This window comes from Brachybacterium halotolerans (assembly GCF_016623465.1).
GTDB classification, from domain to species: domain Bacteria; phylum Actinomycetota; class Actinomycetes; order Actinomycetales; family Dermabacteraceae; genus Brachybacterium; species Brachybacterium halotolerans.
The window spans coordinates 1-115,343 of sequence record NZ_JAEDAJ010000009.1 but is presented as its reverse complement, the minus strand read 5'-3'; the positions used below and the strand labels follow the sequence as shown (position 1 = coordinate 115,343).

The following is a 115,343-nucleotide window of genomic DNA, read 5'->3' as shown; positions in this document are numbered from 1 at the left end:
CGCCCGCGGGCCCGGGCGCCGGCGCGGGCGCGGGCGCCGGCTCAGGCGCGCGCGCCGTCGTGCCGGCGTCGGCGTCGGGCGGAACGACGGGCGACCCCTCGACGACCTGGTGCAGGTCGTTCTCGGCGAGCACCTGCGTGTAGAAGGCGTCGATGGCGCTCTCGGGCGCCGCCGGCGCGGGCAGGGCGCCCTCGGCGATCGGCTCGTTGCGCACGTGCCACACGCGCCCGCTGCGGGTGAGAACAGTGTTCTCGTCGGGCGTGAAGAGCTCCTCGGCGAGCTTCTCCCCGGGGCGCAGGCCCGTGAAGACGATCTCGCAGGAGACCCCGGCGAGGGAGATCATGCGCCGGGCGATGTCCACGATCTTCACCGGCTCGCCCATCTCGAGCACGAGGGTCTCGCCGCTGCGGCCCACGGAGAGCGCGAACAGCACCAGCTGGCACGCCTCGGGGATCGTCATGAAGTAGCGGGTGACGTCCTTGTGCGTGACGGTGACGGGGCCGCCGTTGCGGATCTGCTGGCCGAAGGCGGGGATCGCGGAGCCCCGCGACCCGATCACGTTGCCGAAGCGCACGCTCACGTAGCGGCGACCGGTGCGGTCGGCGGCGTCGGTGGTGAGGCCCTCGGCGACCCGCTTGGAGGCGCCGAGGATCGACGTGGGGCGCGCGGCCTTGTCGGTCGAGACGTTCACGAAGCGCTCCACGCCGTGCTGCTCCGCGGCGTCGATGACGTTGCGGCTGCCGTGCACGTTGGTCTTCCATCCCTCGGCGGGGAAGCGCTCGAGCATCGGCAGGTGCTTGAGCGCGGCCGCGTGGAAGACGACCTCCGGGCGGTGCTCGGTGAAGACCGCGTCGAGGGCCTCGCGGTCGCGGATGTCCGCGAGCACGTACTCGGGCTGGTCGAGCAGGGCGCTGCCCTGCAGGGACATCGAGAGAGCGTGCAGCGCGGACTCGTCGCGATCGAGCATGACCAGGGCCACGGGCTCGAGCTTCTTGATCTGGCGGCACAGCTCGGACCCGATCGAGCCGCCGGCACCGGTGACCAGCACTCGTCGGCCCGCGATCACCTCGCGCGCGGCGGAGGTGTCCGGGGGAGTGATCGGGCGGCCCACCAGGTCCTCCACGTCCAGATCGACCAGTCGGCCGATGCTGTCGCGCGTGAGCATCTCGCTGAACGTCGGGACCGTCCGCACCCAGCGGGCGCTCGTGTCGACCTGATCGGCCAGGCGGGAGAACAGATCGGAGTCGGCCTCGGAGATCGCGACGATCGCGCCGTCGGCCCCGGTCTCGTCCAGGACCCGGGCCAGGTCCATGGTGCGGCCCCGCACGGGGACGCCGCGGACCACCATGGCGCGCTTGGCGAGGTCATCGTCCACGAGCGCGACGGGGCGGTACTTGCTGTGCTTGTCGCTGAGCAGGTGGTCGATGAGCGAGGCGCCGAGGATCCCGGCGCCCACGATGACCACGTCCTGCGCATCGCGCGGCGCGCGCTCGCGGTCGAAGGCCATGCGGAGCGCCTGGCGGGCGCCGATCATGAGCACCAGGGCCGCGAGCCAGGCCAGCAGGACGCCGCCGAAGAAGCGGTCGCCGGCGAAGGCGAGGGAGCCCAGGGCCGCCGCGATCGCCGAGATGGCCGAGGCCAGCGCGACGGTGCGCAGCTCGCCGACGGAGCCGACGATGTACCGGTGCCGGTACACGCCCAGCAGCGCACCGGCGATGAACTGCACGGCGATCGAGACCAGGGCGAGGACGAGCGCCGGGACGAGCACGACGCCCGGCAGCAGCAGATCGGCCACCAGCCAGCCGAGCGCCCACATCACCAGATCGCACGCGCCCAGCACGAGCGCCACCACCCACGGGGTGTTGCGCTCGATCCCCGCCTGCGTGAACCGGCGGGGCCAGAGCGTGGTGCCCCGGTTCTGCTCGTCCTCGAGTGCTTCAGATGCGCCTGCCATCGTTCTCTTCCCCCTCGTGCGGCAGTTCCCCCGCCGCCTCGTGCTTCTCCGATTCCCCGACCTCGTCGAGGCGCTCTTCCGACCCGTCCGCGAGCATCACCACTCCGTCGAGCCGCTTCCCCCTCCAACGGGCCATCGCGGCCCCCCGTGCGAACCTGCTGACCCGGGCGCCGGCCGCGCCGACCAGGATCGTCGCCTCGTCGTCCCCCATCGCGACGAGGACGTCGGCGTCGGCGTCGAGGTCGATCGTGCGCACGGCGAGGCCCTCCTCCGAGAGCCCCTCCGCGAGCCGGCCGACGGGTGCGCCGTCGATGCCGAGCAGCGTCGTCCGTGCTCCGGGCGCCCCGTCCAGGCCGTGGATCGCGCCGGCGAGCCCCTGCAGCGTGCGGGGGCGCCCCTGCTCCGCGGCCTCCGCGGCGAGCCCGTGCTCGGAGGAGCCGAGGACGGCGAGGACGGGCGCCTCGGCGGCGTCCGCGGCGTCGTCGATCCGGCGCGGGCGCCGGTCGCGGCCGTTCAGCGCCAGCGCGGCGACGAGCCCCGCCAGCAGGCCGACGACCAGGCCGATCGGCGCGATGATCACCGGGTTGGGCGAGGACGGGCTGGAGGGGACGGCCGGCTTGAGCACGACCGACGCGGACACCCCCTTGTCCTTGCCGTCGCCGATGTTCTCCGACAGCGCGGTCGCCGCGGCGGAGGAGAGCCTCTGCGCGGTCGCCGGATCCTCGTCCTCGGCGGTGACCTCGATGATCGAGGTGTTCTCCGGGGAGGTCACGGACACGGACGACGCCACGTCGGCGGCGGCCATCCTCTCGCCCATGAGCTTCGAGATCTTCGTGACGGTGCTGTCGGCCGTGGCGAGCTCGAGGTACGTGGGGAGGTTCTGCGTGACCTCCGCGGACTGCGCGGCGTCCGCCTCGACCAGGATCTGGCCCTTGGACTCGTAGGAGTGCGGCAGGGCGGCGTTCACGATCAGTCCGCCGATCAGTCCGATGACGGCGCCCGCGGCGAGCAGCCACCAGCGCTCGCGCAGGGTCCTCCAGAGGGCGGCTGTGGTCATGAGCGGACTCCTTCTTCGTGTGCTGTGTCGGGCCTCGGGGCGGGGGGAGCCCCCGTGGCGTCCTCCACGTGCTCGGCGGCTTCGCCGGCGCCGGGCACGCGCGTGTCGAGGGGAGGGCGGACACCCAATGCACGATATGCGTCGAGTGTCCGCTTCGCCAGATCTGCGAGGTCGAACTCCTGGGTGATCCGGGCGGTGGCGGCCTCGCCCATCCGCCGACGCGCCGGGGCGTCGGCCGCGAGGGACGCGAGGGCGCGGAACAGCCCGTCGGCCGTCCCGTCGAGGACCCCGTTCTCGCCGTCCACGAGGATGTCGGTGACGCCGGTGACGGGATGGGCGACGCAGGGGATGCCCATCGCCTGGGCCTCGAGGAGCGCGATCGGCATCCCCTCGCCGGCGGAGGTGAAGAGCATGAGGTCGGCCTCGGCGAGCTCCGCGCGCAGCCGGGCGGGGGAGAGCCACCCCGTGACCTCGACCCCCTCCCCGAGGAGCTGGCGCTCGCCGTCGCCCAGCCAGCGGAAACGCGCCACGGGCAGGGCGCTGTCCCCGGTGCGGCGCTCCTGCTCCCACCGGCGTGCGATCTCGCCGAAGACGTCGGGGCGCTTCTGCGGGGCGACGCGTCCCACGTGCACGATGCGCAGGGGGCCGTGCCCGGTCCGTCGCGACGCGGGGCGGGCGAGCGCCGCGGCGTCCACGCTGTTGCGCAGCACCGCGGTGCGGACGCCGCGCAGGGAGCGGCGGGCGAGGCGCTCCTCGGAGCCGGAGACGAGCGCGAGGCGCGGGCCGAGGACCGCGCCGATCTGCTCCAGCCCCCGCAGGACGGCGACCGACGACGCCGAGGCGTCCGAGCGGTCGAAGGCGAAGGAATGCGGGCTGTAGACCGCGCGGCTCCGATGGCCCGTCACCAGGGCCGCGGCGCGCCCCAGCATCCCCGCCCGCGAGGAGTGCAGGTGCACGAGGTCGACCCGGCGGCGGGCGAGCAGCGCGAGGATCCCCACGGCGAACGCGGGGACCGCCGTGCGGTGGCTGCGGGAGAGGCGGATGACGCGGACGTGTCCATCCATCATCGCGGCGATCTCCTCCCGGGAGGGGGAGTCGGCGCGGGGGACGTAGGCGAAGGCGACGTCGAACCCCGGGAGTGCGGCCGTGGCCTTGGCGATCGCGGTCGCGGCGGCGAGCACGCCCGAGCTCGAGGCGTCGGTCGCGTGCAGGACGCGCACAGGGGCGCCAGGACCGGGGGCGCCGTCAGGAACGGCGCTGTCGGGAGCGGTGCGGGGGGTCATGGGGTCCCTCCGATCTGAGAGGTCACGGGTGGGGCGGACGGCCGGGGGCGGTGCGCGCGGACGGGCGGACGGTGCCGCGCCGAGCGCTCCTGCCGTCGTGCGGCGCGCGCACCGGGGAAGAGCGCGGCGGCCGCGTGCGAGCGGTCGGTCCCGCTCGGCAGCGCGGCGAGGACCAGCGGGAGCATCGGCGTCAGATGCTTGAGATAGGAGCCGTAGTCGGGCTCGAAGATCGCCTGCACCACGAGCAGCGCGAGCAGCAGCGACACGGCCCGAGCGGTGCGCACGCCGCTGCCCTGGGACGCGCCGGGGGTCCCGATCGGGGCGGCGCCGGGACGGGCGGGATCCGCGCCCCACCGGGCTCCGCCGGCGCGGGATGCGCGGCCCGTCGTGATGAGCTCGCCCCTGACGACGGGACGCAGGGCGACGGCCCAGATCGCCATGATCAGCAGGGCGCTGACCGCGTAGTACGGCGTGCCGGTCGATCCCAGCGGGACCGGGATGACGAGGAAGACCAGGGCGATGAGGGCCGAGAGCACGCCGAGCGGGCCGGTGGCGTCCGGGAACGCCGAGTCGATGACGGTGGCGACGTCCGCGTTCGCCTGCTGCTCGTTCGACCAGGTGCGCATCCCCTCGAGGGTCTGCCCGAGCGCGATCTGGAACGCGGGCTGCAGGAGCGCGTAGACGAGAGCCAGCGCGGCGACGATCACCAGCGGGTTGCGAGTGCGCGAGAGCAGGATCCGCCACCCCAGGTAGAGGACGGCGATGAGCAGCCAGTACGGCCGCAGCGTCGCGCCGTAGGCGACGCAGAGCAGCGGGACCGCGAGGTCCCAGCGGCGTCCGCGGGGCAGGAGGAGCACCAGGAGGACAAGTAGGAGCGTCACGTGCTCCTTGGAGTACTGGGCGAGGTACACGGCCGCCAGGCCGAGGGAGGCGGCGACCGCGGCGAGGCCGACGAGCGAGAGGTCGCGGATGCGCGTCCACCCGATCGCCGCGAACATGGCGGCGATGAACAGGGCGATGCCCAGCATCGCGGCCAGGGACTGCTGGTCGCCCAGGCCGAGCGCCGTGTAGATCGCGGCCACGCGCCGGAACGACTGGGCGTCGCCCAGAATGGGCCCGTGGATGGAGTGGTCGATGTGGCCGCCGTCGAGCACGAACTGCTCCGGCACGATCGACCGCATGACGGGAGCGGCGAGCAGCGCCGCGCCGGCCATGAGCACGACGGCGATCTGGTTCCCGAGGCCCCTCATCGTGCGCCCGTCCCTCGCCGCGGGGCCGCGCCGGATCCCGGCCGCTCGGTTCCCGCGAGCCGGCGGCAGGCCTGCACGAAGGCCTCGGCCATGTCCGTGCTCGATGCGCTGTGGCGTGACCGCGCGCGGGTGCCCATCGCCTCGAAGGCCTCGGGGTCCTGGGCGAGGGCGATGAGCCGCTCGGCGGCGGAATCGGTGTCCTCGCCCACGAGCAGGGCGTCGACGCCGTCGGCGGTGTCCGTGGCGAGTTCGCCGACGGGCGTGAGGGCGCAGACCATGCCGGCGGAGAGCGCCTCGTGGGCGGACATGGCGTACCCCTCGAAGTCCGAGAGCTGCACGAACACGTGCGCGGCGGCGGCGAGGGCGCCGATCTCCTCGCGCGCGCTCGCGCCGTGACGCGTGATGCGATCTCGGAGCCCGTAGGACGCGGCGAGGGCCAGGGCGCTCTCGAGCGCTCCGTCGTCCGGCCCGATCAGATCGAGCCGGGCGCCGCCGGGCCAGAGGGCATCCGCGCGGCCGAGGAGCTCGACGATGCGGTCCAGGCGCTTGGACGGAGCCAGGCGCCCCCAGAACACGAGGCGCAGCGGCTCGTCCGTCCGCGGTGCCCTGCGCGGGACGTCGTCGGAGAAGATCGGCGAGGCGCGGGGGTGCACGAGCACGTGGGGGACGCTCGTCCCCGCGCGGGCCAGTGCGGGTCGCACCACGTTCTCGTACGCCGAGGCGGAGTCCACCAGCACCATGTCCGTGCGGGGGATCGCCCAGCGGTGCACGGCCCGGTCGAAGCGGTTGGTGAAGCGGGAGCTGTGCACCCAGACGGCCCATCGGCCGCCGGAGAGCCTGCGGGCCAGGGCGCCCAGCGCGACGACCCGCCAGAGCGAGGTCACGGTGACCTGCGGGCGCAGGCGACGGGCCTCCCGGAGGAGTCGGAGCGCGGAGAGGGGCGAGTTCACGCCGGTGCCCTCGACGTCGGCGACCAGGGCCTCCTGGCCCTCCGGCGCGCCCGCGAGGGAGGCCACGCGGTATCGCACGTCGGCCGCGAGAGGCTCCGGGGTGCGGAGCGCCGCCTGCAGGTGCGCGGCGATCGCCTCGACGCCGCCGACCGTGGTGTCGTGGATCAGGTGCAGGACGCGCACGTCTGCCGGGGCGCGCTCGACGGAGCGTGCGTGCATGTCATTCCCCCTGGACAGCAGTCGTCGACGGCGTTGATGCGCTGCACGTCCCCCGCAGCGCCGGGCGTCGGCGCGTCGATGACCCGCCGGTAACTGCCCCGAATGACCAGAATCCACCCTTCTGTCCGATTCGCGAAGACATTGTGCGGCGGGTCACGGGTCCCGGGGGTGGGGTCGCCGCGGCGAGGAGGGGCGGCGCGGGGGACGGGCCGACTGTCGTGCAGCGGATCGGACGCCGGGCATCGCGCGCTGCCGGACGGCCCCGGCCGCGATCCGCCCGCCCGTCTATCCTGGAACGGTGCTCGCTTTCGTGATCGCCGCGTCCCGGATCGCACCATGACCCCCAGGAGCTCGCCTGGTCAGGCCCCTGTCGGCGCCGACATCGACACCGACGTCGGCGCGGCCCTTCCGGGCGCGCTCCCCTCGAGGCGACGGGTCGTGGGCGCGGCGGCCGTGGGGGCCGGGGTGCTCCTGACGGCCTCGGGCTCGGCCCGCGCGGAGCCCGCCGTGCCGCTGGGCCGGTTCGGCGTCACGATCGCCGGTTCCCGCGACGGCGGGCTGGGCATGGCGCGCGAGCTCGATCTCGCGACCGAGCTCGGGCTGGGCTGGGTCCGCTTCGGCGTCGACACCGAGTCCGTGCTGCGCTCGTGGGGCGATGCGGAGCGTCCCGTGGAGATGGACGAGAAGGGGCTCGAGGCGCTCGCGCGCGACGTCTCCGATGCGCGGAAGCGCGGACTCCAGGTCTGCCTGCTGCTCGTGGACGCGCGCACGGGCGACGATGTCGACGAGTCCGTGTTCCTGCGGCGCATGCGCGAGTACTGGGACGCCATCGCCCGGGCGGTCGGCGACCAGTCGTACGTGTGGCAGGTCTTCAACGAGCCCGACGGCTGGGATCCCCGCTCGACGGAGCCGCTCGAGGGCGAGGCGACGGCCGACTACCTCGCGTTCCTCGCGCGCGCCCTCGGCGATGCGCAGGCGGCCCTGCACCGGCATGCGCCCCACGGACGGGTGACGACGAACCTGTACGGATACCCGGTGGACGACGCCCGGGAGCGCCGCTGGAGGGAGATCTTCGACGTCATCGCGCCGAGCCTGGACGTGCTGACCGTCGACGCGTATCCCGACCTGGACGCCGCGGCGCTCGACGCCCTGCCGGCCCGCGCGAAGCGGCTGGCCGATCGGTACGGCGCCTCGATGATGATCGGCGAGATCGGCCTGCCCACGGGTGACGACCGGTTCGACGAGGCGGACCAGGCGGACGCGTACGCGCGGTACGTGAAGGTCCTCGACGATCCCGCGCTGCTGGCCTCCTTCTTCTACGAGCTCCGCTCCACCGACGGCAGCGGGTTCGGGATCCTGCAGGAGGACGGCAGCCCGAAGCCTGCGTTCACAGTCCTCCGCCGCGCGGCCTCGCAGAAGGACTGACCGGCCCGCTCACCAGGCCTTCCGTGAGACCGGGTTCACACACGGTCACCGTCCTTCGGGGCCGCCCGCTCCCTCCCGTAGCTTCCCGGGCATGACAGCGCCCACGACCCTGCCCGAGCTCGAGCGCACGGTGGCATCCCGTCGAAGGCCCGCGCTCAGCTACGAGCTGTTCCCGGCGCGCACCGACACCACCTTCGAGCGACTGCGCGACACCATCGCCCAGCTCGAGACCACCGCGCCCGACTACGTCTCCGTCACCAGCCGCACCGGCCAGCGGAACCTCGCGCGCGTCCTCGAGCTCACCGACCACGTGCTGCGCGAGACCGATCTGCGGCCCCTCGTGCACGTGACCTCGATCGGCTCGAGCCGGGCCGAGCTGCGCACCGTCGTCGAGGCCCTCCTGGACCGCGGGGTGCGCGGCATCCTCGCCCTGCGCGGGGACCAGGAGGAGGGGCACGACCTCGAGGACGACGAGATCCCCTTCGCCCGTCCGCTCGTGGACCTCATCCGCGAGGTCGAGCGCGAGCGCACGGCGGCTCTGGCCGGAGGACGCGTGAGCGTGGGCGTGGCCGCCTATCCGCACCGCCACCCCGAGTCGCCCACCTCCCAGCACGATCTGGAGGTGCTGCTGTCCAAGGAGCGCGCGGGCGCGGACTTCGCGATCACGCAGGTCTTCTTCGACCCCGCCGAGTACTGCGCACTGATCGCGAAGGCCCGCGACGCCGGCCTGCGGATGCCCGTGATCCCCGGTTTCGTGCCCGCCACGAACCCGCGCCGGCTCGAGCGCCTCGGCGAGCTCTCCGGCGTGCCGCTCCCGCGCGACCTCATGCACTCGCTGGAGACCGCGCGCGACGAGTCCGAGCAGCGGCGCATCGGCGTGCGCTGGACGGTCGACCTCATCACCCGCGTCCTGGACGCCGGCGCCCCCGGACTGCACCTGTTCACCTTCAACCGCCACGCCGAGTCCCTCGACGTGCTCGAATTCCTCGACCTGGACCGCTGGTCCGACCCGACCGCACCCTCCCCGACCACATCCGGCCCGACCGCACCCGGCCCGACCACAATCGACCCGACCACTGGAGATGCCCGATGACGAACGCTCCCCGCACCCCGGACGCCGCCCGCGCCCCGCTGCCCGCCGCTACGCCCGTCGGCTACCCGCGCATCGGCCCCGACCGCGAGCTCAAGAAGGCCGAGGAGGCCTACTGGTCCGGTCGCATCGACCGCGCCGAGTTCGCACGGCGCACCCGCGCGCTGCGCGACGAGACCCGCGCCCGCCTCGCCGAGCTCGGCCTCACCGGCCCCGCCGCGATCCCCGAGACGTTCTCCCTCTACGACCAGGTGCTCGACGCCGCGCTCGCCGTCGGCATCGTCCCGGACCGCTTCGCCGACGTCCTCGGGGCCGACGGCGCGAGCTCGGCCGACGGATCGGGCTCGGCCGACGGGACGATCGACCTCGACGGGTACTTCGCCCTGGCCCGCGGCACGGCAGAGCAGCCGCCGCTCGAGATGACCAAGTGGTTCGACACGAACTATCACTACCTGGTCCCGGAGATCGGCCCCGACACCGACCTGCACATCGCATCGACCCAGGTCATCGACCTGTTCCGCGAGAGCCTCGAGGGCGGTGCCGACGCCGCCGCGCGACCGGTCCTCGTCGGCCCCCTGACCCTGCTCCTGCTCGCCAAGGCGCAGGACGGCGCACCGGCGGGCTTCGACCCTCTGGACCGCCTGGACGACGTCGTCGCCGTCTACGCCGAGCTGCTGGCCCGCCTCCACGAGGCAGGCGCGACCTGGGTGCAGCTCGACGAGCCCGCGCTCGCCGCCGACCAGCGCATCGACCCGCAGGGCCTCGCCGCGCTGCTCGAGCGCGCCGAGGGCCGCCTGGCGTCGGCCGAGGACCGTCCGCAGATCCTCGTCACCACCCCCTACGGCGGCATCGGCGACCTGCTGCCCGGCCTGCTCGCCACGGGCATCGAGGCCGTCCACCTCGACCTCACGCGCGGCGAGATCCCGAGCGCCACGCAGCTCGCGGGCGTCGGCCGCACCGTGATCGCCGCCGGCCTCGTCGAGGGCCGCTCCGTGTGGCGCACCGAGCTGCCCACGGCCGCCGCCCGTCTCGCCCTGCTGCGCGAGCGCGTGGCCGAGGCCGGCGGGGACCCCGGCGCCGTCGTCGTCTCGACCTCGGTGTCCCTCCAGCACGTCCCGCACACCCTCGAGCGCGAGACCGATCTGCCCGCCGACCTGCGGGCGACCCTCGCCTTCGCCGACGAGAAGATCGCCGAGATCGTGGCCCTCGCGGGCTCCTCCGTCGCCCCCGGCTCCGTCGACGGGCCCCGCTCCGTGCCGCGCGATTTCGCGGGCGTGCGCCGCAACGATGTGCGCGAGCGCACCGCGGGCCTGACCGCGGCGGACCTCGAGCGCTCCGCCTTCGAGGTGCGCGGCGCCGCCCAGCAGTCGCGGCTCGGCCTGCCCGTGCTGCCTACCACCACCATCGGCTCCTTCCCGCAGGTCGCGGGCGTGCGCAGGGCACGCGCCGACCACCGTGCCGGGCGCATCGACGACGCCGCCTACGAGAAGGCGATGCGCGAGGAGATCCGCTGCGTCGTCGCGCTGCAGGAGGAGCTGGGCCTGGACGTCCTGGTGCACGGCGAGCCCGAGCGCAACGACATGGTCCAGTACTTCGCCGAGCACCTCGACGGCTTCGCGACCACCGCGCACGGCTGGGTGCAGTCCTACGGCTCGCGCTGCACGCGCCCGTCGATCCTCTTCGGCGACGTGTCGCGTCCCGCGCCGATCACCGTGGGCTGGTCGACCTTCGCCCAGTCGCTCACCGACAAGCCGGTCAAGGGCATGCTCACCGGTCCCGTGACGATCCTCGCCTGGTCGTTCGTGCGCGACGACCAGAGCCTCGGCGAGACCGCCGACCAGGTCGCCCTCGCGCTGCGCGACGAGATCACGGACCTCGAGGCGGCCGGCATCGGCATCGTCCAGGTCGACGAGCCCGCGCTGCGCGAGCTGCTGCCGCTGCGCGCCTCCGACCAGGACGACTACCTGCGCTGGTCCGTCGACTCCTTCCGCCTCGCCACCTCCGGCGCGGCCGACGCCACCCAGATCCACACCCACCTCTGCTACTCGGAGTTCAACGAGGTCGTCGACGCGATCGACGCCCTGGGGGCCGACGTCACCAGCATCGAGGCCGCCCGATCGCGCGGCGAGATCCTCGAGGCCCTCGATCCCGAGCGCTTCTCCCGCGGCATCGGCCCGGGCGTCTGGGACATCCACTCCCCGCGCGTGCCCGCCACCGAGGAGATCCGCTCCCAGCTCTCGGCCGCGCTCGACCGCGTGGGGGAGGGGCGGCTGTGGGCGAACCCCGACTGCGGGCTCAAGACCCGCGGCTACGAGGAGACCACCGAGAGCCTCCGGCACCTCGTCGAGGCCGCGCGCACTGTCCGCGAGCGGGCGGCGCGGGAGGGAGCGGGTCTGCCGGTCGGCTGACGGGGCGGGCCGCGCGGTCGCCCGAAGATCGAGCGTCCGATATGCGGTCGCCCGAAGATCGAGCGCCGGGAGATCGGGTGCCCGGAATTCGTGCGCCCCGGGATTGGGCGCCCGGAAATCGGGCGTCCGCACGTCGGGATTTCCCTGGATCTGTGGGTGGGCGGGGCTAATCTGAGAACAGGGTGAAGATCTCCCGCACGGACCCTGATCATCGGCTCCTCATGGTGGGCGCGAGCGGTGCGGGCGGGATCCGATCCTGCACACCACGGATCAGCACGAGGGGACCTTCCGATGACGACGCCCGATGACGGCACGTCCGCGCCCGACGGCACGACGCCGTCCGCGCAGCCGCCTGAGCACACCGCCGCGAACCCGCCCGAGGGCGAGCAGCGCACCACCGACTATTCGTACGGCTCGTACGGCTCGTACGGGCAGGACCCGACCCGGTCCGCCGACGGCCCGGCGGGCACCGACCAGCAGCAGGCCTCGGCCTCCGCCGGATCGCCGGCACCCGCCTCACCCGTCGGAGCGGCGCCCGGGCAGGACCCGACCCGGTCCGCCGACGGCCCGGCGGGCACCGACCAGCAGCAGGCCTCGGCCTCCGCCGGATCGCCGGCACCCGCCTCACCCGTCGGAGCGGCGCCCGGGCAGGAGTCGCCCGCGGCCCCCGCCCAGGGGTCGCCGTCGGCCCCGGGCCAGGGATCGCCCGCGGCCGCCGGGCCGCAGGCGATGCCGACCGCCTCGTCGTCGATGAGCACGGAGCAGGTGGTCGCGACGCTGCGGGGAGCGGGGCTGGAGAGCCCCCTGCGGTCGCTCGCGGTGGGCGGCGTCGCCTATGTCGGCGCGCTCCTCACCTCGCTGGTCGCGGTGCTGCTCTCGGCGGCGGCGATGGCTGTGGGAGCCGCGGGCACCGGGGAGGTCGGCGACGAGCTGGACTCCGCGGGCATCGACCCCGAGGGCGCGCTGAGCGGGATCGCGATGATCGTGCGCATGCCGTTCCAGCTGGTCGCGATGGCATCCTTCGGCTCCTGGGGGACGCACGCGGAGTTCGAGGGGGTCGCCCTGCGGGCCTCCGTGCGGCTGCTCCCGTTCGTCGTCACGCTCGTGATGGTGCTGCTGGCCTTCTACGGAGGCCGCTTCGTCCAGCGCGGACGCAGCACGGGGCTCCTCGGCATCTGGGTCAGCGCGCTGATCACGGGCATCGCCACCGCACTGTTCACGGTGCTCGCGGCCCTCGTCCTCGCCCAGCCCGTCCCGCTCGACGAGGGCTTCTCCCTGCGTGTGCACGCCGCGGGCTTCGATGCGTTCTTCGGCTCGCTGCTGCTGATCACCCTCGCGATCGGGCTCGGCCGGATGAGCCGGCGCGCACGCTGGGCCTGGTGGCCGCTGGTCGCGGACCTGCCGGCCGCTGCGAAGCTCGCCGTCGTCCACGCGCTCGTCATCGGCATCGCACTCGGGGTCCTCGGCGCCATCGGCACCACGATCCAGGCGCTCGCGGACGGGAAGCAGCCGCCGGTCTTCGTGCTCGTGCTCCTGCTGCCGCTGCTCGGCGGCCAGATGATCGCGGCGCTCACCGGGCTGCCGCTGCTGTCCTCGCTCACGGCGAAGGCGAACGCTCCCGACCTCCTCGGCGAGTTCCTGCCGTCCTCGAGCTTCACAGGCCGCGCTACGGTCTTCGACCTGCCCTGGTACGCGTGGCTGATCACGATCCTGGTGGGGATCGGCGTGCTGCTGGTGGTCTCGCTGCCGTGGAACCACGGCCGGCGCATCGTGCCCGGGAACATCATCGCCCTCGTCGTCTCCTGGGCCGCGCTCCCTGTGGTCTACTTCGCCGGCGGGATCGTGCTGCTCGTGCTGGCACGGGTCTCCGTGTCCGTCGGTGTGGAGGGCGGATTCTTCGGCGGCGGCGAGCAGATGTCCGGCTCCGTCGGCCTCGCCTGGTGGACGCCGTTCCTCGCGCTGCTGGCCGGGGTGATCGTCGAGGTGCTCTCGCGGTTCTTCGCCCCGCTGCTGGTCCCCGTTCTGTCGCGCCGCGCGCTCTCCTGGTTCCGCCGGCCCCTGGCGCCTGCCGACGCGTCTGCCGGCGCCAACGGCCCCGGCAGCCCGGCGACGGGAGTCGCCGAGGGAACCGCGACCGGTGCCCCGACCGGTGTTCCGGCCGGCGCCCCGTTCGGGAGTGCCGCGCTCGGCGGTGGTGCAGCGACCGGGCTCGCCGCTGGTGCAGCGACCGGCCTCGCCGGCGGTGCCGCCGCCGGCGGCGCGACGACCGTGGACATGTCGGGATCGGCGCCCGGGACCCAGGAACGACGCCCGCTCTCGAAGAAGGCGCGGCGCCGCCTCATCGCCGGGTTCGCCGGAGCCGGCGCGATCTGCGTCCTGGTCGTCGGCCTCGTCATCGCGTACAACGTGATCGCCCGGACCGTCTACGCACCGGAGAAGAGCGTGGACGCCTACCTCTCCGCCCTCGAGGACGGCTCGGCCTCGCAGGCGTCCGAGCTGGCGCCCGCGAACGTGCCCACCGCTCAGCAGGTGCTGCTGACCGATGAGATCGCAGGCGCGGCGGCGCAGCGTCCGGACTCCCACGAGATCACGGCCACCGACCGGCAGGACGACGGATCCGCGCAGGTCACCGCACGCATCACGCAGGATGGCGTCACCAGCGAGCGGACCTTCACGGTCGAGCGCGCGGGCCGCTCCGCCGTCGTCTTCCCGTCGTGGCGGCTGGGCGCCGTCGAGTACTCGACGCTCCGGCTCGTGGTCGACCAGGGCACGTCCACGATCCTCGTGAACGATCAGGAGGTCGACGTCTCCGACCTGGACCTGTCGCCGGGCTACGTGGACCTGCCGGCGCTGCCCGGCACGTACACCGTGTCGCTGCCCGCCGCCTCCGATCTCGTCACCGTGACGGACAGCGAGGTGCCGGTGCTCGTCGAGCCGAGCGGCGACGAGGACACCTACGCGAGCCCCTTCTACCAGCTCTCCGAGGCAGGTCTGAAGGAGGTCCAGAAGCAGGTGAACGCCAGGATCGACGAGTGCGCCACGAGCAAGGACGCCGCTCCCGAGGACTGCCCCTTCGAGGCGTACGTCTACGACCAGGTGGACGACTCCGGCTCGTGGAAGATCGAGGACTACCCGACGGTCACCGTCGAGGAGGAGGACGGCTGGTACTTCTCGACCGGGTACGAGGACGCCGGCTCCGCCGTCTACTCATACAAGCAGGAGCCGTTCCTGGACGACGAGAAGCCGACCGACGAGACGAGCGACAGCTCGATCACGGTCTCGGGCGCGGTCACCGTGGACGACGACGGGAAGCTCTCCGTCCAGTACAGCGAGTACTGAGCCCCCGCGGTCCGTCGGCCCGCAGGCCCGCCAGCCCGTCGGCCCGTCGGCCCCGGCCCCTGCGCCTGACGATGACCAGGATCTATGACAGGAACGGCCCGTTCCTGTCATAGATCCTGGTCATCGTCGCGTGTTCCCGCAGGGCACGTGGGGCACGGCGGGGTCCTCGGTGCGCGCCGCGCACCGTGCGCGCCCGCGCCGGATCCGTGCCGCCCTACGCCCCCGTGCGCATCCAGGCGTCCCCGCGCACGCGGACCCCGAGGGCGACGGCGCGGGCGACCATGAACAGCAGGTTCGTGGCGCCCCAGAGGGCGGCCAGTCCCAGCGGACCCGCCGGCGCCCAGAACCAGACGACGATCGCGCCGGGCATCACGGCGAGCATCGTGAGCATCCCCGCGCGGGCCAGGTAAGGGGCGTCGCCCGCGCCCATGAGGACGCCGTCGAGCACGAACACGTAGCCCGCGACGGGCTGGGCGATGACCAGCACCCACAGCGCCGCGCGCAGGCTCTCCTGCACGGCCGGGTCGGGGCTGAACCAGGACGGCACCACGTAGCTCGCCGCGAGCAGCACCACACCGACCACGGCCCCGCCGCCCACGCCCCACCGGGTGAGGCGGCTGGTCACGGCGTGGACCGTCGTGGTATCGGCCGCGCCCAGGTGTCTGCCGGTGAGGGCCTGGCCAGCGATCGCCAGAGCGTCGAGCGCGAGGGACAGCAGCATGAAAACAGTGCTCGCGAGCTGGTGGGCGGCCAGCTGCACCGCGCCGAGCCGCGCCGCGACGAGCACGGTGACGAGGGTGACGATGCGCAGGCTCAGCGTGCGCACGAGCATCGGGAAGGACTCGCGGCCGGTCGCGGCGACCGAGCCCAGATGCGGCCGCAGCGCCACGCCCTCGCGCCGCGCATGGCGCACCACCACGCCCAGCAGCACACCGGCCATCAGCCACTGGCTGATCACCGTGCCCGTCGCGCTGCCGGCGATCCCCAGGCCCAGGCCGAAGATCAGCACGGCGTTCAGGGGGATGTTCAGCAGCGCTCCGCCCACGGCCACGACGAGCGGGAGGCGCGCGTCCTGGAGCCCTCGGATCAGGCCCGTGGTCGCCTGCACCGAGAGCATCGCGGGCAGGCCGAGCGCGGAGATCCGCAGGTAGACGGCGGCCTCGGCGGTGACGTCGGCCCCCGCCCCGAACAGCGGGAGCAGCACCGGGCCTCCGACCACCAGCAGGAGCAGGCAGCCCGCGCCGATCATCAGGGCGAGCCAGGCGGCGTCGACCCCGCGGGCGATGGCCTCGCGCATGCGCCCCGCGCCGACGGCCCGCGCGACCGCCGCGGTCGTCGAGTAGGCGAGGAACACGGAGAGTCCGACGACCGTCGTCAGCACGGTCGAGGCGAGGCCGAGCCCGGCCAGCGACGTCGTCGAGACCCGCGCGATGAACGCGGAGTCGGTGATGACGAACAGCGGCTCGGCGATGAGCGCGCCCAGCGAGGGCAGCGCGAGGCGCAGGATCTCGCGGTCGACCGAGCGCCGCGCCGCCGCGGGCGAGGGCTCGGGCGGCCGCGCGGGGGAGGAGTCGCGCGAGGAGGCGGAGGAGGAGTCGGGGGGAAGATCAGGCGAGGGGTCGGGCACGCATCCATCGTGCCAGGGGCCGCAGGGTCGACGGGCGGGGCGCGGATCACACCCGATGCTCCGACCTTCGGCTGATGCTCGGGATGTCCGACCTGTGGTCGAATGCCCGAGGATGGCCGCCTCGCGTCGGCCGAGTCCGCACGCCCCGCTCGACCGTCCCGGCCCATCGGCCCAGGAGACTCATGAACCGTCTGGCCAAGCTCAGCCTGAACAATCGCCCGTTCATCGCGCTGGTCTGCATCGCCGTCTCGATCATCGGGATCTTCGCGATGACGACCATGCGTCAGGAGCTGATCCCCTCCGTCTCGCTCCCGCAGATCCAGGTGATGACCACCTCGCCGGGGGCCTCCTCGGAGCAGGTGCAGAAGCAGATCAGCAAGCCCGTCGAACAGGCGGTCACCGGCATCGAGGACGTCGAGAAGACCTCGTCGTCCTCCCAGGCGGGCGTCTCGGTGGTGACCGTCGAGCTCACCTACGGCACCGACACCGCACGCGCGACCAACCAGGTCGACGCCGCGATCGGGCGCATCGACGACCAGCTGCCCGAGGGCGCGGACCCGCAGGTCATCTCCGGCGGCACGAGCGATCTGCCGGCCGTGGTGCTGTCGGTCTCCTCCGATCTGAACCCGTCCGAGCTCGCCGACCGCCTCGACACGAGCGTCACCCCGGAGCTCGAGCGCGTGGACGGCGTCTCCTCCGTCGCGGTGATCGGTGCGCCCGAGAAGATCGTGCGCATCACGCCCGACGAGGACGAGATGAAGAAGCGCGGCCTCACCGACGACGACATCTCCACGGCGCTCGACGCGAACGGCCTCTCCCTGCCCGGCGGCAGCGTGACCGACAAGAAGCAGAGCATCGACGTGGTCATCGGCCACGAGATGACCAGCATCGACGACCTCAAGGGCATGGTCGTCATGCCCAGTTCGCAGGGTGCGTCCTCCGGCTCGTCGGACTCCTCCGGTGCCTCCGGCGGATCGGCCGACGGGTCGAGCGACGGCGCGTCCGGCGGCGACGCCGCAGGCCAGTCGGGTCAGCAGGGTCAGGCGGGCCAGCAGGGCCAGGCGGGCGCCGACCAGGGCGCCGCGACCGACCAGGGCCAGTCGGGCCAGGACCAGTCGGGTCAGCAGGGCCAGTCGGGCCAGGCTGGCCAGCAGGGTCAGCAGGAGGTCAGCACCCTGGGCGACGTCGCGAAGGTCGAGGAGACCACCGAGGATCCCACCTCGATCTCCCGCACCAACGGCCGCGAGTCGCTCGTGATGATGGTGACCGCGACCTCGGACGGCAACGTCGTGGACATCTCCAAGGATGTCTCCTCCAAGCTCGACAGCACTCTGGCCGAGGTCGGCGGCGACGCGAAGAGCGACGTGGTCTTCGACCAGGCGCCGTTCATCCGCGAGTCGATCGTGTCCCTCGCCGAGGAGGGTCTGCTGGGCCTGGTCATGGCCGTCGGCGTGATCCTGCTGTTCCTGCGGCGCCTGCGTCCGACGCTCGTCACCGCGATCTCGATCCCGACCTCGCTGCTCATCGCGTTCATCGGCATGCTCGTCACGGGCTACACGCTGAACATGCTGACCCTGGCGGCGCTCACGATCTCCATCGGCCGCGTGGTCGACGACTCGATCGTGGTCATCGAGAACATCACCAGACACCTGGCCTACGGCAAGACCCGCAGACGGGCGATCCTGGACGCGGTCAAGGAGGTCGCGGGCGCGATCACCGCCTCGACGCTCGCGACCGTGGTGGTGTTCCTGCCGATCGCGATCGTCGCCGGCATGGCCGGGGAGCTGTTCCGACCGTTCGCCCTCACCGTCGCGATCGCGATGCTCAGCTCGCTGCTGGTCGCGCTCACGATCGTTCCGGTGCTCGCGTACTGGTTCCTGCGCCCGCCCAAGAAGCAGCCGGTGCCGGATGATCCGGACGACGAGGCGCAGGTCGCGAAGGTGCGCGAGGCCGCCGAGGCGCGCGAGGAGCGCACCTGGCTCCACCGCCTCTACGCGCCCGTGCTGCGCCTGACCCTGAACTCGCTGCCGCGGCGCCTGATCACGGTCGCCGTCGCGATCCTCGTGCTCGTGGGCACCGTGTTCCTCACGCCGCTGCTGAAGATCAACTTCCTCGGCGACACCGGGCAGAACATCGCCTCGATCACCCAGACCCTCCCCGCCGGGACGAGCCTGGCGGACTCCTCGAAGAAGGCGAAGGACTCCGAGAAGGCCCTCATGGATCTCGACGGCGTCGAGACCGTGCAGACCACGATCGGCTCCGGCGGCGACGGCGGCGGCTTCAGCGCCGGAGGCGGCGGGGAGAACGAGATCAGCTTCTCGATCACCACCGACGCCGACTCCGACCAGCAGGCGCTGCAGACGAAGATGGTCCGAACCCTGCAGGACCTCCCCGACCCCGGGGACGTTGAGGCGGCCGACATGACGTCGGCGACCGGCTCCAGCACCGTGGACATCCAGATCACGGGGCCCACGGCCGAGGACCGCAAGAAGGCGAACGACGCCATCCTCGACCAGCTCGACCCGGCCCCCAGCGGCGTCAAGGAGGTCACGAGCGACCTCGAGGGCGACCAGCCCACCGCCGTGGTGACCGTCGACCGCAAGAAGGCCGCCGAGAAGGGCCTCACCGAGCAGACCGTCGTCGGCCTGGTCGCCCAGAAGATGAACCCCGGCTCCGTCGGCACCATCACCCTGGACGACGAGGACCTCGACATCTACGTCGAGCAGAAGGACGACGTCACCACGCTCAAGAAGCTCAAGGACCTCGACCTCGCCGAGGGCCTGCCGCTCACGGACGTCGCGAAGGTCAGCGAGGAGGAGTCCCGGCCTTCGATCGCGACGCAGGACAACGTCGAGACGGTCACCGTCTCCCTCGCCCCGACCTCGAGCGACAACGTCGGCGCGGTCTCCCAGGCGGCGCAGAAGGCGATCGACGACGCGGACCTGCCCAGCGGTGTGAAGGCATCGCTCGGCGGCTCGGCCTCGGACATCGACGAGACGTTCGGCCAGCTGGGCATCGCGATGCTCGCGGCGATCCTGCTGGTGTACGTGCTGCTGGTGTGGATCTTCAAGTCCCTCGTGCAGCCGCTCGTGCTGCTGGTGTCGATCCCGTTCGCGGCGACCGGCGCGCTGGGTCTGCTGGTCCTCACCGGCGTCCCGCTGGGGCTGCCCTCGATGATCGGCCTGCTGATGCTGGTCGGCATCGTGGTCACCAACGCGATCGTGCTCATCGACCTGGTCAACCAGTACCGGCGCGGGGGCATGGCCCTGGACGAGGCGATCCATGTGGGCGCCGCCAAGCGTCTGCGGCCGATCCTCATGACCGCGGCGGCGACGATCTTCGCGCTGCTGCCGATGGCCTTCGGCATCACCGGCAAGGGCGGCTTCATCTCCCAGCCGCTGGCCGTGGTCGTGATCGGCGGCCTGGTCACGTCGACCCTGCTCACCCTGGTGATCGTGCCGGTGCTCTACCGGCTCACCGAGGGCCCGGGCGAGCGTCGCCGCCTGCGTCGCGAGGCCGCCGAGCGCGATCGTCGCGAGACGGCGGAGCGCGACGCCCAGGCCAAGCGCGAGGCGCAGTCCAAGGAGCTCGGCGAGCGCGCGGCGGCCGCGGCGGCTGCGCCCGCGGCGTCGGGCGCGACGACGGGCGCGGCGGGTGCGCCCGCGGCGTCTGCGCCCGCGGCGTCGGGCACGGCGGCGGAAACGGCGTCGGAAGCGGCGTCGGGCTCGTCGGGTCCTGAGTCCCCGTCGTCCGGGCCGGGCACCGCGACGGATGATCCTGGGGCGGCGGCCGATACTGCGGCCTCGGCCCCGGCGGCGTCCACTCGGTCGGCCGGCGTCCCGGCGGCAGCGGGCTCGGCATCTGCGCCGGTCTCCCCGGCCTCGCCGGCCGAGGCGCCCGCCGGCGCCGCGACGGAGGGGGCGGCCGACGGCACATCGCCGGAGGGGGCGGCCGACGGTGCCTCACCGAGCGCCGACGCGTCGTCCGGTTCCGACACCTCGGCCAACTCGCACCGGGCTCCCGGCCCCGCGCACACGGCTCCCTCAGGGGAGAGCGGTGCGCACGCCGCCGGCCGTGGCGGCGCAGATGAGAGTCGCGCGGAGTCCGGGTCGGCCGGAGCCCGACGCTCGTCGGGACGCGGCGGTCCGCTGCGCAGGATCCGGAACCGCTTCCGCCGCTGAGCGGGGAAGGCCCCGCCGCGAGGCGGCCGGTCCCGCCGCGGGGCGGGTGCGGGTCGACTGCTGTGGATTCGTCGATGTCGGCGAACGGCGTATGCGGGCTCTCTCTGCCAAATATGGCAGAGAGAGCCCGCATACGCCGTTCCACGACACCCGCCCCGCCGCGCTGTCGCAGCCGGGGCCGTGACGCAGCCGTGCGCTGTCTTCGCCGGGCCCTGACGGGGACGCGGCCTGGCCGAGGTGCGGGCCCCCGCACAGCTCGGTCGAGCGCGAACCTGTCCGTCACACCGGCAGGGCCCTGCGGTGCAGGCGGCGCTGGAGAAGCGTCATGAGCACGGCAGGGGTCCTGTCCCAGGTGAGGAACACCTGCTCCCAGGTCAGCCGCGTGACCTTGTAGCCGAGAGCGGCGAGGGTCAGGTCGCGCCGACGATCCTCGTGGTACTGCTCGGGGTCGTCGTGGAGACGTTTGCTGTCGCACTCGTTCAGCCAATTCGTGCCGATGAGGATGTCGACGCGTATCCCGGGCAGCACGCGCACCTGCGTGCGGACGGGCACGCGGCGCTGCTCGAGCCACCAGCGCACAGCCGTCTCGGTGCCGGACTGGGCGTCCGAGCGGACCCGGCCGAGCGACGCGCTCTTCTTGCGGGGGAGTCCGGCCAGAAGGTCGTCGAGCTGTCGCCGGCTGAGCACGTCCTTGTTGAGCGCGGACTCGATGAGGATGGCGACGTCGAGGGTCGTCAGGCATCGGGCCGCGTGCTCGAGCGTGAGGGTGATGTCAGGGACCGGGTCGTCGTCCGGCCAGGTGCGCAGGCTGGGCCGGTGCAGGATCAGCGGCTCCAGCGGGCGCCGGGGTTCGCCGGGTCCGGGCTGCGGAGGTGGGGCGAGTCGCCCGGTCCTCGGATCGATCCTGCGGCGGATCTGCGTCAACATCGGCGGGGGTGCGGGAGCCGACGTGACCCGCGGGCAGAACGCATGGACGCCGTGCCCGACGGGGACCCAGAGGCCATGCAGCGCGGCCGCGTCCAGGCAGGTGGGACGCATGTCCATCTCGAGCAGCGCGACGAGGTCGTCCGGTGCCTCGGGCGTCACGTACCACTGGCCCGCGGAGCGCATGGCGCCGTCGCGCAGCAGTCGACGCCGGACGTTCGGGTCCGGCTCGATGCTCGGGAGCCGGGGCTTGCGGATGACTCCGGGGATCTTCATGGGGCGATGCCACCAGCTGCGTCCCGGGTGTGGGGGTGGGACAGCCCGAATGTGGACCAAGCGGGTATGGGGAGGACCGACGGCCCGCGGCGAGCGGCGAGCGGCGAGCGGCCAGCGGACAGCGGCGCGAGCAGCGCACAGCCGCACAGTCGCGTACCGGGTTCATCCGAGGTGCGCCTCATCGCATTGCTGTCACCGACCGGTATATGCGGGACGTCTCTGCCATATACGGCAGAGATGTCCCGCATACGCCGCTCCATGACGCCCGCCGACCATGCCGGCCGCCGACCATGTTGCGCACCGACCGCGCTCGGCGCAGACCATGACGACTCCCCAGCCAGCAGCGGCGGACCCTTGCGGCGATCCTGCGGCGACCGGACCCTCCCGCGGGCCCGCCACCGGTCAGATGGCGATGCCCATCCGTCCGAAGGCGTTGCGGAAGATGGTGAGGTCGTCGAGGCCCGGCAGCTTCTGGATCTTCTTGTCGAGGGCGTCGAGCTCCTCGCCGCGGCCGCCGAAGAGGTGGCCCATGACGTGCACGACCTCGTCGTCGCTCATGACGCCGGAGCCGACGGGCCGCCACGCCTTCGAGAGCGCCAGGCGGGTGGCCAGGCGCGCCTTCTTGGAGGCCTCGAGGCGCTCGCGGCCCTGCGTGGTGTAGAAGGCGACGTGCCGGGTCTCCTGCTGGGCGATGCGCTTGAGCAGGGGACTGAGCGCGGGGTGGTCGGTCATCGCGGAGAGCCGACGGTAGGCGGCGACGGCCGAGAGCTCGTTCGCGGCGCCCCAGGTCATGTGCACGGCCACGAAGTCGGTGCCCGCGAGGTTGGAGAGCGCGGACTGCTTGAGGGGGCTGAGCGCCTGGGTCCAGCCCAGCTTCACGCGCTTGGACTTCAGCTCGTCGTAGTCGACGACGATCCCGTGGCGCTGGAGGACGGCGGCGAGGGCCTCGCCGTGCCAGAACTCCTCGCGGTTCCACACGGTCATGAAGCCGCCGGTGGCGTGCTCGCGCCGCGAGGGCGTGACCAGCATGTCCCGCAGGTAGCAGGAGGTGTGGTACTCGACGTCGCACATGTAGCGCAGGGAGCGCAGGGTGGGCTCGTCCAGCGGTTGGGTCTCGAAGGTGTCGAAGTCGAGGTCGTCCCAGCCCACGGGCTCGGAGGTCTCCGCGAACTTCTCAAGGTCGAATGCCATCGGCTCCTCCGTCCGCTCGTCCGACGCCCTGCTGCACGATCCCGGCGCCCTTCTGCGCCACGGCACCGCCCGCGTGGGCGACGGCGCCGCCCGCCTGCGCCACGACACCGCCCGCGTGGGCGACGACGCCGCCGGCGCGTCCGACGCCGCGACGGATCGCGCGGGCCGGGCCGAGCAGACCGTGCAGGTCGGGCCCGGGGAGCAGGCGCGTGATCTCGAAGCGGGCCGAGCGCAGGGCGGCGCGGTCGGAGGCGCGCCGGAAGATGCTGGGGAGCACCGTCTCCTCGCCCGGCAGGTGCTGTCCGGCCGGCCGCATCGGGTCGCCGCCGACGGCGAGGACCGCGCGGGCGGCGATCGCCTCGCCGCGCGAGCGCGTGATCCGGGCGATCGCCTCGAGGCGGAAGAACTCCATGGTGCGGGTGCGGCGCGCGAGCAGCTCGCCGAGCACGCGGCCCGCTTCGGGCACCTGCGCGGCGCGGGGGAGGAGGGCGTCGACGGCCGCCCGCAGCCCGCCCTCCTGGATCGCCATGCGCGCCATGTGGCCGGCGGTGACCTTCTCGCCGGCCAGCCAGGTCCATCCCGGGCCGACGATCGGCAGCGCGCGCTCGACGTACGCGTGGCGCAGCGCGGCGGCGGCGTGCGGGAGATGAGGATGCGGAAGGCGCGGATGCGGGAGGTGGAGCCGGTCGGCGTCGTGCCCGCCGCCGGGCAGGGCCTCGACGATCTCCTGGAGGGCGTGCGCCCACCAGTGGCGCTCCCACAGCCAGCTGGCCAGGAACGCGGTGATGCGGGCCTCGTTCGACGTCCACGAGCTGTACATCGTGCGGGTCTCGGTGAGCGCGGTGGACTCCAGGGAGTGGAGGAACGCCAGGTCGCGTCGCAGGTCCTCGAGGTCGCGGGCCTCGATGCCGTGCGGATCCGCGGTGAGCTCCCGGGCGGTGCGCGCGATCTCCTCGGCGTCGACGTCGATCTTCCCGGGCACCTCGATGGTGTAGGCGCTGACGTCGAAGGACGTGCGCAGCACGGGAGCGACGGAGCCGTCGGAGAAGACGCGCGTGCCCTCGCGCGGCGCGTCGTCGTGATAGGCGACGGGGCGCGGCGTCGGGCGTGGGGTGCGGCTCCGGGTGCTGGAGCCGCGCCGTGCGGGAGCGCTCACGGGTGCTGGAACCTCCTGGCGCGCGAGGGGATGGGCCGCGGAAGCATCGGTTGTCGCCGGAACGTCCGGGACGCCGTCGCTGCGGACCGCGGCGGTCGGGCCCGGGCTCCACGGGGGAGCGGATGCCCGTCCATCCTAGTGACGCCCGGGTGCTCGTGGGAATCCAGGGCGGCGCTGTGAGCGGGTCCACGTCGGGGCGGGCGGGGCCTCAGGAGACCCGTCGGCCCCGTGAGCGGCCGACGCGGCGCGCGGGGGCGCCCCGACCCCGCGTGATCCGCCCATGACGAGGGCCGACGCGCGGCGGCGCGGCGCACCGACGGAACCGGACGAAGCGGACATGGGGTGGGAGGTGGCTTGCGCCCCGTCCGCGAGTCCCGTCGACGCATTTGCCGACAAGACCCTGGGCGGCGCTCCTTGGTAAGTTGCCCCCATGACAGCTCCCCGCTCCGCGTCCTCCGGGACCGGAGCGGCGCACCCTGGTGACGGCGCGCGACCCGGTGACGGTGCGCGACCCGGCGGTGCGGGCGAGAGCGTCCCCGATCTCTCGGCGGTCCCGGTGCAGGTGCCCTCGCTGGCCCGGCTGCGCGAGGCCCTGCGGGGCCCCGAGACGCCGCTGCCGCCGCCCCGCGGGGTCCGCGAGGCCGCCGTCCGCGTGCGCGACCTGGTCCACGCCGAGCGCTTCGCCGAAGCCCTGTACGTCGCCGAGCGGTTCCGCGACATCCCCGCGCCGCCGTCCCAGCGGCTGGAGCTGCTGCGGGCCCAGCTCACCGCGGCTCTCGCCGCGCACGAGGAGCGAGGCGCGGGCGACGATCTCCCCGGGCCGGACCAGTCCACTGCGCGCGGGGGCCACGCCGAGCAGGATCGGACGGGCCCGCAGGACCTGATCGCCCTGCAGGAGCTGGTGCGGGACATGGTCCGGACCATCGAGGACGCCGGCGCCCCCGAGCAGGCGGGCGCGACCCTCGAGGTGCTCGGCGCCCACCTGCGTCGCCTGGCCGCCCCGACCCGCCATGGCTCGGCGGCGTCGAGCCGCTCCGGTGCCGTCTCGTCGTCCCCCGTCGCGTCGTCCCCCGCAGCGGCCGAAGCCTCCGGGGACGCGCGAGCCCACGGGCGCCACCGCCGTCGGCGCGATGGCGACGCGATCCCGTCCGGTCTGCTCGCCGTCGTCGGCTGCCTCGAGCTCCCGCGGCCCGGCGCCGTCGACGTCGAGCAGCGCGCGCTGCGCGAGGCCCTCGTCGCCCTGCCGGAGCTGCAGGTGCCGCTCGTGGACGATCCCGGGCCGCTGCTCGCCGTGCGCTACGCGCAGGATCTCGAGGCGATCGGCTGGCTGCCGGAGGCGACGCGCCTCGCGCTCGACGTCCTCGACGAGGCCTCCCGTCTCGAGGCCCGCGAGGGCGGCTTCGCCGATGCCGCGCGCGTGGCCGTCTCCGCGCACGCCCTGCTCGCCCGGACGCTGCTCGAGGAGAACCCGCTCGCGGCCGTCGGCCATGCGCTCGCGGCCCTCGAGGGTCTGCGCGAGGTCGAGGACCCGCCGCTGCGCGTCGGCCTCATCACCGATCTGCTGCGCGCGCTGGTGCGCTGCGACCTGCAGGATCAGGCGACGTTCACCGCCGGTCGTCTGGCCTCCCTCACCCGCACCCTCCCCCACGACGAGCAGAGGATCGAGCCGCTGCTCGCGGTCGGCGCGCAGCGCGTCGCCGCGCGCCGCTACGACGGGGCCATGGTCGCCCTCAGCGAGGTGCAGTCCCTGAGCGCGCAGCTGCGCGATCGCCGCTCGCGCCTCGAGGCGACGCGCCTGCTCGCCCGTCTGCACCACGAACAGGGGCAGGGGCTCGAGGCGCTCGACCAGCTCCGTCTCTCCGCCGCGGACGCCCGCTGGGTCGCCGACGACCTCTTCACCCCGCTCGCCGAGCGGCCGCGCTTCATCCGCGCCGAGCTCGACGCGGAGGCCCTCGTGCTGCGCCACGCCCTGGACCTGGGACGGCCGACGGAGGCCGCCGCCGCGTCCCGCGAGGTCGTCCGCCGCGTCCGCTCCGAGCGCGGCACGGGCAGCCTGCCCGATGTGCTGCTCTGGGACCACGAGGCCGACGCCCGCATCGGCGCGATGATCGCCGAGGGCCTGCGCGCCGCCGCCGAGCTCAGGGCAGTAGCCGACGCCGGCGACAGGCACGCCGGTGCTCCCGGCGGGACCGGCGGGACCGGTGGGGCCGACGGGACCCCCAGGACCGGCGGCGCCGACGAGGCGCCCGCGAAGACCCGGACCCCGTACGAGAAGGCCCGACGCGAGGCCATGGCGACCCTGGAGCGCGTGCCGGAGGGCCACGAGGCGCGCGCCTCCTACTGGGGCGCCTACCTCGAGGACCGCCACGCCGCGATGCTCGCCGCCCGCGGCGACCGCTCACGGGCGCTCAAGGCCGCGCGCCGCGCCGAGCGCGCCTGGCGCCAGCTGGGCCGCGAGGACGAGGCGGTGCGGATCGCCGAGGAGATCGCCCACTGGTCATCGGGCGGAGCACCCCGCCACGCGGGCCCCTCGCTCCCGTCCGACCCCCACTGATCGGCCGACGGACCGTCGGACCCGGGGCGTAGCGTGAGGGACATGAACGCCATCGACATCCTCATCGACGCCGCGTCGCGCCCGGCGGACGCCGTCGACGCCCTGCGTCCCACGCTCACCCCCGAGCTGCTCGTCCAGCATCCCGGCGGCCACCCGAACTCCATCGCCTGGCTGCTGTGGCACACGGGACGCGAGATCGACGTGCAGCTCGCTGACCTGTCCGGCGACCAGGAGGTCTGGCGCAGCCTCGGCTTCCGCGAGCGCTTCGACCTCGGTGAGCTGGGCGATGCCGTCGGCTACGGCCAGAGCTCCGACCAGGCCCACTCCGTCGTCGTCACCGACGGCGCCCTGCTCGCCGAGTACGTGCGCGCCGCGACCGACGCGCTCATCGCCTACCTGCGCACCCTCTCCGAGGACGAGCTCGGCGTCGTCATCGACGATGCCTGGGATCCGCCGGTCACGCGCGGCGCGCGTCTGGTGAGCGTCATCGACGACGCCGCCCAGCACGTGGGCCAGGCCGCCTACGCGGCCGGCATCCCCCGCGCCTGACCCGCGGCCCGGCGCAGTCGACCCGCGCGCCCCAGTCGACCCGCCGCGCGGCCCGGACGACCCGCGGGCACCCCAGGCGCCCGCGGGTCGGTGCGCGGCTCAGTGCACCCCGGCCATGCCGCGGGTGACGGGCTTCGCGATCGCGAGCATGATCAGGCCGACCGCGATGGTCACAAGGCCCGTGATGCCGAAGTAGGCGACCTCGTGGTCCACCGAGTAGAGCGTGGACAGCGAGCCGGACAGGGCGGTGCCGAGCGCGACGGCCAGGTTGTACAGCGCCATCATCATCACCGGGAACGCGGCGGGCGCGAGCCGGGTCGCGAGCGAGAGGCCGACGGGCGAGATCGAGAGCTCGCCGAGCGTCGCGACCAGCAGGATCAGCGCGACCCACAGCACCGGGACGCCGGCGACCGGGGCCATCGGCACGAACAGCAGGAAGGCGACCCCCACCAGCAGGATGCCGATCGCGAACTTCACCGGGGTGCCGGGCTGTCGGCGGCCGAGCTTCGTCCACAGGGCGGCGAAGACGGGCGCGAGCAGCAGGATGAACAGCGGGTTGAAGGACTGCGGCCAGGAGATCGGCATCTCCCAGCCCAGGATGCTGCGGTTCAGCCGCTCGTCGGCGTAGACGACGAGCACCGTGAACTGCTGCTGGAAGAGCGCGAAGAACGCGGCGGTGCCGATGAACATCGGGATGAAGGCGATGACGCGGGAGCGCTCGGTCGCGGTGATCTTGGAGCTGGTCAGCATGATCGCGAAGATGATGATCGCGGCGACCACGGAGATCCCCACCACGATGTTCGCGAGATTGCCGGGGTTGATCACGCCGGCGAGCACCAGGATCACGACGAGCAGCACGGCGACCACGGCGATGACGCCCCACAGGACGAAGCGGGAGCGGGGCAGCGGATCGGGCACGCGGTTCGCGTTCGCGGGCAGGGAGCCGCGGGTGAGGACGTACCAGACCAGGCCGACGGCCATGCCCACCGCGGCGGCGCCGAAGCCCAGGTGGAAGCCCCAGTTCTGCTGGAGGAAGCCGGTGACGAGCGGGCCCAGCAGGCCGCCGATGTTCACGCCCATGTAGTAGAGCGAGAAGCCCGCGTCGCGCTTGGGGTCGTCGACCGCGTAGAGCGAGCCGACGAGGGTCGCGGCGGTGGCCTTGAGCCCGCCGGAGCCGATCGCGACGCACAGGAGGCCCGTGACCAGGCCCGGCACGCCCGGCAGCAGCGCCAGGGAGATGTGGCCGAGCATGATCAGGACGGCGCTCGCGAACAGGGTGCGCTGGGGGCCGATGAGCCGGTCGGAGACGAGGGCGCCGACGATGCAGAACACGTACACGGCGCCGCCGTAGGCGCCGACGATCGAGGTCGCGACGCCCTGGTCGATCCCGAGACCGCCCTGGGTCATCGCGAAGTACATGTAGATCGCGAGGATCCCCTGCATGCCGTAGAAGCTGAAGCGCTCCCACATCTCGAGGCTGAACAGGTTCATCAGCGGCCAGGGCTGTCCGAAGAACGTGCGGCCGCCGTGGTGCGGGGCCGCGGGATCGCCGGATGCTGGGGAGGGGACCGCCTCGGTGCGGTCCGGGTGCTGGGTGGCATTCACGGGCCGCCATGGTGCCGCCGCTGCGCGCCGGGCACAAACCCGTGCGCGCTCGTCGTGACCTAGCAGACGCCGCGCTCCCTGCCCGTCCACTCGCTCAGCGCGGGGCCGATCCGGCGGGCCGACGGGCCCGGAAGAAGGGTGTCCTCGCTGATCAGGCCGCCGAAGTAGGGGGCGCGGGATGACTCGAGGATCGGTGGCGCGTCGTCCCCGAGGGCGGTGCGCACGAACGCGGCGAGGGACATCCGGTGGAGACCGGCGATATCTAGGTCGCCGCCGTTCTCCCCGTCGGCCCCGAGGATCCGGGCGACGAGCCGGGCGAGATGCGCGGCGACCGCGTCGCCGGCGATCGGCTGCACCTGGATCGGCGGGAGCAGGGTCGTGGAGCCGGGCCCGCCCGGGCCGTCCGCGCGCTCCGCGGCCTCGGCGATGCCGCGTGCGAACTCGAAGAACTGGGTGGCGTGCAGGATCGTCCAGGGGATCCCGCCGTCGCGGACCTCCTGCTCCATGCCTGCCTTGGCCCGGTAGAAGGGCACGTCGGGCGCGCGGTCGGCGCCGACGATGGACAGCGAGAGGTGGTGGCGCACGCCCGCGGCGCGCTCGGCGCCCAGCAGGCGGCGGATCCCGGTCGTGAAGAAGGCCTCGAGGGCCTCGGGCGCGAAGGAGCGGGGCTTCGAGGTGTCGACCACCAGGTCCGCGCCGCGCAGGGCATCCTCGAGGCCTGCGCCGGTCACGGCGTCCACGCCCGTCGAGGGCGAGGCGACGACCACCTCATGGCCGTCGGCCTCGAGCAGGCGCACGAGCTTCGCGCCGATCGTGCCCGTCCCGCCCACGACGACCACGCGGGCGGCAGACGCGGGCCCGTGGGCGGATGCGGTCGCGGGCACAGGCTCGCCGGGCTGCTCGGATCGTGCGGAACCTGCCATGGCACGGGACCTCCTGCAACGCGACGGGGCACGAGGAGCGCGGATCGCTCCGCACCCATCGTGCCCCGTGGACGTCGCCGATGGCCCGTCGGTCCGTCGGCCGTCGTCCTATCGGTCGCGTGCTGGTCGCGTGGTCGCGCGAGCGCGGCTCAGGCGCGCGCCGAGCGGCGGCCCGAGCGCCGGCCCACGAAGAGGTGGTCCAGCGAGAGGCGGCCGGAGCCGGTCGCGGCCAGCGCCAGCGCACCGGCGCCGAGGCCGCCCACGAGCTCCCAGCCGCCGCCGTCGACGAAGACGCCCGAGCCCACGTGGACGAGCAGAGCCGCGACGAGCATGTCGATCGCGAGCAGGATCCCGACCCACGGCGTGAGCACGCCGAGGATGAGGGCGATGCCGCCGGCGAGCTCGAGGATCGCCACGACCGGGGCGGCGAGCTCGGGCATCGGCACGCCCATGCCCGCGAAGTTCTGCGCGGTCGCGTCCAGTCCCCACTCGGAGATCTTCTGGATGCCGTGGGCCGTGAAGACGACGCCCAGGACGATGCGGGCGACGAGCAGGCCGAGGTCGCGTGCGGTCGAGTGGCGCTGTGCGGTGGAGGTGGCCATGAGGGGTCCTTCCGTCGGATGCGGGGGTCGACCCGGGCCCGCGCCCGCCGCGGCGAGCGTCCGGCGTCGGGCGGTGGCCGCCCACGGTAGTGGAAAGATCAAAGACTTGGGAAGGGCGGCGTGCGACTCCACACGCGAGCCGCGTGGATCCACAGTCCCGTCGGGCGGCGTCGGCCCTCTTCCCTAGACTGTCCCGGTGACCCAGAACGACGCCTTCGAACCCGGCCCCGATCGCGGACTCGAGCGCACCCCGCCGCAGGACCTCGCCGCCGAGCGCGGCGTGCTGGGCGGGATGATGCTGTCCAAGGACGCGATCGCCGACGTCGTCGAGAAGGCCCGCGGCTCGGACTTCTACCGCCCCGCGCACGAGGTCATCTTCGACGCCATCACCGACCTCTACTCGCGCGGTGAGCCCGCTGACCTGGTCACCGTCTCCGACGAGCTCACCAAGCGCGGCGAGCTGCAGCGCGTGGGCGGCGGCGCCTACCTCGCCGACCTCATCGACATGGTCCCCACCGCCGCGAACGCCGGGTTCTACGCGGACATCGTCGTGGAGCGCGCGACCCTGCGCCGCCTCGTCGAGGCCGGCACCCGCATCGTCCAGCTCGGCTACGCGGCCGACGGCGGCGAGGTCGAGGAGGTCATCAACGAGGCGCAGGCGCAGGTCTACGCGGTCACCGAGCGCGGCCAGAGCGAGGACTTCCTGCCTCTGTCCGAGGTCATCGGCGGCACCATCGACGTCATCGAGGCCACGCAGAACCGCGGCGGCCAGGTCACCGGCATCCCCACGGGCTTCTCCGAGTTCGACGAGATCACGCAGGGCCTGCACCCCGGCCAGATGATCATCTTCGCCGGCCGCCCCGCGATGGGGAAGACGACGCTGGGCATGGACGTGCTGCGCTCGGCGTCGATCCACAACGGCCAGACCAGCGTCATCTTCTCCCTGGAGATGGACAAGACCGAGATCACGATGCGTCTGCTCTCGGCCGAGGCGCAGGTGCCGATGGGCAAGATGCGCGACGGCTCGATGGACGACCGCGACTGGCAGGCGATGGCGCGCGCCATGAGCCGCATCGGCAACGCGCCGCTGTTCATGGACGACTCCGCGAACATGTCGCTCATGGAGATCCGCGCGAAGTGCCGCCGGCTCAAGCAGAAGCACGACCTCAAGCTCGTGGTCATCGACTACCTGCAGCTCATGAGCTCCGGCAAGCGCGTGGAGTCGAGGCAGCAGGAGGTCAGCGAGTTCTCCCGTGCGCTCAAGCTGCTGGCCAAGGAGCTCGAGGTCCCGGTGATCGCGATCTCCCAGCTGAACCGCGGCAGCGAGCAGCGCCAGGACAAGAAGCCGATGATGAGCGACCTGCGCGAGTCCGGCTCGATCGAGCAGGACGCCGACCTCATCGTGCTCATCCACCGCGAGGACTACTACGAGAAGGAGTCCCAGCGCGCCGGCGAGGCCGACCTCATCCTCGCCAAGCACCGCAACGGCGCCGTGGGCACCATCGCCGTGGCCTTCGAGGGCCACTACTCGCGCTTCAAGGACATGCCCGGAGGCGGCGGCTTCACCGGCGGGTGAGCGGTGGCGCGGCGGCACTGAGCGCCGCCGTAGACATGAGGATGGCGAGCCGGGATGCACGCCTGCGTGCCCGGAATCTTCGTGGAGCGGGGGCTCGCTCCTGTGCGGGTGTCCTGCAGATCCTTCTCGTGCTGATGGTAGCGTCGAATCCGTGCTGAAGGTAGCGTAAAAGTCCTGCTGAAGGTAGCGTACGCGCGGCCATGTGGCGTCAGATGTGCACGTCAGGGGGGAATCGTGGGATACAGACGACGAAGTCTCGACAGCTCGCTCGACGCGCTGATGCCTTCGTTGCCCGCGATCGCGATCGACGGGGCCAAAGGCGTCGGGAAGTCGGGCACGGCCCTGCGGAGGGCATCCCGCGCCTACTTGCTGGATGATCCCGCGCAGCGCGAGCTCCTGGCATCCGATCCGTCGCTGCTGAACGGTGACCAGGGCACGGTCCTTCTCGACGAGTGGCAATGGCTGCCGGAGGTGTGGGATGTCGTGCGGCGCCGAGTGGATTCCGGGGCACGCCCGGGCCGGTTCCTCCTCACCGGCAGTGCCTCGGAGTCCGCTGCGCAGGGGACGCACAGTGGTGCGGGCCGGATCGTCTCGCTCCGGATGCGGCCCATGGCAGTGCACGAGAGAGGTGTCGTCGAGCCGACCGTCAGCCTTGCAGCGATGATGGACGGCGAGGGGGACGCCAAGGTCACCGGGATGACGGACTGGACGACGTCCGACTACGCGGAGGCCCTCTCGCGCAGCGGCTTCCCGGGAGTCATGGGGGCCGAGGCGAGGGCCGGACGCGTCCTGCTGGACAGCTACCTCCTGAGGATCATCGATCGAGACCTTCCCGAGGTCGGACTGAAGGTGCGACGCCCGGGAGTGCTTCGCCGATGGATCGCCGCCTACGCGGCGGCGTCGTCGTCGACCACCGCGTACGCCAAGATCATGGATGCCACGACGGGCGGTGATGGGACGCAGCCGGCGAAGACGACGACGATCGCGTACCGAGAGCATCTGACGCAGCTGTGGGTGCTCGACCCCGTACCCGCGTGGGAGCCCGTACGGATCTCGCTGGGACGACTGCAGCAGGCCCCCAAACACCAGCTCGTGGATCCCGCCCTCGCTCTGAGGGCATTGGGGATGAGCGCGAAGACGCTCATGGGCCCGCGGGGCGCGCACATGGCGGGACCGCTGTTCGAATCGCTCGCCACGCTGTCCGTCCGCGCGTCGGCCACTGCGGCCGATGCGCACGTGGGCCATCTGCGCACCCGGAACGGAGATCGCGTGGTCGACCTCATCGTCGAAGGGCCCGACGGGCGGATCGTGGGCATCGAGGTGAAGCTCGCGAGGTCGGTCGACGACCACGACGTGCGCCACCTGCTGTGGCTGCGGGAGAAGCTCGGGGACGACGTCGCCGACCTCGTCGTCCTCACCACGGGACCCGAGGCCTACCGGCGCGCGGACGGGGTCGCCGTCGTCCCTCTCGCTCTGCTCGGCGACTGAAAGTCGACCCTGTCACGTGGACGGGACGCTCACCGCAGGGTCTCGACCAGCTCCTCGTCGCTGAGCTCCCGGTCGGAGAGGACGAGCCGGATCGCCGAGGGATCGGGGTTCCCCGCATCGGGTCCCCGGTAGCGCTGCACCAGTCCCAGGCGCCGTGCGAGCGCCGCGGAGGCTTCGTTGTGCTCGAGCAGGAAGGCCACCACCGGCACCTCGGGGGCCGCCGCGCGGGCCGCCTCGATCGCTGCCCGCGCCGCCTCGCGGGCGAAGCCCTGCCCCTGCGCTTCCGGGCGGAAGCGGTAGCCGAGGTTCCAGAAGCGCGCGCCCTGCGCCGCCTCGTCGGCCGCCCCGCGCAGCGAGCAGCCGGCGTTGCCCAGCAGCTCGTCCTCTCCGCGGGGGCGCACGATCCAGGTGCCCAGTCCATCGCGCTCCCACTGGGCGATCCAACGCTCGAGCATCGTGCGCGTGTCCTGCTCGTCCGTGTGCCGCAGCTGCGGAAAGTGCGCCCACACCCGGGGGTCCTCGTACAGGGCGTGCAGCTCGGGCAGATCGGAGAGCCGCGGCACGTGGAGGTCGAGGCGCTCGGTGCTCCGCTCGGGGCCGACGGGACCGTCGGGCCCGTCCCGAACCGCGCGCACGTCGGCGCTCATGCGAGCGCCTGGCCCGAGTCGGCGCCGGAGCGCTCGTCGTGCAGGGTCAGCAGCCGGCGCTCGGCATCGCTCGTCGGCTCGACGCCGTTCCACCAGACGCGCCGGCACGCGGCGCTGCCCGCGCAGGAGGACTCGAAGTCCCGCACCCATGACGCGTACTCGTCGGCCGCCCGGCCCTCCGCCGGCCAGCGCACACCCAGCGCCGCGCGGCCCACGCGCCACGGCTTCGGCGCGAGCCGAGCCCGGTAGGAGGCCTGCGCCGCGCACAGCCTGACGTACAGCGGATCCGAGCCGAGCTCGTCGAGGATGCCGCGGGCCTGCTCGCTCGCGGGCGCCGCGCCCGTCCCGCTGATCAGCACGCGGAACCCCGCAGCGGTGCGGTGCAGGTGCACGCCCCAGTCCGGGTGGGCGCCGGCGAAGGCCTCGACCCTCTCGCGCACGGCCGTCGCCTCGGGCGTCGCGTCGAGCGCATCGGACACGCCCGGTGCGTCGTCGGACCCGGTCCCCGTGCGCGCCTCGGCCCCGGCGCCCGCCTCGTCGGCCGCCGCGGCGGACGCCTGCGCCCGCCGTCCGAACAGACGCCCCAGAAGGGACGGGCGCTCCCCGCCCGCGCCCGCAGCCGGGCCCGCACCGCGCCCGGATCCCCGTCGGCCCCGTGCCAGCGCCGAGGCCGGCAGGTCAACATCCGCGATGAGCACGGCGTCCGTGTTCAGCACGGCGGCGCCGTAGCGGTTGCGGGTGATCACGGCGAGCAGCGCGCCGTCGTCGCCGCGCACCTCCTCGAGGATCTCCTCGCGCACGGGCCGACCGGGGTAGTACTCGGCCGCGCGCGTGTCCTCGATCCCGCGCGCCGCGAGGTCCTGCGCCCGTCGCTCGGCGCGCGAGAGCGCGTCCTCGCGGGAGCTGTCCGACCACCCCCACACGTCCACGGGGACCTCGCCGCGGCGACGAGTGGGGACGGTGGTGGTGCGCGAGGCCCAGAAGCGGGGGATCGGTTCCATCGGTCCAGCGTATGGGGCGATGCGCGGCGAGGGGGTGAGGAGGGGGAGAATCGACCGGTGACGTCCCCGGACACCCCTTCCTCCTCGACCCCCGATCCCGACCTCCCGACGGCCTCGACGCGCCCCGCCGAGTCCGGCCGTGCCGCCGCGTCCGGCCGCACCGCGGGCGCCGTCGGGCTCGCGCTCGCGATCGTCTTCGTGGTGACGATCTCGCTGAACCTGCGCCCCGCCGCGTCCGGGCTGGGCCCGCTCATGGAGGACATCACCGGCGCCTACGGCGTGGGCGCCTGGGCCGACGGCCTGCTCACCGCCCTGCCCTGCCTGTGCTTCGGCGCGTTCGGCCTGCTCGCGGTGCCCCTGTCCCGGCGCATCGGGCTCACCGGGACGATCGTGCTCGCCTTCTCGCTGCTGACGATCGGGCTGATCCTGCGCCCGCTCTCCGGCTCGTTCGGGCTGTTCGTGCTGCTCAGCGCGGTCGCGCTGATGGGTCCGTCGCTCGTCAACGTGGTCACGCCGGCCTGGGTCAAGCACCACGGCGGACGCTCCACCGTGCTGCTCATGACCGCCTATTCGATGCTGCTCTCGGTCGGGGCGGCCGTCGGTCCGGCGATCGCCGTCCCGCTCGCCTCCGGGGGCAGCGGCTGGCGCTTCTCTCTGCAGGCCTGGACCGCGCTCGCGGTGCTGCCGGTGCTCGTCGGCCTCGTGGTGCTCGCGAAGGTCGGCAACGACTTCCCGCGCGCGGCCGACGGCGTCCTGCCCCCTGAGCAGGGCGCGTCCGACCCGGCGGCCCCCGACGCCACGACGGAGCGCGCGCGGGTCCGGGCCGCAGCCCGCGTGGCGGCGCGCAGCGTCCCCCTGCGGCGCTCGCCGACCGCGCTCTTCCTCACGCTCATGTTCGGTCTGCAGTCGATGAACGCGTACACGCAGTTCGGCTTCCTCCCGCAGATCCTCACCGACGCGGGACTCTCCGGCGCCGCCGCCGGGGCGACGGTCTCGCAGGTCGCCGCCTGGGGCATGATCGGCGGGCTGGTGATGCCGACGGTGATCGCGCGCTCCCAGCGCCTGGGCGTGTTCGCGCTCGCATTCGGCGTGCTCACCGCGGCCGGCTACCTCGCCCTGATCATCGCGCCGGCCGCCGCGCCCGTCGCCTGGGCGGCACTGCTGGGCATCGGCGGTTTCGCCTTCCCGACCGCGATCGCGATGATCCCCGGCCGCACCCGCGACCCCGCGATCACGGCCAGGCTCTCGGGGATGGTCCAGCCCGTGGGGTACCTGCTCGCGGGCGTCGGCCCGCTCGTGATGGGCGCGCTGCTGCAGGCGACCGGCTCGATGACGCTCGTGCTGTGGCTGCTGGTGGCGAGCGCCGTCCTGCTGGGAGTGGCCGGCTGGCGGGCGAGCGCCAACAGGCTCGTGGACGACGACCTCGTCGACGCCGTCGAGCGCGCCTGAGATCCGACGCGGGGCCGACGGGGCCGACGGGACCGACGGGGCCGACGGGTCGGGCATCACGCGGCATCGGGCGGCGTCACGCGGTGTCCGCACCGCGCGGTCGAGAGCGCATGCGAAGATGCCCTCATGAAGTCCATGCACGTCGAGACCCCCGTCCCGCAGGTCGACGAGGAGGAGGCCTCTGGGGCGCGCGCCCTGCGCGTCGGCGCGTTCATCAGCGCCCAGATGCCCATCGGCCTCTACGAGCTCAACGTGCGCCGCACCCACCACCCCACGAAGCCCGACCGCGAGCTCGTCGACCGCTCGCTGGTGACCCGATCGCGCCACCGCGGCATCCCCGTGACCTGGATCGATCGTGCGCGCGCGAACGCCGGGCTCGTCATCCATCTCCACGGCGGCGCCTACGTGAACGGCGAGAGCCCGAACCACTGGGACTGGCTGTCGGACCTGCGCCGACGCACCGGCGCGGCCGCCTCGATGCTGCACTACCGGATGGCGCCGGAGATGCCGTTCCCCGCCGCCTACGGCGATGCGGTCGAGGGAGTGCTCGGCATCCTCGAGGACCTCGACGCGGTCTCCCCGAACTGGGTCCTCTCCGGCGACAGCGCCGGCGGCGGACTCGCGCTCGCCGTGGTCCAGGCACTCCGCGACCGCGGCGAGTCCCTGCCCTCCGCGCTGCTGCTGACCTCCCCGTGGGCGGACCTCACGGGCGAGGACCCGCGGCGCACGGCGCAGATCGAGAAGGACCCCGCGGTGCGCCCGGACCTGCTCGCGCGCTGCGCGGCGATGTACGCGGACGGCTTCCCGCTCGACGACCCGCGGCTCAGCCCGCTCGGCGGCGACCTCCAGGGCCTGCCTCCCGTGCACCTGACCGTCGGCGACCAGGATCTTCTGCTCGGTGATTCCCAGCGCCTGCGCGACGCCCTCGGCCTCGCCGACGTCCATGTCACCTACCTCGAGCAGCCCGGGGGCTGGCACTGCTACCCGCTGGTCTGGCGCGGACCCGCCGCCCAGTGCGCCCGCCGCGCCCAGATCAGCTTCGTGCGCGACGCACTCACCTTCGACGCCCCCGTCAACGAAGGCCGCCGCGCCGCCGCCCACTGACCTCCGCGGCCCGTGAGCGTGCGTCCTCGCGGCGTCGCCGGGCCCATCACAGGCATGCTGGAGGCATGCCCGCCGCTCTCGAGAACGTCAGCCTGCGCGACCAGTTCCACCTGGACCGCATCGGGCTGCGCCTGCTGTCCCTGTTCCTCGGCCTCACCGGGTACGGCGCGGCGCTCGCGCTGCTCATCCGCTCGGGGCTCGGTGCGGATCCGTGGGACGTGCTGCACGTGGCCATCGCCCAGCGCACGGGGCTGAGCGTGGGCACGGTGATCATCGTGGTGAGCTTCCTGGTGCTGGTGGCCTGGATCCCGCTGCGTCAGCACCCCGGCATCGGCACCCTCGCCAACGCGCTGTGGATCGGCGTGGCCACCGACCTCACGCTGTTCGTCGTCCCGCCGGCGCACGGCCTGCCGCTCGCGATCACGATGATGCTCGGCGGCGTGCTGCTGAACGCCGTGAGCGACGCCGTCTACATCGGCGCCCATCTGGGACCCGGTCCCCGCGACGGACTGATGACGGGCCTGCACCATCGCACCGGGCGGCCCGTCGGCCCGCTGCGCTTCGGCATCGAGGCGACGGTGCTGGTCGCGGGCTGGCTGCTGGGCGGGCCGGTGGGCGTGGGCACCTTCGTGTACGCGATCGCGATCGGCCCGATCGTGGGCTGGGTGCTCCCGCACGTGACGATCCCGGTGCGGCGCCGAGCAGTCAGAGGAGCAGCTGGAGCGTGACCAGATCCCACCAGCGGTCGAACTTGAAGCCGGCCTCGGGCATGCGACCCACCTCCTGGAACCCGCAGCGCTCGTGCAGGCGGATCGAGCCGACGTTGCCGGCCTCGACGAGCGCGACCAGGGAGTGCATGCCGTGCTCGCGGGCATGCGCGACGAGCGCCCCGAGCAGCGCGCGGCCGACCCCGCGTCCCTGCGCCGCGGGCAGCAGGTAGATCGAGTCCTCGCCGGTGAAGCGGTAGCCCGCGTAGTCGCGCAGCGGGGAGAAGCACGCGTATCCGAGCACCTCGTCGTCGGCCCCCGCGGCCACGAGCATCGAGCCGCGATCCAGGTGGGCGTCGAACCAGGCACGGGAGGACACGGACTCCGGGACCTCGTCGATCCACAGGCCCGAGGAGCTGCGGATGGCCTCGTCGCGGATGCCGAGCACCACGGGAGCGTCCTCGGCGAGAGCCAGGCGGATGCGCGGGGGAGCGGCGGGAGACGCAGCGGCGGCCGGCCCCGGATCGCCGCTCATCGGCGCGCACCCCCTCGGGCGTCGGATCCACGACCGGCGTCGGCGTCCATCTCGCGCCGCACGCGCGCGGCCTCCCGCTCGCTGCGCGCGGCGATCCGGGCGAGGGGCGAGGAGGACTCCGCGGCCGCGGCGGCGTCGTCCGAGGTGCCGCGCCGGGCCGACGGCTCCTCGCGCTCGAGCACGAGCCAGACGATGCTCCCGAGGGTGAGCAGGATCGTGAGGGCGACCAGCACGACGAACACCAGGGGATCGAACTCGGAGGGGTCGGTCAACCAGTCCATGAGCCAGTCCATGTGACGTCCCCTCTCGCTGTGCGCTGTCGTGCGGTGCTGCTCTGCGCGGTGCCAGGCGGTGCTGGGTGGTGCCCGGCGGCGCAGGGCCGTGCGGTGCGGTGCTGTGCCGCACGGTGTCGCCCCCATGCCGTCGCGCGTCGCGCGAGCACGTCCACAGGCACGCCGAGTGCACTGACCTCGCGCACGATCCATCGTACTGTGGACCTGCGCTCCCGCCGTGGGCAGAGCCGCGGATCGGGAGCACGGAGGGAACCGGAGAGCATGGCCGACGTCATCGTGGGGCGCTTCGCGCTCATCGACCTGATCGCCAAGGGCGGATCGGGCGCCGTGTGGCGCTCCTGGGACTCCAAGACCCGCCGTCTGTGCGCGGCGAAGGTGCTGCGTCAGCGGGACTCGGCCGATCTCATGCGCTTCGTGCGCGAGAAGGGCGTGAGCTTCGACCATCCGCACCTGCTCACCCCCTACGGCTGGGGCGCCGAGGACGAGCACGTGGTGATCGCGATGCCGCTCGCCAGCGGCGGGACCCTCGAGTCGATGGTCCGTGCGCGGGGGCCGCTCGGCGAGCCCGCCGTGGTGGTGCTGCTGGACCAGCTGCTCGACGGCCTCGCGCACGTCCACTCCCACGGCTGGATCCACCGCGACGTGAAGCCCGCGAACATCATGCTGGAGTCCACCGGGCCGGGTGTGCCGCACTCGCGCCTGGCGGACTTCGGGATCGCCGTGCACGAGACCGACGTGCGCTTCACGAGCGTGGGCATGATCAACGGGACCCCCGGATATATGGCGCCCGAGCTGTTCTCCATGGCCGAGCCGCACCCCAGCCACGACCTCTACGCGGCGGGGGTCGTCGCGCTGTTCGCGCTGAACGGGCCCTTCCCCCTGCGCGACGGCGCCTTCCGGCCCGAGGAGCTCTCGCGGCGCCTGCGCGGGGTCTCCCCGAAGCTCGCCGCCGTGATCCGCCGGATGCTCGACCCGCAGCCCGAGCGCCGCTACCAGGACGCCCCGAGCGTGCGCCGTGACCTGCCGCGCGTGCCGCCCGGTCTGCCGCTCGGCTTCGCCGACGGCGCGCCTCTGCACATCTCCGACACCCTCCCGCCGCTCCCGCCCGACGCCCCGGGCGCGAAGCGACCCGAGGCGCCCGCGCGCACCGGCCCCTCGATGGAGGAGATCCGCCAGGGCAGCGTCTCGCAGGCCTTCACCCCGCGGCCCGGGGAGATGCCGCAGCGTGTGCCACCGCAGGGGCACGGCCAGAACGCCGCGACGGTCGCCCCGCAGCGGGGTCCGCAGGACCTCGGCCCCTACCCCTACGGAGGCACGCCGCGGAACGCGGCGGGCCGGAGGCTCGTGGATGGTCCTCCGCAGGCACCGGCGGGGCAGGCATCCGCGTCCCACGGCTCGGCCGGCGCACACTCCCCGGGTGCGCACTCGGCCGGCACCGGTGAACGGCCGGGCTCTGCGCCCGTCGGCCACGGAGGCGCTCCTGCGGGGACGTCCGCGCGTCAGGCCCCGGGACACGCCCCGGCGCCCCGGCCGAGCGGCCGCGGCGCCACCCTGCTGGGAGCGGGCGTCGGCGCCGTCCTCGCGGTCGTGATCGGGGTGCCGACGGCCGTTCTCCTGGTGACCCTCTTCTGACCCTTCCGCGACCCGACCAGGGCCCGTCAGCCGGCGGTGACCGGCGTGCCCGTGCTGTCGAGGGCCAGCGTGTCCAGGGACTGGATGAGGGCCTCGGCCCGCGGGTCCATGAGCAGCGTGATGCGCAGTCGGCGCCGCCCCGCGGAGTCGTCGCCGGCGGCGCCCGGCACGGTCCAGCGCACGCTCGCCCGCGAGAGCACCTCGGCGTCCTCGGCGCGCAGGTCATCGAGGGCGCCTGCCCCCAGGCCCGCGCGCTGCAGGGCCGTCTCGAGGCGTCGGCGCCGCTCCTCGCGGGAGATGTCGAGGTCCATGTTGTCGGCGAACCAGGCGTCGGCGATGTCGTCGGAGCGTCCGTCGTCCGGCGTCACGCCCGCCCCGGTCCCCGCGCGCAGCCAGTCCAGCGCGGCCGCCGCGGCCTCGAGGGTGCGCGGCGCGGCCGTCGGCAGACGCGCCGCGAGCAGGTGCGGGGCCTGTGCGTCGATGACCCGCAGGGCGTCCATCGCGATCCGCGTCGCGGGCGCGTACTTGCTGTTGGCGAGGACCACCACGCCCAGGCCGCTGTCGCGGTGCCACACCATGAACGACCCGTACCCCGGGTAGCCGCCGGAGTGGGAGACGATCTCGCCGAGGTCGGGGTAGCGCTCGACGACGAGCCCGAAGCCGTACCCGCGCACGTGGGTGAATCCGGGGGAGGAGCCGTCGGGCCCGGCGGGCAGCGAGGGCGTGTCCTGGAGGCGGTGCAGCTGCTGCATCTCGCGGCGGGAGGAGGTGCGCAGCAGCGACTGGTCGCGGTCGGCGGCGTCCGGCGCGTCCGCCGCGGCGAGGAAGCGCACCCAGGTCGCCACGTCGGAGACGGTCGAGTACAGACCCGCCATCGCCCCGTAGACGCCGGGGGAGTCGAAGTCGACGGGCTCGAAGCGGGTGCGGTCCTCGCGGTCTGCCAGGCGGTGACCGGTGGCGATGCGCGCCGCGTCGAGGCCCTCGCGGGAGAAGGCGGTGTCCTCCATGCCCAGGGGCCGCAGGAAGGTCTCGGCGATGTACTGGTCGTAGGGGGTGCCGGTGAGCTCGTCGATGAGCCGGCCCAGCAGCGCGAAGCCGGTGTTGGAGTACTCGAAGCCGGTGCCGGGGGCGTGCACGTGGCCGAGTCCGCCCGCGAGCATCGCCGCGAACTCCTCGCGGGTCATGGCCTCCTGGCGGTCGCCCCACGGGTTGTCGGTCACCAGGCCCGCGGACATGCTCAGCAGGTCCCGCACGGTGATCGCGGGGGAGTCCGGGGTGACGGGGTCGAGGTGCGCGGCCTCGGGCACGTGCCGGGAGATCTGGTCGTCCAGGCGCACGTGCCCCTCGTCGCGCAGGCGCAGCACGGCCGCCGTGGTGAAGGACTTCGTCATCGAGGCGATCCGGGAGATCGTCGCGGGGTCCATGGGCGCGGAGTCCGGGGCGCGTTCGCCGTCCGCCAGGCGGCGCTCACCCGCTGCCCCGGCGGCCAGCACAGCAGTCTCATGATCGTGTCCGCCGACGATCGCCCAGATCGCCCCGGCGGTGCGATCACTCTCGACGGCGTCGCGCGCGAGGCGGTCGATCTGCGAGATCGCCTCGTCGGGCAGGACGGCGGCGGAGTCGACGGAGGCAGGGGAATGCGAGGACGTGGTGAGGGGCATGGCTCCCACTCTAGGGTGCGGGTGACGCCGCGAGGCCCCACCGTTGCGCGCCCGCGCAGCGCCCGACATAGCGAACGCACAGGGAAGCACCAGTGGTTTCCCACGTCGGAGGAGTTCCATGATTCTCGTGACGGACACCCCCTCGTCCCGATCCGGCACAGCTGTCGTGTCGTGATGGTTCCCTGAGTGCCGGGCCGGCGCGCTACCCCCTCTGCGCGCCGGCCCGGATTCTTCTCCGGGGCCCGGGCCCCGAACGCGCGGTGCGCGGGGATCAGTCCTCGCCGGCGGCCTCGTCTGCCGCGGATCCCGTGGATCCCGCACCGGAGGCATAGAACGAGGCGAGCATCGCGGATGCCTCCTCTCCCAGCGCATCCTGCAGCAGGGTCGGATCGGCGATCGCCGGATCGAAACTCGCGGGGCGGCCGCCCGCCGTCTCCTCGTCCGCTGTCTTCTCGCCCGCTGACCCGTCCGCCGCGCCGTCGGCCGACGGAGAACCGGCCGACGAGATTGCCCCCGGCGCATCTCCTCCCGTCGGGGCCCCGTCCGTCTCGACCCCGTCCGACGAACGCCCCGCAGCGGAAGCACCCTGCGGGGTCTCGGCGTCCGACGATCCGGCGGTCTCGGCGAGGGCCCGTGCACCCCGGCCTGTCGCGACGGGCTGGGCGATCTCGGAGAGGGTGAGTCCGCGCAGGGTCAGAAGGTGCACGGGGGCCTCGTCGATCGCCTCGACCAGCACGTAGGCGAGCGCGGCGACGTGCACGCACGGGCCGGGCCAGTCCAGGCAGGTGCAGTCGTGGGTGACCTCGGAGGCGCTGCCCGGCAGCAGGGTCGCCATGTGCGCGTCGAGCTCCGACTCGACCGCCCGCGGGTAGGTGCCGCTGCTCAGCAGCGCGGGCAGCTCGGGGTGAGCGCGCAGCGTGTCGACGACGATCTGCCGGTCGGCGGCGCCGAAGGCGGAGACGTCGAGCTCGGGCTCGTAGATCGTCCCGTCGTCGTCGAGGACCCCCGCGCGGGCGCGGCGCGGGGCGACGTCGAGCCATTGCACGCGGTCCGCGCGCGCGAGGCGCCGACCGGAGGACCTGCGGCCGCTGCTGATCACGCTCTCGAGGGATTCGCGCAGGGCGGCGCCCTGCCAGCTGGCGCCGATCTGCCCGCGGCGCGAGCGCATGCGGATGCTCATCGTCCACCTCCCTGCGCCGGATCGTTCGGGGTCTGCTCGTCCGGTGCGTCCCCGTCGGACAGCGCGAGCATGCCCCACAGCTGCGCCGCGTCCATGTTGACCAGGGCGTTCTCGACGGGCGTGATGGTGAGGTCCGCGAGTGTCTGCTTCTCGGCGAGGACGTTGTCGATGCGCTCCTCGACGGTGCCCGCGGCCACGAGCTTGCGCACCTGCACGTCCTTGGTCTGGCCGATGCGGAAGGCGCGGTCGGTGGCCTGGTTCTCCACGGCGGGATTCCACCAGCGGTCCAGGTGGACGACGTGGTTGGCTGCGGTCAGCGTGAGCCCCGTGCCGCCCGCGCGCAGGCTCAGAAGCATCGCCCCGGGTTCACCGGGCGTGGACTGGAAGCGGGCGACCATAGCGTCGCGATCGGCCTTCTTCACCCCGCCGTGGAGGAAGGGGATCTCGCGGCCGAACCTCTCGCGCCAGTAGGGGACGAGCATGTGCCCGAACGTCGTGAACTGGGTGAACAGCAGCACCTTCTCGCCGTCGGCGAAGGCCGATCCGAGCAGGTCGTCGACGTACTCGAGCTTGCCTGAGCGGTGCTCGCCGTCGCGCAGGATGCCGGAGCCGTCGCCGAGGTAGTGGGCGGGGTGGTTGCAGACCTGCTTGAGCTTGGTGAGCGTGGAGACGACGAGCGTGCGGCGCTGGTTCTGGTCGGCGCCGTCGATCTGGGCCATGAGCTCGCCGACGAGCGCCTCGTAGAGCCCGGCCTGCTCGGGGGTGAGGTTCACGGTGCGCACCATGTCGATCTTCGCGGGCAGATCCGAGATGATGCTCGGATCCGTCTTCACGCGTCGCAGCACGAACGGGCTGGTCAGGGCGCGCAGACGTTCGAGCGCCGACTCGTCGCCGTCCTTCTCGATCGGACCCGCGAGGTGCTCCTGGAAGGAGGCGGCGCTGCCCAGCAGGCCGGGGTTCACGGTCTCCATGAGGGCGTGCAGGTCGCTCAGGCGGTTCTCGACCGGGGTTCCGGTGAGCGCCAGACGGTGCGGGGCGGGCAGCGCCCGCGCCGCCTTCGCCACGGCCGTGCCGGCGTTCTTCACGTGCTGGGCCTCGTCGAGCACGAGCCGATGCCAGCGCACCTGGGAGAGCACCTCGAGGTCCCGGTCCAGCAGCGAGTAGGTGGTGATCACGAGGTCCACATCGGCCGCGCCCTCGGCGAAGGAGGCGTCGCGGATGCGATCGCCGCCGTGGTGGACGTGCACCGCGAGGTCCGGGGCGAAGCGCGCGGCCTCCCGCTGCCACGAGCCGACGACGGACATCGGGCACACCAGCAGCGTGGGCCCGGGAGCGGGGCCCGCTCCGTGGGTGCGCGAACGTGCCCCGGGGCGCGGGCGCACCCGCGCAGGCCGCACCTCGGGGGCGACCGCGGCGGGATCGGGCTCCCGCTCACGGCTCAGCAGCGCGAGGACCTGCATGGTTTTGCCGAGCCCCATGTCGTCGGCGAGGATCCCGCCGAGCCCGAGTTCGTGCAGCGCCCACATCCAGTTCAGGCCCTCGAGCTGATAGCCGCGCAGGGAGGCGTCCAGCCGCTCGGGCTGCGGAAGGGGGAGGGGACCGGGGCCGCCGGGCACGAGGTTGCGCAGACCGTTGGAGCGTCCGCGCGCCGGGGCGCCGGCATGCGGCGGCGCCGGCGCGGCATCCTCCGCCTGCAGGCGGACCTGCAGGCCCTCGGCCTGGGCGCTGCCCAGCAGCGCGAACATCTCGCCCCAGTGCATGCTGCCGGCGCTCTCGGCGATCGGCTCGGGACGCCCGGCCTCGCGGGGTGCGTCGGGCCGACGGGTCGGTGCCCGACGCGCACCGTCGACGGCGCCCCCGCCGTCGGCCCCGCCCTCGCCGTCGCCCCGCCCGCGCCTCTTCGCGGTGAACGCGTCGAGGAACCGCTCGGCGGCGCGCAGCGTCGTGGAGTCCAGGCGCACCCACTGGCCGCGCAGCTGCACGAGCTCGGCCTGGGCGGCGCGGATCTCGGAGATCTCGTCCTCGGTGAGGTCCACGTCCCCGACCGACATCTTCCAGTCGAAGCGGGCCATGGCCTGCATGCCCACGCCGCTGCCCGTCTTCTCCTGCTCGGCCTCCTCCTCGCCGACGACGGCCTGCAGACGGGTCTTCTGCTTCGTCCACTCGCGCGGGAGCATCACGGTGACGCCGGCGGCCTCGAGGGCGCCGGTGTCGTGGGCGAGGAAGGCGGAGGCCTGCGCGGTGGTGAGCAGCCAGTCCACGCCGGTGTCGTCGACGGCGGCCTCCCGCACGGTCGGTGCGAGCCGCATGACCTCGGCCGACGCCTCCGCGGCCCCTTCGACGCCCACGTCGCCCACGGCGCGCAGGTCGGCGACCGGCCGCACCGTCCCGTCCGCGTCGCGCAGGCAGGTCTGCAGCGGCCACGCGGTGCCCAGCGGCGGTTCGTGCAGGCGCACCACGAGCTCCGAGCCGGTCGAGGAGAGGTGCACGCGGGCGCGCCCCGAGTCGATGAACGCATCGAGCGCCAACTGCATGCGCCGCTGGGTCGGGACATCGGCGCGCACAGGGGTGTCCGCGGAGGGGGCGGACAGCGAGGAGATGAGAGCCGTCGGATCCTTCGCCGCGTCGTCCTCCGGTGTCTCCGTCTCCGCGCGCCGCCGGGAGCCGACGTGCCGGGCGAAGGCCTCGCGCGCGCGGGCGTCGACGATGGAGTGCAGCAGCGGCTGGGCATCGTCCTCGAGGGCCATCCAGCGCGCCCAGGGGCGGCCGAAGCGCTCGAGGATCCGCACGCGCACGTGCCGCGCGGCGACGAGGCGTTCGGCATGCAGGTCCAGCACCACGGCCGTGAGCAGGTCCGGCATGGCGATGACCTGGTCGGACAGTCGCAGGGAGGTGCCGGCCTCCACGAGCGGCCCGATCACGGCGGCCACCTCGCTCCCGGTGTCCGAGGACCCCGTCGGACCACTGGGCCCCGTCGGCCCCGTCGGTTCCGCGCCCGCGCCCGTGCGCGCGGCGACGAGGTCGCCGATCGCACCGACCACGTCCAGCAGCGCCTCCCCGTCCAGCGGGAGCGCGGGCACGCGATGCTCGCTCGTGCGGCCGCGCACGCGCACGCGATGGCGCAGCGGGCCCTCGTGCCGGCCGAGCGCGCGGGAGAGGGCATCGGAGAGACCGCTCGGCGCCTCGTCGAGCAGGGCCGTGAGGTCGGCGGCGGGCCGCGAGCCGCCGCCCTCGGCCTGCACCCGCACCCACAGCGCGGGGCCCAGGTCGTCGTCGACGACCAGGTGCAGGCGGTTCAGCGGCATGAGGGCGAACCTACGCGCATCCTCCGACGTCCGGGGCGCGCGGTGGACGGGAGCCCTGTGGGGAGGAACGAACCGGAGGGCCCCGTCCTCACAGGCCGTCGACGATCTCGGCGGTCGCCCGCAGCCACGCGGCCCGGGTCTCCGGGTGGATCCGCGAGAAGTCCAGCGGTGCGCCGTCCACGAACTGCTCCTCGAAGGGGACCTCGACGATCGCGCGGGTGTGCGCGCCGAAGTGCTTGTGCAGCTGGGTGCGCAGCGAGGGGTCCATCTTCTTGCCGGAGGAGTGCGACAGGATCGTCACGGCGTGGTCGACCTGCTCGGCCAGACCGGTCGCGCGCAGCTCGTCGATCATCCAGGCGGCGGCGTTGAAGGTGTCCTCGCGCAGGGTCGAGATGATGACCAGCTGATCGGCCGACTGCACGCCGGCCAGCCAGTTCGAGGCGCGCACGTTGTTCCCGGTGTCGATGACCTTGAGGCGATAGAACCGCGAGAGGGTCTCGTCGAGCTCGCGGAAGGCGGCGTCGTCGATGAGGGCGGAGGAGCCCGGATCCTCGTCGGAGGCGAGGATGTCGAAGCGGGTGGCCTCCTGCCGGCGCACGTAGCGGTCGAGGTCCGAGACGGTGGCCTGCTCGGTGCGCAGCTGGTCGAGGTCGCGCAGCAGGTCGATCGCGGTGCGGTGGTGCTCGGCGGGCGCGCCGCGCCAGCCCAGCGTGCCCCGGGTCTCGTTGTTGTCCCAGGCCAGCACGCCGCCGCCGCGGGCCATGCCCAGCGTCGCAGCGATCATGAGCGAGGCGGTGGTCTTGTGGGCGCCGCCCTTGAGGTTCACGACGGCGATGTTCTTCGGGCCGTCGAGGGTGCGGGAGATGCGCTGCAGCTGGGCGCGCTCCTCGCGCTCGGCGCGGCCGGGACGCGGGGAGATCCGACCGCCGGTCAGGCGCGTGAGAGTGCCCTGCCAGCCGCGGGTCGCCGGGGCGGGCGACGGCTGACGACCGGCCGACTGGAGGTCCTGGAGCGTAGGCCGACGGGTCTCGCCCGACGGCTGCGCGTCCGCCACCTGCGGCGCGTCCGCCGCCGGCGCGGAGGCGGGGGACTGCGGCGCCGTCGTCGCCGCGGCGCGGCGGCCGTGGCCGGGACGTGCCGCTGGGCCCGCCTGGTCAGAGGGCTCGGCGGGCGACGCGGCCGAGGGAGCGGGGGCCGGCGCGACCGGCGCCGAGGGAGCCTGCTCGGCCGAGGATGCGGAAGTGGAAGTCCGCGCGGCCGGCGCGACGGATGCGGAGGTCGTGGTCGGCGCAGCCGAGGGAACCGATGCAGCGACGAGCTCGTCCTGGGAGCCCTGCTCGTCCTGCGCCTCGTGTGCCTCGTGGGTCTCCTCGCCGAGCAGCGACGGCGGGATCCAGGAGGGACTGTCCGCGGTGGAGCCCTCGGGGACAGCGGGGTGCACGGCGGTCGCCTCGACGTCGCCCTCGGGATCGAAGGCGTGCTGCCCGAACGAGGCGACGTCGAAGGAGCTCGCCGAGAAGGAGTGCGCGGCGAAGGAGGGAGCGGTGGTGGACTCCGCCCCGTGACCCGCGCCGCCTGCGGACGGGCCGAAGAGCGGCCGGTCGTCGGCCCCGCGGGTGCTGATGCGGCCCGAGGGCTCCACGCGCAGATGGTGCGTGGCGTCGGGCTCGACGATCACGACGTCGAGGTCGCGCCCTGCGCGACGCGCGGCGTCGATGAACACGCTCTTGACGTTCGCCCGCACCTCGGAGATGTGCTCCCCGTGGATCCCGATCTCCTCATCGGCCAGGTGGACGGTCGCGGACCGGTCGGAGTCGATGCGCGCCTGCGCGATCATGGATGGGCTCTCCCTCACTGCGGTGGTCGACACACCCGCGGTGCGCGCGGGGCCATGCTCCACTCTACGAGACGCCAAGCGCCTGACCGGTGGACACGTGCCGGAGACAACGGCAATCCCGACTTGGTCATGGCCGCGCAAAAGCATGCAAAGCATTGCATGTTCGCGTTTACATCCGCGCGCCGCGACCCGTAGCATCGTCCCGGACGTCGCCTCCTCGATCCCCCTCGCGGGAGGCGACGAACGGGTCCTCCGACGTTCCCCCCGATATCGGTGGACCCGTGTTGCCTGGTCGTCCGCACCCACCACCATTGAGGGACGGCTGGCATCGCGAACGGCCCGTGAGCCCCGACAGTGCGTCGATGTGAGCTCCGGGCCGTTCGCTCTTCCCGGATTCTGACTCGTCCCGGATCCTCGTGCCACCCGGATCCTCGACTTTCCCGGACCTGGGACGACGACGAGCGCTCGTCACCGAATGCATCGGCCCGGACGAGCGGCTGCCCGTCCGGGCCGATGGTCCTCGGGCGGGGGTCTGCGGTAGAACCGGGAGACGAGCGCGATCAGTCGAGGATCGCGACGTCGCTTCCGGTGTCCAGGCGGTAGCCCGCGCCGCGCACGGTGGAGATCAGGCGGCGGTAGCGGCCGAGCTTCGCGCGCACGCGGCGCACGTGCACGTCGACGGTGCGCTCACCGGTCTCGGACGAGGCGTCGGCCCACACGGACTCCATGAGCTCGTCGCGGCCGATGATCCGACGGGCGCCGCGCGCCAGGTGCGCCAGCAGCTCGAACTCCTTGTAGGTGAGGTCCACGTCCTCGCCGTCGATGCGCACGCGGCGGCCGAAGAGGTCGATCACCAGCGAGCAGTCCGTGCTCGCGGAGGGGGCGACGTTCGGGCTCACGGCGGTGGCGCGCAGCAGGCGCTGGCGTGCCGCCTCGGCGTCCCGGCGGGCCGGGGAGTTCGGCGAGACGACGCCGGTGCGGCGCGTGCGCTCGGGCTGCGCGGCCTCGCCGTCCTGGGTGCGCGGCGGGAGGGCCCGCAGGGTGGGTGCGGTGCTCGCGGCCTCGGCCTCCCCGGTGGGGGAGAAGGGGCGCGGGGAGCGCACGCCCACGCTCGCCGAGGCGCGGCGGCCGGCCGTCAGGCGACGGGCGTTGGCGCGCAGCGCGTCGGCGATCTGGGCGGCCTCGACGTCGGGCGTGCCGGCCGGCAGCGTGACCGTGAGGGTCAGCGTGACCTGGTCGGACTCCGGCGCGGCGGCCAGGGCGGACGAGCCGGCGGACTGCCCGGCGGCGCCCGGGGCGCGGAAGGCGGGACGGGCGGTGTGCTGCGGACGCAGGGCGCGGGGTCCGCGGTCGTGCGCGGGGCGCTCGACGCGGGCGGCCGGGCTCTGGCCGGCGACGCTCTGCGGGGTGCGGGTCTGGGTGACAGGACTGTTCAGGGTGATGCTCATGATGCGTTCTCCGGGTTCGTGCACGCCTGGTGCAACGGGTGGGGACCCGGGATCCCAGTTCCGATCGACGCGTCAGGTTCGCGGATCGCTGGGGTGTGCTCCCGGCCGGCACCTGGAGCCCGCGCCTTCCGGCCGGCTCCTGTCAGCCGACCCCGGAGGATTCTCGAGCGCTCAGAGGCTCGGCTGACGGTGCATCATGCACATGCACATCATCATCGAACGCATCATCGAGCGGGCCGCCGTCGTGGCGACCTCTCGGCTCGGAGCGTTCGTGAACATGTCGGCCATCATGCCCGAGGCCGATGGCCGGCCTCAAGCGGGTGTTCGCATCCTGGGACGCGCGAGGTCAGAGTCCGGTGGGACTCGGTGGGACCCGGCGAGAGCCGTCGTCCGTCGTCGGGTGCTCTCAGTCGACGACGCCGAAGAGGCGGTCGCCCGCGTCGCCGAGCCCGGGGACGATGTAGCCCTTCTCGTTGAGCTTCTCGTCGATCGCGGCGGTGACCACGGTGAGGTCGATGGCCGGATCGATCTGCTCCTCGAGGGTCTTCAGGCCCTCGGGGGCGCACAGCAGCGTCACGCAGGTGATGTCCTTCGCGCCGCGCTCGTGCAGGTAGTTCACGGAGGCGATGAGGGTGTGACCGGTCGCGAGCATCGGGTCCAGCACGAAGCACTGGCGGTCGGTGAGGTCGTCCGGGAGGCGGTTCGCGTAGGTCGTGACCTCGAGGGTCTCGTCGTTGCGGACCATGCCCAGGAAGCCGACCTCTGCCGTCGGCAGCAGGCGGGTCATGCCGTCGAGCATGCCCAGGCCCGCGCGCAGGATCGGGACCACCATGGGCTTGGGGTCCGTCAGGCGCGTGCCGGTCATCGTGGTGACGGGGGTCTGGATCTCGACGGGGGCGACCGCGACGTTGCGCGTGGCCTCATAGGCCAGCAGGGTCACCAGCTCGTCGGCCAGGAGGCGGAACATCGAGGACCGCGTCTCGGCCTTGCGGAGCGCCGTCAGCTTGTGGGCGACGAGGGGATGGTCGAGTTCGAGCACGCGCATGGCGCCGAATCTACCCGACGCCTCTGTGCGCGGGATCCGTTCGGGGGAGCCCCGGCGAATACTGGGACCAACACCTCGCAGCGACCGACCCGCGGCGCTGCGCCGGCGCGCAGGAGGCCCCGATGGCCCGTTATCGCTTCTTCACCGCGACCAGCCTCGACGGCTTCCTCGCCGACGAGCACGAGAGCCTGGACTGGCTGCTCTCCCAGCCCACCGACCCCGCGCAGAGCATCCTTCCCTACGACGACTTCATCGAGGAGGTCGGGGCGGTGGTCTCCGGGCGCTCGACGTACGACTGGGTGGTGGGGCACCTCGAGACCGTCGCGGATGCCTGGGTCTACGACCAGCCCACGTTCGTCTTCTCCCATCGGGAGCTGCCCGAGGACTTCGCGGGCATCACCCGCGTCGCGGGGCCTCCTGCCGAGCACCGCGCCCGGCTCGAGGAGGCCGCGGGCGACAAGGACGTCTGGATCGTGGGCGGCGGGGACCTCGCCCACTCGTTCGCGGAGGCCGGGATGCTCGACGAGGTCTTCGTGTCCATCGCCCCCGTGACGCTCGGAAGCGGGAAGCCCCTGATGGGAGGACGGCTCGAGCTGGAGCTGCGCGAGTTCGGGAGGAACGGCGCCCTGCTCCAGGCGCGCTTCGCGGTCACGGGTGCGCGCGGCTGACGGCGCGGCCGGGGAGAATGGGGGCGTGGACGACGACACCCCGCGGCTCTCCGACGACGACCTCATGGGCCTTGCCCTCGACGAGGCGCGCGCGGCCGCGGACCGCGAGCCGGCCGACGTCCCCATCGGCGCCGTCGTCCTGGACCCGACCGGCCGCGTGATCGCGCGGGCGGGGAACCGCCGGGAGGCCGACGAGGACCCCACCGCGCACGCCGAGATCCTCGCCCTGCGCGGGGCCGCCCGCGCGACGGGACGCTGGAACCTCACCGGCTGCACCCTCGCCGTCACGCTCGAGCCGTGCACCATGTGCGCCGGTGCGATCGTGCTCGCGCGGATCGCCCGCGTCGTGGTCGGCGCCCCGGACCCGAAGGCAGGAGCCGCCGGGTCCCTCTACGACCTCGTGCGCGAGCCTCGGCTGAACCATCGCGCCGAGCTCACCACGGGCGTGCGGGAGCAGGAGTGCGGGGACCTGCTGCGCGGCTTCTTCCGGGCCCGCCGCAGGCGCTGAGGCCCGCACCACACGCCACGGCCCCGCGCGGTGATCCCTCCCACGCCTCCCCCGGTCAGATGACGTTTCGTGAACGCAGGGGTCGGCAGGTGCGCTAGGGGGATGCTCTACTTCTGCTTGTGATCACTCTCGAAGGCCTCACCAAGGTCTTCCCCGCGCCGGGCGGGGGAGACCCCGTCACCGCGCTCGACGGCATCGACCTGACGGTCGACGCCGGCCAGATCCATGGGATCGTCGGCCGCTCCGGCGCCGGGAAGTCCACGCTCATCCGCTGCCTCACCGGGCTCGAGAAGCCCACGTCCGGCAGCGTCCGCATCGACGGCACCGACATCGCCGCGCTCGACGGCCCCGCCCTGCGCGCGGCGCGCCGCGAGATCGGCATGGTCTTCCAGCACGCGAACCTGCTGGACTCCCGCACCGCCGCCCGCAACATCGCCCACCCGCTCGAGATCGCCGGCGTCGGCCGTGAGCAGCGCTCCGCGCGCGTCGCCGAGCTCGTGGACCTCGTGGGCCTCGCCGGGCGCGAGCACAACCATCCCGCGCAGCTCTCGGGCGGACAGATCCAGCGCGTGGGCATCGCGCGCGGCCTCGCCGCCGAGCCCAAGGTTCTGCTGTGCGACGAGCCCACCAGCGCGCTCGACCCGACGACGACCCGGCAGATCCTCGCGCTCATCCGCAGCCTGCGCGATCGCCTGGGCATCACCGTCCTCATGATCACGCACGAGATGAGCGTGGTCCGCGAGATCTGCGACTCCGTGACCCTCCTCGAGGACGGCAGAGTGCGCCAGTCCGGTGCGCTCGCCGACGTCGCCTCGGACCCGCACGGTCCGCTCAGCAGCGAGCTGATCCCGCTGCCGCCGGCCCCGACGGGCATCAGCGCGCGCGTGGTCGACTGTGACTACGGCGCCGACCCGCAGAACGAGAAGGCCGTGGCCAGCAGCGAGGAGCTCGTGCGGATCGCCGCCGAGCACGGAGCGCTCGCGCAGATCGTCGCCGGCACCATCGAGACCATCGCCGGACGCCAGGTGGGCCGCGTGCAGCTGGCCCTGCGCAACGAGGACGACACCCCGATCAGCAAGGAGGGCCTCGCGGCCTTCCTGCGCGAGCTCGAGGGCCGCGGCGTCGTCACGAAGGAGGCCTCGGCATGAGCGAATGGCTGAGCAACCCCGTCTTCACCACCTGGGACTCCAACACGAGCCTGTGGTCGAACACGCTGATCACCCTCTACATGACGATCGGCACGATGATCTTCGCGGCGCTCATCGGCACCCCGCTCGGCGTGCTGCTGTTCGAGACCGACCGCGCCGCCGGCGGCGGCGCCCGCTGGGTGAACCGGATCGTCGGCTTCATCGTGAACGTGGGCCGCTCGTTCCCGTTCATCATCCTGATCATCGCGCTGATCCCCGTTACGAGGATCGTGGTGGGCCGGGTGACCGGCCCGAACGCCGCCATGTTCGCGCTCGTGGTCTCCGCGATCCCGTTCCTCGCCCGACTCATCGAGATCAACCTGCGCGAGATCCCCGCCGGGAAGATCGAGGCGGTGCAGATGATGGGCGCGAGCCGCTGGCAGGTCATCCGCCAGGTGCTGTTCCCCGAGGCACTGCCCGGGATCATCGGCTCGCTGACCACCACCACGATCGCCGTCATCGGCTACACCGCCATGGCCGGCGCCGTGGGCGGCAAGGGACTGGGCGACCTCGCCAACCGCATGGGCTACCAGTCCTACGACAACGTCGTGATGATCTCGACCGTCGTCGTCCTCATCGTCATCGTGATCCTCGTGCAGTCGCTGGGCTCGGTGCTCGCCCGCGCGGTCGACCACCGCGCACGCAACGCCTGAGCCCCGCCCCCGAGGCCCCTTCCCCGTCTGCCCTCGCCCTTCCGCCCCACCGCTCCGTTCCACTCCCCGAGGAGATCCCCATGTCGCACCTGACCCGCCGCTCCCTGTTCGCCTCCGGCGCCGGCCTCGCCGCGCTCTCGATCACCGGCTGCGGCCTGGTGGGCGGGGGCTCCGACGGCCCCGAGGAGAAGGACGGGGTGACCACGATCACCATCGGCGCCTCGCCCAAGCCTCACCAGGAGATCCTGGAGTTCGTCAGCAAGAACCTCGCCGAGGACGCGGATCTGAAGCTGGACATCACGCCCTACACGGACTACCAGATCCCGAACCAGGCGCTGAACGACGGCGACATCGACGCGAACTACTACCAGAACCAGCCGTTCCTGGACTCGCAGGAGAAGGAGAAGGGCTACGACTTCTTCGCCTTCAAGGGCGTGCACATCGAGCCCCTGGGCCTGTACTCCGAGAAGATCACGAAGCTCGACGAGCTGAAGGACGGCGACGAGATCGCGATCGCCAACGACCCCACCAACCGCGGCCGCGGCCTGGGCCTGCTCGCCGAGGCGGGTCTGATCACCCTCAAGGACGGCGTCGAGGTCACCGACGCGACCACCAAGGACGTCGCCGAGAACCCGCAGAAGCTGAAGTTCACGGAGATCGAGGCCGCCCAGATCCCGCGCACTCTGGGTGACTTCGCGGCGGGCGTCGTCAACGGCAACTACGCGATCGAGTCGGGCCTGAAGCCGTCCGAGGACTCGATCGTGCTCGAGAAGAGCGACGCGGAGAACCCCTACGCGAACTTCGTGGTGGTGCGCACCGAGGAGAAGGACAACGCCGCGCTGAAGAAGCTCGACGAGCTCCTGCACTCCGACAAGGTCAAGGACTTCATCACCACCACGTACACCGACGGCTCCGTCATCCCGGCCTTCTGACCGGACGGGGCCCGACGGACGATCGACGTCCGTTCGGGCCCTCCGGCCGCTCAGATCCGGGCGGTCGCGCCGATCTGGTCGAGCAGCCAGGCGAGCTCGTCGGCCCGCTGCTCCCACTTCGCGTAGCGGCCCGAGCGCCCACCGTGCCCGGCGACCATCTCGCAGCGGAACACGATCGGCCGCTCGTCCTGGTCGCTGGTCACGGTCTCGCGCAGGCGCGCCACCCACTTCGCGGGCTCGACGAAGAACACGCGGGTGTCGTTCAGCGAGGTCGAGGCGAAGATCGCCGGGTACTCGACCTCCCGCACGTTCTCGTACGGCGAGTACGACTTCATGTACGCGTAGACCTCGGGATCGTGCAGCGGGTCGCCCCACTCCTCCCACTCGCCCACGGTGAGGGGGAGCGAAGGGTCCAGGATAGTGGTGAGCGCGTCCACGAAGGGCACGCCCGCGATGATCGCCCGGAACCGCTCGGGGGCGAGGTTCGCGATCGCGCCCATGAGCAGGCCTCCCGCGCTGCGGCCCTCCGCGGAGAGGCGGTCCGGCGCGACCCAGCCCGCGTCGACCAGGTGCGCCGCGCAGTCCACGAAGTCGGTGAAGGTGTTGCGCTTCTCGAGCAGCTTGCCGTGCTCGTACCAGGGCCTGCCCATCTCGCCGCCGCCGCGCACATGCGCCACGGCGACCACGACCCCGCGGTCCAGGAGGGACAGGCGCGTGGGCACGAACGAGGGGTCCATGGACGCCTCGTAGGAGCCGTAGCCGTAGAGGTAGCCGGGGTTCGTGGCGTCGGGCGCGACCTCCCGGCGGGCGGCCAGCGAGATCGGGATCGCGGTGCCGTCGGCCGCCCGCGCCCACAGGCGCTTCTCGACGTACAGCTCCGGGTCGTAGCCCGGGACCGGGGTGCGGCGCAGCACCTCGTGCTCGCGGGTGCGCACGTCGACCTGGGCGATCGTCGACGGGGTGAGCAGGCTCGTGAGCTGGTAGCGCAGGAGCTGCTCGTCGAACTGGTGGTTCGCCTGCAGGAACACGGTGTCGAGCTCGCCGCCGTGGGAGACGTCCCAGGCGTCCTCGACCGCCCAGGCGTGCGCCGCCGTCTCCGCGTCGACGTCAGCGCCAGCACCGGTCTCAGCGTTCAACCCCGTGCCCGCGCTCGCCGCCCCGCGCCGGGGGATCACGCGCACCGCGGCGAGCCCGCCGCTGCGCAGCTCGAGCGCGGCGAAGCCCGCGAATGCGTCGACGGACTCGAGGCGCTCGCCGTCGGCTGCCTCGAGGATCGTCGTCCAGGATCCTGGGTCCTCGAGCGGTGCGGTTGCGAGCGCGAAGCCGGGCGCCCCGTCGTTGTGGACCACCAGCAGGTGGTCCCCGGCGGGCTCGAGCGAGTACTCGATCCCGGGCCGACGACCACCGGCGGAGCGCGGTGCCGAGGTGGGATCCGAGAGGTCAAGGAGCCAGCCCTCGCTGGTCGTGGTCGAGGCGGCCTCGATGATCAGCGTGGAGCCGTCGCGCGAGGTCCCGAAGCCGATCGAGAAGCGCTCATCGGTCTCTTCGAGGACCAGCTGATCCTCCTGGGCATCCGTCCCCAGGCGGTGACGCCAGATCTGGTGCTGGCGCCAGGCGTCGTCGACCCGCGCGTAGAACAGCCACTGCTCATCGGTCGAGAACGCGAGCCCGTAGCCGGCGCCGCGCACCGCCTCGTCGATCACCTCGCCGCCCGCGCCGCGCTCGCCGCCCGAGCTCCCGCGGCGCAGGTCCGTGACCACCACGTCGAAGCGCTCGTCGCCGCGCACATCGGTGCTGAAGGCGAGCAGGGCCTGGCTGGGGGAGGGGCGCATGCCGCCGAGGGAGAAGAACTCCTGGCCCTCGGCGAGGGACTGCGCGTCGAGGATCACCTGCTCGCCGGGCAGCAGCACGCCGGGCTCGACGGCGGGGACGCCGCCCGCGCCGCGCGGCAGCTCCGGGGTCTCGGCGACGCGCGTGTGCCGCGGGTAGTCCTCGCCCTCGGTGGTGCGGGTGAGGTACCACCAGTCACCGCGGCGCACGGGCACGGACTGGTCCGTCTCCTGGGTGTGGCCGACGAACTCGGAGACCAGCTCGGTGCGCAGCCCCGACAGGTGCGCCGTGCGCGCGTCCGCGAAGGCGTTCTCGGCCTCGAGGTGCTCGATGACCTCGGGGTCCTCCTTGACGCGCAGCCACTCGAAGGGATCGCTCACGGTGTCGCCGTGGTGGGTGCGGTCCGTCGGCCGATGGACGGGGCGGGGCGGTCGGGGCGCGGACGCGGCCGGATCTGCGGGAGGCTGGGAGGGAGTCGGGGCATCGGTGCTCGTCATCCCGTCGAGGGTAGTGCCTGCGCCGGTGAACTGGATCGCACGTCGGCGCCCGCGGTTTGCCCGTCGTTCATGGCCCTGCGTAGAATCGCGGGCGGTAGCGTGTCCGAGCGGCCGAAGGTGCATCACTCGAAATGATGTGTGGTTAATAGCCACCGCGGGTTCAAATCCCGCCGCTACCGCCCTTGGCCCGGAGCTCGTCCGGGTCCCGAAGGCCCCCGCCGGTTCCGGCGGGGGCCTTCTGCTGTCCGCGCACGTCCTTGTCGCCGCGGGGGTAGCGTCGCCGCAGGCCCCTGCGTCGGGACCGCTCGCCGCACCCTCCCGGGAGGAACCCCATGACCGCACCGCGCACCCTGACCGCCGACCTGCTCGTCCTGGGCTGGGGGAAGGGAGGGAAGACGCTCGCCGCGAGCATGGCCGCCGCCGGGCGCCGCGTCGTGATGGTCGAGCAGTCCTCTCTGATGTACGGCGGGACCTGCATCAACATCGGCTGCGTGCCCACGAAGACCCTCGTGCACGCCGCGGACGAGCGCCGCGAGGGTGACGACCCCCAGGAGTACTTCGACCGTGCAGTGGACACGCGCGACGCCCTCATCGGGAAGCTGAACGACGTCAACCTGCACATGCTCGCCGACCACGACACCGTGACGATCGTGGACGGCCGCGCCCGCTTCGTCGGGCCCCGCGAGGTCGAGGTGACTCCCTCCGCTGGCGGTGCCGGCCTCGCCGAGCACCTCCTGATCAGCGCCGATACCGTCATCGTGAACACCGGCGCCGAGCCCGTCCTGCCCGCGGTGCCCGGCATCGACGGGCCGCGCATCCACACCTCCACCTCACTCCAGCACGTGAAGCCCTTCCCGCGCCGTCTCGCCGTGATCGGCGCGGGACCGATCGGCCTCGAGTTCGCCGCGATATTCCGCAGTTTCGGCAGCGAGGTCACCGTCATCGCCCGCGGCGAGCGGATCCTGCCCGCGGAGGACGACGACGTCGCGGACGCGGTGCGCGAGGTCCTCGAGGACGAGGGCATCACGCTCATCACCAGGACCTCCGTCGGCGAGTACGTCGACGGCCCGGACGGCGTCGCGCTGCACGGCACGGACGACGGGAACGGCGCACCGCTCGTGGCCGACGCGGTCCTGGTCGCCACCGGCAGGCGGCCCGCCACCGCGGATCTGGGTCTCGAGCAGGCGGGCATCGAGGTCGACGAGCACGGCACCGTCGTCGTCGACGACCAGCTGCGCACGAGCGCCGAGGGCGTGTTCGCGATGGGCGACGTCCATGGGCACGGGCAGCAGACCTACCTCTCCCTCGACGACAGCCGCATCGTGGCCTCCGCGCTCACGGGCGACGGCTCGCGGCGGCTCTCGGACCGCGTCGCGGTGCCGTCGACGACCTTCCTCACCCCGCCGCTGTCGGCCGTCGGCCTGACCGAGCGCGAGGCTCGCGAGGCCGGCCACGAGGTTCGCACGGTGCTCGCGCCCGTCGCGGGGATCAAGGCGATGCCCCGCCCGAAGACACTGGGGGACGCCCGCGGCGTGATCAAGGTGGTCGTCGACGCGCAGAGCGATCTCGTGCTGGGGGCGCGTTTGTTCCACGTCGACTCCCAGGAGGTCGTGAACCTCGTGGCGCTCGCCATGCGCGCGGGCATCACGGCCACGCAGCTGCGCGACGGGATCTGGACCCACCCGTCCTCGACCGAGGCGCTCAACGAGGTGCTCGGCCGGCTCTCCTGAGGCCTGCTCGTGCGAGCAGGATCAGTTGAACGCGAGCAGGATCAGATGAACTCGTAGGGGTCGAACTCGTCGATCTCGATGACGCGCACGCGCGGCAGCGGGCTGGTGAACGTCCCGGCGTCGAACTCGAGGTCGAGGATCTCCACGCGCGGCACCTGCCGCAGGTCGGAGGCCATGAACTCGCGGAAGCCCACGATCGCGAGGCGCCGCTCGTCGTCCTCCGAGAGGTCGCGCATCTGGTCGACGAAGTCGCGGTCGTGGCTGACCAGGGCCACGTCGGCCGCACGTTCCTTGAGGGCGGTGAGCGTCCGCTGGATGGCGATGTCCACGACCTTGCCGTCGCCCCGCAGAGGGATCGGCGTGTAGCCCATGGCGAGCAGCGCCTGCACGAAGCTCGCGGGGAGGTCGCTCGCGACGGCCAGGAAGAACAGTCCGTGGGTGGGCTCGGCCCAGTGCTCCTGGATGAAGCTCAGCAGCGTGTTCCAGCGCGGCCTCTCCTCGGGGTGCGGGCGGCGCCCCAGGACCGAGAGGCCCAGCGTGGCGTCGATGTTCTCGCCGTCGACGAGGAGGTAGGAGCTGCGTTCATCCATGGTGGCGAGCCTATCGGTCGTGGCCGGGTGGTCGGGCGCGGGTCCGACGGGGTCGACGGCGGGCGCGGGTCCGACGGGAGTCTGCGCAGCCGGATGCGGGGGAGCGGCCGGATGCTGGGCAGCTGCGGGCGCCGGCGCCGGCGGCCCGGCCGGGCTCTCCGCTCGTCGTCCCACGGCGCTCAGCCCTTCACCGAGCCGGACATGAGACCGGCGATGAAGTAGCGGGAGAGCAGCACGTACACCACGAGCGTCGGCAGGGAGGCGAGCAGCGCGCCCGCCATCGAGACCCCGTAGTCGGTGAGCAGCGCGCCGTTGGCCAGGTTGTTCAGGGCGAGGGTGACCGGGCCGTTGCGAGGGGTCGAGAAGAACACCGCGAACAGGAAGTCGTTCCAGGCGCTCGTGAACTGCCAGATCCCCACGACCACGAAGCCGGGGATCGCGATCGGCAGCGCGACCGAGGAGAAGGTGCGCAGCATGCCCGCGCCGTCCACGGTCGCGGCCTCGATGAGCTCGTGCGGGATCGTCTCGAAGTAGTTGCGGAAGATCAGGGTGGTGATGGGGATGCCGAAGACCACGTGCAGCAGGATCAGCGAGGGGATGCCGTTGGGGATCTCGGTCGCGAGCACGAGCTGCAGCAGGGGGATCATCACCGCCTGGTAGGGCAGGAACATCCCGAACAGGATGAGGGTGAAGACGATGTCGGCCCCCGGGAAGCGCCACCGCGAGAGGACGAAGCCGTTCAGGCAGCCCAGCACCGAGGAGATGATCGTCGAGGGGATGACCAGCGAGAGGGTCCGGCCCAGCGCCGGGGCGAGCGCCGTCCAGGCCCGCTGCCAGTTCTCCAGCGTCCAGGTGTGCGGGAGCGCCCAGGCCCGCGCGGGGCTGGCATCGCCGCCGGTCTTGAAGCTCGTGATGACCAGCACGTACACGGGGATCAGCACGAACAGCACGCCCAGCAGGATGGCGAGATAGCGCAGGGTGCGGCCGACGGGCGTGGGGCGGGTGCCGGGGGCGCCGCGGCCGCGGGAGGCGAGCGGGGAGCTCTCGCCGAGCGGCGCGGCGCTCGGCGGCGCGGACGTCGTGGTGCTCATCGGGTGCGCTCCCGGTGCTGCTGGATCAGGTAGGGGACGATGAGGATCGCGATGAACGCGAGCAGCACCGTGCCCACGGCCGCGGCGTTCGCGTAGTCGAAGCTCGACTTGAACACGTACATGTCCACCGCGGGCACCTTGGTCTGGTAGTTCGCGGGCTTCGAGATCGACATGATGAGGTCGAAGGACTTCAGCGACATGTGCGCGATGATGACGATCGCGCTCATGAGCACCGGCGTGAGCTGCGGGAAGATCACGTGCCGGTACATCTGCAGGCTGCTCGCGCCGTCCATGCGGGCGGCCTCGCGCAGGTCGTCGGGCACCCCGCGGAAGCCCGCGAGGAACAGCGCCATGACGTATCCCGAGAGCTGCCAGATCGCGGGGATCGCGATCGCGGCGATGCCGAAGGTGACCTGGTTCCACCAGGGGTTCTCGAGCACGTCGAGGCCCACCATCTGGAACAGGCGGTTCAGGCCCGTCGCACTGTCCCCCTGGTTTGAGTTCAGCAGCCAGCGCCACACCACGCCCGAGGCGACGAAGGAGATCGCCATCGGGAACAGGTAGACGGTCTGGAAGATGCGCCCGCCCGGCAGCGGCCGCTCCAGCAGCCACGCCCACACGAAGCCCACGATCATCGCGCCCACGAGGAACACCGCCGTGAACAGCACGAGGTTCCACAGCGAGTGCTGGAACTGCGGGCTCTTGAACAGGGCGACGTAGTTCTCGAGGAACACGAAGGAGACGTCCTTGCGGCCGTTCGCCTGCGCGGCCGTGTGGTTGTCGGTCATCGACGTCCACAGGTTCCTCGCGATGAGCACGTAGACGAAGACGCCGACCAGCACGAGGGAGGGGGAGATGAGCAGCAGCGGCGGTCCGTACCGGCGCACGCGGGATCGCATTGAGCTCCGTTCCTCAGCTCGCGTACTTGTGCGCCGCCGCGACCAGGGCCTTCTGGTAGGCCGCGAGGTCGGAGGCGCCCGTGGTGAACTGGCTGGTGGCGTCCGAGAGATCGTTGAGCCAGGCGACCGGCACCGCGGCGCCGTGGGCGATCGACGGGGAGATCGCGTCCTCGGCGAAGGACTTCAGGGCCGTCTGCGAGTAGGTGCCGAACTGGGACTCGTCGACGTCGGTGCGCGCGGGGATCGACCCCTTGGCGAGGTTGAAGGCGAGCTGGCCGTCCTTCGAGGAGAGCGTGTCGAGCCACGCCTTCGCGCCGTCGGCGTTCGGGGCGCCGACGGGCAGGGTGAAGGAGTCGGCGAGGAAGCCGAAGATCTTCTCCTTGCCGGGCAGCGGGAAATACGTGTAGTCCTCGCCGTCCTTCAGCTTCGCCTGCTGGAAGGCGGCCTCCGCCCAGTCGCCCATCACGTTGTAGGCGGCCTTGCCGTCGATCAGCTGCTGGGTCGCGTCGGGCCAGTCCAGGGAGTCGCGGTCGGTGTTGGTGTACCCCATCATCTTCTGGAAGGCCTCGAGCGAGGAGGTCACGGCGGCGTCGTCCCAGGTGGTCTTCCCGTCGAACAGGCCGTTGTACTTCTCGGAGCCGAGCTCGGACATGAGGATGGCCTCGAGCAGGTTCACCTGGCACCAGGTGGTGCCGACGGACAGCGCGGTCACGCCCGCGCCCTTCGCCTTCTCGAGGTCGGCGAGGAAGTCGTCGACGCTGCCCGGGGCCTTCTTCGCGTCGATCCCCGCCTTCTCGAGGACCTTCGCGTTCGCCCACACCACGTTCGAGCGGTGGATGTTCGAGGGGATCGAGTAGATCTTCCCGTCGACCGTCAGGCGGTCCACGAGGTCCTTCGGGAAGGCGTCGGTGAGCTTGTACTCGTCGTAGAGGTCGGAGACGTCCTCGATCTGCGCGGCGTCGATGTAGTCCTGGAGCTCGGCGCCCGCGTGGGCCTGGAAGGTGTCCGGCGGGTCGCTGGCCTGGAGGCGCGACTGCAGCATGTCCTTGGCGGCGGAGCCGGCGCCGCCCGCGACCGCCCCGTTGACGAAGGTGAAGTCGGAGTGCTGCTCGCCGAACACCTTGACCAGCGCGTCGAGGCCGGCCTTCTCGGAGCCGGCGGCCCACCAGGTGAAGACCTCGACGTCGGTGCCGCCGTCGCCGCCGGAGCCGGAATCGCCTCCCGAGCTGCACGCGGCGAGTGCGCCGACGCCGAGGGCGGCGGAGGAGAGGGCGAGGAAACGTCTGCGATCCAACATGTTCTTCTCCTTCGAAGACACGGGATGGGGGTGGGGAGCTGCAGCGGGAGGGGGAGTGCGCAGCGGGATGGGGCGGGTGCCCGCTCGACGTCGAGCCGGCAGGTCGACTCTAGAACAGTCCTGGTCGCGATGGGGTCGTGACCGGCAGACCGTGACCGCTTCGTGACGGCGTCCGCCCCGGTCCGCGGGCCGACGCCCTCCCCGCTCCGCGGGCTCCGGCAGGGACCGTCCACGGCTCCGCGCAGGGGCCGCCGGGCACGTAGCATGAGGTGGTCCAGCGCGCCCGAATCCTCCCCCACGGGCCCATCACAGAGGGAGTCCGAGATGTCCCAGTACACAGGTGTGGCGGTCAGCCCCGGCCGCGTCGTCGGCACGGTCCGGACGATGGCGCCGCCGGTCGCGGAGCCGCCCGTCGGCGAGAAGATCCCCGAGGACGCGGATCCTCAGGCCGAGGCCGCACGCATCGCCGAGGCCGCCGCGAGCGTGCAGAAGGCGCTCACGCACCGCGCCGAGCACGCCCCGGGAGACGGGAAGGCCGTGCTCGAGGCGACCGCGCAGATGGCCGCCGATCCCTCCCTCACCCAGACCGCGCAGGGCTTCGTGCTGGCCGGCGGCGCCTCCGCGGCGCGCGCCGTGTGGGAGGCCGGCGACCAGGTCGCCTCCATGCTCGAGGGCCTCGGCGGGTACATGGCCGAGCGCGCGGCCGACGTGAAGGACGTGCGCGGCCGCATCGTCGCCGAGCTGCGCGGCGAGCAGGCGCCCGGCATCCCCGATGTCGAGGAGCCCTTCGTGCTCACGGCGACCGACCTCGCTCCCGCGGACACCGCGACCCTCGACCCCGCGCTGGTGATGGCCCTGGTGACGTCCGACGGCGGGCCGCAGTCGCACACCGCGATCCTCGCCCGCCAGCTGGGCCTGCCCGCGATCGTCGCCGCCAAGGGCGTGCTCGACATCGCCGACGGCACCGAGGTGTTCGTCGACGCCGGCTTCGGCACCATCACCGACGACGTCACCGACGAGCACCGGCGCTTCGCGGAGGCCTGGACCGAGCTGCAGAAGAACCCGCTGACCTACGAGGGCGGCGGGATCGAGCTCACCGACGGCACCCGCATGCAGCTGCTGGCCAACATCGGCGGCGCGAAGGACGCGAAGGCCGCAGCCGCCGCGCACGCCGACGGCGTGGGCCTGTTCCGCACCGAGTTCCTGTTCCTGGACCGCGAGGACGAGCCGACCGTCGAGGAGCAGACGACGGCCTATCTCGAGGCCTTCGCGTCGTTCCCCGGGAAGAAGGTCGTGGTGCGCACGATCGACGCGGGCGCCGACAAGCCTCTGCCCTTCCTCACCGACACCGACGAGCCGAACCCCGCGCTCGGTGTGCGCGCCTACCGCACCTCGTGGGAGAAGCGCTCGGTGCTGACCAACCAGCTCGACGCCATCTCCGCCGCCGCGAAGCAGAGCGACGCGACGGTGTGGGTGATGGCCCCGATGATCTCGACCACCGAGGACACCGAGGACTTCGTGGGCCTGTGCCGCGAGCGCGACCTCGCGCCGGCCGGCATCATGGTCGAGACGCCCTCGGCCGCGGTCACCGCGGACCGGCAGCTCGCGGCCTGCGACTTCGCCTCGATCGGCACCAACGACCTCACCCAGTACACGATGGCCGCCGACCGCATGCTCGGCACCCTCGCGCACCTGAACAACCCGTGGCAGCCCGCGGTCCTGACCCTCGTGAAGGCCACCTGCGACGGCGCCCGCGCGGCGGGCGGCGACCCCGAGGCCTTCGGCGAGAGCGCCGCGAAGCCCGTGGGCGTGTGCGGCGAGGCCGCAGGCGATCCGGGCCTCGCCGTGGTGCTCGTGGGCCTGGGCGTCAACAGCCTCTCGATGACTCCGCGCTCCCTGCCTGCGGTCGCGAAGGTGCTCTCCACGGTCTCCCTCGAGCAGGCGCAGCAGCTCGCGGCCGCCGCCGTCGCCGCGCGCACCGCGGACGACGCCCGCGACGCCGTCCGCGCCGGCCTCCCGATCCTGGGAGAGCTCGGCCTCTGACGCGCGCCCGTCGCTCGCAGCGCGCCCGTGCCCGCGAGGGCGACGACATGAGGGCCACGAACCCGGATCGGTGGGATCCGGTTCGTGGCCCTCATGTCGTGCGGGTCCACGGGCCGACGGGCGTCGGCCCCCTGTGGCTCACTCCTCGGCGTCGAGGTCCTTCTCGAGGAGCGCGGCGAGGGCCGCGACGGACTCGTCGGCGCCGTCGCCCTCGGCGCGCAGGGTCACCTCGTCGCCGTGGCCGGCGCCGAGAGTCATGAGCATGAGGATGCTCGACGCCTGGACGGCGTTGCCGCCGGCCTTCTCGATGGTGACGGTCGCGGGCTGCTCGCCGGCGGCCTTCGAGAAGATGGCCGCCGGGCGCGCGTGGAGCCCGGAGGCGCTGGCGATGGTGACGGTGCGCTCTGCCATGGTTCAGCCTTTCGATGGACCGCCGCTCGGGGCGACGGCGCGGCGCGCGGGCGGGTCTGCCCGCGCTCTGGGTCGGGAGTACTCAGGGACGATATCGGACGCCGATGGACGGTGTCCTGGAGGCGGACGCCCACGGGGCGTCGTCGGGATCGCCCGCCTGGTCAGAGCACGGACTGCCGCTCGGCGATCCTCTCCTTGACCTGCGGGTACAGCGGGTGCTCGGGGTCGAGCCCGGTGATCTCGGCGGTCGCGCCGTCGGCGTCCTCGGTGCGCAGGATCTCCTGCAGCCGGTCCGCCTCCTCGTCGCCCTCCGGGGTGAAGGCGAGAGCGGCGGAGAAGGAGTCCAGGAGCCCCTGGGCGGCCATGTCGCGCTCGGCGAGCTCGGCGGCGGGGCCGACGATGCGGTCGTGCCGGGAGAGCTTGCGCAGGGGCGCGCGGCCTACGCGCTCGACGGGATCGGGCAGGGCGCGGTTGTGGAAGCGCCCGAGCACCTTGGTCGCATAGTCCTGCTGCGTCTGCGCATCGAAGCCGTGCTTGGCGATGAGCAGCTCGGAGGTCTCCGCGAGCACCTCGCGGACCTTGGCCTCGACGGCCGGGTCCTCGATGGCGTCGGCGATGGTCGCGTGACCGGCCCTCCAGCCGTGCCAGGCGGTGGTGGCGTGGCCGGTGTTCACCGTGAACAGCTTCCGCTCGATGTACGGGGCGAGGTCGTCCACCCAGGTCACGCCCGGGATGTCGGGCACGTCGCCGCCGAAGGGCGTGCGGTCCACGGCCCACTCGTGGAAGTCCTCGACGGTGACGTCGAGGCCCGCGGCGGGGTCCTGGACGGGCACGATCCGGTCCACGGCGGTGTTCGCGAACAGCGCCTTGGCGTCGAGGTCGTCGCCCTCGTAGTTCTTCCGGATCTCCTCCTCGAGGGTGTCCGTCGCGTTGATCGCGTTCTCGCAGGCCATCACGGCGACGCGGGGTGCGTCGGCCGCGCGCGCAGCGATCCCGGCGGCGATCGCCGGCGCGACGAACCGCAGGATGTGCACGCCCACGGCCGTGGTGACCACGTCCGCGGAGGCGATCTCACCGGTGAGGGTCTCGAGGTCCTTCCCGGAGTTGACGGCGCGGAAGCCGTCGACGACGGTCTCCGTCGGGTGCTGGCCGACGGTCCGCACGGTGTAGGAGTCCGCGGCGTCGAGGGAATCGATGAGGGCGTCGGCGACGTCGGCGAAGACGACCTCGTACCCGGCCTCGTGGAGCAGCAGCCCCACGAAGCCGCGGCCGATGTTGCCGGCGCCGAAATGCACTGCCTTCTTGGCCATATCGGATCAGTCCTTGTCCTCGGAGAAGATGTCCAGGATCTCCTGCGCGGTGGTGGCCTTCTCGAGGCGCTCCACCTGCGCGGGGTCGGAGAACGTCATGGCGACGTTCTGCAGCAGGGCGAGGTGCTCGTTGCCCACGCCCGCGATGCCCACGACGAAGGTCACGGGGTTGCCGTTCCAGTCGATCCCGTTCGGGTAGCGCACGAACGACATGGCCGAGCGGGAGATGGACTCCTTCGCCTCGTTCGTGCCGTGGGGGATCGCCAGTCCGTTGCCCATGAACGTCGAGACGGTCGCCTCGCGATCGTGCATCGCGCTGACGTACTCGGTGTCGACCGCGCCGGCGCGGACCAGGAGGCCGCCGGCCTCGTCGATCGCGGCGTCGGCCGAACCGGCGCTGCCGTCGAGCACGATCGAGGACGCCGAGAGGATCTCGGGGCCCTGATCGGCCGACGCGGCATCGGACGGCGCGGCTCCGGCCGGAGCGGCGTCTGTCGACGACGGCTCCTGGACGGGCTCGGCGCGGTGCGTGTTCGCGGAGGCCGCTGCGGCACCCGCCCCGGCTCCCGCCGCTGTTCCGGCTCCGGCCGCGGCGACGGCACCGCCGGTGCCGGCGCCCTCGGCAGTCGCGGTGGAGCCGCCGTCGGCCCCGGCCTGATCAGCGGCGGAGTCGTCGGCCGACGCGGCATCGGGGTTGTTGCGCTGCTCGACGAGCTCGACGACCTCGTCGTAGCGCGGCGAGTTCATGAACTGGTCGACGCTCACCTGGATCGCCGAGCCGGTGCGCTGGCGGGCGCGGTCGGTGAGCTCCTTCTGCGTCACCACCACGTCCCACTCGTCGTTCAGGCTCGAGATCGCCTTGTTGGTGACCTCGACGTCGTCGAAGCCGGCGGCGCGCACCTTCTTGCGCAGCACCGTCGCGCCCATCGCCGAGGACCCCATGCCCGCGTCGCACGCGAACACGATCCGCTGGATCGGGTCGGTGTGCGAGGAGCCGTCGGCGGCCGCCGCGGCACCGGCCGCGCCGCCCGCCGCCGCACCGCCGGTGAGGGCACCGGCGACGGAGGACTTCTTGCCCTTCATCTGCTCCATCTTCGCGGTGGCCGAGGCGATGTCGCCGTCGTCCTGCTTGCCGATCTTCAGGAAGATCATGGAGAGCACGAAGCTGACGGCCGTCGCGCCCGCCACGGCGATCGCGATGCCCAGGTATGAGTCCGTCGCGGCGCTGCCGAAGATCGCGATGATCGACCCAGGGGCGGCCGGGGAGCGCAGGCCCGTGTGGAACAGGACGTTGAGGAACACGCCGGTCATGCCGCCGCCGATGGCGGCGATGATGAGGATCGGCTTCATGAGCACGTACGGGAAGTAGATCTCGTGGATGCCGCCGACGAACTGGATGAGAGCGGCTCCAGGGGCGGACGCACGCGCGGCACCGCGGCCGAAGATCGAGTACGCCAGCAGGATGCCGAAGCCGGGGCCGGGGTTGGCCTCGAGGAGGAAGAGGATCGACTTGCCGTCGCGCGAAGCCTGCTCGAGGCCCAGCGGCGTGAGGACGCCGTGGTTGATCGCGTTGTTGAGGAAGAAGACCTTCGCGGGTTCGATGAGGATCGACACCAGAGGCAGCAGGCCCAGGCTGATGAGCCCTTCCACGCCGTTGCTCAGGAGAGTCATCAGCCCGTTGATGACAGGGGCGAAGGCGAAGAACCCGAGGGCGGCCATGGCGAAGCCGAGGATGCCCGCCGAGAACATGTTCACGAGCATCTCGAAGCCCGCCGGGATGTGCTCCTGCCACAGGCGGTCGAGCTTCTTCATCACCCATGCGGCGAGCGGTGCCATGATCATCGCGCCGATGAACATGTGCACCTCGCCCAGCGGCGCGTACTCGGAGGCGTCGTGGCCCTCGGCCACCCACTGCGCGAGCAGCCGGGTGTTCTCGGCGGCGATCAGCGCGTCGGATCCGGCGATCACGCCCATGGTGGCGACGACGCCGACCACGGCGCCGCGCGCCTCGTAGACCATGCGTCCGCCGGTGTTGGCGATCAGCAGCGGCAGCAGATAGTGGATCATCGGGCCGACGATGCCGCCGTAGGCGACGCCGTCGTCGCCGGTGAAGCCGCCCAGCGCGGGCACGGGGGTGAAGCCCTTCTCGATGAAGAACGCGGTGAAGATGCCCCAGGCGATGAGCGCCGGGATGTTCGGCATCACCATGTTCGACAGCGAGGTGCCGACCTTCTGCAGGGCCACGCGCGGGCTGAAACCGCTCTTGGCCTCGGTTGTTGTAGTCATGACTGTCCTCATCGACGCCCCGGGGCGGGAAAGGTCGCAACCCGGGTGGGCGGAGCGGCGTGCCGGTGGAACGCCGAGGCCGACGCGGAGGATGTCCGCCGGTCTGCCTGGATTCTAGGACGGTCAGCGGTCCTGCAGGGAGCCGGTGTGCTCGTCCGACGCGATGTCGGCGTCCTCGGGCGCCGTCTCCTGGTCGTGCGGGAACACGAATCGCCCATAGGTGAGATATCGGAAGGTGGTCGAGACCACCTGTCCGATGAGCGTGCCGGAGACGTTGTCGGCGAGCGCCGAGTCCAGGCCCAGCACGTACCGCGAGAAGCCCAGGCAGGCGAGCTGCAGGGCGGAGGCCAGCACGTTGAGGCCAACGAACACGAGGATCGAGCGGGCGGTGCGCGGGCTCGGCCGGTCGCGGTAGGTCCACAGCCGATTGCCCAGGTAGGTGAGGGACGAGGCCGCGACGATCGTGAGCACCTTCGCGGTGATCGGATGCGCGTGCAGCAGCCCGTGCCCCCAGCCGCTCGCGGGGGACCAGAAGACGAGCAGGTTGTAGAGGGCGGCGTCGAACAGGAAGACGAGGCCGCCCACGGTGAGGAACTTCAGGCTCGGACCCAGATGGCGGGCCCAGAGCCCGTCCGTCGCTGATCCGGGCACCCCCGCACACTATCGGCCCGGGTCGTAGAGTGGGCGATCGCCCGTTCCCCGTCGGCCGCATCGCACACCGCCGCCGACCCCAGCTCCCGGAGGTCCCCATGGTCCACGTCGCCCTCGCCATCGCCGGCTCCGAGGCCACCGGAGGCGCGGGCGCGCAGACCGACATCAAGACCTTCCACCAGCTCGGGGTCTTCGGCAGCGTGGCCCTGACCTGCATCGTGAGCTTCGATCCGCAGGACGGCTGGGCGCACCGCTTCGTGCCGATCGACCCGGGGACGATCGCCGACCAGATCGAGTCGAGCACCGCCGTCCACGAGATCGACGCCGTGAAGCTCGGCATGCTCGGCACCCCGGGCACGATCGACGTGGTCGCGGGCGCCCTCGCCGAGCACGATTTCCCGCACGTGGTGCTGGACCCGGTGATGATCTGCAAGGAGGGCGAGGACGACACCCCCGCCCGCGCCACGGACGACGCGCTGATGGCGAAGATCCTGCCGCGCGCCACCTTCGTCACCCCGAACCTGGGGGAGACCCGGATCCTCGCGGGCACGGGCCCCCTCGAGTCCCTCGAGGATCTCACCGCCGCCGCGCGCGCGATCCACGAGCGCTGGGGCGTGACGGTCCTCGCCAAGGGCGGCGTCGAGCTCGCCGGCGAGGACGCCGTCGACGTCTTCGTCGACGACGAGCGGGAGGTGGTGCTGCGCAGCCCGAAGATCGGGGAGCACCGCGTGTCCGGGGCCGGTTGCACGCTCGCGGCGGCCGTCACGGCCGAGCTCGCGAAGGGCGCCGACGCGCTCGACGCGGCGCGCACCGCGAAGCGCGTGGTCACCAGCGCGATCGAGCACCGCCAGCACGGCCGCGCCCCCTTCGACGCCGTCTACCAGGGCTTCTACCGGGGCTGATCCGGGGGCCGGACCGACAGGCCCGGTCGACGGGCACGGCGGTCAGGCGAAGGCCGCGGTGCGGGCGAAGAGGCCGGTCACCCCGCCGGAAAGCAGCAGCACGACCGTCTGCCCTGGGCCGAGCTCACCGCTGCGGATTCTTTCCACGAGCCCTGCCGCGGCCTTGCCCGTGTAGACCGGATCGAGCACCAGGCCCTCGGTGCGCGCGAACAGTCGCAGCGCCTCGACCATGCCGGGCGTGGGCAGCGCGTACCCGGGGCCGACGAAGTCCCCGAGCCCCACGATCCTCTCCCTCGGAACCTCCGGCAGACCCAGGAGCTGCGTGACCTCTCGGGCGAGCCCCACGATCTTCGGCTCCTGCTCCTCGCGCGAGCGGCTCACGTTGATGCCGACCACATGGATCCCGCTGCCCGCGGCGTGCAGACCCGCGACCAGGCCCGCCTGCATCCCGGCGGAGCCGCTCGGCGTCACGATCTCATCGACCTCGAGTCCTGCCTCGTCGATCTGGCGCAGCAGCTCGTCGGCCGCATCCACGTAGCCGAGCGCGCCCAGGGTGTTCGAGCCGCCGATCGGGATCACGTAGGGGCGGGCGCCTCTCGCCTCGAGCTCCCGGGCGATCTCCTCCATGCGGGCGCCGAGGTCGGCGCCGTGCGGGTGCACCTCCACGGTCTCCGCCCCCAGGAGGTCGAAGAGGAAGCGGTTGCCCGTGTCCTCGGGCGGATTCCCGCCCGGGACGGCCGCGCCGTCGGCCCCCAGGTCCTCCTCGAGCACGAGATGGCAGGCGAGGCCATCGACGCGGGAGGCGGCCAGGGTGAGCCGGCAGTGGTTGGACTGCACGCCGCCCGCCGTGACCAGGCAGTCGGCGCCGCGGGCCAGGGCGTCGGCCACGAGGAACTCGAGCTTGCGGGTCTTGTTCCCGCCCAGGGCGAGGCCCAGCAGGTCGTCGCGCTTGACCCAGATCTGCGGCCCGCCGAGCTCTGCGCTGAGCCGCTCCAGGTGCTGCAGGGGCGTGGGACCGTCGGTGTACCGGCGGCGGGGGAGGGCGGTGAGGTCCATGGTCACTCCGTTCGAGCGTCGGTGCCGGCGGAGGGTGCGCGCTCCACCTCTCGTGCGCGGTCGGTGCGGATGCGCTCTGTGGCGGTTCGTGGCACCCTACGCGGTCCCCGTCGCTCTCCGTGAACTCCCCGGTGCCCAGCCCCGCGGGCGGTCACGAGAGGGCATCGATCCAGGCGGCGGGGCCGCGTCGCGTGGACAGAATGCCCGGATCAGGGAATGCTTCCGGCATGAGCGAACACAGCCCGGGCAGCCCGTCGGGCGCCGAGCCCGTGATCTCGGTGCGCGGCGTCGACAAGCACTTCGGCGACTTCCAGGCCCTGAAGGACATCGATCTCGACATCCACCGCGGCGAGGTCGTCGCGCTCATCGGGGCCTCCGGCTCGGGCAAGTCCACGCTGTGCCGCTGCATCAACCGTCTGGAGACGATCAGCGCCGGCGAGATCCTCATCGACGGCGAGCCCCTCCCGGAGGAGGGCCGGGACCTCGCGCGCCTGCGCAGCGACGTCGGCATGGTCTTCCAGTCCTTCAACCTCTTCCCCCACCTGCGCGCCGTCGACAACGTGACGCTCGGGCCGACGAAGGTCCGGGGGGTCTCGAAGTCCGAGGCCACGAAGGAGGCGATGGACCTGCTCGCCCGCGTGGGTCTCACGGGCAAGGAGCACAGCCTGCCCGCGGCGCTCTCGGGCGGCCAGCAGCAGCGCGTCGCGATCGCCCGCGCGCTCGCCATGAAGCCCAAGGCCATGCTCTTCGACGAGCCCACCTCGGCCCTGGACCCGGAGGTGATCAACGAGGTGCTCGACGTGATGACCGAGCTCGCCGAGGCCGGCATGACGATGCTCGTGGTCACCCACGAGATGGGCTTCGCCCGCCGGGTCTGCGACCGCGTCGTCTTCATGGACGCCGGCGAGATCGTCGAGCAGGGCGAGCCCGAGCAGTTCTTCACCGCCCCCGAGTCCCAGCGCGCCAAGGATTTCCTCTCGAAGATCCTCCCGCACTGATCCCTCGCGCCCGATCCCTCCATCCCCGATCCCGTTCCCGACGAAGGAGAACCCGATGACCTCCACCAGCTTCCGTCCCGCCCGCCGCGCCGTGGTCGCGGCGGCCGCCGCGCTGCCGCTCGGCGCCGCGCTCGCCGCCTGCTCCTCCGACTCCGACGACGCCCCGTCGCTCGGCGGCGGGAGCGACGACGGCGGCGCGAGCTCCGCCTACGACGGCGTCATCACCGCGGGCCCCGTCGCTGATGACGCCGACGTGCAGAAGAGCGCGTGGGCGAAGAAGATCAAGGACTCCGGCAAGCTCACCCGCGGCGGCACCACCGCCAATCAGGTGTTCTCCCTCATCGACCCCTCGACGAACAAGGTCACGGGCTTCGATGCGGGCATCACACAGCTGCTCGCCCGGTACATCCTGGGCGACGGCGGCGAGGAGAAGGTCGACTACGTGGACACCACCGTCGACACCCGCGAGACCATGGTCGAGAACGACTCGGTGGACTGCGTGATCGCGACCTACTCGATCACCCCCGAGCGCCTGGACAAGATCGACTTCGGCGGGCCCTACTACCTCTCGGGCACCGCCATCCAAGTGCGCACCGAGGACAAGGACTCGATCACCGGGCCCGAGGACCTCACCGGCAAGAAGCTCGTCACCCAGTCGAACTCCACGGGCATCCAGGCCATCGAGGAGCACGTGAAGGATCCGGGCAAGACGGAGACCCTCGCCGACAACGAGTCCTGCGTCGCCGCCCTCAAGCAGAAGCGCGTGGACGCCTACGTGCTCGACCAGGGCGTGCTGCTCGGCAACTCGAAGGCGGACCCGTCGGTCACCGTCGTCGGCAAGCCCTTCACCGAGGACCCCTACGGCATCGGGCTGAACAAGGACTCCGACGCACTCGACTTCGTCAACGGCTTCCTGAAGGCGATCGAGGACGACGGCACCTGGAAGAAGCTCTACGAGGCCACCATCGGCCAGGTCATCGAGGACGAGACGCCCGAGCCGCCGACCATCGGCGACCTGCCGTCCTGATCCACGGGGGACCGACGGAGGGCCGACGGAGGAGCGACGGAGGGACGCCATGCAGATCATCCTCGACAACATCCCGCTGCTGCTGCAGGGGATCGGCACCACGATCGCGCTCACGGTGCTGGGGTACGCGTTCGCGCTGGTCCTCGGCACGGCGCTCGCCGTATGCAGGGTCAGCCCGATCCCGCCGCTGCGCTGGGCGGCCACCGTCTACGTGGAGATCTTCCGGAACATCCCGCTGCTGAGCCTGCTGATCCTGCTGGCCTTCGGTCTGCCCGACGCCGGGGTGCTGCTGCCCTACTTCTGGTGCGGGGTCGCGGGGCTGTCGCTCTCCGGCGCGGCCTTCGTGTGCGAGAACATCCGCTCGGGCATCAACACGGTCCCGATCGGCCACGCCGAGGCCGCCCGCTCGATCGGGCTGGGCTTCTTCGGGGTGCTGCGCTACGTGGTGCTGCCGCAGGCCTTCCGCACGATGGTGCAGCCGCTCGTGAACGTGTTCATCGCGACCGTCATCGGGTCCTCGCTGTGCGCGGCGATCTCGGTCGTCGAGATCACCTACGTCACCCAGCAGCTGAACATCGCTTCCGCGCAGGCCGTGCTGCTGTTCCTCGTCGCGGGCGCCCTCTACCTCGCGCTCTCGCTCGGGGTGGCCTACCTCGGCCGACGCGTCGAGAGGGCGGTCGCCCCGGGCGACGCGCGCCCGCTGCGCACCGCCGACCGACTGCAGGGGGCGGCGCAGGCATGAGCACCACGAGCACCTCGGCCACGCAGGTCCTCTTCGACGCCCCCGGTCCGCGGGGCCGTCGGCGGATCCTGCTGATCTCGATCGTCTCCTCCCTCGCGATCCTCGCGCTGATCGCGCTGGGCCTGTGGCAGTTCCAGCGCAACGGCCAGCTCGCGGCCGACAAGTGGCTGCCCTACCTGCGGCGCGACTACATCGCGTTCCTGGGCAAGGGGCTGATGGGGACGCTCGAGGCGACGGCCGTCGCCGCCGTCATCGCCTTCCCCTTCGGACTCGTCCTGGCCCTGGGGCGGATCTCGCGGGCACGGGCCCTCAGCGCGATCTCCGCGGTGTGGATCGAGTTCTTCCGCGGCATCCCCATGCTGCTGGTCGTCTACGCGTTCCTGCTGGCCCTGCCCGCCTACGGCGTGAACCTGCCGCGCTTCTGGATGCTCGTGGTGCCGATGATCCTGGTGAGCTCCGCGAGCACCGCGGAGGTGTTCCGCGCGGGCATCGGGGCGGTGGACCGCGGCCAGGACGAGGCGTCGGCCGCGATCGGCCTCTCCCGCGGTCAGACCATGCGCTACGTGATCCTCCCGCAGGCCGTGCGCCTCGTGCTGCCGAGCCTGATCCTGGCCCTGGTGAGCCTGCTCAAGGACTCGACCCTCGGCTTCGTGGTGAGCTTCAACGAGCTGCAGTTCCAGGGCAAGACGATGGTCTCCATCACCCGCTTCCTGGTGCAGACCTATGTGGTCGTCTCGGTGATCTACATCGTGCTGAACTTCCTGCTCACCAAGGCCGCGGGCCTGCTCGAGCGGCGCATGCGGCGCCGCGCCGCGGAGGGCGGCGGCCGATCCCGCTGATCGTGTCCCGTTCGCACCGGCCACCGCGGTGGCGTAGTGTCGGGCCTGCACGTCTCGAACATCTGTACGACGACCCCCGCGCTGGGAGGCGGCCGTGATCCGATTCGACCACGTCGGGAAGACATATCCCGGCGGCACGACCGCAGTGGAGGACTTCTCCCTCACCATCGACTCCCACGCGAGCGTGGTGCTCGTGGGGACCAGCGGCTCCGGCAAGACCACGCTCATGCGGATGGTGAACCGCATGGTCGACCCGACCTCGGGCCGCGTCCTCATCGACGACGAGGACGTCGCGGGCGTGGACCCCGTGAAGCTGCGCCGCAGCATCGGCTACGTCATGCAGGCCTCCGGGCTGCTCCCGCACCGCACGGTCGCCGAGAACGTCGCGACCGTCCCCCTCCTCGAGGGCGTCTCCCGTCGGCGGTCCCGCTCGCGGGCGCTCGCCCTGCTGGAGATGGTGGGCCTCGACCATCGGCTCGGCGACCGCTATCCCTCGCAGCTCTCGGGCGGGCAGCAGCAGCGCGTGGGCGTCGCCCGGGCACTCGCCTCGGACCCGAACATCCTGCTCATGGACGAGCCCTTCGGCGCCGTCGACCCCATCGTGCGGGCCGAGCTGCAGAAGGAGCTGCTGCGCCTGCAGAGCGAGCTCGGCAAGACCATCCTCTTCGTCACCCACGACATCGACGAGGCCTTCCTCATCGGCGAGCAGGTGGTGATCCTGCGCCCCGGCGGCGAGATCGCCCAGCAGGGGACCCCGGCGGAGATCCTCGCCGATCCGGCCGACGACTTCGTCGAGTCGTTCGTGGGGAGCGGCGTCGGCAAGCGCGCCCTGCACGTGGACGAGGTCAGCGGCCAGCAGGTCGTCCTCGACGCGGGCGACCGCCCCGTCGGGGTCCTGCGCGAGGGATCCCGCTCGTGAGCTGGGTGCTCGCGAACCTCCCGCTGCTGGCCGAGCGCCTGCTCGCCCACCTGGGGCAGTCGATCCCGCCGATCGTGCTGGCCTTCGTGCTCGCGATCCCGATCGCGAAGCTCGCCAACGCCCGCGGCTGGCTGCGCGGCGGGCTCACCGCCGGCGCCGGGCTGCTCTACGCGGTGCCCTCGCTGCCGCTGTTCATCGTGCTGCCGATCATCCTGGGCACAGGCATCCGCTCCACGGTCAACATCATCGTCGCCCTCACGATCTACGGCCTCGCGCTCATGGTGCCCAGCGCCTCCGAGGCCCTGCGCGCGGTCAGCCGCGACACCCTGCAGTCGGCCACCGCCCAGGGCTATGCGCCGCTGGCCCGGTTCCTCCGGGTCGAGCTGCCGCTCGCCGGTCCGGCCCTGGTCGCGGGGCTGCGCGTGGTCGCGGTGAGCACGGTCTCCCTGGTCACCGTGGGCGGCGTGCTCGGCGTGCCCAGCCTGGGCATGCTGTTCATCGACGGGTTCCAGCGCAGCATCACCGCGGAGATCCTCGCCGGCATCGTGCTCACCGCGGCCCTCGCGATCGCCCTGGACCTGCTGATCATGCTCGGGGGCCGCCTCGCGCTGCCCTGGTCCCGCGTGCGCGGGGAGGGGGTCCGATGAGCCAGCTCCTCGAGGCCTTCTCGTGGCTCGCCGACCCCACCCGCTGGTCGGGGACCGACGGCATCCCCACCCGCCTGCTCGAGCACCTCTGGTACACGGCGCTCGGCGTGGTCGTCGCCGCCGTCATCGCGGTGCCGATCGGGCTCCTCGTGGGCCACACGGGCCGCGGCCGCGGTCTCGTCGTCGCGCTCAGCGGCGCCGCCCGCGCCCTGCCCACGCTGGGCCTGATCACCCTGTTCGGGCTGTGGCTCGGCATCGGGCTGAAGGCGCCGATCCTCGCGTTCGTGGTCCTCGCGATCCCGTCCCTGCTCGCGGGCGCCTACTCCGCGGTCGAGTCCGTCGACCCGCGCACCGTCGACGCCGCCCGCGCCCAGGGCATGACCGAATGGCAGATCCTCTCCCGCGTCGAGGTGCCGCTCGGGCTGCCGCTGCTGATCTCGGGCTTCCGCCTCGCGATCGTGCAGGTCGTCGCCACCGTCATGCTCGCCTCGTACATCGGCAACGGCGGGCTCGGCCGCTTCATCTTCCTGGGCCTCCAGCTGCAGGACTATCCGCAGATGCTCGCGGGGTCCATCCTGGTGGTCGCCCTCGCACTCGTCCTCGACGTGGCGCTGCGCGTCCTCGAACGCCTCCTCGCGCCGCGCGGCGCCGCCCGGGGCTGAGCACCGCCCCCCCGCACCTCCCCGCATCTCCCCGACCTCCGTCCCATCCACCGAGGAGTCTCCATGACCCATCGCCGCCGCCTCCCCGCCCGCAGCCCGATCACCACGACCGGCCCCGTCGTCGGCCGACGCAGCCTCGCCGCCCTCGCGGGCACGGGGATCGTCGCCCTCGGCGCCGCCGCCTGCTCGAACGACGACCCGCTGAAGAGCGACTCGGGCTCCGGCTCGGGCGGGTCCGACGGCGGCGGGAGCGGCAGCGGCGAGATCGTCGTCGGCTCGCAGCAGTACTACTCGAACGAGATCATCGCCGAGCTCTTCGCCCAGGCCCTCGAGGGCTCGGGCGCGACCGTGAAGCGGCAGTTCCAGATCGGCCAGCGCGAGGTCTACGTGCCCGAGCTGCAGAAGGGCACGATCGACGTGATCCCCGAGTACCTCGGGAACCTGCTGCAGTACCTCGACGAGTCCGCCGCGAAGGGCACGGCCGACGACCTCGCGAAGGGCCTCGAGAAGGCGCTCGACGACGGCCTGCGCGCCCTGCCCTACGCAGAGGCCACCGACCAGGACTCCTACACGGTCACCAAGGACTTCGCCTCGCAGAACTCCCTCCAGGAGATCGGCGACCTCGCGGGCATCAGTGACCTGAAGATCGCGGCGAACCCCGAGTTCGAGGAGCGCCCCTACGGCCCCAAGGGCGCCAAGAGCGACTACGGCGTGGACATCACCGTGGTGCCCGTCTCCGACTCCGGCGGCCCTCTCACCCTGAAGTCCCTCATGGATGGCAAGGTGCAGGTCGCGGACCTCTACACCTCCGATCCGGCGATCGTGAAGAACGACCTGGTCCCGCTCGAGGACCCGAAGGTCATGGTGCTGCCGGAGAACGTGGTCCCGATCGTCTCGTCCAAGGTGGACGACGCCGGCGCCGCCGCGATCAAGAAGGTCACCGATGCGCTCAGCACCGACGAACTCATCGCCCTGAACACGCGCAGCGTCGACGAGAAGGCCGATTCCGCGACCATCGCGAAGGCCTGGCTCAAGGACAAGGGGATCGCGAAGTGATCGCCCCGGCATCCGGCGTCGACGAAGCCGGCGGCGTCGCCACCCGCAGGATCGGCATCACCGGGGCGAGCGGCCACATCGGACGACGCGTCGCGGAGCTCCTCGCCGCGCAGGGCCGCGCCGGGGACCTGCGGCTCATCGTGCGCGATCCGGCGCGGGCCCCGCACGTGCCGGGAGCAGAGGCGGCCGTCGCCTCCTTCGACGACGCCGACGCCTGCCGGGCGGCGTTCGCGGGCCTCGACACCCTGCTGCTGGTCTCCGCCGGCGAGTCCGACGACCGCGTCGCGCAGCACCGCACGGCGATCGCCGCGGCGACCGACGCGGGCGTGCGCCATCTCGTCTACACCTCGTTCACGGGCGCCTCGGCCGACGCCGAGTTCACGCTCGCCCGGGACCACGGCGCCACCGAGGACGCGATCCGGGAGGCCGCCGGCCGCTCGGGGCTGACGTGGACGTTCCTGCGGGACGACTTCTATCTCGACGTCCTGCTGCCCTGGGCAGGGGAGGACCGCACGCTGCGCGGGCCGGCAGGGGAGGGCCGGTGCACGTTCGTGGCCCGCGAGGACGTCGCCCAGGTCGCCGCCCGTGTGCTCGCCGATCCTCAGGCGTGGGCGGACACCGTCCTCGAGATCACCGGCGGTGAGGCTCTCACGCTGGGAGAGTCCGCCGAGCGCCTGACCGCGGCGACGGGCGAGAGGTTCGAGTACGTCGACGAGACGATGGACGAGGCACGCGCCTCCCGCGCCCCCTACGGGGCCCCGGACTGGCAGGTCGACGCCTGGATCAGCACCTACACGGCGATCGCCTCGGGCGTCCTCTCCCCGGTGAGCGGGGACGTGCAGCAGGTGCTCGGCAGGCCGCAGCTCCGCCTGGAGGACGTGCTCGGCAGGGCCTGACGACGGGCCCGATGCCGGTGCCGGCCGCGGGTCAGCCGTGCGCCAGCGCGTGGGCATCCCTGGCGCGCGTGCGGATCCGGTACAGGCTCGTCGAGCCGCAGATGTACAGGGTGCGGCCGTCGGCCCCGCCGAAGCAGCAGTTCGCGACCTTCTCCGGCACGGCGATCTCGCCGAGGCGCGCGCCGTCCGGTGAGAAGACCTGGATGCCCGTCGCCGAGGACGACCACACGTTGCCGTCCTCGTCCACACGGAACCCGTCGGGAAGACCGGGGCCGACCTCGACGAACGTCCGTCCGTTCTTCGCGTGCCGCCCGCCGAGCACGTCGTAGGCGTGGATCGCGTGCCCGCCGGGACGTTCGGGGTCCGGGTGGTCGCGGTCGGGCGGGTCGATCGACGAGTCCGAGACGTACAGGATCGACTCGTCGGGCGAGAAGGCGATGCCGTTGGGCGCCTCGACGTCGATGACGACCGGCGCGAGCGACCCGTCGGCCGGATCGAAGCGGAAGACGTACCTGTCCCCGTACTCCTCCTCGCCCGCATGCCCCTCGACCGGCCGCTTGATCCCGTAGGAGGGGTCGGTGAACCAGATCGTGCCGTCGGACTTCACGACCACGTCGTTCGGGGAGTTCAGCCGCGCCCGGCCGAAGCGGTCGACGAGGACCTCGGGGGCGTAGGGGGTGGCCGACGGATCGGCGGACGCGCCCGTGCGGTCGATCTGCACCGCGCGGCGGCCGTGCGAGCATTCGACGATCGCCCCGTCGGGGCCGACGGTCCGGCCGTTCGTGAACTCGGCCGCAGCCGTGACCTGCCGCGTCACGCCGTCGGCCTCGCTGAACTCGAGCACCTGGTTCCCGGGGATGTCGCTGAAGCGCAGCACGCCGCGGGCGGCGATCCACGCGGGACCCTCGGTCCACGTGAAGCCGTCGGCGACCTTCTCGAGGCGGGCATCGGGATCGAAGAGATCTGGGGCGGTCATGGGTGGTCTCCTTCTGGGGATCGGGGCGGGGGTTCGAGGGTTCGTGGTGGACTCACGCGTCGCGGGGCGCATCGGGCATGTCCCGGCGCGCGACCCGCACGGTCTCGGTGATCCGGGCCAGCGGGATGAACCCGAGCAGGCAGATCGCCGCCAGGATGACGTAGTGCCAGGTGAAGCCGAGATGCGTGATGACCACACCGGACACCGCCGAGGCGAAGATCCCGGAGACGCCCAGGGCCACGCCGATCATGATCCCCAGCGCGGTGCCGGCGGCCCGCGGCACTGAGTCGACCAGCAGCGCATAGACCACGGGGAACGGCGCATTGCGGAACAGCCCCCAGGCCAGCAGGATGATCCACGCGGTCACCACGTCGTGGATGAGGATCATCGCGAGCAGCGTCCCCGTCCACCCCAGGATCAGGAAGGCGATCGAGAACTTCCTGCCCAGACGGTCCGAGAGGGTGCCCCACACGACCTGGCCGATCCAGCCCGTCAGCCCCGAGGCACCGGAGACCAGGATCGCCTGCGAGGTCTCCATCCCGATCCCCTTGAACTGCGTGGTCAGGAACGTGACGACCCCGGCCTCGCCCCACAGGAACAGGAAGCACAGCACCACGGCCCAGCGCACGTTCGCGTGGCGCAGCGCCTCGCGCACCGGGCCCCAGAGGCCGGCCGCGCTGCGGTCGGTGAGCTCGGGCAGCGGGGGAGTCTGCCCCCTCTCCTCGATCTTCCGGTAGAGCGTGGCCTGGTTCCGCCGCCTGCCCAGGAACGCCTGGCCGATGATGATCGGGATCCCGAGCAGCGGGATCACCAGGAACGCCGTCGCCCAGTTCCCGGAGCCCAGCACGATCGCGATGAGCGCACCCGCGAGGAACTGCCCGATGGGGAAGCCGGTGTGGTGCACGCCCACGGCGAATCCGCGGTGCTCCTTGGGCCACCACTCCGCGACGATCGCGACGTTCACGGGCTCCGATCCGCCGCGACTGATGCCCATCGGGATGCGAAGCAGCAGGAAGGCGAGGAAGCTCCCGGCGAGGCCGAAGGTGAGCGCGCCGCCGATGATCGCGAGGAGCATCGCGATGTTCCAGGTCCACGTCCGCCGGTATCCGGAGCCGATCCGGTCCGAGAGGTAGCCGAACACGATGCCGCCGGCCACGAGCCCCGCGAAGTACACCGAGTTGATGAGCCCGGCCTGCTCCGGCGAGAGTCCGAACTCCTGCGAGACCTCCGGCAGCACCGCGGGAAGGATCTGATGATCGACCGAGGTCATGAGGATGGCGACCGTGGTGAGCAGCAGCATCCACCACGAGATCGCCGGCGCACGCGGCACCAGACGATGGGTGCCGGGGTTGATCCCGGCTGCTTCCGCGTCGGCGGCTTCGGTCGGACCGTGAGAGGCAGTCATGAGCGCTCCTTCGCACCTCAGGGCCGCGTCGTCGCGGCGTCCCTGCCATGGTTCGGTCGCAAGTGTGGTGTGGATCCTATAGGGAGTCAAGGGGTGTCTTGCGGGGGTGGTGTGTGGTGTGGCGGTGGGCTCGGGTGGGTCGTGGTGCGGCGGGGAGTCGAGGAGTGGGTGGTGAACGGTGGGGACTGCAGGTGGCGGTGCGAGCGTGCTCCGAGGCAGGCTTGGGGGTGGGCGGTGTGCGGAGCTATAGGATCGGCCGCTTCTCGGCGCGCTGAGGGGCCCGTGGCCTGGCGGGTGGGGTGGGCCTCGCTGTGTCGTGTCGCGGGAAGTCGGTGAATCTGCGGGCGGGGGTTCGCGCATCGGTTCGTCTTCGCGCTCGGTGGTTCCTCTGTGGGCGGAGTGGTTCCTCCACAAAGGGGTGTTGTCCACGGGGTTATCCACTGAGAGGTGGGTGGGCACAGAGGAGGCGGGGAATGTTCGCGGGTTTATCCACATTCTCGATTGAGGTCTAGTTTTCGGTGGCAAGACGGGATAGAATCGGACATATCGATCGAGCATGAGAGATCGCGGGTTCACGGGCGAAGTCGTCGGATTCATTGTTCTCGTCTATCGATTCAGAGTCCTTACGTCGTGCACTATCGCGCGGAGTCGTGGAATGCCAGGGAAGGGGGTGGGTGGTGTGAGTGCGGTGGAGCAGCCGGAGTCGCAGGGGCGTTTGGACCTGCCCGGGCAGCCGGTGATCGAGTCGACGTTCTCGGTCCTGGATGACCTGGAGAAGATGACCGAGCGGCAGCGGGAGGACATGCATGTCCACTCGCCCCGGTTCGTGGCCGCGCCCCCGGAGGGTGTGAAGCCTCTGTTCATCGTGAAGGAACCCAAGAAGGCGGTGTGCCGGGAGGTGGTGGCGCGCAGGGTGACGGCCCGCCCGGATGCGGAGCTGACCGCGCGGGTCCGTGCTCTCTGGGACGAAGGGGTCGACGAGTCCTATGAGCTCTCCCGCCGCTTCGTGGCGCTGGCGCCGTTCTGGGCGGGGCGTGAGGACATGGACGCCGACCCGTTCGAGGTCGAGCAGCAGGACCTCATGGTCGCTGTGGCGATGCGCTGCACCCGCGGGCAGGCCGCCAAAGCCATCACCGACGCCCACCGGGCCGTGGACCTCCTCCCGCGCTGCACCCAGGCCCTGGAAGCAGGTGAATTCCCGGCGGAATGGTTCCGCACCCTGTTGCGGCGGACCGCGTATTTCACGCCGGCGGAGATGGTGCTGGTGGATGTCACGGTCGCGTCGTGGTGTTTGGCGATCATGCCGAGAGTATTCACGAAATGCCTCGAACTGCTGGTGACGAAGATTCAGCAGCGGCATCCGAAAGAACCCGAAGAAATCTCCGCCACTCGCCGTCGCATGGTCCTGGACCCTGGAACCCTCGATGGGGTCGCGTCCCTGCGGATCATCGGTCCGGCGCCGGAGATCAAAGCATTGGCTGGGCGGTTCGATCAGGCCGCGCGGGCGATCCAGAACGCCCAGCGCCACGCCCTGATCGAGGGCACGGAGATCCCCCTGGATCCGGATCGTCGGGTGGAGAACGAGGGCATGCCCCTGTCGTTGAACCTGATCCGGTATCACCTCGCCCATGCCGCGCAGCTCGACACCGGTGGCATCACCGTCCCGGAGGCCCGGTTCCGGTTGAACGTCCTCGTCCCCTTCCTCACTCTGGTCGGCGGCAATGATGCCCCGGGTGTCCTGGAGGACGGGACGCCGATTCCGGCGCAGATGGCCCGTGAGATCGCCGGGAAGAGCGAGGAGTGGTTCCGGGTCCTCACGGACCCGTCGAGTGGTGAGTTTCTGCCGCGGCCGGCGGAGAAGTACCGGCCGACCGGGGCGATGCTCGAACACCTCCGCTTGCGTGGCCAGTCCTGTGGTGTCCCGGGCTGCGAACGCACCGCGTCGGTCGCCTCGGAAGCGGATCACATCGTGGAGTACAACCATGCCGATCCCGTCTGTGGTGGTCGGACGGCGGTGGAGAACCTGCATTTCCTGTGCTGGTTCCACCACGCGATGAAGACCGCCGGCAAGCTCGACCCGATCCGTGTGGAGGCGGACGAGTCCCCGGCGGGGACCGCGGGCACGGTGTGGGAGATGCAAGAACGCTTCCGCGTGTTCCGCGAGGACGACACCGACCTCCTCACCCCACAAGCCGTCGCCCAACTCGACACCGTCTGGGACTCGATAGAGCGCAGGCAGGACGACTACGAGCAGCGGGGCACGGGCGAGCACGACAGCGAAACCCCCAGCGGCTGGGTGACTGGTTCGCCCGAGCCGTCAGTTCTCGACTCGCCCTGGCCGGTCCGGCCCGGGCCACCTGACCCGTGGCCCCGCGTGGACATGGACCAAGCCGGCGCCCCCGACCTCGAAGAAGTCCCCGTCGAGAAACCCGTGCGGCATCGGTACCAACCGCTCCCGACGTTCCACTACGACGGCGACATCCCCATCAGCGCCACCGCCCGAAAACCACCCAAGCAACAGAACCCACCACCCAAGTTCGACCCCGGACCACCACCCTTCTGACCCGAAAGCCCGACCCGCCATCGCAGAGCCTGAGGTCGGAGCCCCGCCAGCAGCACCCCCACCCGTAGAGGGGCACACCACCGTGCCCCTCTACAGGCACGCCTGAAAACAGCGACGCCGCAGTTCGCTCCGTGCCGTCCCCAGCGTGCGCGCCACGCGCGACCAACGTTCGCCAGGTCGGCGCCAGCCCGTGACATCTCCAGGTGATGGTGGCACGGTGGGGGACATGACCACGAACGAGACCAGCATCTCCGTCAGCCGCACCATCGACGCCCCCGCCGGGGACATCTTCGACCTGCTCTCCCTTCCTGCCCGGCACCACGAGTTCGACGGTTCCGGCTTCGTGCGCAGCGCAGAGGACACCGAGCGCATCACGAAGGTCGGCGAGCAGTTCGTCATGAACATGGAGGGCGAGCACATGGGTGGCGAGTACAAGATGTACAACCACGTCACCGCCTTCGACGACGGCAAGATGATCGGCTGGAAGCCCGCCAACGAGGACGCCAAGGACGACCCGAAGGGCTGGGAGTGGCTCTACACCCTCGAGTCCCAGGGATCCGACTCCACCCTCGTCACCCTCACCTACTCCTGGACCGACGTCACCGACAAGGACCTGCTGAAGATCTTCCCGCTCGTCTCCGAGGAGCAGATCGAGCAGTCCCTCGCCGACCTCGCGGGCGCCGTCTCCGGGAGCTGATCGACGAGCGCTGATCGCGGAACCCTGATCGCGGAGCACTGATCACTGCGGTCGACGAGGTCCGGGCCCGACGCGCCGGCTCCGGCTCATCCCAGATGCACGAGCCGGTTCGCCGTCACCTCGTCGACCACCACATCGGTCGCGCAGCCCGCGAGCAGGGCCGCCCTGAGCGGCGCCGCCTTGCGCGGGCCCGCGGCGACCAGCACGCGACGGGGGATCCGGGCCAGATCCGCAGGGGTCGGTCCGGATCCTCGTGCGTTCAGGGGGACGTCGTCCCAGCTGCCGTCGGCCCGCAGGAACGTCGTGCAGACGTCCCCGACCACACCGTCGGACCGCAGATCGTGCACGTCCCGTGCCGACAGGTACCCCGAGGTGTACACGTGGCTGGGGACCTCGGCGTCGAACGCGCCGACGCCGAACACCGCCAGGCGGCAGCGTGACTGCAGTGCGAGGACCTGGCGCACCGACCGCTCCCGCCACAGCGCATCGCGGGTGTCCGGGTAGTCGAAGAACGCCGGCACCGGGAACAGGTGCACCGTCGCTCCCCAGGACGACGCCGCCTGCGCGAGCACGGTTGACACATACCCCAGCCCCGAGCCCTGCGGGTTGATCGCGCCGTTCAGCTGCACGATCGCGAGCCCCGGCACCGGCTTCGCCTCGGCCGCCTCGACGAGCGCCGCGACCGTCGTCCCCCAGGCCATGCCCATCACCGAATCCGGCTGCTGGAGCGACTGCACGAGCGCCGCGCCCTCTGCCGCCACCGCGTCGAGCCGTTCGCGCTCCGTCGACTCCGGGACGGACGGCACCACGTGCACCGCGACCCCGTACGACTGGGCGATCTCCTCCTGCAGGTCCCCGGCCCGCCGCGCGCCCGGCGCGTGCAGGCTCACCCGCACGATCCCCTCGTCGCGCGCGGTCGCGAGCAGACGCGAGACCGTCGAGCGGGAGACGCCCAGGTGCGAGGCGATCGCCTCCATGGTCTGCGTCTGCTGGTAGTACATCCGTGCAGCCTCGAAGGCCGCCGCGCGCCGTGCATCCGCTCTCACCCCGGCAGTCTTGCACATCCGTGCACTCCGGTTGCTCGCGGCGCACATCGTCCCGAAGATGGAGACATATCGGCCAGCGGAGCCCGTGCGGCGGCATGCCCTTCCTCCTGGAGCGCTCGCCCAGCTCCCGCCCCGTCGGCCGACGTCCCAGACGTCGTCATCCGATGACGCACAGCTGACGAAGGAGCGCACGTGCCGTCGCAGAACGCCACCACCCTGAACGCCGCGAGCCGCACCGAGAGCCTTGATCGACTCCGGGCCGCCACGGCCGAGAACCCCCTGGACGTGCTCGTCGTGGGCGGAGGCGTGAACGGCGCAGGCGCCGCCTTCGACGCCGCGACTCGCGGCCTGGACGTCGCCGTCGTCGAGGCCCACGACTGGGCCAGCGGCACCTCCTCTCGGTCCTCGAAGCTCATGCACGGCGGCCTGCGCTACCTGCAGATGCTCGACTTCAAGCTCGTCGCCGAGGCCCTGCGCGAGCGCGATCTTCTGCTCACCCGCACGGCGCCGCACCTGGTCAAGCCCATCAGCTTCGTCTTCCCGTTCTTCAAGCGCGTGGTCGAGCGCGCCTTCATCGGCTCCGGCGTCATGCTCTACGACGCGATGCAGTCGATCGGCCGCAAGCGCGCCGTGCCCTTCCACCGCCACCTCAGCCACCGCCGGATGATGAACGTCTTCCCCGCGCTCGACGGCGAGAAGATCGTCGGCGCGCTCGAGTACTACGACGCGCAGGAGGACGACGCGCGCTTCGTGATGATGCTCGTCCGCTCGGCGCTCGAGTACGGGGCGAGCGCCGCGACGTACACGCGGGTCGTCTCCTACCTGCACGAGGGGGATCGCGTGGTCGGCGCCCGTCTGCGCGACGAGGAGACGGGCGAGGAGTTCGACGCCCATGCGCGCGAGACCATCCTCGCCGCGGGCGTGTGGACCGGCGACCAGCAGCACGTCGCGGGCGCGACGACCGGCCTCGAGGTGCTCGCCTCGAAGGGCGTCCACATCACCGTGGCCCGCGACCGCATCCCCGCCGTCCCGGACACCGGGATTATCACCCAGACCGAGAAGTCCGTCCTGTTCATCATCCCGTGGGACGAGTACTGGGTCATCGGCACCACCGACACCCCGTGGAAGGAGGACCCCGCGCACGTCGCGGCGACCTCCGACGACATCGACTACATCATCGAGCACGCCAACGCCGTGCTCGATCACGACCTCACCCGCGACGACGTGATCGGCACCTACGCCGGACTGCGCCCCCTGCTGCAGCCCGTCAAGGACGCCGGCGGCGCCTCCACGAAGGTCTCCCGCGAGCACACCGTGATGGAGGTCGAGCCCGGCCTCACCGCGATCGCCGGTGGCAAGTACACGACCTACCGCGTGATGGCCGAGGACGTCGTCGACTTCGCGATCAAGGACGTGTTCCCCGGTCGCCCCTCGATGACGACCGTCGTCCCGCTGATCGGCGCCCAGGGCTTCGAGGGCATCCGCCGCGAGAAGGACGCGATCGCGACGAAGCACGGCTTCGACGAGCTGCGCACCGATCGCCTGCTCATGCGCTACGGCACCCTGCTGCGCGACGTGCTCGCCCTCATCGACGAGGACTCCTCGCTCGGCGAGCCGCTGAAGGATGCGCCGCGCTACCTGCGCGCCGAGGTGCTCTACGCCGTCCGCGCCGAGGGCGCCCTGCACCTGGCCGACCTCATGCTGCGCCGCACCCGCCTCGACTACGAGGTGCGCGACCGCGGCGCCGCGGCCTCCGAGGAGATCGCCGACATCATGGCCGGCGAGCTCGGCTGGGACCGCGCGACCCGCGACGCCGAGGTCGGCGCCTACCGGGCCTTCGTCGATGCCCGCCTGGCCGGCGAGGCCACCCACTCCGACGCCGAGGCGGCCGCAGCCGTCGCCTCCGCCCAGGAGGTGCCCCGCAGCTGACACCCGGTCGCTGACCGACCACCCCGCGCGCGGTCCCGATGGCCGCGCGCGGGACCCTTCCATCTGGCCGCACCGCTGCGGCATCCCACTCGACGAGGAGAACCCATGGGAACCATCGGCACGATCATGATCTACGAGATCATGGGCACCGCGATGCTGACGCTGCTGGGCTGCGGCGTCGTCGCGAACCACACCCTGGCGAAGACGGGCGGCCACGGCGGCGGCCCGCTGATGATCCACTGGGGCTGGGGCCTCGGCGTGTTCGTCGGCGTCTACGCCGCGTACAAGACCGGCGCGCACCTGAACCCCGCCGTCACCATCGGCCTGCTGGTCTCGGGCGCCGGCGAGTACGCGCCCGGCATCCCGATCACGGTGGGCACCACGCTCGCCTACTTCGCGGCGGAGATGATCGGAGCCTTCCTGGGCGCCGTGTTCGTCTGGCTCGCCTATCGCAACCACTACGACCAGACCGAGGACCAGGCCACCGTGCTGGGGACGTTCTCGACGGCCCCCGGTATCCGCAGCTACGGCTGGAACGTGCTCACCGAGATCATCGCGACCTTCGTGCTCGTGTTCATCATCCTGAACTTCGGCAACACGCCCAGCCAGCTCGGCCCGCTCGCCGTCGCCCTCCTGGTCGTCGCCATCGGCGCCTCCCTCGGCGGGCCGACGGGATACGCCATCAACCCCGCGCGCGACCTCGGGCCCCGCATCGCCCACGCGCTCGTGCCCATCAAGGGCAAGGGCGGCTCCGACTGGAGCTACGCCTGGGTGCCGATCGTCGGCCCCGTGATCGGCGCGATCATCGCCGGCCTCGTCGTCCTGATGGGATTCTGAGACCGGCTCCCCACGAGCACCCGCTTCACCGACACCATCACCGCAGCAAGGGACTGAAGGAGTTTCCGTGACTGACGAGAAGAAGTTCATCCTGGCGATCGACCAGGGCACCACCTCGACCCGCGCGATCGTCTTCGATCACGGCGGCCAGATCGTGGCCACCGGCCAGAAGGAGCACGAGCAGATCTTCCCGAAGTCCGGGTGGGTCGAGCACGATCCGGTGGAGATCTGGCGCAACACCCGCGCGGTCGTCGCCGATGCGCTCCAGCAGGCGGAGATCAACCGCCACCAGCTCGCCGCCGTGGGCATCACCAACCAGCGCGAGACCGCGGTGGTCTGGGACAAGAACACCGGCGAGCCCGTCTACAACGCGATCGTCTGGCAGGACACCCGTACGCAGAAGATCTGCAACGAGCTCGCGGGCGACGAGGGCGCCGACAAGTACAAGGAGCGCGTGGGCCTCCCGCTCGCGACCTACTTCTCCGGCCCCAAGGTCAAGTGGATCCTCGACAACGTCGAGGGCGCGCGCGAGAAGGCCGAGGCCGGGGACCTGATCTTCGGCAACACCGACTCGTGGGTCCTGTGGAACCTCACCGGCGGCCAGAACGGCGGCGTGCACGTCACCGACGTCACCAACGCCTCCCGCACGATGCTCATGAACATCGACACCCTCGACTGGAACGAGGACATCGCGAAGGACATGGGCATCCCGCTGTCCATGCTCCCCGAGATCAAGTCCTCCTCCGAGGTCTACGGGTACGGCCGCAAGAACGACCTGCTCATCGACACCCCGATCGCCGGCATCCTCGGCGATCAGCAGGCCGCGACCTTCGGGCAGGCGTGCTTCGAGGTGGGCCAGGCCAAGAACACCTACGGCACCGGCAACTTCATGCTCATCAACACGGGCGAGGAGCTGGTGCGCAGCGAGAACGGGCTGCTCACCACCGTCGCCTACAAGATCGGCGACAGCAAGCCGGTCTACGCGCTCGAGGGCTCGATCGCCGTCACCGGCTCCCTCGTGCAGTGGGTGCGCGACAACCTGGGCCTCATCAAGAGCGCCCCGGAGATCGAGGACCTCGCCAAGAAGGTCGACGACAACGGCGGCTGCTACGTCGTCCCCGCCTTCTCCGGGCTGTTCGCCCCGTACTGGCGCTCCGACGCCCGCGGCGCGATCGTCGGCATGACGCGGTACATCAACAAGAACCACATCGCGCGGGCGACCCTGGAGGCCACCGCCTTCCAGTCGGCCGAGGTGCTCGAGGCCATGAACGCCGACTCCGGCGTGGACCTCACCGAGCTCAAGGTCGACGGCGGCATGGTCCAGAACGAGACCCTCATGCAGTTCCAGGCCGACATCCTGGGCGTGCCCGTGGTGCGCCCGGAGGTCATCGAGACCACCGCGCTCGGCGCCGCCTACGCCGCCGGCATCGCGGTGGGCTACTGGGACGGCGAGCAGGACGTCATCGACAACTGGGCCGAGGGCAAGCGCTGGGAGCCCGACATGGATCCCGAGACCCGCGAGCGCTCGCTGCGGCTGTGGAAGAAGGCCGTCACCAAGACCTTCGACTGGGTCGACGAGGACGTGGAGGCCGCGACCGCCTGAGCATCGGTCAGTCGTTCGGCCGACGGGCCGAGAGGTCGACGGGGCGGGGCATCGGAGCATCCGGTGCCCCGCCCTTCCCGCGTCTGCATCCGGGTCACACGTCCCGGACCTCGCTCTCCCGCACGAAGCCGAAGCGGTGGTTGATGCTCACGCGCAGCCAGCGGGTGTCGTCGCGGACCCACATCCCGCCCGTGCCGTCGACGTCGGGCGCCCAGTAGTAGCTGCCGCGCACCTCGTCCTCGACCACGTACGACTGTCCGGGAGCGAGCTCGTAGGGCAGGGGATCGGTGCTCGAGGGCTCCAGTCCCGCCTCCTCGAAGGCGGACTGCGCCGGGTAGGCGGAGCCCGTCGGCCGAACCGGGGCGGAGCCGCGGGGCGCCACCCTCCGGGCCCGACGCGGGCCCTGGGCGATCGTGGCCCGACCACCCGCGTCGGTGCGGCGCACCCAGCCGATCTCGCCGCCGATCCACAGCCCCACCCAGTCACGCTGCTGCTGCGCGATCGCGAAGGACTGGCCGTGCGCGAGCTGCGCGCCCCAGTCGCAGATGCGGTCGCTGCCGCCGTTCGGGGTGTCGTCGGCCGCGAGGGCCGGGTCGACGAGCAGGGGAGCGTCATCGCGCGGCGCCGTGCGCACGGGCACCGCGGAGGCGCCGTGCGCGGGGAGGGCGCCGCCGTCTTCGGTGCAGCTCGTGAGGGCGAGGGTGTTCGAGCGCAGTGAGGGGGCGATGGTCGCGACCTCGCGCAGCCGACCCGTCGTCGCCCGCGGCACGCGGATCCCCGCGCCCTGCAGGAGCGCCGCCCAGTCGAAGTAGGCGCCGGGGTCCCAGTGCATCGCGGCCTGGCTCGCGGCCGACGACCCCGGGATGTCCTCGTGCGCGACCACGTGCTCGCGGTCGCGGGGGATGTCGTATCGGCGGCACAGGTGGGCGATGAGCTTCCCGGTCGCCTCGTACTGGGCGGCGGTGAAGGACTCCGCCTTCTCCGCGTAGCCGATGATCTCGATGCCGATCGAGGACTGGTTGAAGGTCCAGTTCCCGGCGTGCCAGGCCATGTCCTGGACGCGCACCATCTGCGTGATGTGGCCGTCCTCTCTGATCACGTAGTGGATCGAGGTCTGGCTCGCGGGATCCTGGAAGATCCGGACCGTGCCCTCGTAGGTCTCCTCGGTGTCGTGGACGACGATGCTCGTGATGTCCCGGGCGGTGCGCCCGCCCAGCGTAAAGTTCGCGTAGTCCTGCGGGTCCTCGCCCGTGGACTCGTAGGCCGCAAGACGCACGTCGCAGGAGACGCCGCGCGGGCAGTCCGGGGTGAAGGGCCCGTCGGGCGGGGAGAGGGCGGCGACGGGCCGGGTCCCGTGGCCTCCGCCGTGGTCGCGACCATGACCATGACCGTGTCCGTGCCGGCCTCCGCGGCCGCGCAGCCTCTCGTGGTCGGGGGAGTCGGCGTCGGGCGCCGCCTCGGCGGCGACGGGGACGGCGAGCACGCTCGCGGTGAGCGCTGCGAGCGCGGTCCGGCGGCCGATGGGGGAGGGGGATGACATGCGTGACTCCTTCGTCGGGTGCAGAGGAGTCTTCCACTCCGCGTCGTCCGCGCGGAAGTATTCTCCGGAACCCGCCGGGGCCCGGAGTGATCGACGCAGGTCAGTCCGCCGCGCGCCGCGCGAGGTCGTGGACGATGCCCTGCGTCGCCGGGTAGAGCGCGCGGAAGGAGGCGTAGAGGCCGTCGTAGGCGCCGTCGGCCGCGGGGTCCGGGCGCACCACGTGGTCGCACGGGTTCCAGCCCTCGGCGGCGGAGAGCCCGCTCAGGCGCGCCGCCATCCGGGCGACCCCGTAGGCCGCACCGACCGTGTGCCGCGGGATCTCCTGCGCGACGCCGGTGACGTCGGAGACGATCTGCGGCCACAGCCCGCCCTGCGTGCCGCCGCCCACGGCGACCACGCGCCGGGGGCGCACGCCCGCCGCGGCCATCTCCTCGAGGTGGTGGCGGACGCTGAAGGCCGCGGCCTCGAGAGCGGCCCGGTAGAGGTCGCCGCGGGTGTGGGAGAGGGTGAGGCCCGCGATCACGCCGCGCGCGCCGGGGTCCATGATCGGCGAGCGCTCGCCCGCGAAGTAGGGGAGCATGAGCAGCCCGCGAGCGCCGGGGCCGCTGCGCTCGGCCTCCGCGATGAGGGTCGCGTGGTCGGCGTCGCCGGTGAGGTCCCGCACCCACGAGGTGATCGCCCCCGAGGTCGAGGTGCCCCCGGTGAGCGCGTGCGTGTCCTCCCGCGTGAGTCCGGCCGAGGCCCACAGGGTGCGGCTGCGGCAGGGCTCGCTCGTGGTCGCGATGAGGAACATGGTGGTGCCGTACATGACCATGAGGTCGCCCGGGGAGTCTGCGCCCACGCTCACCGCCTCGGCCCAGGCGTCGATCGTCCCGGTGACGACCGGGGTGCCCGTGCGGATGCCCGTGAGCCGGTGCGAGGCCTCCTCGGTGACGGCTCCCGCCTGCTCGGCGGGCATGCGCAGCGCAGGCATCTCGACGCCCGGCAGGAAGCGCTCGCCCAGCTCCTCGTCCCAGGAGCGGGTGCGGGGGTCGTAGAAGGGGGCGGTCTGGCTCGCGCTCGGATGGTCCAGCACGTACTCGCCGGTCAGGCGGTGGACGAGGAAGGAGGAGGGCATGAAGAAGCGCCGCGTGCGGCGCGCCGAGTCCGCGTGCTCCTCGAGCGCCCACATGATCTTCGGGCCCGCGGCCTGCGAGCTCAGCGCGAGGGAGCAGCGCTCGAAGATCTCGTCGGCGCCGAGCGCGTCCTCGAGCTCCTGGATCTGGGCCGACGCGCGCGAGTCGACGCCGTAGAGGATCGCGAGCCGCACGGCCTCGCCGACCGCGTCGGCCGGGACCACCGAGGGCCCCATGCCCGAGACGCCGATCGCGGCGACCTCGACGTCCCCCGGGGCGAGCAGCTCGTCGATGATGGAGACCAGCTCGCGCCACCAGACCTCGGCGTCCATCTCCACGTGGCCGGGATGGGGGCGGGAGACCGCGTGCTCGCGCACCGCGCGCCGCACGACCTCGCCGTCGGCCGTGACCAGCACGCCCTTGCTCGCCGAGGTGCCCACGTCGAAGCCGAGGACGACCTCGGGATGGGGCTGGGGCATGCGTTCCTCCGGCTTCTTCGCTCTGGCGGCGGGGCAGGCGGCGTGCGGGTCGTGTTCACCTGCGCGTCACCCGCTGTTGACCCGCGCGTCACGACGCTCCATCCTGCCACGGGGGCCATGCCCCTACAATCTCGGAGAACTGCGGCGTGCGGAAGGAGTCACGGTGCTCGAGACCGACATGGATCTCCCCCTCCTGCACCGCGCAGCGACGGCCTACTACCTCGACGACCTGCGTCAGGCCGAGGTGGCCGAGCGGCTCGGCATCTCCCGTCCCACGGTCAGCAAGCTGCTCACCGAGGCGCGGCGCATCGGCATGGTCCGGTTCGAGGTGCTCGACCCCTCGGCGGTCGACGTGCGCTCACTCGCGGGCCAGGTGCGGGATGTGCTCGGCGTGCGCGAGGTGCGCGTGGCCCCGGGCGACCAGCACGAACGGGACTTCAAGGGGCTCGGCGAGCTGCTCGGCGAGGAGCTGCGCGCCCTCGATCTCGGCTCCGGCGAGGCGCTGCTGCTCTCCTCGGGGAAGACCGTCCACGCCGTCTGCGACTCTCCCGGCCTGCCGGACCTCTCGGGCGTGGTCGTCGCTCCGACCGTCGGCGGCCAGCAGGAGAGCGACCCGTGGTTCCAGACCAACGAGCTCGTGCGCCGGTTCGCCGACCGCACCGGTGCGACGCCGCGGTTCATGTTCGCCCCGGCCCTGCCCAGCGCGAGCCTGTGGGACTCGCTGCAGGCCGATCCGAGCTACCGCGAGATCACCGACCTCTGGGACCGGGCGCGGGTCGCGGTCACCGGCGTCGGCGCGCCCTACCGCTCGCGCTCGAGCCTGACCTCGGTGGTGCCGCGCGGCGACTCGTCGCTCGCGCGCGCCGAGGGCGACATCTGCCTGCACTTCCTGGACTCCGCCGGCCGCGAGGTCGGGTTCCCCGGGGCTGATCGCCTGGTGCGCCCGAGCCTCGAGCAGCTGCGCCGGATCCCGCACCTGGTGACCGTCGCCGCGGGCGCGGAGAAGGCTCCGTCGATCCTCGCGGCGAGCCGCGCGGGGCTCGTCTCCACCCTCGTCACCGACGCCGCGACCGCCGAGGCCGTGCTGGCCGCGGCGCTCTGACCGGGGGCGGCCGACTCCGCACACACGTCGCGAACAAATGTGTTTGACGTTTGTGCTCGCGCCTCCTAGTGTGAGCCACGACATCACGCTGACCGGGCGTTTCGAAGGAGAAGATCGGTGATGAGCGAGTTCCCGAAGACCATGAAGGGCGTCGTCATGCACGCGCCGGAGGACTACCGCCTGGAGGACCTCGACGTCCCCGAGCCCGGACCCGACGAGCTGCTCATGAAGGTCGAGGCCGTGGGCGTGTGCGCGAGCGACCTCAAGTGCTACCACGGCGCCACTAAGTTCTGGGGCGACGAGAACCGCGAGCGCTGGGTCCAGCCCGGCATCACCCCGGGCCACGAGTTCGTCGGCGAGGTCGTCGCCGGCTCCGACGAGGCACTCGCCCTGCACGGCGTGCAGGTCGGCGACCGCATCGCCTGCGAGCAGATCGTGCCCTGCGGCGAGTGCATGTACTGCCAGCGCGGCTGGTACTGGATGTGCGGCCCGCACGACATGTTCGGCTTCAAGCACTACGACGGCGCGATGGCCGAGTACATGATCGTGCCGCCGCTCGCGCGCGCCCACAAGGTCGACAAGTCCGTCCCGCCGCACCACGCCGCGTTCTCCGAGCCCCTCTCGTGCTCCCTGCACGCGGTCGAGCGCGCGCAGCTGACCTTCGACGACGTGGTCGTCGTGGCCGGCAGCGGCCCGATCGGCCTCGGCGCGATCATCGGCGCCGTGCACAAGAACCCCAAGATGGTCATCGCCCTCGACTTCGACGACCACAAGCTCGAGCTCGCCAAGAAGTGCGGCGCCGACCTCACGCTGAACCCCTCGAAGGTCGACGTCTACGAGGAGATCCGCAACCTCACCGGCGGCTACGGCGCCGATGTCTACATCGAGTGCACCGGCCACCCGAGCGCCGTCAGCCAGGGCCTCACCCTGCTGCGCAAGCTCGGCCGCTACGTCGAGTACTCGGTGTTCAAGGACAACGTCTCGGTCGACTGGTCGATCATCTCCGACGACAAGGAGCTCGACGTCCTCGGCGCGCACCTCGGCCCGCACTGCTGGCCCGCCGCGATCAAGATGATCGAGTCCGGTGAGCTCCCGCTCGACGACATCTGCACCCACCAGTACCCGCTCGCCGAGTTCCAGGAGGCCCTCGACAAGGTCGGCGACTCCGCCGGCGCCTCGGTGAAGGTCTCCATCCTCCCCGGTCGCTGAGCCGGACCCGTCCCCTCCCGGACGGCGGCGCCGGACGCGATCATCGCTGATCGCGTCCGGCCGCGCCGGCCCCCGCCCCGTCCCGATCGTCGGCCCCTGCGCCGGCACCTCCGCGGCTCACCGCCGAGCCGCGCCCGAGCATCCCGCTCGCTCCTCCTTTCTCCTCCTGCGCCCCGGGTCATCGCCGACCCCGGACGCCCGCACAGGAAGGCTGCTCCATGACGAGCACCGCCCCCGCCGCGCGCCCTGCCGCACGCCGCGCGACCCTCCCGAAGAAGAGGCACCTCGGCCGCTGGATCGGCGTGATCATCGCCGTGCTCGCGGTGATCCTCGTCGTCGCCGGCACCAAGGTCGTGCCCGACGGCCAGGAGGTCGCCTCCGGCCCCGCCGCCTTCGACAAGGCCACCTACGGGCCCAAGACCTTCCCGACCATCCAGAAGGGCATCGCCGAGAAGGCCGTCGCCGCACCCGACCTCGCCGCGTCCATCGAGAAGGACCCCGAGGCCGCGAAGAAGGAGGGCGTCGAGTCCGCCGGCAACACGGTGTACGCGACGACCTTCACCGGCAAGGTCCACGACTGCGAGTCCGGCATCTGCGAGGTCGCCGTCGACGGCATGCCGAAGGACGTCTCGGTGCGCATGCAGGTGGGCCCCGCGATCAACGGCACCGATCTGCGCGACGCCACCGGGACGCTGGGCTTCGGGCAGTTCACCAACCAGATCGAGTACCAGGACGCGGGCGCGGCGCTCAACGAGGAGATGAAGAAGCAGGTCCTCGATCCCGCGGGCGACCTCGACGGGAAGACCGTCACCGTCACCGGCGCCTTCACCGCGATCAACCCCCAGGGCTGGCTCGTCACGCCCTCGGACCTGGAGGTCTCGTGATGAGCGCCGACGCGGCCGACGCGGCCGGCTCGGCCGACGAGCGCGAGGGACGCGGGGACGTGGTCCTCGAGGCCCGCGAGGTCGTGAAGACCTACGGCGGCACCCGCGCGCTCAAGGGCGTCGACTTCACCGTGCGGCGGGGGAGCGTCACCACCCTGTTCGGGGAGAACGGCGCCGGCAAGTCCACGCTCATGAAGATCCTCTCCGGGGTCGAGCAGCCCACCTCGGGGCAGATCCTGCTCGACGGGGATCCCGTGACCTTCGCGGACACCACCGAGGCCCGCGAGCACGGCATCGCGATCATCCACCAGGAGCTGAGCCTCGCCCCGAACCTCTCGATCCGCGACAACATCTTCCTGGGCCGGGAGATCTCCGGGCCCCGCGGCGTGGACTTCGCCGAGGAGCGCCGGCAGACCGCCGCGCTGCTGCAGGAGATGCGGTTGGACGTGGATCCGTCCACGCTGGTCGGCGACCTGCGGGTGGGGCAGCAGCAGATCGTCGAGATCGCGCGCGCCCTCTCGATCGACGCCCGCATCCTCATCATGGACGAGCCCACCTCGGCGCTCGCCGCCCGCGAGGTCGAGATCCTCTTCGAGATCATCGAGTCGCTGACCTCGCGCGGGGTCTCGATCGTCTACATCTCCCACCACCTCGAGGAGGCGCTGCAGGTCACCGACCGCGCCGTGGTGCTGCGGGACGGCTCGATGACCGCCGCGGGCGATCGCGCGGACATCGACCTGCCGTGGATCGTGCGGCACATGGTGGGCGAGCACTTCGACCTCGGTTCCCCGCCCACGGGCTACGAGCTGGGCGAACCGGTGCTGCGCATCGAGAACCTCACCGTGCGCGACCCCGAGAACCCCGAGCGGGCCGTCGTCGACGGCCTCTCGCTCGACGTGCGCCGCGGCGAGATCGTGTGCCTGTACGGGCTCATGGGCGCCGGACGCACCGAGGTGCTCGAGGCCGTCGCCGGCAGCGGCGAGGTCGCGGGCGGCCGCATCCTCCACGAGGGGCACGCCCTGGGCCAGGAGACGATCGGGGAGCGGATCGGCCGCGGCATCGGTCTGGTGCCCGAGGACCGTCAGCGCGAGGGCCTCGTGCAGACCATGGACGTGGGCCAGAACCTCACCCTCGCGAGCATCCGCCAGTTCCTGCGCCGAGGCCTGCTCTCCCGGTCGAAGGAGGGCGCGCTCGCCGAGCGCATGGTCCGCGAGGTCACCGTGAAGACCTCGAGTCCGCGCGTGGCCATCGGCGCGCTCTCGGGCGGCAACCAGCAGAAGGTCGTGATCGGGAAGATCCTCGCCACCGACCCCGAGGTGCTGCTGCTGGACGAGCCCAGCCGTGGCATCGACATCGGTGCGAAGGCCGAGGTGTTCGCCCTGCTCGCCGAGAAGGCCCGCGAGGGCCTCGCCGTGCTCTTCACGACCTCCGAGGTCGAGGAGTGCTTCAGCATCGCCCACCGCATCGTCGTGCTCCGGCGCGGTCGCATCTCCGCCGAGTTCGAGCCCGGCACCGCCGACAAGTCCGACGTCATGGCCGCCTCCGGCGAGGCCGTCGCCCTCTGACCCGCTCCCGCCCGCCTCCCGCCTCATCTCCGCGAACGGATGACTCCCATGACCTCCACCACCGCCACGGCAGCACCCCGACGGAGCCTCGACATCTCGAAGCTGCTCGTCGAGGGACGCGCGTTCCTCGCGCTCGCCCTCATCATCGTGGTGTTCTCGCTGCTGTCCCCGAACTACCTGACCGTCGACAACGTGCTGATCATGGCCTCGCACGTCGCGATCTACGCACTGCTGAGCCTGGGCATGCTGCTCGTGGTCCTCACCGGAGGCATCGACCTCTCCGTGGGGTCGACGCTCGGCTGCACCGCCGTCATCGCGGGCTTCCTGCTCAAGGGCGTGCCCCTGCACTTCCTGGGCGTCACCCTCTACCCGAGCGTGCCCGTCGCGGTGCTGGTCTCCGTCGCCCTCGGCGCGCTCATCGGCCTGGTCAACGGGGTGCTCGTCGCGAAGTTCAAGGTCGCCCCGTTCGTCGCGACCCTGGGCATGCTCTACGTCGTGCGCGGCGCCGCGCTGCTGATGACCAACGGACGCACCGTCAACGACCTTTCGGGCGACGAGGCGCTGGGCAACACGGGCTTCGAATGGCTCGGCTTCAACCGCCTGCTGGGCATCCCCGTGGGCGTGCTCATCATGGTCGTGGTCGCCGCCGTCATCGCCCTCGTGCTGGGGCGCACCACCTTCGGCCGCTGGCTGTACGCGACCGGCGGCAACGAGCGCGCCGCCCAGCTCTCCGGCGTCCCCGTGCGCACGGTGACCGTGTGGGTGTACGTGGTCTCGGGTCTGTGCTCGGCGGTCGCGGGCCTCATCCTCGCCTCGACCCTGACGAGCGCGAGCCCCACGGCCGGCAACACCTACGAGCTCACCGCGATCGCGGGCGTCGTCATCGGCGGCGCGGCCCTCTCCGGCGGCCGCGGCACCGTGCGCGGCACCCTGCTGGGCGCCTTCGTGATCGGCTTCCTCTCCGACGGCCTCGTCATCATCGGCGTCTCCGCCTACTGGCAGACGGTCTTCGTGGGCGCCGTCATCGTGATCGCCGTGCTGCTGAACTCCCTGCAGTACGGGCGCCCGGGACGGACCGGTCGGCGCTTCGGCGCGGCACCGGGGACGACGAAGGCCGACGGGGCGGTGAAGGCCGACGGGGCGGAGCCGTCCGCGCACGCATCGCCGTCGGCCCCCGCCTCCCCGGATTCCCCTGCTGCTCCCGATTCCCCCGACACCCCTGACAACCGGTCGTGACCCGCGACCGGATCCCCTCTCGCGATGTCCGCGTCGGACGCGCGCCCCTGGAAAGGACACCCACCATGGAACGCAGGATCTTCCTGACCGCTCTCGGCATCGGCGCCGCGACGGCCGGACTCGCCGCCTGCTCGAGCGGCTCGGACGACGCCTCCGGCTCGGACGGCGGAAGCGGCGGCAGCGGCAAGGCCGGCGGGCTCATCACGATCATCGTCAACGACCCCTCGAACCCCTACTGGAAGACCGAGGGCGACGTCGCGGCGGCGAAGGCGAAGGAGCTCGGCTACACGACCACCGTCGGCGCCCACAAGGGCGACACCAACACCGAGAACACGCTCGTGGACACGGCGATCTCGAACAAGTCCGTGGCGCTGATCCTGGATCCGGCCAACGCCGACGGCTCGATCGGCACGATCAAGAAGGCGAACCAGGCCGGCATCCCCGTCTTCCTCGTGAACGCCGAGGTCAACGAGGCCGGCGTCGCGAAGTCCCAGCTGGTCTCCAACAACGCCCAGGGCGCCGCGATCGGCGCGCAGGAGTGGGTGAAGCGGATGAAGGAGAAGGGGAAGTACGTCGAGCTGTTCGGGCTGCCCTCGGACAACAACGCCCAGACCCGGTCCAACGGCTACGAGACCACGATCAGCCAGTACCCGGACCTCAAGAAGGTGGGCCAGGAGGTCGCCGACTGGGATCGCACCAAGGGCCACGACAAGGCGCAGTCCCTGCTGCAGGCGCACCCGGACATCGACGGCATCATCTCGGGCAACGACGAGATGGCGCTCGGGGCGATCGCCGCGCTCAAGGAGGCGAACGCCTTCGACGGGATCGTCGTGGGCGGCTTCGACGGCTCCCCCGACGCGGTGGATTCGATCAAGGCCGGGGAGCTCGCCTACACGGTGCTGCAGCCCGTCGCCCAGTTCGCCGCGAAGGCGGTCGAGATGGCCCATGCGCTCGTCGCCGACGGCACCGAGCCCGAGCAGGAGAAGCAGGCCTTCGACTGCATCCTCATCACGGAGGACAATGTCGACAAGATGACCGAGGCCTTCACCTACAGCGGCTGAGGAGGCGGCTCTCCAGCGGTCCGGGCGCACGCGCAGGCGCCCGGACCGCTCAGCCCTGCGCGACCCGAACATTTGTGCTTGACGTATGTTCGGATGGGTCCCTAGTGTCTGTCACGGCGGCAGCGCCTCGCGCGCGCCGCCGAGCCTGTGACCCACACGAAGGAGTGTCCCCATGAGCGCAGCCGAACCGGCAGCTCCCCCCGTGACCGCCGGCGAGCGCGTGCCCTTCCTCGATCGGCTCGGGATCCCGCACCCGCTGCGCTGGGGCTTCCTCGGCGTGCTCATCTTCATGACCGGCAACGGCGTCGAGTCCAACTTCGTCTCCCCGCACATCGCGAACACCTTCGGCGGCGGCGACGACAAGACCAACCTCGCCGCGACCATCATCGCGATGTACAGTCTCGCCGTTCTCGTCGGCTCCTACCTCGCCGGTGCCCTGTCCGACCTCATCGGCCCGCGCCGCGTGATGGCGATCGGTTTCGGCGTCTGGGTGGTCTTCGAGCTCGCCTTCCTCGGCTCCCTCCAGCTCGAATCGACGTTCCTCGTCGGCGCCAGCTACTTCCTGCGCGGGTTCGGGTTCCCGCTGTTCGCCTTCGCCTTCCTGGTGTGGATCAACCACGTCGTGGACAAGGAGCGCAACGGTGCCGCAGTCGGCTGGTTCTACGTCATGTTCACCGGTGGCCTGCCCACCCTGGGCTCGCTCGTCGCCGTGTTCCTGATCCCCGCCTTCGGCGACGGCTACGGCGGCGAGAAGTGGACGATGCTCGCCTCGACGGTGATCGTGCTCATCGGCTTCCTCATCGCCCGCTTCGGCGTCCACGAGGAGCACGGCTCGCGCCGCCTGGCGCCCGCGGGGGAGTCGGGGGCCGGAGTGATCCTCTCCGGACTGCGCCTGACCTTCACCAACGGCCGCATCGCCATGGGATTCCTGACGCGCCTGATCAACACCGCGCCCGAGTTCGGCATGTTCATCATCCTGCCCAACGTCATCTACGGGACGGCCGACCAGGGCGGCCTGGGCTGGAGCCAGTCGCAGTGGCTCGTGATGACCACGATCGTCTACGCCGGCAACATCCTCTTCAACGCGGCCTTCGGAGCCCTCGGCGACAAGGTCGGCTGGGTGAAGACGGTGCGCTGGTTCGGCATCCTGGGCTCGGCCATCGGCCTGCTGCTGTGGTGGTACGTGCCGCACATGGTCCCGGCCGGGTCCGACTGGGGCTTCGTGGTCTCCGTCGCCGCGGGCACCGTCTTCGGCATCCTGCTCGCCGGCTTCGTCCCGCTCGGCGCGATCATGCCCGCCATCGCCCCGAAGGAGAAGGGCGCCGCGATGGCCATGTACACGACCGCCGCGGGCGGCGCGACGTTCCTGGGCAGCGCTGTCGTGGCGATCGTGCGCCCCTGGGGAGGCAACGTCGGCGTGGTCTGGGCGTTCGTGCTGCTCTACGCCTGCGCCTTCACCATGACCTTCTTCCTCAAGGTCCACCAGCCGCGCCTGCACGGGCCGGTCGTGGAGGACTGACCTCCGCCCACGGACTCGCACGCACCCCGGCACCCCACGGAAGGAACCCCCGATGTCCACCGGCACAGACCTCTTCGATCTCAGCGGCACCGTCGCCCTCGTCACCGGAGGCGCGAAGGGCCTGGGCCTCGCCATGGCGAAGGGCCTCGCCGATCATGGCAGCGACATCGCGCTCGCCGACATCGACGACTCGACCGGTGAGCAGGCCGCCGCAGAGCTGTCGGAAGCCACCGGCCGCACCGTCCGCTACTACCACTGCAACGTCATGGACCCCGCCGAGGTCGACGCGCTCGTGGACCGGGTCGTCGCCGACCTCGGGCAGATCGACACCCTGCTCAACAACGCGGGGCGCACGATCCACCAGCCCCTCGAGGAGGTCACCGAGGATAACTGGCGGGCCGTCATGGGGCTGAACCTCGACGCCGTCTTCCACGTCATGCAGTCCGTGGCCCGCCACATGCTCGAGCGGGGGAGTGGCAGCATCATCAACACCGGCTCCATGAGCGGCATCATCGCGAACATCCCGCAGAAGCAGGCCTCCTACAACGCCTCGAAGGCGGCGGTCCACAACCTCACCCGATCCGCGGCCTGCGAGTGGGCCGAGCGCGGGCTGCGTGTGAACGCGATCGCTCCGGGCTACATGCGCACGGAGCTGACCCGCGGGTTCTACGAGGAGGGCGGTCCGCAGATCGACCAGTGGAACCTCATGACGCCGATGAAGCGGCCGGGCGAGCCCCATGAGCTCGCGGGCGCCGCGGTCTTCCTCGCCTCGCAGGCATCCACCTTCGTCACGGGCTCGATCCTCAGCGTCGACGGCGGCTACACCGCCGCCTGAGGCAGCGACCGTCGGCCCCGAGCACACCTCCTGATCCGTTCCTCCCTCGCAGAGAGCAGACCACCCCATGACCTACCTGTTCGATGATCCGAAGAAGTTCCCGGCCGCCGCGGTCGAGGGACTCGTCGCCGCCCATCCCGAGGAGCTCACGCAGGTCCACGGCGGCGTGGTGCGCCGGGATGCGACGCCCGAGGGGCAGGTCGCGCTCGTCGTCGGCGGCGGCTCGGGCCACTACCCGGCCTTCGCGGGCTGGGTCGGCCCGGGCTTCGCCCACGGCGCCCCGTGCGGCAACATCTTCTCCTCGCCGTCCTCCGACCAGGTGTACTCGGTCGCGCGCAACGCCGAGAACGGCGGCGGCGTGATCCTCGGCTTCGGCAACTACGCGGGCGACGTCCTGCACTTCGGTGTCGCCGCGGAGAAGCTGCGCGCCGAGGGCGTGGATGTGCGCATCGTCAAGGTGAGCGACGACATCGCCTCGAACTCCGAGGAGAACCACCGCGACCGCCGCGGCATCGCCGGCGACCTCGTCGTCTTCAAGGTCGCGGGCGCCGCGATCCAGGCCGGCGCGGACATCGCCGAGGCCGAGCGCCTCGCCTGGAAGGCGAACGACGCCACGCGCTCGCTCGGCGTCGCCTTCGACGGATGCACGATCCCCGGGGCCGACGAGGCGCTGTTCCACGTGCCCGAGGGCAAGATGGCCATCGGCCTGGGCATCCACGGCGAGCCCGGCATCGACGAGGTCGACATGCCCAGCGCCGAGGACCTCGCCCGGCGCCTGGTCGACGGCGTCCTCGCCGAGACCCCCGAGCTCGACTCGACGCGGGCCGCCGTGGTCCTCAACGGCCTGGGCACCGTGAAGTACGAGGAGCTGTTCGTCGTCTACGCGCACGTGGCGCGGATGCTCGGCGAGGCGGGGCTGACGATCGTGCGCCCCGAGGTGGGCGAGCACGTGACCAGCCTCGACATGGCAGGGCTGTCCCTGACGGTCATGCGCCTGGACGAGGAGCTCGAGGAGCTCTGGCTCGCCCCGGCCGACACCCCCGCCTTCCGCCGCGGCGTGGTCGTCGAGGGTCCGGCCGGCGAGGAGCGCGGCGAGATCTACACCCCGGGCGAGGACCCCATCCCCGAGGCGTCCGAGGATTCCCGCGGCAGTGCGGCGCGGATCGTCGAGATCCTCGCTGACCTGCAGGAGAAGCTCGAGGAGTGGGAGCCCGAGCTCGGGAAGATGGACGCCGTCGCCGGCGACGGCGACCACGGACAGGGCATGGTGCTCGGCGTGCGCGCCGCCCGTGCCGCCGCGGAGAAGGCGTCCGACGGAGGCGCGGGCGCCCGCACCGTCCTCGTCCAGGGCGGCTCCGCCTGGTCGGCCGAGGCCGGCGGCACCTCCGGCGCCCTCTGGGGTGCCGCGCTCACGAGCCTCGGCAGCGCGCTCGCGGACGACACCGCGGTCACCCCCGAGCAGCTCGTGGCCGGGATCGTGCAGGCCATCGAGGCTGTCGAGCGGCTCGGCGGCGCGAAGGTCGGCGACAAGACCATGGTCGACGCGATGGTGCCCTTCCGGGAGTCCCTCGAGTCCGCGGGCACCCCGTCGGATCTCGCAGCCGCAGGCGCCGCGATCTCCACCGCGGCAGAGGCGGCCGCCGAGGCCGCCGAGGGCACCAGCGACATCGCCGCCCACCTGGGCCGCGCCCGCGTGCTCGGCGACAAGTCCGTGGGCACGCCCGACCCGGGCGCGGTCTCGTTCTCACGGATCGTCGCCCGCCTCGGCGAGCAGCTCGCCTGAGCTCGGCGGGTCCGGGCCGTCGGACGGGCGGGCCGACGGCCCGTCGGACCTCACGGGACCATCGCCCCGCGCTGCACGGATAATCGTCCCGAACCACATACCTCGCATCACGAGCAGGAACAGGAGCAGAACATGGCACTGAGGATCGTCGTCGGCGGAGACAACGCCGGATTCGGATACAAGGAAGAGTTCAAGAAGGTCCTCGAGGCCGACGAGCGGGTCGCGTCCGTGACCGACGTCGGCGTCACCGGCCGTGAGGACGGCACCTACTACCCCAACGTCGCGGTCGACGCGGCGGAGAAGGTCGCGGCCGGCGAGGCCGACCGCGCGCTGCTGATCTGCGGGACCGGCCTGGGCGTCGCGATCGCGGCGAACAAGGTCAAGGGCATCCGCGCGGTGACCGCGCACGACCTCTACTCGGTGCAGCGCTCGATCCTGTCGAACAACGCGCAGGTCCTCTGCATGGGCGAGCGCGTGATCGGCCTGGAGTCCGCGAAGGCACTGGTGGACGTGTGGCTGGATCTGGAGTTCGACCCGAGCTCGTCCTCTGCCGCGAAGGTCGACGCGATCTGCGCCTACGACGGGTCCCTCGAGGAGAACTGACCCCGGCGTCCCGCGCGGCCGCCCAGCGCCCCGGCGCCTGATCGATGGCCAGGTTCCCCGACAGGATCGTCCGATTCCTGTCAGAGAACCTGGCCGTCGTCGTCCCGGGCGAGGGGGTGGGGGAGCGATGGTTCGGGTGCGTGGGTGCGTGGTTGCGCAGGGATGAGGAGCCGCCGGCCCGGGACCTGTGGCCCACATCGCCCGGGCGTCCGCCCGCGCGCCCCGCGAGCTTAGGGTGACCTGACCTGTGCTCGATCCCGGCACGGGACCCGTGAACGGAGCACCATGCCCGCAGAACCCACCCGGCCCGTCGGCGTCCCCACGGCCGTCCCCACGGCCGACGCCACGACCGACGCCGCGCCCCAGTCCGCCGCCGGCGCCCCCTCGAGCGGACCCGCCGGCCCCCGCGAGGCGCGCCGGGTCACCTGGGCCTCGCTCGTCGGCACCTCCCTCGAGCAGTTCGACTTCTACCTGTTCGCGTACTTCTCGGCGTTCTTCGTCGGCCCGCTGTTCTTCGAGCCGCTCGGCCCGGCCGGGGCGACCCTCGCCTCCTTCAGCACGATCGCCGTGAGCTTCGTGATCCGGCCGCTCGGCGCGATCGTGTTCGGGCACATGGGCGACCGGCTCGGCCGCCGCGCGACGCTGCTGTGGACCGTCGGGATCATGGGCGTCGCCACCGGGCTCATCGGCCTGCTGCCCTCCTATGCGCAGGCGGGCTGGCTGGGCGCGATCGGCCTCGTGGTGCTGCGCCTCGCCCAGGGCCTCTCTCTGGGCGGGGAGTGGGGCGGCTCGGTGCTGCTGGCGGCCGAGCACGCGAAGCCCCTGCGCCGCGCGCTGTACGCGGCGATCCCGCAGCTGGGCTCACCCGTCGGCTCGATCCTCTCGGCCGCCGTCTACCTCGTGCTGATCGCCGCCGTGCCCGAGTCCGCGATCGCCGCCTGGGCCTGGCGGGTGCCGTTCCTGCTCGCGTTCCCGCTGCTGCTGGTCTCGCTGTACCTGCGGATGCGCGTCGACGAGACGCCCGTCTTCACCCGGCTGAGGTCCGACGGCTCGCGCGACCGGATCCCCGTGCTCGACATGCTGCGCTCGCGGCCGCTCGCCCTGGGGACCGCGGTGCTGGCCGCGCTGCTGGGCATCGGCTCGTACTCCCTCATGAACACGTACACCATGAACTACGGCGCGAAGCAGCTGGGCTATCCCTTCCTGCAGCTGCTCACCGCCACCACCATCGGCTCGCTCCTGCAGCTGGTGACGATCCCGCTGTTCGGCCTGCTCGCCACGCGCATCGGCTCGGCCCGCGTGGTGGGCATCGGAGCTCTCGGCACCGCTCTCATCGCCCTGCCGATGTACGCGCTGCTGCCCTCGGCGACCTTCGGCGTGCTCGTCGCGATGATGGTGATCGGCGGGATCCTGCCCACCATGTCGTGGGCGGCGCTCGGCGGACTCATGAACGACCTGTTCGAAGGGCGCTTCCGGTACTCGGCGCTGTCCTTCGCCTACGCTATCGCCGCGACCCTCAGCGGCTTCGTCCCCCTGCTCACCGCCGCGCTGGGCGGCGTCACCGGCCAGGCCTGGTGGCACCCCGCGCTCGTGCTCATCGCCCTCAGCCTCGCGACGCTCGTGGGGGCGCTCGGCGCACGACGGGCAGGTGCGTCCGCGGGCCGCTCGGGTCTGTGAGGATGGCGCCATGAACGAGCTGCTCCCCGATGCCGTCTACTTCGACTCGCTCCCGAAGGTCATCACGTCGGGCGCGGTGATCCTGCGCGACGAGCACGACCGCGTGCTCATCGAGAAGCCGAACTACCGCGACCACTGGCTGCTGCCCGGCGGGGGCGTCGACCCGGGGGAGGACGCCCGCGCATGCGCCCATCGCGAGGTGCGCGAGGAGCTCGGCCTGGACCTGCCGATCGGCCGCCTGCTCGCCGTGCACTGGATGCCCTCGCGCGCACGTGTCGGAGCGCCGATGGGCGCGCACTTCCTGTTCGACGCGGGCGTCGTCCCGGCCGCGCGGCTCGAGTTCGACGTGGTCCCGCAGGCCGCGGAGCTCGACGACTGGATGCTCGCGGACGCGGATGAGCTGGACCTGCTCGGTCCGTGGGGCGCGTCACGCGCACGGCGGGGACTCGCCGTGCTGCACGGAGACAGCGAGGTCGATCTGCTCGCTCCGTGATCACACCGCTGTGACCAGGAGGAGCCGGGCGTGATCGCGAGACGTCTCACAGGTGCCCGGGCCGTCCGGAACGGGGGAGAACAGGGGAGTCGCGGTGACGCGCGCCTCCTTATGCCGCTACCGTGCAGGGCATCCCTGTCCCTGTCCCCGACCAGAACGGCACGGCAATGGACCTCACGTTCAAACTGATCGCGCTCGCGATCTACTTCCTCGCGATGCTCGGCATCGGCTTCTACGCCTTCCGCAAGACCAAGGGCGGCGACGAGTACATCCTCGGCGGTCGCCAGCTGCACCCCTTCACCGCGGCCCTGTCCGCGGGCGCCTCCGACATGTCCGGATGGCTGCTCATGGGGCTGCCGGGCGCGCTCTACATGAGCGGTCTGGTCGAGGCGTGGCTCGCCGTCGGCCTCACCGTCGGTGCGGCCCTCAACTGGATCCTCGTCGCGCCGCGTCTGCGCCAGTACACGCAGATCGCCGACGACTCCCTCACGGTCCCGAGCTTCTTCGGAAACCGTCTGTTCGATCGCACGCGCGCCCTGCGCATCGTGGCCGGGCTCGTGATCCTGGTGTTCTTCACCTTCTACGTCTCCTCAGGCATGGTCTCCGGCGGTGTGTTCTTCCAGTCCTTCTTCGGCGGCCCGTACCTCATCGGGATGCTCCTGGTCGCCGGCGTCACCGTGCTGTACACGCTGTTCGGCGGCTTCCTCGGCGCGACCTACACGGACGTCGTCCAGGGCGTCATCATGCTCATCTCGCTCATCGTGGTCCCCACGGTCGCGATGTTCTCCGTGGGCGGCCCCGTCGAGATGTTCGACTCCGTGCGCCAGGTCAACGCCGACTTCGCCTCCATGACGAGCGGTGCGACCGCCATCGGCGTGATCTCCTCGCTCGCCTGGGGCCTGGGCTACTTCGGCCAGCCCCACATCATCGTGCGCTTCATGGCGCTGCGCTCCTCGCGCGACGCGAAGTACGGCGCGACCTTCGGCGTGGGCTGGATGATCATCTGCGTGCTCGGCGCGATCTTCACCGCCCTCGCCGGGCTCGCGTACTTCCAGCAGAACGGCGACGCCCTGCTCACCGACAAGACGAACGGCGAGTCGGTCTTCCTCGACCTCGCGCAGATCATGTTCCACCCGCTGCTCGCGGGCATCCTGCTGGCCGCGGTGCTCGCCGCGATCATGTCGACGATGTCGAGCCAGCTCGTGGTCACGAGCTCCGCGCTCATCGAGGACATCGTGGGCGCGTTCAACCGCTCGATCGGCCCCGCGGCCAAGCTCTGGGGCGGACGCGCCGGCGTCCTCGTGATCTCGCTGATCGCCGCGCTGCTCGCTCTGGACCCCTCGAGCTCGATCCTGGATCTCGTGTCCTTCGCCTGGGCCGGCTTCGGCGCCGCCTTCGGGCCCCTCGTGCTGCTGTGCCTGTTCTGGCGACGCCTGACGATGCCCGGCGCCCTCGCCGGCATGATCGTCGGTGCGGTCGTGGCGTTCTGGTGGGGCGGCGGCCTCGGCGCCGAGGCGCCCGACGTCGCCTGGAATCTGTTCGGCGGGGAGCACCTCTACGAGATCATCCCCGGCTTCGTGCTCAACCTGCTGGTCGCGGTCGTCGTCTCGCTCGTGACGCCTGCGCCGCCGGCCAGAGCCCGCGAGCAGTTCGACGAGATGGTCGCCTCCCTCAAGTCGGGCACGATCGCGCAGAAGCCGGCCGACGAGGCCCCGGAGTCCGCGCCGACCGTCTGACGCCCGGCCCGGCCCGGCCCGGTCCGGTCCAGACCGGTCTCCGGTCCGACGGCCCATTGCACGAGGGCGCCGCATCCTGCACGGATGCGGCGCCCTCGTGCGCTCCCTCAGGCTGCGGAGCGTCGTCAGCCCGCGACGCGCTCTACGAAGGCGACGATCTCGTCCGCGACCTCGTCGCGGATCTCGGGCTCGTTGTGCACCTCGTGGCGGAAGCCCGTGTACACGCGGGTGGTGACATCGCGTGTCCCCGACTCGACCAGCGCGGTGGCCACGCCGTACGCGCCCTCGCCGAAGCCGCCCACGGGATCCTGGTCTCCCGAGAGGATCAGCACGGGCAGGCCGCCGGGGATGCGCGCGGCCCACTCGGGCGCGTTCGCCTCGTCGTAGAGCCCCACGAAGTCCCGGACGAAGCGCAGGGACATGGGCGTCCCGAAGCCGTTGAGCGGGTCGGAGCCGTGGTCGCGCACCACGTCGCGGTCGCGCGCGACCCAGTCGGTCGGCCCGCGCACGTCGTCGTAGCGGTCCAGGAAGCCGTCGAAGAGGCTCGGCAGGAAGGACTCGCCGCTGCTCGCGCCGTCGCCCGCGCCGATCGCCCGGTCCAGGGCGTGGCGGTCGAACGTCCGCATCGAGCGCATCCCGGCGGCGATCCCGCCGAGCGCCAATCCGGCCAGGCCCTGCGGGTGCCGCGAGGCCTGCGCGCGGGCGATCATCGAGCCCCAGCTGTGGCCGAAGACGACGTACGGCAGCTCGGGGAACATCGAGGTGACCTTCTCGCGGAGGGTCTCCTCGTCGGCGATCACGGTCTTCAGGCCGTCCTCGCCGGTGTCCGCCCAGACGCCAGAGGCGACGGCCGTGGCCCCGTGACCGGCATGGTCGTCGGCCGCGACCACGATCCCCGCATCCAGGAGACGCGCGATGAGCCGCTGATAGCGCCGCGAGTGCTCGCCGAGCCCGTGCTCGATCTGCACGACGGCGCGCGCGGGGACGACGGGGACGTGGATCCAGGCATGGATCTCGTCGCGTCCGTTGCGGGAGGGGAACGTGAACTCGTGCAGGGCCATCTCGTCTCCTTCGGCGGGGTGCGGCTCAGGCGAGCGTAGCCCGCCGGGGGCGACGAGCTCCGGGACTCAGGGTTCGAGGGTGCGCCGGTGCCGGTACGCGCGATCCGCACGGGGCTCCTCGGAGCGCTGCTCATGGGAGACCGCGAGCGCCGCGCCGATGGCGGGCTTCGCACCCGCCCAGGCCACGGGAGTTCGCGCGGGAGAGGTCGTGGGCTCGGGGGACGGGTCGGCGAGGGCCTGCTCTGTCGTCGTCTGCGCGGCCTCCTGCACGATGTGGACGGAGGCGGTCATCGAGGTGTCGATCATGTCCATGCCACGACGCTCGCCCGCGGGGCTATGGATCCGCTGTGACCGTGCTGTCGCCGGGCGGTGAGGTGAGGCGCTCGGCACATACGCGCACCATGCCCGGGGCACAGCAGATCCATAGGCCCGGCCGGAAGTCTTCCCGCCATGACCACCACCGATGAGAAGCGGACCGGGGACGGTTCGAGCCCCGGGTCCTCACCAGACGCTCGGCCGACGGGCGCCGCGCCCGCGGCATCGAGCCCGGGCGCGGCGACCGGGAAGCCCCCGCACCGGCTCGAGGCCGTGCGCAGGAGGCTCCTGGACGAGTCCCCGCGGGCGAGCCTCGCGCTGCTCGGTCTGCTCGTGGCGACCGGGGTCCTGTACTTCTGGAACCTCAGCGCCAACGGGTACGCGAACTCGTTCTACTCGGCGGCCGTGCAGGCGGGATCGGAGTCCTGGAAGGCGTTCTTCTACGGCTCCTCCGACGCGGCGAACTCGATCACCGTGGACAAGCCGCCGGCCTCGCTGTGGCTGATGGCGCTGTCCGTGCGCATGTTCGGGCTGAACACGATCGCGATCCTGCTGCCGCAGGTGCTCATGGGCATCGGCACCGTGCTCCTCGTGGACCGCACGGTGAAGAGGTACTTCGGCGTGGGCGCGGGCCTCGTGGCCGGTGCGGCGATGGCGATCACCCCGGTCGCGGTGCTCATGTTCCGCTTCAACAATCCCGACGCGCTGCTGGTGATGCTCATGGCGCTCGGCGCGTGGGCGACCCTGCGCGCGATCGAGAAGGGCTCGATCCGCTGGATGGCCCTGGTGGGCGTGTTCATCGGCTTAGGCTTCCTCACCAAGACGCTGCAGGCGTTCCTGGTCGTGCCCTTCTTCGGGCTCGCCTTCATGCTGTTCGCCGCCGCGACCTGGCGCCGACGCGTGCTGGGTCTGCTCGCCGCGGTCGGGGCGCTCGTCGTCGCCGGCGGCTGGTGGGTCGCGATCGTCGAGCTCGTGCCCGAGAGCTGGCGGCCCTTCATCGGCGGCTCCCAGAACAACTCGTTCCTCGAGCTGACCTTCGGGTACAACGGCCTGGGCCGCATCAACGGCGAGGAGACCGGATCCGTGGGCGGCGGCGGACCCTCCTCCGGGGAGACCGGCCTCGCGAGGCTCTTCTCCTCGGACCTGGGCGGTCAGATCTCCTGGCTGATCCCCGCCGCGCTGATCCTCGTGGTGCTCGCGCTGTGGATGGGGCGACGCGCCCCGCGCACCGACATGCGCCGCGCCTCCCACATGGTGTGGGGCGGTTGGTTCCTCGCCACCTTCCTGACGTTCTCCTTCATGGCCGGGATCTTCCACCAGTACTACACGGTGGCCCTGTCGCCGGCGATCGCCGCGATGGTCGGCGCCGGAGCGGGGGAGCTGTGGCAGCGCCGCGGCACCTGGCTCGCCAGGATCGGCCTCGCGCTCGCCGCGCTCGCCACAGGCATCTGGGGATTCGCGCTCCTGCAGCGACAGACGGAGTACGGGCAGTGGCTCGCGATCCTCGTCCTCGCCACCGGCATCCTCGCCGCCGTCGGCGTGCTCTTCGCCCACCGGATGGGCAGGGCGCTGCTCGCGGCCCTGCTGGCCAGCGCGATCCTGAGCGCCGGCGCCGGGCAGGCCGCCTACGCGGTGAGCACCGTGACCACGGCCAAGACCGGTTCGATCATCACCGCGGGGCCGACGGTCTCCAGCGGCATGGGCGGCGGCCCCGGCGGCATGGGCGGAGGCCCGGGAGGCCAGGGCGGCGGTCAGGGCGGTGGCCAGGGCGGGCCCGGCGGAGGCCAGGGCTTCCCCGGCGGCCGGGGCCAGACCGGGCAGACCGGCCAGGGCCAGACCGGCCAGGGCACGACGGGCCAGAGCCAGAACGGTCAGGGGCAGGGCGGGATGGGCACACCTCCCGGCCAGTCCTCCCAGTCCCAGCAGGGGCAGTCGAGCCAGGGGCAGCAGTTCCAGCAGGGCCAGTCCCAGCAGGGACAGACCCAGCAGGGCCAGATGCCGTCGGCCGGCGGAGCCGAAGGCGCCATGGGCGGCGGGCCCGGCGGAGGCGGGGGCGGCGGCATGAGCGGCCTGCTCGATGCCACCGAGCCCGACCAGGACGTCGTCGACGCCCTCACCGCCGACGCCGATCAGTACACCTGGGTCGCCGCGGCCGTCGGCAGCCAGAGCGCCGCGGGCATGCAGCTGGCGACCGAGGAGCCCGTGATGGCCATCGGCGGGTTCAACGGATCCGACCCGAGCCCCACCCTCGAGCAGTTCCAGCATTACGTCGAGGACGGCCAGATCCACTACCTGCTCGCCAGCAGCGGCTTCGGCCAGCAGAACGGCGGCTCCGACTCCGCGAGCGAGATCGTCGAGTGGGCGAGCGAGAACTTCAAGGAGGTCACCATCGGCGACTCCACGTTCTACGACCTCACCCAGCCCGTCTCCAGCTCCACCAGCACCCAGGAGGCGTCATGACCCTGGACCTCGCACGAAGCACGGGCGGCCTCTCCGCCGGGGCCGGGCGCGCCGACAGCGCCCCCGGCACCCGCTCCGGGAGCCACGATCCCTCGGCGCACACACCCGAGGACCTGCCTCAGGCCCGACCTCTGGTGAGTGCGGAGCCCGGTACCACGGTGCTGGACGTGGTGGTGCCGGTCCTCAACGAGCGGCACACGATCGAGGCGTGCGTGGAGCGCCTGGACCGCCACCTGCGCTCGACCTTCCCGTACCCGTTCCGGATCACGGTCGCCGACAACGGCAGCACCGACGGCACCCGGGAGATCGCCGCCGACCTCGAGGAGCGCATGCCCGACCGCGTGCGCGCCGTGCACCTGGACAAGAAGGGCCGCGGGCGAGCGCTCAAAGCAACCTGGTCCGCGTCGGACGCGCTCGTGCTCGCCTACATGGACGTCGACCTCTCCACGGACCTCGACGCGCTCTGGCCACTCGTCGCACCGCTGATGTCCGGGCACTCCGATCTCGCGATCGGTACGCGCCTGCACCGTTCGTCGAGGGTGGTGCGGGGGACCAAGCGCGAGTTCATCTCCCGCTGCTACAACGCCGGGCTCTCGGTCGCGCTGGGAGCAGGCTTCACCGACGCCCAGTGCGGGTTCAAGGCGATCCGGGCCGACGTCGCCCGGGAGATCCTGCCGCTCGTCGAGGACCCCGCCTGGTTCTTCGACACCGAGCTCCTGGTGCTCGCCGAGCGCACCGGGCTGCGGATCCACGAGGTGCCCGTCGACTGGTACGACGACCCGGACTCCCGGGTGGACGTGGTGGGGACGGCCCTCGACGACATCCGGGGCGTGCTGCGGGTCCGACGCTCGCTGCGCTCGGGAGAGCTCGGCATCGACGGCATCCGCGCGCGTCTGGGGCGGACCATGCCCTCGGGCCAGACCGGTGGGCAGGTCATCCGCTTCGCCGCGGTGGGAGTCGCGAGCACGCTGCTGCATCTCGCGGGCTTCGCCGCCCTGCACGGACTGCTCGGCATGGGGGCTCAGGCGGCGAATATCCTCGCGCTGCTGGTCGCGACCATCGTGAACACGAGCGCCAACCGTTCCTGGACCTTCGGGATCCGTGAGCGCGAGGGTGCCCTGTGGCACCAGCTCCAGGGGCTCGCCCTGCTCGCTCTCACCTGGGCGCTCAGCGCCGGCGCGCTGCTGCTGCTCGACGGCGCATGGCCCCAGGCCCCCACCGCCGTGCAGACGGTGATCCTGGGCGGCTCGATGGTCATCGCGACGGTCACGAAGTTCGGCGTCATGCGCCGGTGGCGCAGGGACGGGACCACGGAGGCGCACGACGCCGCGAGCGGCCGACGGACGGGGCCCGCGCCGAGCGTGTGACGGTTCCCTGGGTGCTCGTCACGCACGAACGAGCCCGAGCGCCCTGCGTCACGTGGTGCAGAACACGCTCTGACCTGGGGCTGTAGAGTTGACGTGGGGGCTCGGGGTGCGTAAGTTATTACCTCGTGCCCAGCCGACAGGTTCGGGGGATCGGAAACAGTGTTTCTGGTTTCTCGGATGGGTTGGGGTGCCACGGTTAATCTAATAGTCAGTTTCGGTGGTAGCCCAGATCACAGGGTGCCGAGTTGACATGGAGAACCGATTGCTCCTAAGCTTTAGGGGTTGCCTCGGAGAGAAGGCCCGGATGGGTGCGGATCTTTGAGTGCGCGTGTTGTTTGAGATCTCAATAGCGTGTCTGTTTGTTGATGCCAAATTTTTTGTTTTGGCATGACGGATGATGTAGCAGATTTATATGAATGTGCTAGTCGTTTGTTTTGTCGGGATTATAG

At 72.0% G+C, this 115,343-nt stretch carries 89 protein-coding genes and 1 tRNA gene (1 of these 90 running past the window's edge); 51 read left to right on the top strand and 39 right to left on the bottom strand.

Annotation, left to right across the window (positions count from 1 at the left end; genetic code table 11):
• The 5 genes in view from I8D64_RS13810 to I8D64_RS13790 are tightly spaced (each overlapping or abutting the next) and all read right to left on the bottom strand, a layout consistent with a single transcriptional unit that may run on beyond the window.
• Positions 1-1,954 carry the 5' portion of a polysaccharide biosynthesis protein gene (locus tag I8D64_RS13810; protein ID WP_200503371.1) on the bottom strand. Its footprint begins 95 nt before the window's first position, so 1,954 of the gene's 2,049 nt are visible here — the first part of the coding sequence; the start codon lies at positions 1,952-1,954; its stop codon lies beyond the left edge, outside the window.
• Positions 1,938-3,011: a YveK family protein gene (locus I8D64_RS13805; protein ID WP_200503370.1), complete on the bottom strand. Its 1,074-nt coding sequence runs from the start codon at positions 3,009-3,011 to the stop codon at positions 1,938-1,940. The genes I8D64_RS13810 and I8D64_RS13805 overlap by 17 nt, the downstream gene beginning before the upstream one ends.
• On the bottom strand, positions 3,008-4,294 hold the full coding sequence (locus I8D64_RS13800; protein ID WP_200503369.1) for a glycosyltransferase family 4 protein: 1,287 nt from the start codon (positions 4,292-4,294) through the stop codon (positions 3,008-3,010). Before I8D64_RS13800 ends, I8D64_RS13805 begins: the two co-directional genes overlap by 4 nt.
• Entirely contained in the window at positions 4,291-5,544 is a 1,254-nt protein-coding gene (locus tag I8D64_RS13795; RefSeq protein ID WP_200503368.1) for a hypothetical protein, read from the bottom strand. Before I8D64_RS13795 ends, I8D64_RS13800 begins: the two co-directional genes overlap by 4 nt.
• Positions 5,541-6,713, bottom strand: coding sequence for a glycosyltransferase family 4 protein (locus I8D64_RS13790; protein WP_200503367.1), 1,173 nt, complete (start codon positions 6,711-6,713; stop codon positions 5,541-5,543). Before I8D64_RS13790 ends, I8D64_RS13795 begins: the two co-directional genes overlap by 4 nt.
• 336 nt (positions 6,714-7,049) lie before the next feature.
• Between I8D64_RS13790 and I8D64_RS13785 the strand changes: the two genes are divergently transcribed.
• The 4 genes from I8D64_RS13785 (at position 7,050) to I8D64_RS13770 (ending at position 14,975) form a co-directional block, all read left to right on the top strand.
• Complete coding sequence (locus tag I8D64_RS13785) at positions 7,050-8,138, top strand: glycoside hydrolase 5 family protein (RefSeq protein ID WP_200503366.1); 1,089 nt, start codon at positions 7,050-7,052, stop codon at positions 8,136-8,138.
• Positions 8,139-8,229: 91 nt separating this feature from the next.
• Entirely contained in the window at positions 8,230-9,231 is a 1,002-nt protein-coding gene (locus I8D64_RS13780; protein ID WP_200503365.1) for a methylenetetrahydrofolate reductase, read from the top strand.
• The gene (gene metE, locus I8D64_RS13775) at positions 9,228-11,636 is read left to right on the top strand and encodes a 5-methyltetrahydropteroyltriglutamate--homocysteine S-methyltransferase (protein WP_200503364.1); all 2,409 of its coding nucleotides are present in this window, start codon (positions 9,228-9,230) and stop codon (positions 11,634-11,636) included. The genes I8D64_RS13780 and metE overlap by 4 nt, the downstream gene beginning before the upstream one ends.
• A 291-nt stretch (positions 11,637-11,927) precedes the next feature.
• Positions 11,928-14,975, top strand: a complete 3,048-nt coding sequence (locus I8D64_RS13770; RefSeq protein WP_200503363.1) for a hypothetical protein — start codon at positions 11,928-11,930, stop codon at positions 14,973-14,975.
• A gap of 214 nt (positions 14,976-15,189) precedes the next feature.
• Here I8D64_RS13770 and I8D64_RS13765 read toward each other — a convergent pair whose 3' ends face one another.
• Positions 15,190-16,602, bottom strand: coding sequence for an MATE family efflux transporter (locus tag I8D64_RS13765; protein ID WP_200503362.1), 1,413 nt, complete (start codon positions 16,600-16,602; stop codon positions 15,190-15,192).
• 182 nt (positions 16,603-16,784) lie between these two features.
• Here I8D64_RS13765 and I8D64_RS13760 point away from each other — a divergent pair, with 182 nt between their 5' ends.
• Complete coding sequence (locus tag I8D64_RS13760) at positions 16,785-20,783, top strand: efflux RND transporter permease subunit (protein WP_200503361.1); 3,999 nt, start codon at positions 16,785-16,787, stop codon at positions 20,781-20,783.
• Positions 20,784-21,062: 279 nt separating this feature from the next.
• On the opposite strand, the gene I8D64_RS13755 is transcribed toward I8D64_RS13760, so the two are convergent.
• The 3 genes from I8D64_RS13755 to I8D64_RS13745 form a co-directional block, all read right to left on the bottom strand.
• Positions 21,063-21,983, bottom strand: coding sequence for an endonuclease domain-containing protein (locus I8D64_RS13755; protein ID WP_246483051.1), 921 nt, complete (start codon positions 21,981-21,983; stop codon positions 21,063-21,065).
• A gap of 402 nt (positions 21,984-22,385) precedes the next feature.
• Positions 22,386-23,174: a ferritin-like domain-containing protein gene (locus tag I8D64_RS13750; RefSeq protein WP_152353709.1), complete on the bottom strand. Its 789-nt coding sequence runs from the start codon at positions 23,172-23,174 to the stop codon at positions 22,386-22,388.
• A complete protein-coding gene (locus tag I8D64_RS13745) occupies positions 23,158-24,330 on the bottom strand; it encodes a hypothetical protein (protein WP_200503360.1) in 1,173 nt (390 codons plus the stop codon). Before I8D64_RS13745 ends, I8D64_RS13750 begins: the two co-directional genes overlap by 17 nt.
• A gap of 430 nt (positions 24,331-24,760) precedes the next feature.
• Here I8D64_RS13745 and I8D64_RS13740 point away from each other — a divergent pair, with 430 nt between their 5' ends.
• Positions 24,761-26,884 (top strand): hypothetical protein, encoded by a 2,124-nt coding sequence (locus I8D64_RS13740; RefSeq protein WP_200503359.1) that lies wholly within the window; start codon positions 24,761-24,763, stop codon positions 26,882-26,884.
• 42 nt (positions 26,885-26,926) lie between these two features.
• Positions 26,927-27,433 (top strand): mycothiol transferase, encoded by a 507-nt coding sequence (locus I8D64_RS13735; RefSeq protein WP_200503358.1) that lies wholly within the window; start codon positions 26,927-26,929, stop codon positions 27,431-27,433.
• Between the two features lie 99 nt (positions 27,434-27,532).
• On the opposite strand, the gene I8D64_RS13730 is transcribed toward I8D64_RS13735, so the two are convergent.
• The 3 genes from I8D64_RS13730 to I8D64_RS13720 all read right to left on the bottom strand — a co-directional run bounded on the left by I8D64_RS13730 (position 27,533) and on the right by I8D64_RS13720 (position 30,563).
• On the bottom strand, positions 27,533-29,038 hold the full coding sequence (locus I8D64_RS13730) for a peptide MFS transporter (protein ID WP_343068586.1): 1,506 nt from the start codon (positions 29,036-29,038) through the stop codon (positions 27,533-27,535).
• Between the two features lie 59 nt (positions 29,039-29,097).
• Entirely contained in the window at positions 29,098-29,961 is an 864-nt protein-coding gene (locus I8D64_RS13725; RefSeq protein ID WP_200503357.1) for an SDR family oxidoreductase, read from the bottom strand.
• Between the two features lie 149 nt (positions 29,962-30,110).
• The gene (locus I8D64_RS13720; RefSeq protein WP_200503356.1) at positions 30,111-30,563 is read right to left on the bottom strand and encodes a DoxX family protein; all 453 of its coding nucleotides are present in this window, start codon (positions 30,561-30,563) and stop codon (positions 30,111-30,113) included.
• A 196-nt stretch (positions 30,564-30,759) separates the two neighbouring features.
• Here I8D64_RS13720 and dnaB point away from each other — a divergent pair, with 196 nt between their 5' ends.
• Positions 30,760-32,139, top strand: coding sequence for a replicative DNA helicase (dnaB, locus tag I8D64_RS13715; RefSeq protein ID WP_200503355.1), 1,380 nt, complete (start codon positions 30,760-30,762; stop codon positions 32,137-32,139).
• 279 nt (positions 32,140-32,418) lie between these two features.
• Positions 32,419-33,627 (top strand): ATP-binding protein, encoded by a 1,209-nt coding sequence (locus I8D64_RS13710; RefSeq protein WP_214651267.1) that lies wholly within the window; start codon positions 32,419-32,421, stop codon positions 33,625-33,627.
• A 29-nt stretch (positions 33,628-33,656) separates the two neighbouring features.
• On the opposite strand, the gene I8D64_RS13705 is transcribed toward I8D64_RS13710, so the two are convergent.
• Together I8D64_RS13705 and I8D64_RS13700 are read right to left on the bottom strand one after the other, a co-directional pair.
• Positions 33,657-34,274, bottom strand: coding sequence for a GNAT family N-acetyltransferase (locus tag I8D64_RS13705; protein ID WP_200503353.1), 618 nt, complete (start codon positions 34,272-34,274; stop codon positions 33,657-33,659).
• Positions 34,271-35,275: a hypothetical protein gene (locus I8D64_RS13700; protein WP_200503352.1), complete on the bottom strand. Its 1,005-nt coding sequence runs from the start codon at positions 35,273-35,275 to the stop codon at positions 34,271-34,273. The genes I8D64_RS13705 and I8D64_RS13700 overlap by 4 nt, the downstream gene beginning before the upstream one ends.
• Before the next feature lie 57 nt (positions 35,276-35,332).
• Between I8D64_RS13700 and I8D64_RS13695 the strand changes: the two genes are divergently transcribed.
• The 3 genes from I8D64_RS13695 to yczE all read left to right on the top strand — a co-directional run bounded on the left by I8D64_RS13695 (position 35,333) and on the right by yczE (position 38,556).
• Positions 35,333-36,724 (top strand): MFS transporter, encoded by a 1,392-nt coding sequence (locus I8D64_RS13695; protein WP_200503351.1) that lies wholly within the window; start codon positions 35,333-35,335, stop codon positions 36,722-36,724.
• Positions 36,725-36,850: 126 nt separating this feature from the next.
• A complete protein-coding gene (locus I8D64_RS13690; protein ID WP_200503350.1) occupies positions 36,851-37,828 on the top strand; it encodes an alpha/beta hydrolase in 978 nt (325 codons plus the stop codon).
• A gap of 65 nt (positions 37,829-37,893) precedes the next feature.
• Positions 37,894-38,556, top strand: a complete 663-nt coding sequence (gene yczE, locus I8D64_RS13685) for a membrane protein YczE (protein WP_200503349.1) — start codon at positions 37,894-37,896, stop codon at positions 38,554-38,556.
• Here yczE and I8D64_RS13680 read toward each other — a convergent pair.
• A complete protein-coding gene (locus I8D64_RS13680) occupies positions 38,534-39,070 on the bottom strand; it encodes a GNAT family N-acetyltransferase (protein ID WP_200503348.1) in 537 nt (178 codons plus the stop codon). The genes yczE and I8D64_RS13680 overlap by 23 nt on opposite strands.
• The gene (locus I8D64_RS13675) at positions 39,067-39,363 is read right to left on the bottom strand and encodes a hypothetical protein (RefSeq protein ID WP_200503347.1); all 297 of its coding nucleotides are present in this window, start codon (positions 39,361-39,363) and stop codon (positions 39,067-39,069) included. Before I8D64_RS13675 ends, I8D64_RS13680 begins: the two co-directional genes overlap by 4 nt.
• Before the next feature lie 261 nt (positions 39,364-39,624).
• Here I8D64_RS13675 and I8D64_RS13670 point away from each other — a divergent pair, with 261 nt between their 5' ends.
• Positions 39,625-40,995, top strand: a complete 1,371-nt coding sequence (locus tag I8D64_RS13670) for a serine/threonine protein kinase (RefSeq protein WP_200503346.1) — start codon at positions 39,625-39,627, stop codon at positions 40,993-40,995.
• 26 nt (positions 40,996-41,021) lie between these two features.
• On the opposite strand, the gene I8D64_RS13665 is transcribed toward I8D64_RS13670, so the two are convergent.
• From I8D64_RS13665 to upp, 6 genes are all read right to left on the bottom strand, one after another.
• A complete protein-coding gene (locus I8D64_RS13665) occupies positions 41,022-42,656 on the bottom strand; it encodes a serine hydrolase domain-containing protein (protein ID WP_200503345.1) in 1,635 nt (544 codons plus the stop codon).
• Positions 42,657-42,927: 271 nt separating this feature from the next.
• Positions 42,928-43,836 carry an SWIM zinc finger family protein gene (locus I8D64_RS13660; RefSeq protein WP_200503344.1) on the bottom strand — a complete coding sequence of 303 codons (909 nt, stop codon included), beginning with the start codon at positions 43,834-43,836 and terminating at the stop codon, positions 42,928-42,930.
• On the bottom strand, positions 43,833-47,141 hold the full coding sequence (locus I8D64_RS13655) for a DEAD/DEAH box helicase (protein WP_200503343.1): 3,309 nt from the start codon (positions 47,139-47,141) through the stop codon (positions 43,833-43,835). The genes I8D64_RS13660 and I8D64_RS13655 overlap by 4 nt, the downstream gene beginning before the upstream one ends.
• Positions 47,142-47,229: 88 nt before the next feature.
• Positions 47,230-48,978: a chromosome partitioning protein gene (locus I8D64_RS13650; RefSeq protein WP_200503342.1), complete on the bottom strand. Its 1,749-nt coding sequence runs from the start codon at positions 48,976-48,978 to the stop codon at positions 47,230-47,232.
• A 560-nt stretch (positions 48,979-49,538) separates the two neighbouring features.
• Positions 49,539-50,426 (bottom strand): winged helix-turn-helix domain-containing protein, encoded by an 888-nt coding sequence (locus I8D64_RS13645; protein WP_200503341.1) that lies wholly within the window; start codon positions 50,424-50,426, stop codon positions 49,539-49,541.
• Positions 50,427-50,832: 406 nt separating this feature from the next.
• Positions 50,833-51,471 carry a uracil phosphoribosyltransferase gene (gene upp, locus I8D64_RS13640; RefSeq protein WP_200503340.1) on the bottom strand — a complete coding sequence of 213 codons (639 nt, stop codon included), beginning with the start codon at positions 51,469-51,471 and terminating at the stop codon, positions 50,833-50,835.
• A 122-nt stretch (positions 51,472-51,593) separates the two neighbouring features.
• Here upp and I8D64_RS13635 point away from each other — a divergent pair, with 122 nt between their 5' ends.
• From I8D64_RS13635 to I8D64_RS13615, 5 genes are all read left to right on the top strand, one after another.
• Positions 51,594-52,139 carry a dihydrofolate reductase family protein gene (locus I8D64_RS13635; RefSeq protein ID WP_200503339.1) on the top strand — a complete coding sequence of 182 codons (546 nt, stop codon included), beginning with the start codon at positions 51,594-51,596 and terminating at the stop codon, positions 52,137-52,139.
• Between the two features lie 64 nt (positions 52,140-52,203).
• Positions 52,204-52,647 carry a nucleoside deaminase gene (locus I8D64_RS13630; protein WP_200503399.1) on the top strand — a complete coding sequence of 148 codons (444 nt, stop codon included), beginning with the start codon at positions 52,204-52,206 and terminating at the stop codon, positions 52,645-52,647.
• 119 nt (positions 52,648-52,766) lie between these two features.
• Complete coding sequence (locus tag I8D64_RS13625) at positions 52,767-53,795, top strand: ATP-binding cassette domain-containing protein (protein ID WP_200503338.1); 1,029 nt, start codon at positions 52,767-52,769, stop codon at positions 53,793-53,795.
• Positions 53,792-54,487 carry a methionine ABC transporter permease gene (locus I8D64_RS13620; RefSeq protein ID WP_200503337.1) on the top strand — a complete coding sequence of 232 codons (696 nt, stop codon included), beginning with the start codon at positions 53,792-53,794 and terminating at the stop codon, positions 54,485-54,487. Before I8D64_RS13625 ends, I8D64_RS13620 begins: the two co-directional genes overlap by 4 nt.
• A gap of 80 nt (positions 54,488-54,567) precedes the next feature.
• Complete coding sequence (locus I8D64_RS13615; protein WP_200503336.1) at positions 54,568-55,419, top strand: MetQ/NlpA family ABC transporter substrate-binding protein; 852 nt, start codon at positions 54,568-54,570, stop codon at positions 55,417-55,419.
• A 50-nt stretch (positions 55,420-55,469) separates the two neighbouring features.
• On the opposite strand, the gene I8D64_RS13610 is transcribed toward I8D64_RS13615, so the two are convergent.
• Positions 55,470-57,746 (bottom strand): S9 family peptidase, encoded by a 2,277-nt coding sequence (locus tag I8D64_RS13610; RefSeq protein ID WP_200503335.1) that lies wholly within the window; start codon positions 57,744-57,746, stop codon positions 55,470-55,472.
• A 93-nt stretch (positions 57,747-57,839) separates the two neighbouring features.
• Between I8D64_RS13610 and I8D64_RS13605 the strand changes: the two genes are divergently transcribed.
• Positions 57,840-57,925, top strand: a tRNA-Ser gene (locus tag I8D64_RS13605).
• A 153-nt stretch (positions 57,926-58,078) separates the two neighbouring features.
• Positions 58,079-59,476, top strand: coding sequence for an FAD-dependent oxidoreductase (locus tag I8D64_RS13600; RefSeq protein WP_200503334.1), 1,398 nt, complete (start codon positions 58,079-58,081; stop codon positions 59,474-59,476).
• Between the two features lie 41 nt (positions 59,477-59,517).
• Here the strand turns inward: I8D64_RS13600 and I8D64_RS13595 are convergent, their stop codons facing one another.
• From I8D64_RS13595 to I8D64_RS13580, 4 genes are all read right to left on the bottom strand, one after another.
• A complete protein-coding gene (locus I8D64_RS13595; RefSeq protein WP_200503333.1) occupies positions 59,518-60,066 on the bottom strand; it encodes an NYN domain-containing protein in 549 nt (182 codons plus the stop codon).
• A 179-nt stretch (positions 60,067-60,245) separates the two neighbouring features.
• Complete coding sequence (locus I8D64_RS13590) at positions 60,246-61,157, bottom strand: carbohydrate ABC transporter permease (protein ID WP_200503332.1); 912 nt, start codon at positions 61,155-61,157, stop codon at positions 60,246-60,248.
• Entirely contained in the window at positions 61,154-62,056 is a 903-nt protein-coding gene (locus I8D64_RS13585) for a carbohydrate ABC transporter permease (protein WP_200503331.1), read from the bottom strand. The genes I8D64_RS13590 and I8D64_RS13585 overlap by 4 nt, the downstream gene beginning before the upstream one ends.
• A 13-nt stretch (positions 62,057-62,069) precedes the next feature.
• Positions 62,070-63,353, bottom strand: a complete 1,284-nt coding sequence (locus tag I8D64_RS13580; protein WP_200503330.1) for an ABC transporter substrate-binding protein — start codon at positions 63,351-63,353, stop codon at positions 62,070-62,072.
• Positions 63,354-63,677: 324 nt separating this feature from the next.
• On the opposite strand from I8D64_RS13580, the gene ptsP reads away from it, so the two are divergent.
• Positions 63,678-65,396 carry a phosphoenolpyruvate--protein phosphotransferase gene (gene ptsP / locus I8D64_RS13575; RefSeq protein ID WP_200503329.1) on the top strand — a complete coding sequence of 573 codons (1,719 nt, stop codon included), beginning with the start codon at positions 63,678-63,680 and terminating at the stop codon, positions 65,394-65,396.
• Positions 65,397-65,534: 138 nt separating this feature from the next.
• On the opposite strand, the gene I8D64_RS13570 is transcribed toward ptsP, so the two are convergent.
• The 4 genes from I8D64_RS13570 to I8D64_RS13555 form a co-directional block, all read right to left on the bottom strand.
• A complete protein-coding gene (locus I8D64_RS13570; RefSeq protein ID WP_152353681.1) occupies positions 65,535-65,807 on the bottom strand; it encodes an HPr family phosphocarrier protein in 273 nt (90 codons plus the stop codon).
• A gap of 161 nt (positions 65,808-65,968) precedes the next feature.
• Positions 65,969-67,117, bottom strand: coding sequence for a mannitol-1-phosphate 5-dehydrogenase (locus I8D64_RS13565; RefSeq protein WP_200503328.1), 1,149 nt, complete (start codon positions 67,115-67,117; stop codon positions 65,969-65,971).
• A 6-nt stretch (positions 67,118-67,123) separates the two neighbouring features.
• Positions 67,124-69,403: a PTS sugar transporter subunit IIA gene (locus I8D64_RS13560; protein ID WP_200503327.1), complete on the bottom strand. Its 2,280-nt coding sequence runs from the start codon at positions 69,401-69,403 to the stop codon at positions 67,124-67,126.
• Positions 69,404-69,526: 123 nt separating this feature from the next.
• Complete coding sequence (locus tag I8D64_RS13555; protein WP_200503326.1) at positions 69,527-70,054, bottom strand: GtrA family protein; 528 nt, start codon at positions 70,052-70,054, stop codon at positions 69,527-69,529.
• A 98-nt stretch (positions 70,055-70,152) separates the two neighbouring features.
• Between I8D64_RS13555 and I8D64_RS13550 the strand changes: the two genes are divergently transcribed.
• Complete coding sequence (locus I8D64_RS13550) at positions 70,153-70,956, top strand: hydroxymethylpyrimidine/phosphomethylpyrimidine kinase (protein WP_200503325.1); 804 nt, start codon at positions 70,153-70,155, stop codon at positions 70,954-70,956.
• Positions 70,957-70,998: 42 nt separating this feature from the next.
• Here I8D64_RS13550 and I8D64_RS13545 read toward each other — a convergent pair whose 3' ends face one another.
• Positions 70,999-72,012 carry a D-cysteine desulfhydrase family protein gene (locus I8D64_RS13545; RefSeq protein ID WP_200503324.1) on the bottom strand — a complete coding sequence of 338 codons (1,014 nt, stop codon included), beginning with the start codon at positions 72,010-72,012 and terminating at the stop codon, positions 70,999-71,001.
• A 227-nt stretch (positions 72,013-72,239) separates the two neighbouring features.
• Here I8D64_RS13545 and I8D64_RS13540 point away from each other — a divergent pair, with 227 nt between their 5' ends.
• From I8D64_RS13540 to I8D64_RS13500, 9 genes are all read left to right on the top strand, one after another.
• On the top strand, positions 72,240-73,010 hold the full coding sequence (locus I8D64_RS13540) for an amino acid ABC transporter ATP-binding protein (protein ID WP_214651266.1): 771 nt from the start codon (positions 72,240-72,242) through the stop codon (positions 73,008-73,010).
• A gap of 55 nt (positions 73,011-73,065) precedes the next feature.
• Complete coding sequence (locus tag I8D64_RS13535; RefSeq protein ID WP_200503323.1) at positions 73,066-74,037, top strand: glutamate ABC transporter substrate-binding protein; 972 nt, start codon at positions 73,066-73,068, stop codon at positions 74,035-74,037.
• 49 nt (positions 74,038-74,086) lie between these two features.
• Complete coding sequence (locus tag I8D64_RS13530) at positions 74,087-74,779, top strand: amino acid ABC transporter permease (protein ID WP_200503322.1); 693 nt, start codon at positions 74,087-74,089, stop codon at positions 74,777-74,779.
• Positions 74,776-75,618: an amino acid ABC transporter permease gene (locus tag I8D64_RS13525; RefSeq protein ID WP_200503321.1), complete on the top strand. Its 843-nt coding sequence runs from the start codon at positions 74,776-74,778 to the stop codon at positions 75,616-75,618. The genes I8D64_RS13530 and I8D64_RS13525 overlap by 4 nt, the downstream gene beginning before the upstream one ends.
• A gap of 94 nt (positions 75,619-75,712) precedes the next feature.
• Complete coding sequence (locus I8D64_RS13520) at positions 75,713-76,537, top strand: ABC transporter ATP-binding protein (protein WP_200503320.1); 825 nt, start codon at positions 75,713-75,715, stop codon at positions 76,535-76,537.
• Positions 76,534-77,184, top strand: a complete 651-nt coding sequence (locus I8D64_RS13515) for an ABC transporter permease (RefSeq protein ID WP_200503319.1) — start codon at positions 76,534-76,536, stop codon at positions 77,182-77,184. The genes I8D64_RS13520 and I8D64_RS13515 overlap by 4 nt, the downstream gene beginning before the upstream one ends.
• A complete protein-coding gene (locus I8D64_RS13510; protein ID WP_200503318.1) occupies positions 77,181-77,846 on the top strand; it encodes an ABC transporter permease in 666 nt (221 codons plus the stop codon). The genes I8D64_RS13515 and I8D64_RS13510 overlap by 4 nt, the downstream gene beginning before the upstream one ends.
• 63 nt (positions 77,847-77,909) lie before the next feature.
• Entirely contained in the window at positions 77,910-78,902 is a 993-nt protein-coding gene (locus tag I8D64_RS13505; protein WP_200503317.1) for an ABC transporter substrate-binding protein, read from the top strand.
• Positions 78,899-79,798 carry an SDR family oxidoreductase gene (locus tag I8D64_RS13500; protein WP_343068584.1) on the top strand — a complete coding sequence of 300 codons (900 nt, stop codon included), beginning with the start codon at positions 78,899-78,901 and terminating at the stop codon, positions 79,796-79,798. The genes I8D64_RS13505 and I8D64_RS13500 overlap by 4 nt, the downstream gene beginning before the upstream one ends.
• A 31-nt stretch (positions 79,799-79,829) precedes the next feature.
• On the opposite strand, the gene I8D64_RS13495 is transcribed toward I8D64_RS13500, so the two are convergent.
• Complete coding sequence (locus I8D64_RS13495; RefSeq protein ID WP_200503316.1) at positions 79,830-80,774, bottom strand: SMP-30/gluconolactonase/LRE family protein; 945 nt, start codon at positions 80,772-80,774, stop codon at positions 79,830-79,832.
• Between the two features lie 52 nt (positions 80,775-80,826).
• Positions 80,827-82,179 (bottom strand): MFS transporter, encoded by a 1,353-nt coding sequence (locus tag I8D64_RS13490; protein WP_200503315.1) that lies wholly within the window; start codon positions 82,177-82,179, stop codon positions 80,827-80,829.
• Positions 82,180-82,858: 679 nt separating this feature from the next.
• On the opposite strand from I8D64_RS13490, the gene I8D64_RS13485 reads away from it, so the two are divergent.
• Together I8D64_RS13485 and I8D64_RS13480 are read left to right on the top strand one after the other, a co-directional pair.
• The gene (locus I8D64_RS13485; RefSeq protein ID WP_200503314.1) at positions 82,859-84,742 is read left to right on the top strand and encodes a DUF222 domain-containing protein; all 1,884 of its coding nucleotides are present in this window, start codon (positions 82,859-82,861) and stop codon (positions 84,740-84,742) included.
• A gap of 226 nt (positions 84,743-84,968) precedes the next feature.
• Positions 84,969-85,439: an SRPBCC family protein gene (locus I8D64_RS13480; RefSeq protein WP_200503313.1), complete on the top strand. Its 471-nt coding sequence runs from the start codon at positions 84,969-84,971 to the stop codon at positions 85,437-85,439.
• An 86-nt stretch (positions 85,440-85,525) separates the two neighbouring features.
• Here I8D64_RS13480 and I8D64_RS13475 read toward each other — a convergent pair whose 3' ends face one another.
• Entirely contained in the window at positions 85,526-86,485 is a 960-nt protein-coding gene (locus I8D64_RS13475) for a sugar-binding transcriptional regulator (protein WP_228359558.1), read from the bottom strand.
• A 192-nt stretch (positions 86,486-86,677) separates the two neighbouring features.
• On the opposite strand from I8D64_RS13475, the gene I8D64_RS13470 reads away from it, so the two are divergent.
• From I8D64_RS13470 to glpK, 3 genes are all read left to right on the top strand, one after another.
• Positions 86,678-88,414 (top strand): FAD-dependent oxidoreductase, encoded by a 1,737-nt coding sequence (locus I8D64_RS13470; protein ID WP_200503312.1) that lies wholly within the window; start codon positions 86,678-86,680, stop codon positions 88,412-88,414.
• Between the two features lie 114 nt (positions 88,415-88,528).
• Positions 88,529-89,251, top strand: coding sequence for an aquaporin (locus I8D64_RS13465; protein WP_200503395.1), 723 nt, complete (start codon positions 88,529-88,531; stop codon positions 89,249-89,251).
• Between the two features lie 67 nt (positions 89,252-89,318).
• Entirely contained in the window at positions 89,319-90,854 is a 1,536-nt protein-coding gene (gene glpK / locus I8D64_RS13460) for a glycerol kinase GlpK (RefSeq protein WP_200503311.1), read from the top strand.
• Between the two features lie 94 nt (positions 90,855-90,948).
• Here glpK and I8D64_RS13455 read toward each other — a convergent pair whose 3' ends face one another.
• Together I8D64_RS13455 and I8D64_RS13450 are read right to left on the bottom strand one after the other, a co-directional pair.
• Positions 90,949-92,394, bottom strand: a complete 1,446-nt coding sequence (locus tag I8D64_RS13455) for an N-acetylmuramoyl-L-alanine amidase (RefSeq protein ID WP_200503310.1) — start codon at positions 92,392-92,394, stop codon at positions 90,949-90,951.
• 100 nt (positions 92,395-92,494) lie between these two features.
• The gene (locus I8D64_RS13450; RefSeq protein WP_200503309.1) at positions 92,495-93,988 is read right to left on the bottom strand and encodes an FGGY-family carbohydrate kinase; all 1,494 of its coding nucleotides are present in this window, start codon (positions 93,986-93,988) and stop codon (positions 92,495-92,497) included.
• Between the two features lie 163 nt (positions 93,989-94,151).
• Between I8D64_RS13450 and I8D64_RS13445 the strand changes: the two genes are divergently transcribed.
• The 13 genes from I8D64_RS13445 to putP all read left to right on the top strand — a co-directional run bounded on the left by I8D64_RS13445 (position 94,152) and on the right by putP (position 109,691).
• The gene (locus tag I8D64_RS13445) at positions 94,152-95,090 is read left to right on the top strand and encodes a sugar-binding domain-containing protein (RefSeq protein ID WP_200503308.1); all 939 of its coding nucleotides are present in this window, start codon (positions 94,152-94,154) and stop codon (positions 95,088-95,090) included.
• 120 nt (positions 95,091-95,210) lie between these two features.
• Positions 95,211-96,299 carry a zinc-binding dehydrogenase gene (locus I8D64_RS13440; protein ID WP_214651264.1) on the top strand — a complete coding sequence of 363 codons (1,089 nt, stop codon included), beginning with the start codon at positions 95,211-95,213 and terminating at the stop codon, positions 96,297-96,299.
• 218 nt (positions 96,300-96,517) lie between these two features.
• Complete coding sequence (locus I8D64_RS13435) at positions 96,518-97,183, top strand: DUF2291 domain-containing protein (RefSeq protein WP_200503306.1); 666 nt, start codon at positions 96,518-96,520, stop codon at positions 97,181-97,183.
• Positions 97,183-98,748 carry a sugar ABC transporter ATP-binding protein gene (locus I8D64_RS13430; RefSeq protein WP_200503305.1) on the top strand — a complete coding sequence of 522 codons (1,566 nt, stop codon included), beginning with the start codon at positions 97,183-97,185 and terminating at the stop codon, positions 98,746-98,748. Before I8D64_RS13435 ends, I8D64_RS13430 begins: the two co-directional genes overlap by 1 nt.
• A 48-nt stretch (positions 98,749-98,796) precedes the next feature.
• On the top strand, positions 98,797-99,984 hold the full coding sequence (locus tag I8D64_RS13425) for an ABC transporter permease (protein WP_200503304.1): 1,188 nt from the start codon (positions 98,797-98,799) through the stop codon (positions 99,982-99,984).
• A 65-nt stretch (positions 99,985-100,049) separates the two neighbouring features.
• A complete protein-coding gene (locus tag I8D64_RS13420; RefSeq protein WP_200503303.1) occupies positions 100,050-101,045 on the top strand; it encodes a D-ribose ABC transporter substrate-binding protein in 996 nt (331 codons plus the stop codon).
• A gap of 172 nt (positions 101,046-101,217) precedes the next feature.
• A complete protein-coding gene (locus I8D64_RS13415) occupies positions 101,218-102,564 on the top strand; it encodes an RbtT/DalT/CsbX family MFS transporter (protein ID WP_200503302.1) in 1,347 nt (448 codons plus the stop codon).
• Between the two features lie 52 nt (positions 102,565-102,616).
• Positions 102,617-103,399 carry a glucose 1-dehydrogenase gene (locus I8D64_RS13410; RefSeq protein ID WP_200503301.1) on the top strand — a complete coding sequence of 261 codons (783 nt, stop codon included), beginning with the start codon at positions 102,617-102,619 and terminating at the stop codon, positions 103,397-103,399.
• 67 nt (positions 103,400-103,466) lie between these two features.
• Positions 103,467-105,182, top strand: coding sequence for a dihydroxyacetone kinase family protein (locus I8D64_RS13405; protein WP_200503300.1), 1,716 nt, complete (start codon positions 103,467-103,469; stop codon positions 105,180-105,182).
• Positions 105,183-105,314: 132 nt separating this feature from the next.
• Positions 105,315-105,785: a ribose-5-phosphate isomerase gene (locus I8D64_RS13400; RefSeq protein ID WP_200503299.1), complete on the top strand. Its 471-nt coding sequence runs from the start codon at positions 105,315-105,317 to the stop codon at positions 105,783-105,785.
• 285 nt (positions 105,786-106,070) lie between these two features.
• Entirely contained in the window at positions 106,071-107,462 is a 1,392-nt protein-coding gene (locus tag I8D64_RS13395) for an MFS transporter (protein WP_200503298.1), read from the top strand.
• 10 nt (positions 107,463-107,472) lie between these two features.
• Positions 107,473-107,955, top strand: a complete 483-nt coding sequence (locus I8D64_RS13390) for an NUDIX domain-containing protein (protein WP_200503297.1) — start codon at positions 107,473-107,475, stop codon at positions 107,953-107,955.
• 167 nt (positions 107,956-108,122) lie between these two features.
• The gene (putP, locus tag I8D64_RS13385) at positions 108,123-109,691 is read left to right on the top strand and encodes a sodium/proline symporter PutP (RefSeq protein ID WP_200503394.1); all 1,569 of its coding nucleotides are present in this window, start codon (positions 108,123-108,125) and stop codon (positions 109,689-109,691) included.
• 125 nt (positions 109,692-109,816) lie between these two features.
• On the opposite strand, the gene I8D64_RS13380 is transcribed toward putP, so the two are convergent.
• Both I8D64_RS13380 and I8D64_RS13375 read right to left on the bottom strand, forming a co-directional pair.
• The gene (locus tag I8D64_RS13380; protein ID WP_200503296.1) at positions 109,817-110,752 is read right to left on the bottom strand and encodes an alpha/beta fold hydrolase; all 936 of its coding nucleotides are present in this window, start codon (positions 110,750-110,752) and stop codon (positions 109,817-109,819) included.
• 66 nt (positions 110,753-110,818) lie between these two features.
• Positions 110,819-111,064: a hypothetical protein gene (locus I8D64_RS13375; RefSeq protein WP_200503295.1), complete on the bottom strand. Its 246-nt coding sequence runs from the start codon at positions 111,062-111,064 to the stop codon at positions 110,819-110,821.
• A gap of 138 nt (positions 111,065-111,202) precedes the next feature.
• Here I8D64_RS13375 and I8D64_RS13370 point away from each other — a divergent pair, with 138 nt between their 5' ends.
• Positions 111,203-113,527 (top strand): glycosyltransferase family 39 protein, encoded by a 2,325-nt coding sequence (locus I8D64_RS13370; RefSeq protein WP_200503294.1) that lies wholly within the window; start codon positions 111,203-111,205, stop codon positions 113,525-113,527.
• Positions 113,524-114,894: a bifunctional glycosyltransferase family 2/GtrA family protein gene (locus I8D64_RS13365; protein WP_200503293.1), complete on the top strand. Its 1,371-nt coding sequence runs from the start codon at positions 113,524-113,526 to the stop codon at positions 114,892-114,894. The genes I8D64_RS13370 and I8D64_RS13365 overlap by 4 nt, the downstream gene beginning before the upstream one ends.
• The last annotated feature ends 449 nt before the right edge of the window (positions 114,895-115,343 follow it).

What these genes read in the sequence shown, in the direction of transcription:
- I8D64_RS13805 (WP_200503370.1), bottom strand. Translation starts at nt 3,011, where the DNA reads ATGACCACAGCCGCCCTCTGGAGGACCCTGCGCGAGCGCTGGTGGCTG.
- I8D64_RS13800 (WP_200503369.1), bottom strand. Translation starts at nt 4,294, where the DNA reads ATGACCCCCCGCACCGCTCCCGACAGCGCCGTTCCTGACGGCGCCCCC.
- I8D64_RS13795 (WP_200503368.1), bottom strand. Translation starts at nt 5,544, where the DNA reads ATGAGGGGCCTCGGGAACCAGATCGCCGTCGTGCTCATGGCCGGCGCG.
- I8D64_RS13790 (WP_200503367.1), bottom strand. Translation starts at nt 6,713, where the DNA reads ATGCACGCACGCTCCGTCGAGCGCGCCCCGGCAGACGTGCGCGTCCTG.
- I8D64_RS13785 (WP_200503366.1), top strand. Translation starts at nt 7,050, where the DNA reads ATGACCCCCAGGAGCTCGCCTGGTCAGGCCCCTGTCGGCGCCGACATC.
- I8D64_RS13780 (WP_200503365.1), top strand. Translation starts at nt 8,230, where the DNA reads ATGACAGCGCCCACGACCCTGCCCGAGCTCGAGCGCACGGTGGCATCC.
- metE (WP_200503364.1), top strand. Translation starts at nt 9,228, where the DNA reads ATGACGAACGCTCCCCGCACCCCGGACGCCGCCCGCGCCCCGCTGCCC.
- I8D64_RS13770 (WP_200503363.1), top strand. Translation starts at nt 11,928, where the DNA reads ATGACGACGCCCGATGACGGCACGTCCGCGCCCGACGGCACGACGCCG.
- I8D64_RS13760 (WP_200503361.1), top strand. Translation starts at nt 16,785, where the DNA reads ATGAACCGTCTGGCCAAGCTCAGCCTGAACAATCGCCCGTTCATCGCG.
- I8D64_RS13755 (WP_246483051.1), bottom strand. Translation starts at nt 21,983, where the DNA reads ATGAAGATCCCCGGAGTCATCCGCAAGCCCCGGCTCCCGAGCATCGAG.
- I8D64_RS13750 (WP_152353709.1), bottom strand. Translation starts at nt 23,174, where the DNA reads ATGGCATTCGACCTTGAGAAGTTCGCGGAGACCTCCGAGCCCGTGGGC.
- I8D64_RS13740 (WP_200503359.1), top strand. Translation starts at nt 24,761, where the DNA reads ATGACAGCTCCCCGCTCCGCGTCCTCCGGGACCGGAGCGGCGCACCCT.
- I8D64_RS13735 (WP_200503358.1), top strand. Translation starts at nt 26,927, where the DNA reads ATGAACGCCATCGACATCCTCATCGACGCCGCGTCGCGCCCGGCGGAC.
- I8D64_RS13725 (WP_200503357.1), bottom strand. Translation starts at nt 29,961, where the DNA reads ATGGCAGGTTCCGCACGATCCGAGCAGCCCGGCGAGCCTGTGCCCGCG.
- I8D64_RS13720 (WP_200503356.1), bottom strand. Translation starts at nt 30,563, where the DNA reads ATGGCCACCTCCACCGCACAGCGCCACTCGACCGCACGCGACCTCGGC.
- I8D64_RS13710 (WP_214651267.1), top strand. Translation starts at nt 32,419, where the DNA reads ATGCCTTCGTTGCCCGCGATCGCGATCGACGGGGCCAAAGGCGTCGGG.
- I8D64_RS13705 (WP_200503353.1), bottom strand. Translation starts at nt 34,274, where the DNA reads ATGAGCGCCGACGTGCGCGCGGTTCGGGACGGGCCCGACGGTCCCGTC.
- I8D64_RS13700 (WP_200503352.1), bottom strand. Translation starts at nt 35,275, where the DNA reads ATGGAACCGATCCCCCGCTTCTGGGCCTCGCGCACCACCACCGTCCCC.
- I8D64_RS13690 (WP_200503350.1), top strand. Translation starts at nt 36,851, where the DNA reads ATGAAGTCCATGCACGTCGAGACCCCCGTCCCGCAGGTCGACGAGGAG.
- yczE (WP_200503349.1), top strand. Translation starts at nt 37,894, where the DNA reads ATGCCCGCCGCTCTCGAGAACGTCAGCCTGCGCGACCAGTTCCACCTG.
- I8D64_RS13680 (WP_200503348.1), bottom strand. Translation starts at nt 39,070, where the DNA reads ATGAGCGGCGATCCGGGGCCGGCCGCCGCTGCGTCTCCCGCCGCTCCC.
- I8D64_RS13675 (WP_200503347.1), bottom strand. Translation starts at nt 39,363, where the DNA reads ATGGACTGGCTCATGGACTGGTTGACCGACCCCTCCGAGTTCGATCCC.
- I8D64_RS13670 (WP_200503346.1), top strand. Translation starts at nt 39,625, where the DNA reads ATGGCCGACGTCATCGTGGGGCGCTTCGCGCTCATCGACCTGATCGCC.
- I8D64_RS13665 (WP_200503345.1), bottom strand. Translation starts at nt 42,656, where the DNA reads ATGCCCCTCACCACGTCCTCGCATTCCCCTGCCTCCGTCGACTCCGCC.
- I8D64_RS13660 (WP_200503344.1), bottom strand. Translation starts at nt 43,836, where the DNA reads ATGAGCATCCGCATGCGCTCGCGCCGCGGGCAGATCGGCGCCAGCTGG.
- I8D64_RS13655 (WP_200503343.1), bottom strand. Translation starts at nt 47,141, where the DNA reads ATGCCGCTGAACCGCCTGCACCTGGTCGTCGACGACGACCTGGGCCCC.
- I8D64_RS13650 (WP_200503342.1), bottom strand. Translation starts at nt 48,978, where the DNA reads ATGATCGCGCAGGCGCGCATCGACTCCGACCGGTCCGCGACCGTCCAC.
- I8D64_RS13645 (WP_200503341.1), bottom strand. Translation starts at nt 50,426, where the DNA reads ATGAGCATCACCCTGAACAGTCCTGTCACCCAGACCCGCACCCCGCAG.
- upp (WP_200503340.1), bottom strand. Translation starts at nt 51,471, where the DNA reads ATGCGCGTGCTCGAACTCGACCATCCCCTCGTCGCCCACAAGCTGACG.
- I8D64_RS13635 (WP_200503339.1), top strand. Translation starts at nt 51,594, where the DNA reads ATGGCCCGTTATCGCTTCTTCACCGCGACCAGCCTCGACGGCTTCCTC.
- I8D64_RS13630 (WP_200503399.1), top strand. Translation starts at nt 52,204, where the DNA reads ATGGGCCTTGCCCTCGACGAGGCGCGCGCGGCCGCGGACCGCGAGCCG.
- I8D64_RS13620 (WP_200503337.1), top strand. Translation starts at nt 53,792, where the DNA reads ATGAGCGAATGGCTGAGCAACCCCGTCTTCACCACCTGGGACTCCAAC.
- I8D64_RS13615 (WP_200503336.1), top strand. Translation starts at nt 54,568, where the DNA reads ATGTCGCACCTGACCCGCCGCTCCCTGTTCGCCTCCGGCGCCGGCCTC.
- I8D64_RS13610 (WP_200503335.1), bottom strand. Translation starts at nt 57,746, where the DNA reads ATGACGAGCACCGATGCCCCGACTCCCTCCCAGCCTCCCGCAGATCCG.
- I8D64_RS13600 (WP_200503334.1), top strand. Translation starts at nt 58,079, where the DNA reads ATGACCGCACCGCGCACCCTGACCGCCGACCTGCTCGTCCTGGGCTGG.
- I8D64_RS13595 (WP_200503333.1), bottom strand. Translation starts at nt 60,066, where the DNA reads ATGGATGAACGCAGCTCCTACCTCCTCGTCGACGGCGAGAACATCGAC.
- I8D64_RS13590 (WP_200503332.1), bottom strand. Translation starts at nt 61,157, where the DNA reads ATGAGCACCACGACGTCCGCGCCGCCGAGCGCCGCGCCGCTCGGCGAG.
- I8D64_RS13585 (WP_200503331.1), bottom strand. Translation starts at nt 62,056, where the DNA reads ATGCGATCCCGCGTGCGCCGGTACGGACCGCCGCTGCTGCTCATCTCC.
- I8D64_RS13580 (WP_200503330.1), bottom strand. Translation starts at nt 63,353, where the DNA reads ATGTTGGATCGCAGACGTTTCCTCGCCCTCTCCTCCGCCGCCCTCGGC.
- ptsP (WP_200503329.1), top strand. Translation starts at nt 63,678, where the DNA reads ATGTCCCAGTACACAGGTGTGGCGGTCAGCCCCGGCCGCGTCGTCGGC.
- I8D64_RS13570 (WP_152353681.1), bottom strand. Translation starts at nt 65,807, where the DNA reads ATGGCAGAGCGCACCGTCACCATCGCCAGCGCCTCCGGGCTCCACGCG.
- I8D64_RS13565 (WP_200503328.1), bottom strand. Translation starts at nt 67,117, where the DNA reads ATGGCCAAGAAGGCAGTGCATTTCGGCGCCGGCAACATCGGCCGCGGC.
- I8D64_RS13560 (WP_200503327.1), bottom strand. Translation starts at nt 69,403, where the DNA reads ATGACTACAACAACCGAGGCCAAGAGCGGTTTCAGCCCGCGCGTGGCC.
- I8D64_RS13550 (WP_200503325.1), top strand. Translation starts at nt 70,153, where the DNA reads ATGGTCCACGTCGCCCTCGCCATCGCCGGCTCCGAGGCCACCGGAGGC.
- I8D64_RS13545 (WP_200503324.1), bottom strand. Translation starts at nt 72,012, where the DNA reads ATGGACCTCACCGCCCTCCCCCGCCGCCGGTACACCGACGGTCCCACG.
- I8D64_RS13540 (WP_214651266.1), top strand. Translation starts at nt 72,240, where the DNA reads ATGAGCGAACACAGCCCGGGCAGCCCGTCGGGCGCCGAGCCCGTGATC.
- I8D64_RS13535 (WP_200503323.1), top strand. Translation starts at nt 73,066, where the DNA reads ATGACCTCCACCAGCTTCCGTCCCGCCCGCCGCGCCGTGGTCGCGGCG.
- I8D64_RS13530 (WP_200503322.1), top strand. Translation starts at nt 74,087, where the DNA reads ATGCAGATCATCCTCGACAACATCCCGCTGCTGCTGCAGGGGATCGGC.
- I8D64_RS13525 (WP_200503321.1), top strand. Translation starts at nt 74,776, where the DNA reads ATGAGCACCACGAGCACCTCGGCCACGCAGGTCCTCTTCGACGCCCCC.
- I8D64_RS13510 (WP_200503318.1), top strand. Translation starts at nt 77,181, where the DNA reads ATGAGCCAGCTCCTCGAGGCCTTCTCGTGGCTCGCCGACCCCACCCGC.
- I8D64_RS13505 (WP_200503317.1), top strand. Translation starts at nt 77,910, where the DNA reads ATGACCCATCGCCGCCGCCTCCCCGCCCGCAGCCCGATCACCACGACC.
- I8D64_RS13495 (WP_200503316.1), bottom strand. Translation starts at nt 80,774, where the DNA reads ATGACCGCCCCAGATCTCTTCGATCCCGATGCCCGCCTCGAGAAGGTC.
- I8D64_RS13490 (WP_200503315.1), bottom strand. Translation starts at nt 82,179, where the DNA reads ATGACTGCCTCTCACGGTCCGACCGAAGCCGCCGACGCGGAAGCAGCC.
- I8D64_RS13480 (WP_200503313.1), top strand. Translation starts at nt 84,969, where the DNA reads ATGACCACGAACGAGACCAGCATCTCCGTCAGCCGCACCATCGACGCC.
- I8D64_RS13455 (WP_200503310.1), bottom strand. Translation starts at nt 92,394, where the DNA reads ATGTCATCCCCCTCCCCCATCGGCCGCCGGACCGCGCTCGCAGCGCTC.
- I8D64_RS13450 (WP_200503309.1), bottom strand. Translation starts at nt 93,988, where the DNA reads ATGCCCCAGCCCCATCCCGAGGTCGTCCTCGGCTTCGACGTGGGCACC.
- I8D64_RS13440 (WP_214651264.1), top strand. Translation starts at nt 95,211, where the DNA reads ATGAGCGAGTTCCCGAAGACCATGAAGGGCGTCGTCATGCACGCGCCG.
- I8D64_RS13435 (WP_200503306.1), top strand. Translation starts at nt 96,518, where the DNA reads ATGACGAGCACCGCCCCCGCCGCGCGCCCTGCCGCACGCCGCGCGACC.
- I8D64_RS13430 (WP_200503305.1), top strand. Translation starts at nt 97,183, where the DNA reads ATGAGCGCCGACGCGGCCGACGCGGCCGGCTCGGCCGACGAGCGCGAG.
- I8D64_RS13425 (WP_200503304.1), top strand. Translation starts at nt 98,797, where the DNA reads ATGACCTCCACCACCGCCACGGCAGCACCCCGACGGAGCCTCGACATC.
- I8D64_RS13420 (WP_200503303.1), top strand. Translation starts at nt 100,050, where the DNA reads ATGGAACGCAGGATCTTCCTGACCGCTCTCGGCATCGGCGCCGCGACG.
- I8D64_RS13415 (WP_200503302.1), top strand. Translation starts at nt 101,218, where the DNA reads ATGAGCGCAGCCGAACCGGCAGCTCCCCCCGTGACCGCCGGCGAGCGC.
- I8D64_RS13410 (WP_200503301.1), top strand. Translation starts at nt 102,617, where the DNA reads ATGTCCACCGGCACAGACCTCTTCGATCTCAGCGGCACCGTCGCCCTC.
- I8D64_RS13405 (WP_200503300.1), top strand. Translation starts at nt 103,467, where the DNA reads ATGACCTACCTGTTCGATGATCCGAAGAAGTTCCCGGCCGCCGCGGTC.
- I8D64_RS13400 (WP_200503299.1), top strand. Translation starts at nt 105,315, where the DNA reads ATGGCACTGAGGATCGTCGTCGGCGGAGACAACGCCGGATTCGGATAC.
- I8D64_RS13395 (WP_200503298.1), top strand. Translation starts at nt 106,071, where the DNA reads ATGCCCGCAGAACCCACCCGGCCCGTCGGCGTCCCCACGGCCGTCCCC.
- I8D64_RS13390 (WP_200503297.1), top strand. Translation starts at nt 107,473, where the DNA reads ATGAACGAGCTGCTCCCCGATGCCGTCTACTTCGACTCGCTCCCGAAG.
- putP (WP_200503394.1), top strand. Translation starts at nt 108,123, where the DNA reads ATGGACCTCACGTTCAAACTGATCGCGCTCGCGATCTACTTCCTCGCG.
- I8D64_RS13380 (WP_200503296.1), bottom strand. Translation starts at nt 110,752, where the DNA reads ATGGCCCTGCACGAGTTCACGTTCCCCTCCCGCAACGGACGCGACGAG.
- I8D64_RS13375 (WP_200503295.1), bottom strand. Translation starts at nt 111,064, where the DNA reads ATGGACATGATCGACACCTCGATGACCGCCTCCGTCCACATCGTGCAG.
- I8D64_RS13370 (WP_200503294.1), top strand. Translation starts at nt 111,203, where the DNA reads ATGACCACCACCGATGAGAAGCGGACCGGGGACGGTTCGAGCCCCGGG.
- I8D64_RS13365 (WP_200503293.1), top strand. Translation starts at nt 113,524, where the DNA reads ATGACCCTGGACCTCGCACGAAGCACGGGCGGCCTCTCCGCCGGGGCC.